The organism is Bacillus sp. VT 712 (genome assembly GCF_001614195.1).
Lineage (GTDB): Bacteria > Bacillota > Bacilli > Bacillales > Bacillaceae_H > Priestia > Priestia flexa.
The window spans coordinates 57,672-148,690 of the sequence record NZ_LWBK01000006.1 but is presented as its reverse complement, the minus strand read 5'-3'; the positions used below and the strand labels follow the sequence as shown (position 1 = coordinate 148,690).

The 91,019-nt window shown below is 37.6% G+C and carries 85 protein-coding genes and 1 other annotated feature (1 of these 86 only partly in view); of the genes, 19 read left to right on the top strand and 66 right to left on the bottom strand.

Annotated elements, in window-relative coordinates:
* The coding region (locus A2U94_RS20540) for a transposase (protein ID WP_156482218.1) at positions 1–152 on the top strand (152 nt) is incomplete at its 5' end.
* A 99-nt stretch (positions 153–251) separates the two neighbouring features.
* Here the strand turns inward: A2U94_RS20540 and A2U94_RS04650 are convergent.
* From A2U94_RS04650 to A2U94_RS04595, 12 genes are all read right to left on the bottom strand, one after another.
* Positions 252–1,283 (bottom strand): glyceraldehyde-3-phosphate dehydrogenase, encoded by a 1,032-nt coding sequence (locus tag A2U94_RS04650; RefSeq protein ID WP_025907232.1) that lies wholly within the window; start codon positions 1,281–1,283, stop codon positions 252–254.
* Between the two features lie 154 nt (positions 1,284–1,437).
* Positions 1,438–2,034, bottom strand: a complete 597-nt coding sequence (coaE, locus tag A2U94_RS04645) for a dephospho-CoA kinase (RefSeq protein WP_025907234.1) — start codon at positions 2,032–2,034, stop codon at positions 1,438–1,440.
* Between the two features lie 20 nt (positions 2,035–2,054).
* Positions 2,055–2,687, bottom strand: coding sequence for a sporulation membrane protein YtaF (gene ytaF / locus A2U94_RS04640; RefSeq protein WP_025907237.1), 633 nt, complete (start codon positions 2,685–2,687; stop codon positions 2,055–2,057).
* Positions 2,688–2,748: 61 nt separating this feature from the next.
* The gene (mutM, locus tag A2U94_RS04635; protein ID WP_025907239.1) at positions 2,749–3,582 is read right to left on the bottom strand and encodes a DNA-formamidopyrimidine glycosylase; all 834 of its coding nucleotides are present in this window, start codon (positions 3,580–3,582) and stop codon (positions 2,749–2,751) included.
* Between the two features lie 33 nt (positions 3,583–3,615).
* Entirely contained in the window at positions 3,616–6,240 is a 2,625-nt protein-coding gene (gene polA, locus A2U94_RS04630) for a DNA polymerase I (RefSeq protein ID WP_025907241.1), read from the bottom strand.
* A gap of 352 nt (positions 6,241–6,592) precedes the next feature.
* Complete coding sequence (pnpS, locus tag A2U94_RS04625; RefSeq protein WP_061784960.1) at positions 6,593–8,362, bottom strand: two-component system histidine kinase PnpS; 1,770 nt, start codon at positions 8,360–8,362, stop codon at positions 6,593–6,595.
* Positions 8,355–9,071, bottom strand: a complete 717-nt coding sequence (locus tag A2U94_RS04620) for a response regulator transcription factor (RefSeq protein WP_025907245.1) — start codon at positions 9,069–9,071, stop codon at positions 8,355–8,357. The genes pnpS and A2U94_RS04620 overlap by 8 nt, the downstream gene beginning before the upstream one ends.
* Before the next feature lie 171 nt (positions 9,072–9,242).
* Positions 9,243–9,719, bottom strand: coding sequence for a MaoC/PaaZ C-terminal domain-containing protein (locus tag A2U94_RS04615; RefSeq protein WP_025907247.1), 477 nt, complete (start codon positions 9,717–9,719; stop codon positions 9,243–9,245).
* A gap of 179 nt (positions 9,720–9,898) precedes the next feature.
* On the bottom strand, positions 9,899–10,837 hold the full coding sequence (gene mdh / locus A2U94_RS04610) for a malate dehydrogenase (protein WP_025907249.1): 939 nt from the start codon (positions 10,835–10,837) through the stop codon (positions 9,899–9,901).
* 31 nt (positions 10,838–10,868) lie between these two features.
* A complete protein-coding gene (icd, locus tag A2U94_RS04605) occupies positions 10,869–12,155 on the bottom strand; it encodes an NADP-dependent isocitrate dehydrogenase (RefSeq protein ID WP_025907251.1) in 1,287 nt (428 codons plus the stop codon).
* A gap of 91 nt (positions 12,156–12,246) precedes the next feature.
* Positions 12,247–13,365, bottom strand: a complete 1,119-nt coding sequence (gene citZ, locus A2U94_RS04600) for a citrate synthase (protein WP_025907253.1) — start codon at positions 13,363–13,365, stop codon at positions 12,247–12,249.
* A 364-nt stretch (positions 13,366–13,729) separates the two neighbouring features.
* Positions 13,730–14,188, bottom strand: coding sequence for a DUF441 domain-containing protein (locus A2U94_RS04595; protein ID WP_025907255.1), 459 nt, complete (start codon positions 14,186–14,188; stop codon positions 13,730–13,732).
* 138 nt (positions 14,189–14,326) lie between these two features.
* On the opposite strand from A2U94_RS04595, the gene ytvI reads away from it, so the two are divergent.
* Positions 14,327–15,436: a sporulation integral membrane protein YtvI gene (gene ytvI, locus A2U94_RS04590; protein WP_025907257.1), complete on the top strand. Its 1,110-nt coding sequence runs from the start codon at positions 14,327–14,329 to the stop codon at positions 15,434–15,436.
* Positions 15,437–15,509: 73 nt separating this feature from the next.
* Here the strand turns inward: ytvI and A2U94_RS04585 are convergent, their stop codons facing one another.
* The 7 genes from A2U94_RS04585 to dnaE all read right to left on the bottom strand — a co-directional run bounded on the left by A2U94_RS04585 (position 15,510) and on the right by dnaE (position 25,808).
* Positions 15,510–15,899: an FxsA family protein gene (locus tag A2U94_RS04585; RefSeq protein ID WP_025907259.1), complete on the bottom strand. Its 390-nt coding sequence runs from the start codon at positions 15,897–15,899 to the stop codon at positions 15,510–15,512.
* Between the two features lie 71 nt (positions 15,900–15,970).
* Positions 15,971–17,731, bottom strand: a complete 1,761-nt coding sequence (gene pyk, locus A2U94_RS04580) for a pyruvate kinase (protein WP_025907261.1) — start codon at positions 17,729–17,731, stop codon at positions 15,971–15,973.
* Positions 17,732–18,260: 529 nt separating this feature from the next.
* Positions 18,261–19,238 carry an acetyl-CoA carboxylase carboxyl transferase subunit alpha gene (gene accA, locus A2U94_RS04575; RefSeq protein WP_025907263.1) on the bottom strand — a complete coding sequence of 326 codons (978 nt, stop codon included), beginning with the start codon at positions 19,236–19,238 and terminating at the stop codon, positions 18,261–18,263.
* On the bottom strand, positions 19,232–20,119 hold the full coding sequence (accD, locus tag A2U94_RS04570) for an acetyl-CoA carboxylase, carboxyltransferase subunit beta (RefSeq protein WP_025907266.1): 888 nt from the start codon (positions 20,117–20,119) through the stop codon (positions 19,232–19,234). Before accD ends, accA begins: the two co-directional genes overlap by 7 nt.
* 252 nt (positions 20,120–20,371) lie before the next feature.
* Positions 20,372–20,986, bottom strand: a complete 615-nt coding sequence (locus A2U94_RS04565; protein ID WP_025907268.1) for a FadR/GntR family transcriptional regulator — start codon at positions 20,984–20,986, stop codon at positions 20,372–20,374.
* A 63-nt stretch (positions 20,987–21,049) separates the two neighbouring features.
* The gene (gene ystJ / locus A2U94_RS04560; protein WP_025907270.1) at positions 21,050–22,279 is read right to left on the bottom strand and encodes an NADP-dependent malic enzyme; all 1,230 of its coding nucleotides are present in this window, start codon (positions 22,277–22,279) and stop codon (positions 21,050–21,052) included.
* A gap of 178 nt (positions 22,280–22,457) precedes the next feature.
* Positions 22,458–25,808, bottom strand: a complete 3,351-nt coding sequence (gene dnaE / locus A2U94_RS04555; RefSeq protein WP_025907272.1) for a DNA polymerase III subunit alpha — start codon at positions 25,806–25,808, stop codon at positions 22,458–22,460.
* Between the two features lie 142 nt (positions 25,809–25,950).
* Between dnaE and ytrH the strand changes: the two genes are divergently transcribed.
* Together ytrH and ytrI are read left to right on the top strand one after the other, a co-directional pair.
* Entirely contained in the window at positions 25,951–26,286 is a 336-nt protein-coding gene (ytrH, locus tag A2U94_RS04550; protein WP_025907274.1) for a sporulation membrane protein YtrH, read from the top strand.
* Entirely contained in the window at positions 26,283–26,801 is a 519-nt protein-coding gene (gene ytrI / locus A2U94_RS04545) for a sporulation membrane protein YtrI (RefSeq protein WP_025907276.1), read from the top strand. Before ytrH ends, ytrI begins: the two co-directional genes overlap by 4 nt.
* A 38-nt stretch (positions 26,802–26,839) precedes the next feature.
* Here the strand turns inward: ytrI and A2U94_RS04540 are convergent, their stop codons facing one another.
* On the bottom strand, positions 26,840–27,772 hold the full coding sequence (locus tag A2U94_RS04540; RefSeq protein WP_025907278.1) for a DHH family phosphoesterase: 933 nt from the start codon (positions 27,770–27,772) through the stop codon (positions 26,840–26,842).
* 259 nt (positions 27,773–28,031) lie between these two features.
* On the opposite strand from A2U94_RS04540, the gene A2U94_RS04535 reads away from it, so the two are divergent.
* Complete coding sequence (locus tag A2U94_RS04535; protein ID WP_025907280.1) at positions 28,032–28,331, top strand: YtpI family protein; 300 nt, start codon at positions 28,032–28,034, stop codon at positions 28,329–28,331.
* Positions 28,332–28,651: 320 nt separating this feature from the next.
* On the opposite strand, the gene A2U94_RS04530 is transcribed toward A2U94_RS04535, so the two are convergent.
* The 7 genes from A2U94_RS04530 to A2U94_RS04505 all read right to left on the bottom strand — a co-directional run bounded on the left by A2U94_RS04530 (position 28,652) and on the right by A2U94_RS04505 (position 35,321).
* Positions 28,652–29,968, bottom strand: a complete 1,317-nt coding sequence (locus A2U94_RS04530) for a CBS domain-containing protein (protein ID WP_025908934.1) — start codon at positions 29,966–29,968, stop codon at positions 28,652–28,654.
* A gap of 88 nt (positions 29,969–30,056) precedes the next feature.
* Positions 30,057–30,296: a hypothetical protein gene (locus A2U94_RS04525; protein WP_025908933.1), complete on the bottom strand. Its 240-nt coding sequence runs from the start codon at positions 30,294–30,296 to the stop codon at positions 30,057–30,059.
* 90 nt (positions 30,297–30,386) lie between these two features.
* Positions 30,387–31,067 carry a metal-dependent hydrolase gene (locus A2U94_RS04520; protein WP_025908932.1) on the bottom strand — a complete coding sequence of 227 codons (681 nt, stop codon included), beginning with the start codon at positions 31,065–31,067 and terminating at the stop codon, positions 30,387–30,389.
* Positions 31,068–31,164: 97 nt separating this feature from the next.
* Positions 31,165–32,286: an alanine dehydrogenase gene (gene ald / locus A2U94_RS04515; RefSeq protein WP_025908931.1), complete on the bottom strand. Its 1,122-nt coding sequence runs from the start codon at positions 32,284–32,286 to the stop codon at positions 31,165–31,167.
* A 117-nt stretch (positions 32,287–32,403) separates the two neighbouring features.
* Positions 32,404–32,574, bottom strand: coding sequence for a hypothetical protein (locus A2U94_RS21440; RefSeq protein WP_169799852.1), 171 nt, complete (start codon positions 32,572–32,574; stop codon positions 32,404–32,406).
* 153 nt (positions 32,575–32,727) lie between these two features.
* A complete protein-coding gene (gene argH / locus A2U94_RS04510) occupies positions 32,728–34,116 on the bottom strand; it encodes an argininosuccinate lyase (RefSeq protein WP_025908930.1) in 1,389 nt (462 codons plus the stop codon).
* Positions 34,113–35,321 carry an argininosuccinate synthase gene (locus A2U94_RS04505; RefSeq protein ID WP_025908929.1) on the bottom strand — a complete coding sequence of 403 codons (1,209 nt, stop codon included), beginning with the start codon at positions 35,319–35,321 and terminating at the stop codon, positions 34,113–34,115. Before A2U94_RS04505 ends, argH begins: the two co-directional genes overlap by 4 nt.
* A gap of 314 nt (positions 35,322–35,635) precedes the next feature.
* Here A2U94_RS04505 and A2U94_RS04500 point away from each other — a divergent pair, with 314 nt between their 5' ends.
* Entirely contained in the window at positions 35,636–35,950 is a 315-nt protein-coding gene (locus A2U94_RS04500) for a hypothetical protein (RefSeq protein WP_025908928.1), read from the top strand.
* Positions 35,951–36,217: 267 nt separating this feature from the next.
* Here the strand turns inward: A2U94_RS04500 and A2U94_RS04495 are convergent, their stop codons facing one another.
* The 8 genes from A2U94_RS04495 to sppA form a co-directional block, all read right to left on the bottom strand.
* On the bottom strand, positions 36,218–37,066 hold the full coding sequence (locus tag A2U94_RS04495; protein ID WP_025908927.1) for an EcsC family protein: 849 nt from the start codon (positions 37,064–37,066) through the stop codon (positions 36,218–36,220).
* Between the two features lie 120 nt (positions 37,067–37,186).
* Entirely contained in the window at positions 37,187–38,377 is a 1,191-nt protein-coding gene (locus A2U94_RS04490) for an acetate kinase (protein WP_062687308.1), read from the bottom strand.
* 200 nt (positions 38,378–38,577) lie between these two features.
* Positions 38,578–39,567, bottom strand: a complete 990-nt coding sequence (locus A2U94_RS04485; protein WP_082636417.1) for a class I SAM-dependent methyltransferase — start codon at positions 39,565–39,567, stop codon at positions 38,578–38,580.
* 161 nt (positions 39,568–39,728) lie between these two features.
* Positions 39,729–40,229, bottom strand: a complete 501-nt coding sequence (tpx, locus tag A2U94_RS04480; RefSeq protein WP_061785770.1) for a thiol peroxidase — start codon at positions 40,227–40,229, stop codon at positions 39,729–39,731.
* A gap of 132 nt (positions 40,230–40,361) precedes the next feature.
* Positions 40,362–40,820, bottom strand: a complete 459-nt coding sequence (gene ytfJ / locus A2U94_RS04475) for a GerW family sporulation protein (RefSeq protein ID WP_062687306.1) — start codon at positions 40,818–40,820, stop codon at positions 40,362–40,364.
* A 13-nt stretch (positions 40,821–40,833) separates the two neighbouring features.
* The gene (locus tag A2U94_RS04470; RefSeq protein WP_226372997.1) at positions 40,834–41,523 is read right to left on the bottom strand and encodes a DUF2953 domain-containing protein; all 690 of its coding nucleotides are present in this window, start codon (positions 41,521–41,523) and stop codon (positions 40,834–40,836) included.
* An 88-nt stretch (positions 41,524–41,611) separates the two neighbouring features.
* Positions 41,612–42,115 carry an RDD family protein gene (locus tag A2U94_RS04465; RefSeq protein WP_025908921.1) on the bottom strand — a complete coding sequence of 168 codons (504 nt, stop codon included), beginning with the start codon at positions 42,113–42,115 and terminating at the stop codon, positions 41,612–41,614.
* A gap of 13 nt (positions 42,116–42,128) precedes the next feature.
* Positions 42,129–43,142: a signal peptide peptidase SppA gene (gene sppA / locus A2U94_RS04460; protein WP_025908920.1), complete on the bottom strand. Its 1,014-nt coding sequence runs from the start codon at positions 43,140–43,142 to the stop codon at positions 42,129–42,131.
* Between the two features lie 158 nt (positions 43,143–43,300).
* Here sppA and A2U94_RS04455 point away from each other — a divergent pair, with 158 nt between their 5' ends.
* Positions 43,301–44,101, top strand: a complete 801-nt coding sequence (locus A2U94_RS04455) for an NAD kinase (protein WP_025908919.1) — start codon at positions 43,301–43,303, stop codon at positions 44,099–44,101.
* Between the two features lie 333 nt (positions 44,102–44,434).
* Here the strand turns inward: A2U94_RS04455 and A2U94_RS04450 are convergent, their stop codons facing one another.
* From A2U94_RS04450 to A2U94_RS04435, 4 genes are all read right to left on the bottom strand, one after another.
* Positions 44,435–46,030: an amidohydrolase gene (locus tag A2U94_RS04450; protein ID WP_025909461.1), complete on the bottom strand. Its 1,596-nt coding sequence runs from the start codon at positions 46,028–46,030 to the stop codon at positions 44,435–44,437.
* Positions 46,031–46,165: 135 nt separating this feature from the next.
* Complete coding sequence (locus A2U94_RS04445) at positions 46,166–46,360, bottom strand: alpha/beta-type small acid-soluble spore protein (protein ID WP_025909462.1); 195 nt, start codon at positions 46,358–46,360, stop codon at positions 46,166–46,168.
* 95 nt (positions 46,361–46,455) lie between these two features.
* Complete coding sequence (gene thiI, locus A2U94_RS04440) at positions 46,456–47,667, bottom strand: tRNA uracil 4-sulfurtransferase ThiI (RefSeq protein WP_025909463.1); 1,212 nt, start codon at positions 47,665–47,667, stop codon at positions 46,456–46,458.
* Between the two features lie 6 nt (positions 47,668–47,673).
* Positions 47,674–48,816, bottom strand: coding sequence for a cysteine desulfurase family protein (locus A2U94_RS04435; RefSeq protein WP_062686747.1), 1,143 nt, complete (start codon positions 48,814–48,816; stop codon positions 47,674–47,676).
* A 265-nt stretch (positions 48,817–49,081) separates the two neighbouring features.
* Between A2U94_RS04435 and brnQ the strand changes: the two genes are divergently transcribed.
* Positions 49,082–50,443 carry a branched-chain amino acid transport system II carrier protein gene (brnQ, locus tag A2U94_RS04430; RefSeq protein WP_062954428.1) on the top strand — a complete coding sequence of 454 codons (1,362 nt, stop codon included), beginning with the start codon at positions 49,082–49,084 and terminating at the stop codon, positions 50,441–50,443.
* Positions 50,444–50,496: 53 nt separating this feature from the next.
* Here brnQ and ezrA read toward each other — a convergent pair whose 3' ends face one another.
* Positions 50,497–52,188 carry a septation ring formation regulator EzrA gene (gene ezrA, locus A2U94_RS04425; RefSeq protein WP_025909466.1) on the bottom strand — a complete coding sequence of 564 codons (1,692 nt, stop codon included), beginning with the start codon at positions 52,186–52,188 and terminating at the stop codon, positions 50,497–50,499.
* A gap of 314 nt (positions 52,189–52,502) precedes the next feature.
* Here ezrA and hisJ point away from each other — a divergent pair, with 314 nt between their 5' ends.
* Positions 52,503–53,297, top strand: coding sequence for a histidinol-phosphatase HisJ (gene hisJ, locus A2U94_RS04420; protein WP_025909467.1), 795 nt, complete (start codon positions 52,503–52,505; stop codon positions 53,295–53,297).
* On the opposite strand, the gene refZ is transcribed toward hisJ, so the two are convergent.
* A complete protein-coding gene (gene refZ, locus A2U94_RS04415) occupies positions 53,283–53,936 on the bottom strand; it encodes a forespore capture DNA-binding protein RefZ (protein ID WP_025909468.1) in 654 nt (217 codons plus the stop codon). The genes hisJ and refZ overlap by 15 nt on opposite strands.
* A gap of 245 nt (positions 53,937–54,181) precedes the next feature.
* Between refZ and msrC the strand changes: the two genes are divergently transcribed.
* Positions 54,182–54,661, top strand: coding sequence for a free L-methionine (R)-S-oxide reductase MsrC (msrC, locus tag A2U94_RS04410; protein WP_025909469.1), 480 nt, complete (start codon positions 54,182–54,184; stop codon positions 54,659–54,661).
* A gap of 35 nt (positions 54,662–54,696) precedes the next feature.
* Here the strand turns inward: msrC and A2U94_RS04405 are convergent, their stop codons facing one another.
* A complete protein-coding gene (locus tag A2U94_RS04405; protein WP_025909470.1) occupies positions 54,697–56,529 on the bottom strand; it encodes a sensor domain-containing diguanylate cyclase in 1,833 nt (610 codons plus the stop codon).
* 324 nt (positions 56,530–56,853) lie between these two features.
* Here A2U94_RS04405 and rpsD point away from each other — a divergent pair, with 324 nt between their 5' ends.
* Positions 56,854–57,456: a 30S ribosomal protein S4 gene (rpsD, locus tag A2U94_RS04400; protein ID WP_062686749.1), complete on the top strand. Its 603-nt coding sequence runs from the start codon at positions 56,854–56,856 to the stop codon at positions 57,454–57,456.
* An 81-nt stretch (positions 57,457–57,537) separates the two neighbouring features.
* Here rpsD and tyrS read toward each other — a convergent pair whose 3' ends face one another.
* Together tyrS and acsA are read right to left on the bottom strand one after the other, a co-directional pair.
* Positions 57,538–58,794 (bottom strand): tyrosine--tRNA ligase, encoded by a 1,257-nt coding sequence (gene tyrS, locus A2U94_RS04395; RefSeq protein WP_025909472.1) that lies wholly within the window; start codon positions 58,792–58,794, stop codon positions 57,538–57,540.
* 59 nt (positions 58,795–58,853) lie between these two features.
* Positions 58,854–59,069: a binding site (T-box leader), on the bottom strand.
* Between the two features lie 404 nt (positions 59,070–59,473).
* Complete coding sequence (acsA, locus tag A2U94_RS04390) at positions 59,474–61,189, bottom strand: acetate--CoA ligase (RefSeq protein WP_025909473.1); 1,716 nt, start codon at positions 61,187–61,189, stop codon at positions 59,474–59,476.
* A gap of 222 nt (positions 61,190–61,411) precedes the next feature.
* Between acsA and A2U94_RS04385 the strand changes: the two genes are divergently transcribed.
* The 3 genes from A2U94_RS04385 to A2U94_RS04375 are packed head-to-tail and all read left to right on the top strand — an operon-like array spanning position 61,412 to position 63,880.
* Entirely contained in the window at positions 61,412–62,044 is a 633-nt protein-coding gene (locus A2U94_RS04385) for a GNAT family N-acetyltransferase (RefSeq protein WP_025909474.1), read from the top strand.
* Positions 62,045–62,060: 16 nt separating this feature from the next.
* Positions 62,061–62,705, top strand: a complete 645-nt coding sequence (locus A2U94_RS04380; protein WP_025909475.1) for an acetoin utilization AcuB family protein — start codon at positions 62,061–62,063, stop codon at positions 62,703–62,705.
* Positions 62,702–63,880, top strand: a complete 1,179-nt coding sequence (locus tag A2U94_RS04375; protein ID WP_025909476.1) for an acetoin utilization protein AcuC — start codon at positions 62,702–62,704, stop codon at positions 63,878–63,880. The genes A2U94_RS04380 and A2U94_RS04375 overlap by 4 nt, the downstream gene beginning before the upstream one ends.
* 49 nt (positions 63,881–63,929) lie before the next feature.
* On the opposite strand, the gene motS is transcribed toward A2U94_RS04375, so the two are convergent.
* From motS to A2U94_RS04340, 7 genes are all read right to left on the bottom strand, one after another.
* On the bottom strand, positions 63,930–64,598 hold the full coding sequence (gene motS / locus A2U94_RS04370) for a flagellar motor protein MotS (protein WP_035320529.1): 669 nt from the start codon (positions 64,596–64,598) through the stop codon (positions 63,930–63,932).
* 37 nt (positions 64,599–64,635) lie between these two features.
* Positions 64,636–65,445: a flagellar motor protein MotP gene (motP, locus tag A2U94_RS04365; RefSeq protein WP_025909478.1), complete on the bottom strand. Its 810-nt coding sequence runs from the start codon at positions 65,443–65,445 to the stop codon at positions 64,636–64,638.
* Positions 65,446–65,523: 78 nt separating this feature from the next.
* On the bottom strand, positions 65,524–66,522 hold the full coding sequence (gene ccpA, locus A2U94_RS04360; RefSeq protein ID WP_025909479.1) for a catabolite control protein A: 999 nt from the start codon (positions 66,520–66,522) through the stop codon (positions 65,524–65,526).
* A gap of 464 nt (positions 66,523–66,986) precedes the next feature.
* Positions 66,987–68,063, bottom strand: a complete 1,077-nt coding sequence (locus A2U94_RS04355) for a bifunctional 3-deoxy-7-phosphoheptulonate synthase/chorismate mutase (RefSeq protein ID WP_025909480.1) — start codon at positions 68,061–68,063, stop codon at positions 66,987–66,989.
* Between the two features lie 221 nt (positions 68,064–68,284).
* Positions 68,285–68,608 (bottom strand): bacillithiol system redox-active protein YtxJ, encoded by a 324-nt coding sequence (gene ytxJ, locus A2U94_RS04350; protein WP_025909481.1) that lies wholly within the window; start codon positions 68,606–68,608, stop codon positions 68,285–68,287.
* 121 nt (positions 68,609–68,729) lie between these two features.
* A complete protein-coding gene (locus A2U94_RS04345) occupies positions 68,730–69,170 on the bottom strand; it encodes a YtxH domain-containing protein (protein ID WP_025909482.1) in 441 nt (146 codons plus the stop codon).
* A 22-nt stretch (positions 69,171–69,192) separates the two neighbouring features.
* Positions 69,193–69,684 (bottom strand): DUF948 domain-containing protein, encoded by a 492-nt coding sequence (locus A2U94_RS04340; RefSeq protein WP_025909483.1) that lies wholly within the window; start codon positions 69,682–69,684, stop codon positions 69,193–69,195.
* Positions 69,685–69,938: 254 nt separating this feature from the next.
* Here A2U94_RS04340 and A2U94_RS04335 point away from each other — a divergent pair, with 254 nt between their 5' ends.
* The gene (locus A2U94_RS04335) at positions 69,939–71,054 is read left to right on the top strand and encodes an aminopeptidase (protein WP_025909484.1); all 1,116 of its coding nucleotides are present in this window, start codon (positions 69,939–69,941) and stop codon (positions 71,052–71,054) included.
* Positions 71,055–71,107: 53 nt separating this feature from the next.
* Here the strand turns inward: A2U94_RS04335 and murC are convergent, their stop codons facing one another.
* The 8 genes from murC to A2U94_RS04295 form a co-directional block, all read right to left on the bottom strand.
* On the bottom strand, positions 71,108–72,406 hold the full coding sequence (gene murC, locus A2U94_RS04330) for a UDP-N-acetylmuramate--L-alanine ligase (protein ID WP_025909485.1): 1,299 nt from the start codon (positions 72,404–72,406) through the stop codon (positions 71,108–71,110).
* A gap of 169 nt (positions 72,407–72,575) precedes the next feature.
* Positions 72,576–73,238, bottom strand: a complete 663-nt coding sequence (locus tag A2U94_RS04325; RefSeq protein WP_025909486.1) for a hypothetical protein — start codon at positions 73,236–73,238, stop codon at positions 72,576–72,578.
* 255 nt (positions 73,239–73,493) lie between these two features.
* Positions 73,494–76,178, bottom strand: a complete 2,685-nt coding sequence (locus A2U94_RS04320; RefSeq protein WP_064484028.1) for a DNA translocase FtsK — start codon at positions 76,176–76,178, stop codon at positions 73,494–73,496.
* Between the two features lie 297 nt (positions 76,179–76,475).
* The gene (gene ytpR / locus A2U94_RS04315) at positions 76,476–77,081 is read right to left on the bottom strand and encodes a YtpR family tRNA-binding protein (protein ID WP_025909488.1); all 606 of its coding nucleotides are present in this window, start codon (positions 77,079–77,081) and stop codon (positions 76,476–76,478) included.
* A gap of 3 nt (positions 77,082–77,084) precedes the next feature.
* The gene (locus A2U94_RS04310; protein WP_025909489.1) at positions 77,085–77,888 is read right to left on the bottom strand and encodes a DUF1444 domain-containing protein; all 804 of its coding nucleotides are present in this window, start codon (positions 77,886–77,888) and stop codon (positions 77,085–77,087) included.
* Positions 77,889–77,968: 80 nt separating this feature from the next.
* Entirely contained in the window at positions 77,969–78,286 is a 318-nt protein-coding gene (locus A2U94_RS04305; protein ID WP_025909490.1) for a thioredoxin family protein, read from the bottom strand.
* 174 nt (positions 78,287–78,460) lie between these two features.
* Entirely contained in the window at positions 78,461–78,973 is a 513-nt protein-coding gene (locus A2U94_RS04300; RefSeq protein WP_025909491.1) for a DUF84 family protein, read from the bottom strand.
* A 71-nt stretch (positions 78,974–79,044) separates the two neighbouring features.
* Positions 79,045–80,118: a M42 family metallopeptidase gene (locus tag A2U94_RS04295; protein WP_061785744.1), complete on the bottom strand. Its 1,074-nt coding sequence runs from the start codon at positions 80,116–80,118 to the stop codon at positions 79,045–79,047.
* A gap of 167 nt (positions 80,119–80,285) precedes the next feature.
* Between A2U94_RS04295 and A2U94_RS04290 the strand changes: the two genes are divergently transcribed.
* The gene (locus tag A2U94_RS04290) at positions 80,286–80,591 is read left to right on the top strand and encodes a PepSY domain-containing protein (protein WP_025909493.1); all 306 of its coding nucleotides are present in this window, start codon (positions 80,286–80,288) and stop codon (positions 80,589–80,591) included.
* Here A2U94_RS04290 and A2U94_RS04285 read toward each other — a convergent pair.
* Both A2U94_RS04285 and trmB read right to left on the bottom strand, forming a co-directional pair.
* Positions 80,566–81,423 (bottom strand): YtnP family quorum-quenching lactonase, encoded by an 858-nt coding sequence (locus A2U94_RS04285; protein WP_025909494.1) that lies wholly within the window; start codon positions 81,421–81,423, stop codon positions 80,566–80,568. The two genes, A2U94_RS04290 and A2U94_RS04285, sit on opposite strands and share 26 nt — an antisense overlap.
* Before the next feature lie 295 nt (positions 81,424–81,718).
* Positions 81,719–82,366: a tRNA (guanosine(46)-N7)-methyltransferase TrmB gene (gene trmB, locus A2U94_RS04280; RefSeq protein WP_025909495.1), complete on the bottom strand. Its 648-nt coding sequence runs from the start codon at positions 82,364–82,366 to the stop codon at positions 81,719–81,721.
* Between the two features lie 146 nt (positions 82,367–82,512).
* Between trmB and A2U94_RS04275 the strand changes: the two genes are divergently transcribed.
* Positions 82,513–82,791, top strand: coding sequence for a YtzH-like family protein (locus tag A2U94_RS04275; protein ID WP_025909496.1), 279 nt, complete (start codon positions 82,513–82,515; stop codon positions 82,789–82,791).
* Positions 82,792–82,805: 14 nt separating this feature from the next.
* Here the strand turns inward: A2U94_RS04275 and A2U94_RS04270 are convergent, their stop codons facing one another.
* The 3 genes from A2U94_RS04270 to A2U94_RS04260 form a co-directional block, all read right to left on the bottom strand.
* The gene (locus A2U94_RS04270; protein ID WP_373688728.1) at positions 82,806–83,612 is read right to left on the bottom strand and encodes a phosphotransferase family protein; all 807 of its coding nucleotides are present in this window, start codon (positions 83,610–83,612) and stop codon (positions 82,806–82,808) included.
* 171 nt (positions 83,613–83,783) lie between these two features.
* A complete protein-coding gene (gene pulA, locus A2U94_RS04265; RefSeq protein WP_025909498.1) occupies positions 83,784–85,928 on the bottom strand; it encodes a type I pullulanase in 2,145 nt (714 codons plus the stop codon).
* A gap of 98 nt (positions 85,929–86,026) precedes the next feature.
* Positions 86,027–86,974 carry an NERD domain-containing protein gene (locus A2U94_RS04260; protein ID WP_025909499.1) on the bottom strand — a complete coding sequence of 316 codons (948 nt, stop codon included), beginning with the start codon at positions 86,972–86,974 and terminating at the stop codon, positions 86,027–86,029.
* A 262-nt stretch (positions 86,975–87,236) separates the two neighbouring features.
* Between A2U94_RS04260 and cysK the strand changes: the two genes are divergently transcribed.
* On the top strand, positions 87,237–88,172 hold the full coding sequence (gene cysK / locus A2U94_RS04255; protein WP_025909500.1) for a cysteine synthase A: 936 nt from the start codon (positions 87,237–87,239) through the stop codon (positions 88,170–88,172).
* Positions 88,173–88,214: 42 nt separating this feature from the next.
* Here cysK and pepV read toward each other — a convergent pair whose 3' ends face one another.
* Positions 88,215–89,618: a dipeptidase PepV gene (gene pepV / locus A2U94_RS04250; protein WP_062954427.1), complete on the bottom strand. Its 1,404-nt coding sequence runs from the start codon at positions 89,616–89,618 to the stop codon at positions 88,215–88,217.
* A gap of 389 nt (positions 89,619–90,007) precedes the next feature.
* Here pepV and A2U94_RS04245 point away from each other — a divergent pair, with 389 nt between their 5' ends.
* Positions 90,008–90,229: a DeoR family transcriptional regulator gene (locus tag A2U94_RS04245; RefSeq protein WP_025909502.1), complete on the top strand. Its 222-nt coding sequence runs from the start codon at positions 90,008–90,010 to the stop codon at positions 90,227–90,229.
* Between the two features lie 182 nt (positions 90,230–90,411).
* Here the strand turns inward: A2U94_RS04245 and A2U94_RS04240 are convergent, their stop codons facing one another.
* Positions 90,412–91,019, bottom strand: the 3' portion of a protein-coding gene (locus A2U94_RS04240; RefSeq protein ID WP_025909503.1) for a pseudouridine synthase. 109 nt of this gene lie beyond the right edge of the window; the window shows 608 of its 717 coding nt (coding positions 110–717); its start codon lies beyond the right edge, outside the window; its stop codon occupies positions 90,412–90,414.

Here is a 91,019-nt window from a genome sequence, read left to right as displayed (position 1 = left end):
AACGTAAAATGGACGTGGAGCCAGTTTTTGGATTCTTGAAGGCTAATTTAGGTTTCACACGATTTTCTGTTCGTGGGAAATCCAAAGTCGAAAACGAAACCGGCCTCGCACTAATGGCCGTGAATATACGAAAATATGTGGCAAGGGGGTGAGATCTTGCCTTTATATCTTTAAAATAATTGAAAAAAGGCGAAGTCGCACCGGCGACTTCACCTTTTTTCGATTATAGAGACCTTTTGTCCCAGCCTCATTTATCCAACCTTTAGCTTTGAATTTTGAATCATCTCTGCTGTAATATATTTTACTAAATCGACTACTCTTTGTGAGTATCCCCATTCGTTATCGTACCACGCTAATACTTTAATTTTATGTTCATCCATGACCATGGTTGATAAGCCGTCAATGATTGCTGAATTGGGGTTTGTATTGAAATCAATTGATACTAACGGTTCTGTTGTAAATGCCAGTATTCCTTGTAGTGGACCTTCTGCGGATTGAATAAACGCTTTATTCACCGCTTCTTTTGTTACCGCTTTCCTAACATCAACAACGAGGTCTACAAGCGATACATTTGGCGTTGGAACTCGCAGCGCCATACCATGTAATTTCCCACTGAGATGAGGAAGCACAAGTGATAATGCTTTGGCAGCCCCAGTTGTTGTAGGAATAATGGACTGACCGCATGCGCGCGCGCGTCGTAAATCTTTATGTGGGTTATCAATATTTTTTTGGTCGTTCGTATATGCGTGAACCGTTGTCATTAAACCGTTCTCAATAGTAAAAGCCTCGTCTAATACCTTGACAACAGGCGCTAGGCAGTTTGTCGTACAAGATGCATTTGAGATAATGTGATGCTTATGCACATCCAGCACCTTTTCATTTACTCCCATTACAATTGTGACATCTTCATCTTTACCAGGTGCCGTTAAGACAACTTTTTGAGCACCAGCCTCAATATGTAACTGCGCTTTTTCTCTAGAATTAAATTTTCCAGTTGCTTCAATTACTAAATCAATTTGTAATTGTTTCCATGGTAATAAGAGTGGATCTCGCGAGTCAAGTAGCTGAATTCTTTTACCATTTACAATCAACGCATCTGTTTCACAGATAACTTCTCCAGCAAATGGACCATGAATGGAGTCATATTTGATTAAATGCGCTAAAGTTTCTGCAGGATAGCTTGCATTAATTGCAACAATATCTAATTTTTCCTCTTCAATCGCTGTTCGAAAAACCATTCTTCCAATTCTCCCAAAACCATTAATTGCAATTCGTGCTTTCATGGTTATTCCCCCTAACAAATATGTTATACTAATTAACTTTTTATACAAAATAGTATAACATAAATAATTTTAAAATGAAGAATTATTGCACATTATTTTGTTGTCTTATTCTACATATATTAAAAAAAGCTGGAAAGAATGACTTCTCTCCAACTCAATTTGTTAATTTTGATACAAGTTTTATAACTTGCTCTTTTGTTTCATCTATACTTCCATTGTTATCAATAATAAAATCTGCCATCTTTGCCTTTTCAGTTAAAGGCAGTTGAGACTTAATTCTCGCTAATGCATCTTCTTTAGAGAGGTTATTTCTTTTTTGTAGTCTCTCAAGCTGCACAAGTTCATTTACATGGACAACAATAACTTGGTCTACTAGATACGTTAATTTGCTTTCAAACAAAAGTGGAATATCCAACACAACTAGCTGATATTGCTCAGCAATCAATTGTTCTTTTTGCTTTAACATTTCACTTCGAACTTCCGGGTGTACAATTGAATTGAGCTTTTGACGCTCCTGTTCGTTATGAAAGATAATCTGACCAAGAGCAGCACGATTAATTTCTAGATCTTCTTGTAAAATCTCTTTTCCAAATGCCTCAACAATCTTACTATAAGCGACTCTACCGTTCTGAACGACTTCTTTTGCAATCTGATCAGCATCGATTACCGGTATATTCATTTCACGGAATATCGCTGAGACCGTACTTTTTCCACTAGCGATTCCACCCGTTAAACCAACAACAATCGTCATAATGTTCTCCCTTTTACTTCTTATAATCTCAATATTCCCATTAAAATCAATACAACACCTGGTACAAATGAAAACATCCTCATCCAAGCTAGTTTAGAAAACCATTTTCCAATTTGAATTCCTAATGTAAGGAAAATAAAGCTCATTGCCGCTACTGCGATGGCCAATATGACTGGCGAATAACCTAATAAAGCTGCTGCTATTCCAGCTCCAAATGCATCCAATGATAACGCGATACCTAAAATTAACGCTTCAACTCCCGTAATAGAGCCTGATTTATCTAAATCTGCTGTCGTCGGCTTTTTCAAAATATTAATGACCAAGCCAATGGATTTTATTTCTACTTTAAAAATGATTTTTTCTTCCAGCTTTGCTGTTTCCTCTTCTTCAGGACGAAAAAATTGATACAAAATCCACATGCCCAACAATACAAAAATAATGCCACCAATGGTGTCAAGCGCAGCCGGAGAAAATAAATGCGTAATCATTTTGCCGACAAACATCGCAAGCGTTAATGTAAACGCGGAACAACAAGCAATAATTAAAATTGATTTAAACGGAATTTTAAGTTTTCGCAATCCGTATGTTAATCCTACGCTGAAGCTATCTAGGCTTACTGCAAAAGCTACTAGTATTAAAGAAAGTGAAATCATCTTAAAGAGCTCCTTCCATTTCATCTATCTAAAGTATATGAAAGGAGCCCATCCATTGTTATTATTCTTCAAGCTTCTGGCAACTTGGACAAATATGCGTACCTCTTCCCGCTACTACATATTTCTTAATCGGAGTGCCACATACAACACAAGGTTCGTCTTTTTTACCATAAACATAAAGCTGAAGCTGAAACATCCCCATCTCTCCTTGAGTATTTACGTAGGATCGAATGGTACTTCCACCTTTTTCAACCGCTTCCTGTAGAGTTGCTACGATTTCTTTATGCAAACGGTCCAACTCCTCATCGGTGAGCTGGCTTGCTACACGCTCAGGATGTATACGAGCTCGGAAAAGCGCTTCATCCACATAGATATTCCCAAGCCCAACGACCACTTGTTGGTCTAATAAAACCGCCTTAATTTTTCGACTCGTTCGACCGATTCGGTTTTTTAGAACTTCCGCTGTAAACAGTTCTTCAAAAGGCTCCGGACCCAGTGTACTTAGAGGTGGTGAGAGCTCTTCTTCTCCTGGTTGAAATAAATGCATGGTCCCAAATTTTCGTACATCTTTATACCTTAACTGCGTACCATCCTTAAACAGAAAAATAACATGTGTATGCTTATCAATTGGTTCATCCTTCTCAGCAAGAGCATACTTACCTTCCATTCGGAGGTGAGAAACTAATACGTAGTTATCTAAAATGATTTTTAGAAATTTCCCTCGACGGTGTACATCTTGAATCGTCTGTCCCTTTAGTGCATCACAAAACTGTTCAACTTCAACTGGTCGCTTAATGATATTTGGCCATGTTACTTTTACTTCATCAATTGTTTTTCCTTTTACTAAATGAATGAGCGTGCGGCGAACCGTTTCAACTTCTGGTAATTCGGGCACCTTATCCACCTCTCTTTGCTAATTCATTGTTGTTTACTTAGCGTCAAACCAAGTAGCACCATACGAGTAATCTACTTTTAAAGGTACATCTAATTTTAGTGCACTTTCCATCACCTCTGGAACAATACGCTCAAGAATTTCAATTTCATGTTTTGGCGCTTCAAAGATAAGCTCATCATGTACTTGAAGAAGAAGCTTTGTTTCTAATTTCTCTTCTTTTAATCGCTTTGCCATTTCAATCATTGCTTTTTTGATAATATCAGCAGCTGTTCCTTGAATAGGTGTGTTCATAGCCGTTCTCTCAGCAAAGCTTCTCAGATTAAAGTTGCGACTTGTAATCTCTGGCAGATAGCGACGACGATGCAATAAAGTTGTTACGTATCCCGCTTCTTTTGCTTGACGTACAATATCCGCCATATATTCTTGAACACCAGGAAAGCTTTCCAGGTAGCGCTCAATGAACTTTGCCGCTTCTTTTCGCGTAATCCCGAGGTTCTGTGATAACCCATAGTCACTAATACCATACACAATTCCGAAGTTAACCGCTTTTGCTTGACGCCTCATATTAGACGTCACGTCCTCTTTTGCTACATGGAACACGTCCATAGCCGTTTTTGTATGGATATCGAGATCTTCTGTAAATGCCTCAATTAGTTTTTCATCAGCTGCAATATGCGCTAAAACGCGTAGCTCGATTTGAGAATAGTCAGCAGCAAAGATTACCCAACCTTTCTTTGACGGGACAAAAGCTGAACGTATTTTTTTCCCTTCTTCTAAGCGTATTGGAATATTTTGCAGGTTCGGATCAACTGAGCTTAAGCGCCCTGTTTGCGTTAGAGTTTGATTAAAACGCGTATGAACTTTCTGATCGGAATGGATGACTTTCTTTAGCCCTTCCACATATGTGGACTGGAGCTTGCCAAGCTGACGGTATTCTAAAATTTCTTGGATAATGTCATGCTTATCAGCTAACTGCTCCAACACGTCTGCGGAAGTAGAATAGCCTGTTTTTGTCTTTTTGATAACAGGGAGCTCAAGCTTTTCAAACAAAATAACGCCTAACTGCTTCGTTGAATTAATGTTAAATTCTTCTCCAGCATAACTATAAATAGTAGCTTCTAATTCCTTCAGACGTTCATGAATGGTTTTCCCTAATTCATCTAAGCGGTTATGGTCAATTTTCACTCCTTGATATTCCATATCAGCTAATACAAATGACAGGGGCATTTCGAGCTGTTCATATAAGTCATACTGCTCATTTTCTTTTAGCTCGGCTAGCAGCTTTTCTTTTAAAAATTGAAGAGCCGCTGCTTTTCTAGCAACATGTTCTGCTAATTCTCCTACTTCAGGTACTGATTTTTTTGCCCCTTTTCCGTATACCACTTCATCAGAGCTCACTTGCGTATATCCTTTTAGCTTAGCAATTGTAGCTAGATCATCGTTGGCTTCAGCAGGATTTAAGATGTAAGAAGCAATCATAATGTCCTGTTCAATTCCTTTAATCTCATAGCCTTCCCATCGCATTGAAACGACCATTCTTTTTCCATCAAATACAGTCTTTTTCATTGATTGATCCTGTAACCAGTTCACAAATTCAGAGGACCCTAAAGCTACTGATTTTCCAATGAAAAAATGGCCATTTTCATTGCTAATACCAAAACCTAGCAGCTGATCATGGTGATAGTTTTCTTCATATCCTTCCACAACAAGCGCAGCATCGTTTGTTAATATCTCGTTGTCTACACTGTTCACTATCTTGTATTCAAGCTCTTCAAAAGAGCTACTTTCCTCTGAATCGCCACCAAATTTATCTAAAAGAGAATTAAAGCCAAGTTCTTTAAATAGTGCTACAAGCTTTTCACTGTTTTCACCTTGATACGCAACAGCTTCCAAGCTCACTTCAATAGGTGCGTTTGTGTCGATTGTAGCAAGCTCTTTACTCATGAGTGCCTGCTCTTTGTTATCTGATAGCTTTTCTTTTAATTTTTTACCACTCACTTGATCGATTGATTCTAAGACGTTTTCAACTGTTCCAAACTCTTTTAATAATTTCAGAGCCGTCTTTTCTCCAACTCCAGGAACACCTGGAATATTATCAGAAGAGTCACCCATAAGTCCCTTCATATCAATAATTTGCATAGCTTTAATGCCATACTTCTCATCGATTAAAGCTGGCGTATAGGCATCAACATCTGTAATACCTTTTCGCGTGATACCTACTGTTATGTGTTCTGAAACAAGCTGAAGTAAATCTTTGTCACCTGAAATTACTTTCACCTCAAAGTTCTCTTTTTCAGCTTGCTTTGCTAATGTACCAATAATGTCATCGGCTTCGTAATTCTCTAGCTCATAGCGCTTTATTCCATAGGCATCTAGCAGGTCTCGAATAAATGGAAATTGCTCTGATAGCTCAGGAGGCGTTTTTTGCCTTCCACCTTTATACTCTGTAAATGTTTTATGACGAAAAGTTGTTTTACCAGCATCAAATGCTACAAGAAGATGTGTTGGTTTCTCTTCTTCTAAAATGCGCATTAACATCGTTGTAAATCCGTAAATTGCGTTTGTATGTATACCTTTATCGTTATTCAGTAAAGGCAGAGCAAAAAATGCACGATATGCGATACTATTGCCGTCTATTAATACTAATTTCTTGGACATGAATAATCCTCCATTTCAAAAAAAGAACGTTTATTCTATTTTATCAAAAGTTTCCTCTCAACAACAAAAACTAATCTATCTAATTACAGTTAGTTTTTTACCAGAAACTAGTTTCATGCATAATTCGAACTAAGAATGCGCCCTAATTATAAATGATATAAACAAAAAAGGCATTATCCTTTATAGAATAATACCTTTGTCTTATGTTATAAAAAAAATGGACGAAAGGAGTATGAAGACTCCTCTCGTCTTCCAAAATTGGCTCCTTGGATGAAGGGGTTTCCATAGAAAAGTATAACAAGCTTATATTAAGCTTCCTTAAATGCTTTGTAAAAGGAACGTAAACATTTGCTTAGTTTTCTAAGTATTTATTTAACGTGACAGAAAAAGTTGTCCCTTCATTCACTTTACTCTGTACGTCAATATGCCCTTTATGTGCTTCTACAAGATGTTTGACAATTGCTAGTCCAAGACCTGTACCACCGGAATTTCTACTTCTTGCTTTATCTACGCGATAAAAGCGTTCAAAAATTCGAGGAATTTCTTCTTGTGCGATGCCAATCCCTGTATCGGTGATATGAACAAGGACTTTGTCTAATTTTTCTTCAATTCGAATATGAACTTTACCGCTTGGCATCGTATAATTCAATGCGTTGCTAATTAAGTTCATAAAGATTTGGGTTAACCTCTGGATATCTGCTTCAATTAAACATTCTTCTTCAAGTGTTTCAATTTGAAGATCAATTCCTCGCTCTTTTGCTCGATTAGAAAGAACCATAACGATTTCATAAAGAAGCGTATTAATATTAATGGCTTGAACGTTTAGCTGAAAACCTTGCTGTTCCACTTTTGATAAATCTAACAAATCTTGTATTAACGTTTCCATCCGTTGACTTTCATTCATGATAATCGATAGAAACTGCTTTCTTAGCTCTGGTTCCTCCATAGCACCATCTAAAAGCGTTTCACTAAAGCCTTTAATTGATGTGATGGGTGTCTTTAACTCATGAGATACGTTAGCAACAAAGTCTCGGCGAACCTGCTCTAGTTTCTTAAGTTCTGTTATGTCATGAAAAACCAGAACAATCCCCTTCCATTCATCATTTAATCCGATAATTGGCGCTCCGTATACATCATAATGTCGACGTTCGATATTTCGAGAGAGTACAACATGTTTGCGAACCTTCACTTCTGTCATAAAAATCTCTTCTACTAGGGAAACGACTTCTTTATGTTCAAACACTTCATAGTATAGGTGATATAAGAAATCATTCATCTTTATTTGAAATTGTTCTTTATAAGCTCGATTTACTAGGTTAATATAGCCGCGACTATCAATTAAAATCATCCCGCTACCCATATTTTCAATGAGCGTCCGCAGGCGATCTTGTTGCATCTCTTGGCTACGAATTAACTCTTGTAAATTACGGGCTAATGCATTAATGGATTGACTTAGCATTCCTGTTTCATCCATATAATCTTCATAAGTACGAGCTTTATAATTGCCTTTTGCTAGCTCCATGGCTACCTGAGTAGCCGATTCAATTGGTCTGGTATAGCGATTCATAATCTTTATTCCTAGTAATAAAATGACGATTAACGCAACGCCAAGACTTCCAATTAACAGCCCCCATATTTGTTGATTGACTTGATTTAATGACGCAAAAGAAGTACTTAAAACAACAAACCCTTCTTTCTGACCGTCAATGACAAGTGGCACACCATAATAGTAGAGGTCATGATTTTCTTCGATGCGGCTGAATGCTTCCTGATTCACGCTTTGCTTCTTTATTACCTCTTGGAGTATACGAGTGTTTTCCAAAGAGCCATTGTGACTACTTGCATTTGAATCTACAAGAATTGTACCGTCATTGTTAATAATAGTTGCTCGAACACTTAATGACTCACTAATCGAATCTACATTTTCTTGAAGAGTTGGATTTGTCAGGCCTTCTTTCCCAATAAAAAGTTCGACAAGCTCAGCTTCTTTTTCCATCCGTTCTTGAAAGGTTTGAAAATAGAAATTTTTGAAAAGCTGAGCTAATAATAAGCCTAAACAAACCAGTACCACAATAATTAACGTTAGCAGTGCAAAAAGTAAGCGCGAGCGGAACTTATTCATCTACCTTTGGTTCCTCTAATTTATATCCTAAACCACGAATGGTTTTAATATAAATTGGTTTTCTTGTATTGCTTTCAATCTTTTCACGCAAATGACTAATATGGACATCTACAATCCTTGTATCACCCGCAAAGTCATAATTCCAAACGGCACTTAATAACTGATCACGCGTCAGCACTCGCCCTTTATGTTTTGATAAATATAATAATAGTTCAAACTCTTTTGGCGTTAATTCTAGCTGCTCTTGCTGAAAATAAGCTTCGTAATGCTCGGGAAGAATTTTTAAATCTCCAATAAAGATTCTTTCTCCATCCTCTTCTTCCTGATTGGCTTGATTACTAATTTGAGAACGACGAAGTATGGCCTTTACCCGAGCAACAACTTCTCGTGGACTAAACGGTTTTGTCATATAGTCATCTGCTCCAAGTTCTAAACCTAACACTTTATCAAACTCATCATCCTTAGCCGTTAACATTAATATAGGCGTCATAACTTTCTGCTGTCTAAGCTTTTTGCACACTTCAATTCCATCCATTTTGGGAAGCATTAAGTCTAACACGATTAAATCTGGGTTTTCTTCCAGTGCTTTATTGTACCCTTCTTCTCCATCCATTGCCGTGCTGACCTCAAAACCAGCTTGCTGCAGGTTATACTGTAATAATGTTGAGATTGACTGTTCATCGTCTACTACTAATAATCTCTTATTCATGTTCGTAACATAAGCCTCCATCAATTCATTTTAAACGCCACTTCACCCAATATTTTGTCTATATGTATGTCATTATCATACACTGATTCCTTAAAGTTCTCAAAGGCATTTCATAATATTATGCCAATAAACAAGCCCCCTAATTAAAAAGGAGGCCCGTTTGTCACTGCATTAAAAGTTCTCAAACTCATGTGTTTCGGCAATCGATAGTTCTTGAGGAGGACATACAATAAATTGAGCTTGTACAACGCTCTCTTCATTCTCATCTGTTGCCTGTACATCAATTGTAATTGTCTTTTCGTCCATATTTTTATTAACTACTTCAAATAAAAACTCGACTGTACTGTAATGGTAAATACGCTTAGGAAATGCAACGGTTTGCTTTAGAATATGACTTCCTGGACCCGGCAAATATTTGGAGATAGCCGCTGTCATCATTCCATTGATCATAATTGCTGGAACAATCGGCTTTTTAAACGTCGTTTGCGCAGCATAATCATGCTGAATATAAAGGGGATTGGCGTCATTTGTTAAGCCTAGATATAGAAGAATATCCTTGTCCTCTATGCGTTCAGTAAGTGAAAGCTTTTCGCCAACTTGGATTTGTTTTATGGTTCTTCCAATCTTTTGTTTTTTCCCTAGCACCATTGCTACTTCATCCTTTCTCTTTGTAGCTTTCATGAACGATCGCTAATCATGCGAACAGTTCTTGTCTAAAGCAGTGAAACTTCTACAACAAAAAAATTCGAGGTTTCCCTCGAATTTTCCTGTTTTTCTTTTATAAATGATGCTTTTTACCACACCGTTTACCAAGTGCTTATCTATTTTTAAACAAGAACGCTCATCACATTTTTAACTGAATCAGCAGATTGATCTAAAGCTGCTTTTTCTTGTTCAGTTAGTTCTAATTCAATCACTTGCTCAATACCATTGGCACCTAGAACTGTTGGTACACCAAGGTAAATACCACTGTAGCCATATTCACCTTCTAAGTACGCAATTGCAGGTAAGATACGACGCTGATCTTTTAGGATAGCTTCTGTCATTTCTAAGAGAGATGCAGCAGGTGCATAATAAGCACTACCATTTCCTAAAAGGTTTACAATCTCGCCGCCACCTTTACGCGTACGCTCCACGATAGCATTTAAGCGATCTTGTGGAATTAACGTTTGAAGCGGAATTCCACCTGCGTATGAGTAGCGCACAAGAGGAACCATATCGTCACCGTGTCCTCCTAGTACAAAGCCAGTAACGTCCTTAACTGATACATTCAGTTCCTGTGCTACAAATGTACGGAAACGAGCCGAATCTAGTACACCAGACTGACCAATTACACGATTTTTTGGAAATCCTGATTCTTTAAATACTGTATACGTCATCGCATCAACTGGATTGGTTAACACGATAATATAACAATTTGGTGAGTATTTAACAATTTCTTGCGTTACAGACTTCATTACCTTTTGGTTTGTCGTAACTAAATCGTCACGGCTCATACCAGGTTTACGTGCAATACCAGCCGTAATAATGACGACATCAGAGTCAGCTGTATCTTCATAGTTAGCTGTTCCTGTAATATTAGCGTCAAAACCTTGTACTGGGCCTGCTTCTAACATATCCAACGCTTTACCTTTAGCTGGGTTTTCTGCCTGTGGAATATCCACCAATACAACGTCAGCTAATTCTTTTTGTCCGATCAAAAACGCAGTTGTTGCACCTGTAAAGCCAGCACCAATAACTGAGACTTTTTTTCGTTTGTTTGACATGTTAATTCCCCCAAATCGTTCTCGTTTACTATTATACTGTTACTTGATTTCCTAAGTTTTTAATTAACTCATCTGCAAACTCAGAGCATTTTACTTCTTTCGCTCCATCCATTAAGCGAGCAAAATCATATGTTACTACTTGAGAAGCGATTGTTTTTTCCATTGATTCCATTACAAGCGCAGCTGCTTCAGTCCAGCCTAAATGTTCTAGCATTAACACACCTGATAATAATACAGATGAAGGGTTTACTTTGTCTAGACCTGCATATTTAGGAGCAGTACCATGTGTTGCTTCAAAGATTGCATGTCCAGTTTCATAGTTAATGTTAGCACCCGGTGCAATACCAATTCCACCTACTTGCGCAGCTAAAGCATCAGAAATATAGTCACCATTTAAGTTCATTGTTGCAACTACGTCAAACTCACGAGGACGAGTTAAGATTTGCTGTAAGAAGATATCTGCAATTGAATCTTTTACGATAATTTTGCCAGCTGCTTCCGCTTCTGCTTGTGCTTTATTTGCAGCATCTTTTCCTTCTTTTTCAACGATGCGGTCATATTGAGCCCAAGTAAATACTTTATCGCCGAATTCTTTTTCAGCTAATTCATAACCCCAGTTTTTGAAGGCACCTTCAGTAAACTTCATGATGTTTCCTTTATGAACAAGCGTTACAGACTTACGACCGTGTTCGATTGCATAGTTAATTGCTCCGCGAACTAAGCGCTCTGTACCCTCAGATGATACTGGCTTAATTCCAATACCTGATGTTTCAGGGAAACGGATTTTATTAACGCCCATTTCAGTTTGTAAGAAGTTGATTAACTTTTGAACTTCTTCAGAACCTTTTGCATACTCGATACCAGCATAGATATCCTCTGTATTTTCACGGAAGATAACCATGTCCGTATCTTCTGGACGTTTAATTGGTGATGGAACACCTTCGAAATAACGTACTGGACGTAAGCAAGTAAACAAATCTAACTCTTGACGTAAAGCAACGTTTAGTGAACGGATTCCTCCACCTACTGGCGTTGTTAATGGTCCCTTAATCGCGATTATGTACTCACGAATAACATCTAATGTTTCAGCTGGTAGCCACTCGCCAGTTTCGTTGAATGCTTTTTCCCCTGCTAATACTTCTTTCCAAACAATCTCTTTTTCGCCATCATATGCTTTTTCAACAGCTGCTTCTAATACACGAGATGCTGCTGCCCAAATATCCGGACCAATTCCGTCTCCTTCGATATATGGAATTACTGGATTGTTAGGTACATTTAATACTCCGTTTGTTACCGTAATTTTTTGTCCGTTTGTCATAAAAATAACCCCCTTGAAGTTTTAAAGCTTAATAGATTAATAGCTTATTATAAAGTGCTCAACTTACGCTGAGCACTTTCTTACATAAAAGTTAATCTCTTTGCTCAATCGGAATATACGCTTGCTTTCCTTCGCCGATATAATCGGCACGTGGACGAATTAATCGATTGTTTGAATACTGTTCTAAAATATGTGCTACCCAACCTGATACGCGGCTTACAGCAAAGATTGGTGTAAACAAATCATGATCAATTCCTAGACTGTGATAGACAGAAGCGGAATAGAAGTCTACGTTTGGTGGTAGCTTCTTCTCACTTGTAACAATCTCTTCAATCTTTACAGACATTTCATAAAGAGTAGAGTCTCCAGCTTGTTTTGTAAGCTTCTCAGACATCTCTCTCAAATGTTTAGCACGTGGATCCCCTTGCTGATACACTCGGTGACCAAAGCCCATAATCTTCTCTTTATTTGCTAACTTACTACGAATATACGGCTCTGCATTTTCTACCGTTTCAATATCAGATAGCATTTTCATAACGGCTTCATTTGCACCACCATGAAGAGGTCCTTTTAAGGCTCCGATTGCTGCTGTAATACCAGAATAAATATCTGAGAGAGTTGCCACACAGACGCGAGCGGTAAATGTAGATGCATTTAGCTCATGGTCAGCGTGTAAGACAAGTGCTTTATTAAATGCTTCAACTTCGATGTCAGTCGGTTCATTCCCCGTTAACATGTACAAGAAGTTGGCTGCAATGCTATAGTTTTCATTTGGTTCAATTGGATCCATCCCTTTGCGAATGCGTGAAAAGGCTGTTACAATTGTCGGTAATTTGGCTTGTAGGCGAACTGCCTTACGATAATTAGCTTCTTCATCCATTAGGTCTGCTTCTGGATCGTACAAGCCAATTAGTGATACAGCTGTTCTTAAAGCTGCCATTGGATGAACGTCTTTAATTGGATATGTTTTGAAATGATTTAATACTTCATGAGGTAATTTAGCATTCTCTGCTAGTAACCTAGAAAAAATAGATAATTCTTCTTTATTTGGTAATTTTCCATGCCAAAGCAAATAAACTACTTCTTCAAATGTAGCATAGTCTGCTAAATCATCAATATTGTAACCACGATAAGTTAGCGTGTCGTCAATAATGGAGCTTACCGCTGAAGTTGTCGCAACAACTCCCTCTAAACCTCGAGTCGCAGTCATATTCCCATCTCCTTTACAGAAAAGATTTCCCCATACACCCTATTGTACATACAAAAATAAATTACATTGAGCGTTGGCTCAATTCCACATCACATAAGACATTTCTATAGAAGCACAGCATTCCTCATAGGGTTTTCTTAAGACCCTGACAAAAAAGAAAATGCTTACATTTTCATATTGCTAAATAACATAAAGAATTTATGCTATCTAGCATGCTTTTTAGTTGTTTGATCGTATACGTTATATCATACAATTGTATGTAATGAGATGCGGCTTCAAACTATATTATAAACAATTATCTGACTTTTGTGAATGAAAAGAGTAAATAAATTTTAAAAAAATTGTTATTATAAAAAAATTTCCACTAAAATAACTCTGTAATTTTAATAAATAAATAGGCAATTCCTGCACCAATCAGAGGACCTACAGCAACCCCTTGAAATAGCGTCACAGCTAGGATTGTACCAAATACAAGAGCCGTTGTAATATGGGGATCTTCCGACAATAAAGTCAGTCCATATTTAGCAATAATTGCCACTAAAATTCCTGCAGCTAATGCTACCCAAGCATATGACGACTTAATAGCTTCTCCCAATTGTTTAAAACCAATATCACCTGTTGCAATCGGCACTAATACCGCAACTGTAATAACGGTCACACCTAGATTAATTCCTTTAGACTGTAGATAGGGAAATACCTTACTGTCTAGACCTATTAATTTAATAACTAATAGAAAACCTACAGCGATAATTAACGACTGATTTTTTGCAATCAATCCTATAACCAATAAAATAGCTAAAAACATAACTGGTTGTGAAAACATTCGTTCATCCTTCCTTTCATTACTTTCATGCTTATTTGGATCTTATTTTCTAGTGAAAAACCCACTTTTTTCTTTTCACTCTTTCATAAAAGTTGTAAAATACTAACAAAACTATTTTTAAAGGAGGTTGTTAGCTGCTTGCCTAAAATCTATTGGGTTCGTTTTTTACGAATCGTCATCTTATTGACTGGTTTAAGCGCCACACTTATAGTCATTTATTACCTTTCAACGCTGCTTTATCCATTCATCATTGCCTTTATTATTGCACTCTTCATGAATCCAATCGTAAACTTTTTTGAGCGTACGTTAAAGTGTAAACGCTACATTGCTGTTCTTATTTCCATCATGCTTATTTTTTCCATTCTAGCAGGCTCGATTACGCTATTAGTGACTGAAATAATAGCCGGTACAACCTATCTAGCAAAAGTCGTTCCAACTAATTTTGAAGCCGTCATCGTATACATCGAAAACTTTATTGCCAGCAAACTGATTCCTCTTTATAACCAAATTGCTTCAATGTTTAACAGCTTAAACCATAACCAACAGGAAACTATTTTAACAAATATTCAAAACGTTGGCAGTAGTATTACAACAACTGTCGGAGACTTTTTACAGCGACTTTTACAAGCGATCCCAACTTTTCTCGGATGGCTCCCTAACATCGCAACTGTTGTTATTTTTTCCTTACTTGCTACCTTCTTTATCAGCAAGGACTGGAATCGTTTCCTTGCATTTAGCAAAAGCTTTTTACCACCAAAGGTGAAACAGAGTAGTGAAGCTGTAATCGGAGAGCTAAAAAAAGCACTTTTTGGATTTATTCAAGCTCAACTTACGCTTATTTCCATCACAACGATCATTGTTCTTACTGGTCTACTCATTTTACGAGTTGATTATTCAATTACTATCGCTTTACTTATCGGCTTTGTAGACTTACTACCTTATTTAGGAACCGGACTCATCTTCGTGCCTTGGATTATTTATACGTTTACAACTGGAAATATCTCCTTTGCCGTTGGTTTATCTGTTTTATACTTAGTGGTTATCGTACAACGCCAAATTATGGAACCTAAAATCCTATCATCGAGTATTGGATTAGATCCTTTAGCTACTTTGATTGCTTTGTTTGTCGGCTTTAAATTAATTGGTTTTCTCGGATTAATTGTTGGGCCCATTTTATTGGTTATCATTCGTACGCTACACTCAGCTGGTGTATTTACAGATATTAAAAATTTTATTATTGCAAAATAAAAGTGTGCTTCATGAGAGAGTTTTTCTCATTGATAGCACACTCTTTTTTTAGTTGGTACCCTGATTTTCATTCTTAGCGAATAATCGTAAACCTTCCGCGATTTTGAAACAGTCGCTGGAATAACTTCATAACAGTTGGTTTGATAAACTTTCTTGTTGCAGGAATAAGTAGTAAAAAACCCGTTGTATCGGTAAAGAAGCCCGGGGTCAATAGTAAAAGACCACCGATTAAGATACAGAGCCCATCTACAATTGCTTCACCGGGAACTTGGCCAGAATTCATTTGCTGTCGTGCTTTGTGTAAAGTCTTCATACCTTGCTTCTTTGCTAAATAAGCTCCTAATATTCCCGTTGCTAAAATCAAGAAAAATGTTGGTAAAATACCAATTTCCGAACTTACTGTAAGCAATAATGTGATTTCAATAGCAGGGATAATAATTAAAATTGGAACGAGAAATTTCACCGTCAACTCTCCTTAATATCTGACTATAGAAAAAGAGAAGGTAAAGACCTTCTCTTTTTTTAAATTATACCTTACAGAATGCTTGCATGGCCATTGTATACAACGCCACGAGCTGAATCTACTGTAATGTCTTGTCCATCTTTAAACGTAACTGTTGCGCCTTCTACGCCTACAATGACAGGAATGCTTAAGTTTAGCCCTACAACAGCTGCATGGCTTGTTAAGCCACCTTCTTCTGTAATTAATGCACTTGCTTTTTCAACTGCACTAATCATGTCGCGGTCTGTGCTATTTGTAACTAAAATTGCGCCTTCTGTCATTTTTTCGTTTGCTTCAGCTGCGCTTTTCGCAATAACTACTTGCCCAACCGCTGATTTACGACCGATGCCTTGACCCTTTGCTAATACATCACCTACAACTTGTACTTTCATTAGGTTTGTAGCACCAGATTCTCCAACAGGTACACCTGCTGTAATAATAACTAGATCTCCTTGAGATACAATGCCCGTTTTTACTGCGTCGTTTACAGCATGCTCTAACATGTCATCAATATTTGTGCAACGCTCACCTACAACTGGTGTTACTCCCCATACTAACGCTAAACGACGAGCTACTGAATCATTTGCTGCTACCGCTACGATTGGAGATTGTGGACGGTATTTTGAAACGATTTTTGCCGTATATCCACTTTCAGTTGGAGCAACAATTGCACTTGCATTTAAGTTAAGTGCCGTATGTCCTACAGATTGACCGATTGAATCTGTAATAGATGTACCTACTCGCTTGCTGCGTTGTTGTAAGATTTCACGATAGTTTAGAGCTTGTTCTGCACGTGATGCAATCGAATGCATTGTTTGAACAGCTTCGATTGGATAAGAACCAGCAGCAGTCTCACCGGATAACATAATTGCATCTGTACCATCAAAGATTGCGTTCGCTACGTCACTTGCCTCTGCGCGAGTTGGGCGTGGGTTACGTTGCATAGAATCCAGCATTTGTGTTGCTGTGATAACAGGTTTACCAAGCTCGTTACATTTTCTAATTAAATCTTTTTGTACTAACGGTACTTCTTCAGCAGGAATTTCTACTCCTAAGTCACCACGAGCAACCATTAAGCCATCAGACACTTCAAGAATTTCATCGATATTATCGACACCTTCTTGGTTTTCAATTTTTGAAATGATTTGAATGTGTGGAGCATTATTCTTTTCTAATAGTTCACGAATTTCTAATACGTCAGACGCACGGCGAACGAAAGATGCAGCGATGAAATCAATACCCTGCTCGATTCCAAACACGATGTCGTTTGCATCTTTTTCTGTAATACCTGGTAAGTTTACACTTACGTTTGGTACGTTAACACCTTTTTTATTTTTCAAAGTACCTGGGTTTAGTACTTTTGTTTTGATTTCACCAGCAGCTTTATTAACTTCTAATACTTCCAGTCCAATTAAACCATCGTCTAACAGGATTTTAGAACCTGGGTGTACATCTTCTACTAGACCAGGGTATGTAATTGAGAACTTTTCAGTTGTTCCTACTACTTCTTGCATAGAAACGATGATTTCAGAACCTTCTTCTAAATCAATTGCACCGTTCTCCATTGTATTTGTACGAATTTCCGGACCTTTTGTATCAAGTAAAATTCCGATTGTTTTCCCTGTTTTTTTAGCAGCTTCACGAATGTTAACAATACGTGCACCATGCTCTTCGAAATCACCGTGTGAAAAGTTTAAACGACAAACATTTAAACCAGAGTTAAATAGTTCAACTAACTTTTCTACACTTTCACTTGCTGGACCAATAGTACCTACAATTTTTGTTTTACGCATTCTATCTTCCTCCTATATAGTGGTATAACCAAACTTCTCAAGTAATTGTACAAACCTAGCACTCAAAGTTACTGGACTAATCACCTTTTACTTTACATGTTAACAGCAATATGTAGCTTAGTCAGGCGATGATATGCTCTCTTTAAACCAAAGAAAGAACTATTATGTAAGCAGTAAATAGACTATCACAACACATGATGTATTGTACACTCATAGCATAATTTTACCCTTAACTAGTTGTTTTTTTACTACAATTCACTTGGTTTATCTAATGATTTTACTATTCCCGTCTATCTGACAAGCATGCCTATAAAAATTGGTTTTAGACATTACAATAAAAGAAGCGGGTTGCTTTTCCTACAACAATGTATTTTAAATCCATTAGAGGAAAATGCAGGCTTCTTCTTAAGAATCCTATAGGGTTTTGCTGTCTATAAAATACCATGAAGAACTATGAAACACAATAGAGAAGCGCTATTGTAGAAACGAGAAAATGCACCCCCTATCTAAGTAGAGGATGCTTCGTTGTTTATTTCACACCGATGGCATCGGTTTCAGCTGAAAACTGTCCGATTTTTTTGTATTTTTCATAGCGTTCTTCAACTAATTGCTCTTTTGTTAATTTTGTTAATTCTTGTAAAGAGCTACGAATCGCTACTTCCATATAAGCTGCTTGTTCATCAATATTACGATGAGCTCCACCTTTGACTTCTTCCACAACCTCATCCACAATGCCTAGTTCTTTTAAATCTGGTGCCGTAATTTTCATTGTTTCTGCTGCTTGCTTAGCAAGCGTTGCATCTTTCCACAGTAAGGCAGCAGCACCTTCTGGAGAGATAACAGAGTACGTGGAGTTTTCAAGCATATGAAGATGGTTCCCTACACCAAGTCCTAATGCTCCTCCACTTCCTCCTTCTCCAATAACAATACAAACGATAGGTACAGTTAAGCCAGCCATTTCAAAAAGGTTTTTTGCGATGGCTTCACTTTGTCCTCTTTCTTCCGCTGCTTTTCCTGGGTAAGCGCCTTTTGTATCAATAAAGCAAATAATTGGTCTGTTAAACTTTTCAGCCTGCTTCATTAAACGTAATGCTTTACGATATCCCTCAGGATGTGGCATTCCAAAATTGCGACGAATATTCTCTTTCGTATCTTTACCACGCTGATGACCAATAACCGTGACAGGTACACCTTGGAACTTAGCAATTCCTCCTACGATGGCTTCATCATCACCATAATAACGGTCACCATGACACTCTAAAAAATTAGTAAACAGCCTTGAAATATAGTCTAGCGTAGTTGGTCGTTCAGGATGACGCGCAATCTGCACACGATTCCATGGGCTTAAGTGGTTATAAATATCTTTTTCTACTTTTTCCAAGCGCTTTTCTAGCTTTTCAATCTCTGTTGATAAATCAACATCGGTGTTTGTTGCAAATTCCTTTAACTCTGCAATTTTATTACGCAATTCCACGATTGGACGTTCGAATTCTAATTCACTTACCACTGTACGTCACCTCCTACATGAATGTCTAAAATATTCGTGAGCGTTTCTTTTAAATTGTGACGCGCCACAACCGCATCTAATTGACCGTGCTTTAATAAAAATTCTGCAGTTTGGAAATCCTCCGGTAGCTCTTCTCGAATAGTTTGCTCAATAATTCTTCGACCTGCAAAACCAATTAAAGCACCCGGCTCTGCTAGATTATAATCTCCTAACGAAGCAAAACTAGCGGATACGCCTCCCGTTGTAGGGTGCGTCATGATGGAAATAATGAGTCCACCTTTATCACTATACATTTTTAACGCTGAGCTTGTCTTAGCCATTTGCATTAAACTTAAGATACCTTCTTGCATCCTAGCTCCACCTGATGCTGTAAAAATAAGAAACGGTACGCCTAAATCCTTTGCTTTTTCGATAGCTCTTGTAATTTTTTCACCTACAACAGAGCCCATGCTTCCCATTCTAAAATGTGAATCCATAACGGCAACGACTACTTTTAAACCATCAATGTCTCCTTCACCCGTTACAATAGCTTCACTAAGGCCCGTTTTTTCACGGTCTTTCTCCAACTTTTCAACATAATCGGGAAATTCTAAAGGGTTTTGAGAGCGCATTGTACGATCATATTCAATAAACGTACCTTCATCAATTAAGCTACTAATTCTTTCTTTAGCAGTCATTTGGTGATGATGTCCGCAGTTTAAGCACACTTTTAGATTTTTATTAAGCTCTTTGGTGTACATAATTTTTTTACATTTTTTACACTTCGTCATAATTCCTTCCGGTACATCTTGTTTTAGGTGTTCTGATGGAACTGAAGCATACTTTTTCTTCTTTGTATTCTTTGCATTTTTTGTATTTTTAGTAAATAAATCTCTTAACAAAGTGTAACCTCCTTTTGATCCTTTTATCTAAAAGAACCTGTCTTCGTATCCTTTGCTTATCATGCAATAAGCATCAGTCTGAAACCAATAGAGCGTCTATCACCTATTATTTCAAAATAGGTTACACAATCGGTGCAAACAGACCATGAGACCATGAAGTATGAATCCACTCATAATTCCTTCATTTTGTGTACTAATTGATATTTACTTTACAAGAAAAGTTGTACATTTTGTGTAGAAACATGCAACGTGCTATTCGACATTTTGTGAAGCATCACAAGGATGATACCATCCTTTATGAATCGCAAAAACGTCATGCTCGTTTCCTTGTTTAATAGCATGAATTAATAACGCAATTTGGGCTTGATTTTGCGTCATTGTTGACTGTTGAAATGTATAGTAAAAGTTACTAACAATTAGCCAAATGCGATGTAACAATCGATTATGTTGAAGGCGAAATAACTGCTCAAATAGCTGTTTAATTGTTAAGGTTTGATGATCTAGCTGATCAACAAGGCTTTCATTATTCTGTAGTATAGATTCTAAGCATGCTCTTTCTAACATATATTTCGTTTCAATTAAGTCTTCTTTTGGTTTGCTATCATGCAAGAGAAACGTTGCTAAAATCTCGATAAGCTGATGATCGCCTACTTCTTTAATAAACGTGCCTTCCCCCCGCCGTGTTTCAATAAGGCCTAGCAACTCCAATGCTCGAAGCGCTTCACGCACAGAAGAGCGACCCGCATTTAGTCGCTCTGCCAACTCTCGCTCTGACGGAATTTTATCTCCTGTTTGCAGCTGATTAGACTGCATCAATTGCCGAATTTGCTTTAAGATTTCTACATAAACTTTTGACCGTTCATTCATCAACCTATTTTTTCACTCACCTTATCCACTTAGTATCCAAACAGAATTTTTCGCTGTATCACTTTATTCAATGATAGCCAAACGCTGCGTTTTTAATGCAATTTCATTTGGATCAACCTGTAACCTCGCAACACCTGTTTCCATCGCTGCTTTCGCCACAGCAGCTGCTACTGCTGGTGCAACTCTAGTATCGAATGGTGCGGGAATAACATAATCTTCATGTAAATCGTCTGATGAAATAAGGCTTGCAATTGCTTCTACCGCAGCAATTTTCATCTGTTCATTGATATGAGTAGCCCGTACATCTAGGGCACCACGGAATATACCAGGAAACGCCAGCACGTTATTCACTTGGTTAGGAAAATCCGATCTCCCTGTCCCAATTACCCTTACACCCGCACTCTTTGCTTCGTCGGGCATAATTTCAGGCATTGGATTAGCCATTGCAAAAACAATTGGATCCTCATTCATCTTTTGAATCATCTCTTTTGTCAGAGCCCCTTCGACAGATACACCAATAAAAACATCCGCTCCAGAAAGCGCATCTTCTAAGGTCCCAGTTACTTTTTGACGATTGGTATAAGCAGCTACCTCGTCTTTTACCTGATTCATCCCAAACGATCTACCTTCATAAACTGGACCTTTTGAGTCACACATAATAATGTCGCGCACGCCATAGCGATGCAATAATTTAATGATGGCAATCCCTGCGGCTCCAGCACCGTTGACTACTACCTTCACTTCTGACATTTTTTTATTTGCTAGTTTTAATGCATTTACCAAGCCAGCTACCGTTACAATTGCAGTTCCGTGCTGATCATCATGAAAAATAGGAATATTGGTTTCTTTCTTTAAGCGTTCCTCAATTTCAAAACAATTTGGTGCCGCAATATCCTCTAGGTTTACTCCACCGAATGTTGGTTCTAATAGCTTTACTGTCTCTACGATTTGGTCAATATCTGTGGTCTTTAAACAGATAGGAAACGCATCTACTCCGGCAAAGCTTTTAAATAATACTGCTTTACCTTCCATTACAGGTAAAGCTGCTTCTGGACCGATATTTCCTAACCCTAAAACCGCAGTTCCATCAGATACCACTGCAACCATATTTCCTTTCATTGTATACTCATACACATTATTCACATCATCGTAAATTTCTTTACAAGGCTCAGCTACCCCCGGTGAATAAGCTAGGCTTAAATCCTGAGCATTTCGAACAGGGATTTTTGACTTAGATTCTAACTTCCCTTTATTAATACGGTGCATATGCAGTGCTTCTTCACGTAAAGACATGAGCTCACTCCTCATTCGATATAAGTATACATATAGCTATTAATTAGAAACGATGCAGTTAAGCAATAAGCGCTCATTTTCATTGCATCTGAGTAAATGTAAAATTAAGTAACAGTGGTCAGACCACTTTTTTTTTTTAACTTCTTTACAATATAACATCATCTACAATCTGTAAAGACTATAGCGTTTTTACAGCCACATTTTCATCTCCAAGTAACGCTTTAAATTGTGTAATAACATCCCCCTCTAGTGAGATAAAGTAGTCGGACGTTAAGCGTAATAATCGCTTCTCTGACTCATAGTACACCAGAACTGGTACATTTCCTTTAGCGCTATGAATTTTTTTATAAATATCACGAATGACTTCATCACTTTGGGCTGATGGCTTTACACGTAAATATACTTCTTGCTTCGGCAGCTCTTCTTCAGCTTCCTTCGCTAAATAAATTTCTTGTGCAACAATTTGTCGCTTATTGGTTCGAATATCGACTTTACCTTTAATCAATACGACTTCTCCAACGTTTAACAACTGCTTGTATTTCTCGTAGCTTCGTGGAAACACTACTGCATCGGCATCGTCTGTTTCATCACTAATTGCAAGGAAGGCCATTTGCTCACCTTGTTTGGTACGAATGATGCGCTCATTTGAGATAAGTCCAATAATTGAAACTTGTGCTCCATTTTTACACTTCGCAATATCGCAAAGAGGGATTGTAAAATGAGCTTCCATTAACCTTTCATATTGAGAAGCCGGATGATTAGATAAATAAAAGCCTACTGCTTCTTTTTCACGTTCCAAAATTTCTTGCTCGCTGAATTCGTCTACTATTATGTACTTTGGCTTTAGCGAAAAACCCATGCCAAAATCATCTTGTGGATCAACCAGCTGGGCATGTTCGAAAGCTACGTCTATCGTTTCAATAAGCGTGGCACGATTTTCACCAAACTCATCGAAACAACCGGCATTAATCAGCGTTTCAAGGATTTTTTTATTAACAATTTTTGTCGATACGCGCATACAAAAATCAAATAGGTCTTCAAACGGCTTATTCTTTCTCTCATTGAGAATTTCTTGAACCACTGTTCCGCCAACATATTTAATTGCTCCTAAACTAAAACGAATCTGTTGCTTTTCTACATTGAAAGCATACGCACTTTGATTGATAGATGGAGGCAAAAGAGCAATCTTTCTTTTCCTCATTTCTTGAATGTATTGCTCACTTTTTGATTGATTTCCAATCGCACTGGTTAATAAAACCGCAAAGAACTGAAGGGGATAATGTGCTTTTAAATAGGCTAAATAGTAAGTAATAAAGCTATATGCAACGGCATGGCTCCTGTTAAATCCGTAGTTAGCAAACTTAACAATTAAGTCGTAGACTTGTTCTGAGACTTCTTCACCATATCCCTGTCGTTTACTACCTTCGATAAAATGCTTTCGCTCTTTTTGGAGCGTCGCACTCTCTTTTTTACTGACCGCTCGCCTTAAAAGGTCAGCTTCCCCTAATGAAAATCCGGCCATTTTCGAAGCGATTTGCATAATTTGCTCTTGATAAACAATGACTCCATACGTGGTTTGTAAAATTGGTTTTAGAACATCATGAACATACGTAACTTTTTCTAAACCATGCTTTCTTTTAATATAGGTTGGAATATGCTCCATCGGTCCAGGACGATACAAAGCATTGACCGCCACTATATCTTCTAGTTCTGTTGGTTGTAACTCTTTTAATACTTTGCGCATGCCGTCTGATTCTAACTGAAATATTCCAGTTGTATCACCACTTGCTAAAAGCTGAAACGTCTTAGCATCTTGCATAGGAATATCTGGTAGCTTTTGCCTTTCTCCTGTATCTCGCTCCACTTTTGCAAGAATATAATCAATTAACGTTAAATTACGGAGACCTAGAAAATCCATTTTAAGTAAGCCTATATCCTGCAGTGCTTCCATTGGGTACTGAGTGAGGTACACATTATGCTGACCCTCTTGAATAGGCGTATACGATGTAAGCGGCTCGCCACTAATAACAACGCCTGCAGCGTGAGTTGACGTATGTCTTGGAAGCCCTTCTACTTGCATTGCTAATTGCAAAAGTTTTTGTCTAATAGGCATAGCTTGAATATACTCACGTAAAGGCTTAGACTGTGCAACTGCTTGTTGTAACGTGACCCCAGGTTTAGATGGTAGTAATTTAGAAACAACAGAAAGATCTTCCTTATCCATTCCTATAACTTTTCCCACATCGCGAATGGCCGCCTTAGTCGCTAGAGTGCCGAAAGTAATAATTTGAGCAACATGAATCTGACCGTATTTTCCAGCTACATATTGAATGACTTGGTCACGTTTATTATCTGGAAAATCAATATCAATATCAGGCATTGAAATGCGTTCAGGGTTTAGGAACCGTTCGAACAACAAGTCATGCTTAATTGGATCAACATTGGTAATTTCTAAAACATAAGCAACTAAAGAACCTGCTGCTGAACCACGCCCCGGCCCTGTAATAATTCCATTTTTGTGCGCATACTGCATAAAATCCCATACAATTAGAAAGTAGTTGCTAAACTTCATCTGTTGAATGACACTAAGTTCATAGTCTAATCGTGCTGCATATTCAGGGGTGACTGTACTTAAACGCTTTTTCAAGCCTTCTTCGCACAGTTTTTGTAAATAGCTATCCGCCGTATCCTGACTGTTGGGGATTGGATAGGATGGAATCATCATTTTACCGAGTGAGAGCTCAAGGTTGCACCGGTCAGCTATACGATTTGTTTCGTATAAAGTGGAAAGAACGTCTGTATAGAGGCTTTCCATTTGAGACTGTGATTTAAAATAATATTCTTTGCTGTTCCTATCTTCCTCTATCATATCTTGAAGCATATCACCTTCACCTATAGCCTTTAGGCATTCATAGGCTTCATAATCTTCTTGAACCAGGTATTTTACGTCATTGGAAGCCAGTAACTTCACATTCAATTCTTCTGCTAATTTACAAAGTTCCTCATTCAAAACTTGCTCGTGATCTCCGTGTCGCTGAAGAGACAAATAAAAATTTTCTTCTCCATATACATGTTTAAAAAATGCAATAGTTTGTTTTGCTTCATCCAGCTTATTATCCAAAATAAGCGATTCAATTTCTCCAGATAGCCCAGGCGTAAAAGCGATTACGCCTTCTTTATAATGCGGTAACCACTTTTTTTTCACGCCGTTCTTTTCTTTTGTTTGAACAAGGCTGCTCAACTTTACTAAATTTTCATATCCCTTCTCATTCTGAGCGAGTAAAACAAGCGGATAAGAAAACGCTTCATCTTCTTGCTTTAGCACATATAAAGTCAAACCGATGATTGGCTTAATGCCAGCTTTTTTGCACTCTTTATAAAAAGGGATAGCTCCGTACATCACATTTTCATCCGTCAGAGCAACAGCTTTATAATCCAATGCTTTTGCACGTTCGACCAGCTGCTTAATTCGAATCGTGCTATTTAAAATGCTATATGCACTTTTTAGTTGTAGATGAACAAAAGGCACGAGTCTTCCCACCTTCTTTTTATGTATTTATGTCCATTATAAATTTTGTTGTTCTTCCATACAAATTACATAACTTGTTTTGTTTGTCCATATATATGAATTACAGCAGAAAAGATAGAAAATGTGCAAAAGGAGGGAGAAGATGAAAGAGCCCTTTATGTCATTGTTTATTTGGAGCTACTTCACTTCATTAGGTATTATTCTTGGCGGTGCTTTAATTGGTTCGTTTGCAGGGTTTTTAATTGGTAAATCTCCATTTCACATCATGTATACATTAAGTAACAGCTTAAAAATTTGGGCGATTGTAGGAGCTATTGGAGGCACGTTTGATACATTCTATAGTTTTGAACGTGGCTTGTTTGAAGGTGCTACTAAAGATGTCGTAAAACAAATCTTGCTAATACTCTCAGCAATGGGTGGGGCTCAAACAGGGGCACTAATTATTAAATGGTTGACACAAGAGAGCTTAGGTTTATGAGGGTCCCAAACAAGCGTCTATATAAGCGGTCAGACTTAGAACGCTTTTTCGCTGGATTAGTTATCGGTGCCATTATTAGCTGGGGCGTTTTTTTAATTATTTATGGTGAACTACAGCATGAACAAACAAAGTCATTAGTGCAGCTGGAACAGAAGCTAGAAAGAGCAGAAAAAAACAGTTTAATTTGGCAAGAAGATGTACGAGAATTAAATAAAAAGATGAAAAAAAACATTTTGATTCAAGAGGTGAAAGTAAACTTAACAAATACGAAGCAATATAAATTAGGTTCCCTCACTTCTTACCACCTTCAAGCTAGCGTTGAAGAAGAAGCACTACATTTAATTGCTCAAGACATTGAGAGTGCGTATGACGCACGAAACGTATTAAAAAAAGCGATTGAAAATAAAAAATATGAATTCGATAAAATGATTTACGAAGTCGAAGTGCACCAAGTTTATTTCTACACCACCTTATCAATTGAAATTCGGATAAAGAAAGTAGAGAAAGTCATGTAAAACAGGCGTACTAGGAGAATGTACGCCTGTTTTAACATTTACTGAAATAGCGCTTCTAAATCTTGAAGCAGTGGCTCAACCTCATCCCAAGAATAAATGGAAGCACCAGCTGCAAGTGGATGACCTCCTCCTTTATACTTACGGGCAATCGTGTTGATAACCGGACCTTTTGATCTTAATCTTACTCGAATTTGATCTTCTTCTTCCACAAAGAATACCCATACCTTCATGCCTTCAATATGCCCTAATGAACTAACTAACTGCGATGCATCTGCTGGCGTTACGCTGTATTTCTCAAGAATTTCTTTTGGTATTTTCATATACCCAACCCCTGAGTCTGATAGAGAGAAATTTTGAAGCACATACCCATGTAAATGCGCCACGTTTGCTTTCGTTTTATACATCTCATCATAAACATCCTTAAATTCAAAATCATATTGAATTAAGTCGCTTGCGTAGCGGAACGTCTTAGGCTTTGTGCTTGGAAATAAAAAGCGACCTGTATCTCCCACAATTCCGCTGAAAATTAACTCAGCACCGCGGTCATTTAATGTAAGCCCGTCTTCTTTACCATGAAGGAAAAATTCATAGATCATTTCGCTTGTTGAACACGCTTCTGTATCCACCCATAGTAAATCTCCGTACTGGTCTTCATTCGGATGATGATCAATTTTAATTAGCATTTTCCCTTTTGCATATCGCTGATCACAGACTCGTTCCTGATTGGCTGTATCACATACAATAACAAGTGCATCTTCATACACTTCATCAGCAACATCATCCATTCGATATAAAAACTTAAGAGATTCTGCTTCTTTTCCTGTTACATAAATCTTCTTTTCAGGAAAAGATGTTTTTAACAGCTCCGCTAACCCACATTGAGAACCATACGCGTCAGGATCTGGCCTTACATGACGGTGAATAATAATTGTATCGAAACCTTTAATTGCATTTAAAATTTGTGTTTTCATCTAGCAGCACTCCTATCGGTAAATTAGCAAACTATTTATGTACCAAACCTAATAGCTAGTTCTATTAAATCATAGATAGCTAGAAGTTTAAAAGCAGAATTAATTAATACTAGAATTTTCTGGCATCTATCGATAGAATAGGAATAAGTAGTCTGTTACATACAGCTTAAAGAAAACGCATTCAGTACTATGAAGGTGAAATTGTTTAGATATCTTACAACCAATAAATAATTATTTTCAAAAGGAGCTGAATGAATTAATGCCTATTCTCGCCATTTTAATCGTCATTTCATTTGTCTTTTATTTCTATTTAAAAGTCAAATATGTCCGCTCCAAACGTCCTATTGAACGCAAATGGATCTCTGCAAAATCCAGTATTTCACTTGGAGCTTTTGTACTTTTCTTTGGAATTAATCAATGGTTTATTTATGCAACTACAACATCCCTCATTATCGGTATCATCTTTGCTTTATTTGGTCTCGGAAGTATTATTACAGGTATTCGCGCATACAGATATTACCTTCCTCTTGCTACGAAAGAAGCTCAAACGTCTTTATAAAAAGAGTTTGGGACATAACAAAATGATTGCTTCTAAGAGACGAACAATAGCTGTTCCAATCTTTTTGGTTTGTCTCAACTCGTTCGTTCCATTGCGCTACGGCCACTCGCTTTCCGCGGGGAGGAACCTGAGCTTCCTCGCTGCGTTGCGGGATCTCAGTTTTCCCTCTCTTTCCCGCAGGAGTCGAGTGTCCTACGCTCCATTCCACCCTGTTTCCAACATTGTTTTCACAATCAACCAAAAAACCTGAACGATTAAAAGTGAGAAACTCTCAATCGTTCAGGTTTATCATTGGCTGAATTACTTATGTCCCAGCCTCTTTATACACGTTCTAAAAGCTGCGCCATTAGCATTGCTTTACCAACAACGACGCCCTCATTATATACTTCAACATCTACCTTTCCAAACTTTCGACCCAACTCCAATACTTTCGGTCGAATTTCAACAATGCTGTCAATTTGTACAGGTTTAATGAAATAGATCGTAATATTCTCAATAACTAAGTCACCTTTTTTGAATGAACGAAGCGCTCGGTTTGCTGCTTCCGTTACAATTGTCGTAAATACGCCGTACGAAATAGTTCCCATATAGTTTGTCATTTGCGGCGTTACTTCACAGCGATAAAAAGGTTCAGCTTTTGTATCTTTTACATCGATGAATTGATTGGTCACAATATCGTCAATTGTTTCGCCAACCTGAGGTTGCCTTTGAATCATCTGAAGTGCTTTTAAGACATCCTGTCGACTGATAATTCCTTCTAAATGGTGAGAGTCATCAACAACGGGAAGAACTTCAATACCTTCCCAAACCATCATATGAGCAGAAGATGCCACCGACGTTTTACCATGGACCGTCATTGGATTTTTCGTCATTACCTTCTCGATCGAGGTTTGGGCATCATAACCAATTACATCTTTAGAAGTCACCATTCCGTGGACTTTCATCTGATCATCCACTACAGGAAAACGGCTATGATGCGTTTTTGTGTTAAGGTTATGCCACGTAGCAATTGTATCATTAAGCTTTAGGCTAACAGCTTCTTCAGCAGGCGTTAAGATATCTTCCACCAGTACAATTTCCTTTTTGATCAATTGATCGTAAATGGCACGGTTAATCATGGTTGCAACGGTAAATGTATCATAACTTGTAGAAATGATAGGAAGTTTTAAGTCATCTGCGAGCTTCTTCACCCAATCTTCCGTATCAAATCCTCCTGTAATTAAAACAGCTGCTCCTGCTTCTAAAGCCAATTCATGTGCATTTACTCGGTTTCCAACAATTAAAAGGTTTCCTGCTTCTGTGTATCTCATCATGGCATCTAGCTTCATTGCACCAATAACAAATTTATTAAGCGTTTTATATAACCCTTCTCTTCCACCCAGCACTTGTCCATCTACAATGTTTACAACTTCGGCAAAAGTAAGCTTTTCAATATTTTCTTTTTTCTTTCGCTCGATTCGAATGGTCCCAACACGCTCTATTGTAGAAACGTATCCTTTATTTTCTGCATCTTTAATAGCTCGATAAGCAGTACCTTCGCTTACCGTCAGTTCTTTTGCAATCTGCCTAACTGATATTTTTTCACCAATTGGTAACGAGTCAATATAGTGTAAAATCTGTTCATGTTTTGTCGCCAAATGTACTTCACCCTTCTAAAGCGCCGGACGTACTCGGTGCTTTACTCTTTTCTTTTTATTATAAAGGTGGGAAGAGCTGGATTCAATCTCATCCTCTTTGACGAATTGGCTTACGAAGCTTTTGTTGCAAAAGCTTTTTTTGTTCTTCTTTTTTCGCATATAAAAGTGATGACACATTGCCACCTACAACTAGAAGTGCTAACCCTAACCACGTAAGGCTAAAAATCCCTTGAAGGCTCTCTGTGCTTATGACAATATAAGGCTTTGCATAATAAAGCATAAGACCACACAACAACAAATATAAAATTGCTTTATTTCGCTTTAACACACTACATTCCCCCTTTTTTATTTACATAGTATGCTTGTACACACAAAAAAAGACGATGCGCGCTAAATTTGCATCGTCTTGCTATTTCTATTACAAATCCAAACCTTCTCCAGGCTGTAAGACTTTCCCTTCAATTCCTTTTAAGGATTGGACGAACTCATGAGGATCTTGTTTAATAACAGGGAACGTATCGTAATGGATTGGAACAACTAATTTGGCATTTATCCATGAAGCTGCAATTGCCGCATCTTCAGGACCCATTGTAAAGTTATCTCCAATCGGCAAAAATGCTACATCTGGATGGTAATCGCTTAACAATTTCATGTCAGAATAAAGCGCCGTATCACCCGCATGATAAATGGTTTTTCCTTCAATTGTTAGCAGCAACCCTGCTGGCATGCCCGTGTAAACAATTTGCTTGCTTTCTTCTTCCGTATAGCTTGATCCATGAAAAGCTTGTGTGAGTTTAACTTTACCAAAATCAAACGTATAAGCTCCTCCAATGCTCATGGGATGAACATTTAAACCTTTCCATCCTAAATATGTAGCGAGCTCAGCAATAGCAATAACCTGCGCATTTGTTCGTTTTGCAATGGCTACTGTATCTCCTACGTGATCGTTATGACCGTGCGTTAGTAAGATATAGTCTGCTTGTACATCCTCTGCATTTAAATCAGTTTTTCCATTTCCTGTAATAAACGGATCAATTAAAATTGTCTTCCCTTGCGTTTCAATTTTCACAACAGAGTGTCCGTGATAAGAAATATGCACAATAACCTCTCCTTTATCATTATCACTAATTAACTAGTTCGTACCCTTTCTATACTAATTTAAACAAAAAGGGTACGTTCTCTTTATTATAAAGCCGTTATGCTTGCTCTAACAATGTTGTAGCATCAGAGTACGTTAATCCATGTGCATCCGCTACTGCTGCATATGTCACAAAGCCGTTTAATGTATTAATCCCTTGAAGTAACGGTGGATTTTTCAAACACGCTTTCTTGTACCCTAGGGTTGCAATTTGAAGCGCATAAGGAACAGTCACGTTCGTTAAAGCCATGGTTGACGTACGAGGAACAGCTCCAGGCATATTAGCTACCGCATAGTGCAAAACACCGTGCTTTTCATACGTTGGATTATCATGTGTTGTAATGCGGTCTGTTGTTTCAAAGATTCCACCTTGGTCAATCGCAATGTCTACGACAACTGAACCTGGAGACATTGTTTTAATCATGGAAGTGGTAACTAATTTTGGAGCTTTGGCACCTGGAATTAATACTGCTCCAATTACTAGGTCTGAGTCCTTCACAGATTCTGCAATGTTATAGTGATTTGACATTAATGTTGTAATTTCTTTGCCAAATAAGTCGTCTAATTGTCGAAGTCGCTCTGCATTTAAATCAATAATTGTTACATTTGCCCCTAGGCCAACAGCAATTTTCGCAGCGTTTGTTCCCGCAACTCCACCGCCAATAATCGTTACTTTTCCTCGTTGAACACCGGGCACACCACTTAGTAAAACTCCCTTACCACCCTTTGTTTTTTCTAGAAATTGTGCCCCAATCTGCGAGGACATCCTTCCAGCTACTTCGCTCATTGGTGTCAAAAGTGGAAGCGTACGATTCGGTAGCTGCACAGTTTCATACGCAATGCCTACTACTTTCTTTTCAATCAATGCTTTTGTTAATGCTTCTTCAGCAGCAAGGTGCAAGTACGTAAATAAAATTAATCCTTCACGAAAGTAATCGTACTCTTCTTGTAATGGTTCTTTTACTTTCATGACCATCTCTGCACTCCACGCATCGTGAGCTGTTTCAACAATGGTCGCTCCAGCTTCTACATACTGTTCATCCGTAAAGCCAGATCCCTCACCAGCACTTTTTTCAACCCATACTTCGTGACCAGCGTTTGTAAATGCCGTTACGCCAGCTGGTGTAATAGCAACGCGATTTTCATTATTCTTAATTTCTTTTGGAACACCTATTTTCACGATTGTCACTCCTTAATTTATTGTTTATTTATCATATGAATGATATGTAAAATAAGCTCCCCACCTTATGCTTATAAAGTGGGGAGTTTTTGCCTTATTTATAGTCTATCCATCTTTTTATTCATATAGTTCGTTATCACTTTTAGCTTCAACATTTTCAAATGTTGAAGCCATGTAGCCATCTCCTACTACACCACTTGAGTAAGAGTCCATTAGTTGTTGAAACGTTTGTTGTTCTCCTTCATGATCGTATTCATAAACGTGCTGAGGGTTCTTTTTTTCTTTCATTGTTAATCTCTCCTTATATAACGTGTTGTTTTATTCCCCTCTATTTTTCTTCTAACTTGTTGGAGTTATGCACGATGTAACCGTGATTATGACTCTGTACACTTTCACAAAAAATAAGCATAAAAAATGCGCACTTCAGTGAGTGCGCATTTTTTATGCATTAACTTCTTGCTTCAAATCCTCTTTAACTTTTAAGATTGCTTGTCTTACCTGATCGAAACCTGTACCACCCGCACTATTACGACGATTAACCGCAGTTTTTGGATCAAGTACGTGATAGATATCCTCTTCAAATAAATCGCTTGCCGCTTGGTAATTTTCTAACGGTAAATCCATTAGATACATACCTTGCTGAATGCACTCTAGAACAAGCTTACCTACAACTTCATGAGCCTGACGGAACGGCATCCCTTTTGAAGCAAGGTAGTCTGCTAATTCCGTTGCATTTGAAAAGTCTTTTTTAGTTGATGATTCCATGACGTCTGTTTTAACAGTCATTGTTTCAATCATTCCAGCAAAGATTGTCAAGCAACCCTCAATCGTTGTAACTGTATCAAACATACCCTCTTTGTCTTCTTGTAAATCTTTGTTGTATGTTAGAGGCGTACCTTTCAACACTGTTAACAAGCTAAAGAGATGTCCATAGACTCTTCCTGTTTTTCCACGGATTAGCTCAGCCATATCAGGGTTTTTCTTTTGTGGCATAATACTGCTTCCTGTAGCATATGTGTCATCCATTTCAATAAACTGGAATTCTTGACTCGACCATAAAATTAACTCTTCGCAGAAACGAGATAAGTGCATCATCAAAATTGAGCTATTGCTCAAAAATTCTAAAATAAAGTCGCGATCACTTACTGCATCCATACTATTTTGATAAATATCGGCAAAGCCCAACAGCTCAGCGCTATAGTAACGATCAATTGGGAACGTTGTACCAGCAAGTGCTCCTGCTCCTAGGGGAGAGATATCAATGCGTTTTAACGATTCTTCAAATCGCTCAGTATCACGCTTAAACATTGATACATACGCTAGTAAGTGATGAGCAAACGATACAGGCTGCGCTCTTTGTAGATGCGTGTAGCCAGGAAAGATTGTTTCAACATGCTGATCAGCTTTTTCAACTAACACATGCTGTAAATGCTTTGTCAGTTGGATGATTTGCTGCACATGCTTCTTTAAATATAAGTGCATATCAGTTGCAACTTGGTCATTACGGCTTCTGCCTGTATGCAGTTTTCCACCTACAGGACCAATTTCATCGATTAAGAGCTTTTCTAGATTCAAATGAATATCTTCGTACTGAGCAGAAAACATAAGCTCTTTATTTTTTGCTTTTTGAAGCAGGGTTTGTAACCCTGCTTTAATTTGATTCGCTTCTTCACTAGAAAGAATTTTGCATTTTTCTAGCATAGATACATGAGCTAAGCTACCTTCAATATCTTCTTCTACTAAATGTTGGTCGAATGAAATGGATGCCCCAAATTCATCAATCCATTGTTCAGGACGTTTCGTAAAACGTCCTCCCCATAATTTGGTCATACTGTCGTCACCTTCTTAGTATTCACCATGCTGCTAACTTTTGTTGGAAGTCCCCATAAAGAGATAAATCCTACTGCTGCGTTATGGTCAAATTCATCTTCTTTTGTGTACGTAGCAAGTTTTTCGTTATATAGAGAGTTTGGAGACTTACGGCCTTCAACAATCGCATGACCTTTAAACAGCTTTACACGTACCGTTCCGTTTACATATTGTTGCGTATCCTTTAAGAAAGCTAACAGTGAATTTGTTAAAGGTGAGAACCAAAGTCCTTCATAAATAACTTCCGTTAACTTTTTCTCAATAATTGGTTTGAAATGTGCCACTTCTTTTACAAGTGTTAGATCTTCTAATTCCTTATGCGCTTTGATAAGAGTCATCGCAGCTGGACACTCATATACTTCACGTGACTTAATTCCAACTAAACGATTTTCTACGTGGTCGATACGTCCAACTCCGTGCTTTCCAGCAATATCGTTCAGTTCAAGAATAAGCTGAGCTAACGTATAAGATTGGCCATTTAATGAAACAGGTACACCTTGAACAAATTCAATTTCAACCGTTTCAGGAGTATCCGGCGTATCTTCTAATGCAACAGTTAAGTCGTAAGCTTCTTCCGGCGGAGCAGCCCAAGGATCTTCTAGAACACCACACTCGTTACTTCTTCCCCATAAATTTTGATCAATTGAAAACGGGCTGTCTAAGTTAACTGGAATTGGAATATTATGCTGCTTCGCATATTCAATTTCTTCTTCACGAGACCATTTCCAATCACGTACCGGTGCAACAACTTCTAGATCTGGGTTTAAAGCTTTGATTGAAACTTCAAAACGAACTTGGTCATTTCCTTTTCCTGTACAACCATGAGCCACAGCTACTGCATTTTCTTTCTCTGCGACTTCAACAAGCTTCTTTGCAATTAGCGGTCTTGATAACGCAGATACTAATGGATATTTGCCTTCATATAATGTGTGAGCTTGCAGAGCAGCTAATGCATAAATATTTGCATACTCTTCTTTGGCATCAATCACGTGTGATGCTACCGCTCCAACTGTAATAGCTTTTTCTTTAATAAAGTTTAAATCTTTTCCTTCACCTACATCTAAACAACAAGCAACAACATCATAACCTTTTTCCTGTAACCATTTAATAGCAACTGAAGTATCTAAACCACCTGAATATGCAAGAACAATTTTCGGATTACTCATCAACATTTCCTCCTAATATATATAAATACATCTCAATAAATTTTTATTCATTTAATCTACTATTACTTTAACAACTTTATTTGGTTTTTTCAATACTTATTCAAAAAAAAGTATATAAATTCACAAATACTTTTCCAAAAACCTTGTTTTATACGATAAATATACTCTTATCATAAAATAAAACTGCATATATAAAGTGATAAAACACATGATTTTTCTTATTATTTCCTTTATCATAAACAGCATAAGTTCTTATTCACAAAACAAAGAGAGTATTAATGCAAAGATTTCATATGCAAGTGAGGCGTTTATTTATGCAAAATATGTTTTTATATAATAAAAGGCTGGGTATTTCTATTCCTGTACTAGCACATTCATGGAATGAATATACTCCCGCACTACAAGAAGAAATTTTAATTCAGTGGGAAGAAATTAGAGGTTTGATTCCTGATCGAATTGCAGAAATTGAAAGGAAAATTAATAACAAGCAGGCTGCTTTAGAAGAAGAAGATAATTTTCAGAAGTCTTGCCAATTAAATGAGGAAATTGCTGAATTAGCCTCTATTATTAATGATTTGTGGATTTGGTATCGTACGGACCAAGATATATCTGCCAAAACTCATTTGTAAATAAGGTCGAGACATAAGTGTTTCAGTTAACTCTCAACCGTTCGGGTTTTTTGTTGGTGCGGAAAATAAGTTTAAAAAAAGAGTGGAATGGGGCGTAAGACACGCGACTCCTGCGGGAACTAGAGGAAAGGCTGAGACCCCACAGCGCAGCGAGGAGGCTCAGATTCCTCCCCGCGGAAAGTGCGACAATGGAACGAACGTGTTTTTCCAACCTCACTTGTTTCGAAACGTCATGTCATGATTCGTCTTTGAGAAGGAATCATGTAGTTATATCCCAGCCTCGTTATTTACCTTTTCTATTAAAAGACGATATTGATAAAATCGCTTCGCATAATCTGTTACTTGCTTTGTAAATGTATAGTTCATTCCTCCACCAATTGCCATACCAAGCAAAGGAATACGACCGTATGCCTTACGCTTTAAGATGACTATAAGAAAGCTTTTAACAATCTGAACAATAGCTTTATAAACAAGCGACTCAGTTACCACCTGATCTCTACCTTCATAAAAATAAGGGTCGACACCATGTTCGATTTCCTCTGTCAATTCAAGCCACCCTGTCTTTTGCAATTCAGGTGGCAGCAAAGCCGTATGAAATACTTTTAACGTCATCATAAGTTCAAACGGTGTATGGATATTATAACCGTAGCTCATGGCTGCTTTTTGAATCGATTGTAAATTAATAAATAACAAAGCTGGAATATCTGTACCTACTAGTAGAGCTTTCCCCGTACCAGATAAAGCGCCTTGTCCCAATGCATAAAGCCTCTGTTTTGCTAGCTGTTGATCACAAATGTAAGATAGTTGATCAATTTGTAGTGATTGAAGTTCTGGTATACCTGTAATATCTGGTTGAAATACGCGTGCTGTATTAATAATCTGTTTTTCAGCTTGTATCTGAATATCCGTATTTTGAATAAAGGATGTAAAATGAAACATAAAATCATCTGTTTTCGCTAAATACTCTTGTAAAATATGCTCAGGTACAAGGCCAACTGCTTTATGTAACCATTCATCATATGTAATCTCAATCTGACTTTGATCATATTCATCCAATGTTTGTTCCCACTCCCGAATTTCGTGTAGCAACTGCTCTTCTCGATTGGTTAGACTCATGCTTTCACTCCTTCAAAGATAAGTAATAGAATTTGTTTCCATTATAACAAATGTTTAAAAAGACACCTATTTTCATAAAACAAAAAAAGCTAGCGAAAGACGCTAGCTTTTTACATGCTATTAAATATTTGCTAAGCGAACTACGTCGCGAGCAATCATTACTTCTTCATTTGTCGGAATGACAAGAACCTTTACTGGAGAGTGAGGATAGCTAATAAACGCTTCTTCTCCTTGAACACCGTTTAATGCTGGGTCCCAATATACGCCCATAAATTCTAAGCCACGAAGTACACGAGCACGTACAACATCACTGTTCTCACCGATACCTGCAGTGAAGATAATTGCATCTACACCAGACATACGAGCTGCATAAGAGCCAATGTACTTATGAATACGACCAGCAAACACTTCAAGAGCTGTTTCTGCGCGGTCGTTTCCTTCGCCACTTGCTTTAATTAAGTCACGTAAGTCACTTGAGATACCTGATATACCAAGTAAACCACTTTCTTTATTCAACACATTTAGCACTTCGTCTGCAGTTTTTCCTGTTTTCTCCATGATGAATGGAATTAACGCAGGGTCAATGTTACCAGAACGAGTTCCCATTGCTACACCAGCTAACGGCGTGAAGCCCATTGATGTATCAATTGATTTTCCACCTTCGATTGCTGCGATACTTGCACCGTTACCTAAATGACAAGAAATTAAACGTAGTTGTTCAACTGGACGACCTAATAGTTCAGCTGCACGCTCTGATACATATTTATGTGATGTACCGTGGAAACCGTATTTACGAACACCATAGTCTTCATAGTATTCATACGGTAAGCTGTATAAGAATGATTTTTCAGGCATTGTTTGATGGAATGCCGTATCGAACACTGCAACTGCCGGAATGTTTGGTAAGATTGCTTGGAATGCTTTAATACCAACAACGTTAGCTGGGTTATGAAGAGGTGCTAAATCTGATAATGCTTCAATTTCAGCTAGTGTTTTATCCGTAATTAACACAGAATCAGCAAACTTCTCTCCACCGTGAACAACGCGGTGTCCAACGCCTGTAATCTCATCGTATGACTCAATAATACCTTGAGACAATAGCTTGTCTACTAAGATTTGAACTGCTACAGAGTGGTCTGGAATTTCTCTTACTTCTGTTTGTTTTTCACCATTTACTGAAATAGTGAAAACGGCATCGTCTAAACCGATACGCTCTACTAAACCTTTTGTTAAAACTGCTTCGCTTGGCATTTCAAACAGCTGGAACTTTAAAGATGAGCTACCAGCATTAATTGCAATAATTTTTAACATATACTAAAAACAGCTCCTTTTTATATACGTGCATTATGAACTTGACGAAAAAGTACAAAACGATATTCTCTACAATATTCTATGCATTTCGACACAAATTCTATCCTTATTCATTTAATCATTCACCACTATAGATTTCAAGGGCTATGCACGATTAAAAGCGCCATCATAAAAAAATCATTATTTTCTAAAAAGATAAATTATTTATTCAATTTAAACCATTCATTCATTTGACTCATAATATTGTTCATGCCTTGCTTGTTACTAAACTTTGGTAAATTTACAAGAAGTGCGTTCTCTGGTGGAGTTACCCCCTCACCCTTTTTCTGTAAAACCAGAATGCTTTTTGCTGCTTCTTCCTGCTTAAACATCGATAACGGAAGCTGAATGATTGCTTGTACAATCGCTTCTTCTTTTAGCAACGCCTGTAGAAGATGAGATTGCTCAGAATCAAATAGATTGTTTGGAATCAGCGTGACTACATATCCACCTGGTTTAACGTGGTTTAAGCTTTTTTCAATAAATAAATGATGAGCATACGTATGCCCTTCTTCTGACTTTACTTTATATTGGGCAGCACCTTCATCATTTGGATAATAGCCTACCGGTAAATCACAAATCACAAGGTCAACAGGATCAATAAATAGCGGCTGTAAACTATCTTGATGAAATAACTCTACACCGTGCTTTTGAAGGTTTGCATTTACATAGGTTAACTGAAGCAATAAGTCGTCAATATCAACGCCATACACTTGTTCAATTGAATGTGAATGCATATTTAAAATCGTCGTAATTAAATTCCCTGCTCCTACTGCTGGATCTAGTATCGTATAGCTCTGATTCCCTTCCATAAACTTACCAACGACATAACCCATAAATAACCCTACCGCATCAGGTGTCATTTGATGATTTGGCTGAATCGCTTCTTTCATTCCTTTTAAAACTGCTAATTGATATGCTTTTCGAATTGTCTCTTGCTCAAATTGATTCAGTTTTACAGAACTATATTCTTTTTGTAACCTTTTTTTCGTTACTTCATCTAATTCATCTTGTAAGATGTCTTCTTGAAATAAATTTTCACCTGTTTCAGCAACTGCTTCTAAATATAAGCAGTTTAGCTCTTTTCGTAAAATGACTGCACTCTGGTCAATAACCTTAAACAGCTGCTCCATTTTTGATAACTCGCTCACATCTATTCCTCCTTGAACATTTCCATTTATTAATCTATTTTTCATTACAACGCTTTATATAGAACTCTAACAAAGAATTTTATTTTATCACAAATAGTTCATGCCACACAAAGAAGGCGAAAAACAATGTTTTCCGCCTTCTTTGTCTAAAACATGTGCAATTACTTAGCTGCTTTTGCTGCTTCGATTGCTGCTTCATAGTTTGGATGATCCGTAACTTCTGGTAGATACTCAACGTATGTTACTTCGTCGTTTGAGTTTACCACAAATACAGAACGAGCTAATAAACGTAGTTCTTTGATAGCTACGCCAAATGCTTCACCAAAAGATAAATCGCGGTGATCAGATACAGTTTGTACGTTTTCAATACCATTTGAACCGCACCAGCGCTTTTGTGCAAACGGCAAATCAACGCTTACTGTTAATACTTTCACATTGTCTAGCTTTGATGCTTCTTCATTGAAGCGGCGTGTTTGTGCATCACAAACACCTGTATCAATAGAAGGAACTACACTAATTAGACGCACTGAACCTTTTGTGTCATCTAACGTTACTTCTGACAAATCGTTTGCAAGAACCGTAAAATTAGGCGCTTTGTCTCCTACCTTTACTTGATTCCCTAGTAGTGTTACATCGTTACCTTTAAACTTAACTGTTGTCACGAATGATTCCTCCCCTAAATAAATATGTACATCCTTCATATTAGCGCCTATGTAAAAAGATTGCAATTAAATGCGTTTTCCCCATATAAAAAAAGCCCTCGTTTTTATAATCATGTAACGAGAGCTTGTAGCTTATAGATTAAATGAATCATTACTATCATTGCGATCATGATTTTCTTGGTCATGACGATTTTTTTTAAACATATGCTGCATGCGTTCGATTGCTTGAGGTGCAGTGTCTAGGATCTTCTCGTATAAGTGCGTGCTTTCATTTAAATGAAGCATTTTAATTCCAGCTGAGCTAACAATCAAGAAAGCAATTGGCGTAATCGATACTCCTCCACCACTTCCTCCACCAAAGGGATGACTCGAATCAGCTGATTGACCACCTTGTTGTGAAGATGACTTGTGTCCTTCTCCATTAAATTCACTTCCTCCTGCTGCAAAACCAAACCCTACCTTTGATACCGTTAAAATAACACTTCCATCCGGTGTTTCTACTGGGTCTCCGATGATTGTATTGACGTCAATCATTTCTTTTAAATTTTCCATTGCTGTAGACATTAGACTCTTAATTGGATGTTCTCCCATTCAAGTAACCTCCTTATGTTTTAACAGAATGCGCTTTGCTTTCGCTTTCAGGCTTATAAAAGCGAGGTATCTTGCGCCAGTGCTTAACTAAACGTAAACCTACTAATATAGCTTGTCCTAATCGGAATGAAATTATGCATTGAAAGATGGTTTCAGACCACATCTTTTGAAAGGCTGGCACTACCGTCATCCTAGGAGGATCTTTTAGCCTCATGTATTGATCAAGCAGATGAACAAAACCACTTTTTGCAGACCATACAACACCCACTAAAATAGCGCTGAGAGCAGCGTCACCTAGACCTACTCGTGTATGCCATTTTAAATTTCTCACTGCTATATGACTTAAAAACTTCCGAATAATGGTATGAAGGCCAACAACATGTTCTAAAAATTGCTTTACATCTTCCAGAAGATTGAGAACGTCTTCCATGGAGTAGTCTTTCCATTTATCTTTATTTGTATTTTCTCCCGCTCCGCTTTTTTCTTCGACAAGCAGGGTATTGGAGTCTTTTTGAACCTTTACCACTGGTATTTCATATGTATAGCGAATGAGCTTAAACCACGCCATAAACGTCACGCGATAATAATCGTTATCCTTGGCATGTCGTAAGTCAATATATACCGTAATCTTCGTAACTATCACTATAAACACAAGGACAAGTAGTATTGCGATAATCCATGACACCCATATCACTTTCTTCACTCCTTTTTCCCCTTCTATTATGTCCCATATATCATGAAGTTAAACCTAACAAGAAAGGCCTCCACTCAACGAGTAGAGGCCTTCTATATTATTTTATTTCATGCACTACTGCAGTTTCTGCAAAATAGTCATGTGCACCTTGCTTTTTAGGTAAAAAGGCAACGATGATATAACCGATAAATAGAACCGTTTTTGAAATATAACGTCCAATTCCTTCTCGGAACAAAACGACTGACCAGCTAAGCGGCGTTCCATTTAATGAGACTACCTTTAAGCCAAAAACCATCTTTCCTAATGTTTGACCAAAGAACTTGGTCATTAAAATGAAATAGCCATAAAACGTCAGTGCTGTAATGAACCAAAACGGTGAAAATAATTGATCAACTTGAGCAAAATCAAATGCTTTAAAAATTGGTTTTACAATAATACCATTTATACTTCCCACTACAATGATATCAAGGAGGTATGCCCAAAAACGCATCCAAAACCCAGCATATCGATTTTCAACTACAGAAGGGTTTACTACTCTATCTTCTAAAGGTGATGAATGTTCAACACCCGCTACTTCTTTATCATATGAGTTATTTTCCATTATTCATCCACCTCTATTCTTGATATAGATACATCATACGAGGAGAATTTGGCTCAGCTAATGATTTCAAAACAGAAGATAGCTGCTGGTCACTTCCCATCATCTTGTTCATGCTCATGGATAGCCATGAAGGGAAGCCAAAGCCTGATTCGTATTCAATAACCTGAGCATCTTTTAGCTTATACTGCTTTTTCATATCTACTAAGCTGTCTTCAAAGAACCCTAGCTCATCAACTAATTTTAACTCTTTTGCTTGGCGACCATCATAGATTCGCCCATCAGCAATTTCACGCACCTTACTTTCAGATAAGTTGCGCCCTTTCGAGATGACATCAACAAAGCCACTGTATGAGTTATCAATAAGCTTTTGCATAATTTGACGCTCTTCTTCAGTCATATCTCTCGTAGGTGACATAATATCCTTATGCTCACCACTTTTTATTGTCACGTCTTTTACTCCAAGACGCTCAGCGAGTTCTCCGTAGTTTACGCTTTGCATAATAACACCGAGTGAACCTGTTAACGTATCTGGAGTTGCATAAATTTTATCAGCTGATGTCGAGATGTAATATCCACCAGATGCAGCCATTGAGCCCATTGAAATATAGATAGGTTTTTTCGTATCAGCTTGAATCTCTTCCATTTTTTTATGTATTTGAGCGCTTTCTACTACTCCACCCCCTGGTGAATTAACCTTTATGATAATTCCTTTGACCATGTCATCATCTTTAGCTGCATCAAGTTGTTCTAAAAACAGCTCGTGATTATAGCCACCTTGCGAAAATAATGATGTACTATCTCCTGTATCTTGAATCGTTCCGTTTACTTCTAAAACAGCAATCTTATTAAGAGACGCACCCTCTTCAATAACCATTTCAGTTAGCTCGCTAGCACTTCCGCCAAAGAACCCAGCAACGCCCGTTTCCTCATCACTAGCAAAAATAAAAGTTGAAACTGTGTTTACTAGTATTGAAATAATAAATACACCAACTGCGATGGCGAGTGCTACCCACCTTTTCGTATTCATGAAAACCCTCCTAAATTAATCCTGATTACAAATTGAAAGAATAATCTTTCAATTTGTGTTTTAATAGTGATATAATTATTGTAACAAACTTTTGTAATAAAGTTTACTTTTATACTATTTTTTTACATCAAAGACGGGGAAACAAGGGGGAACTACATATGTCAAATCGTCGTAATGTTTATTTCTTTCATCCTAGAAATAAAGAAACAAATGCCGCAGTAAAACCTTTACAAGAGTTAGCGGTTAAGTATGATTTTACGGTAGTAGAGCAATCGAAAGAGGCAAATATTATTGTAAGCATTGGAGATGACGGTGCTTTTTTACAGGCTGTCCGTCAAACAGGTTTTAGAGATGACTGCTTGTATGCAGGGGTAGCAACATCCGAGCAGCTAAACTTCTACTGTGATTTCCATATTAATGAAAAAGAAAAAATGATTGACGCTATCACTTCCGAAAATATTGAGGTAAGGCGCTTTCCCGTATTAGAAACAACCATTGATCAAGAGACGACATTCCATTCACTAAATGAATGTCTTGTGCGATCCGCATTAATAAAAACGTTTACAATGGACGTATTTATTAACGAGAATCATTTTGAGACATTCCGTGGCGATGGTATGGTTATTTCGACACCAACAGGAAGTACAGCTTATAATAAATCAGTTAACGGTGCCGTCGTTGATCCACTTTTACCGTGTATACAAATCAGCGAACTTGCATCTTTAAACAATAACAATTATCGTACGCTTGGATCTTCTTTTATTTTAAGCAATGAGCACACGTTAACCCTAAAGCTCTCAAACGATAACAGCCATTACCCTGTTATCGGCTTAGATAACGAAGCAATCAGTACAAAACACGTAGATCAAATCCAAGTTCGTCTAAGTGATCGCCAAGTTAAAACTGTAAAATTAAAAGATAATTCATTTTGGCAACGCGTACAGCGTACATTCTTATAAGTACTATTTTAAAGAGGCTGGGACATAAGTAATTCAGCCAATGATAAACCTGAACGATTGAGAGTTTCTCACTTTTAATCGTTCAGGTTTTTTGTTGATTGTGAAAACAATGTTGGAAACAGGGTGGAATGGAGCGTAGGACACTCGACTCCTGCGGGAAAGAGAGGGAAAACGGAGATCCCGCAGCGCAGCGAGGAAGCTCAGGTTCCTCCCCGCGGAAAGCGAGTGGCCGTAGCGCAATGGAACGAACGTGTTCAGACAAACCAAAAAGATTGGAACAGCTAGTGTTCGTCTCTTAGAAGCAATCATTTTGTTATGTCCCAAACTCTTTCTTTATGAACACTGATAAACAATCTCACCATTTATAATGGTGAAATGTACTTGCACTTCAAGTAGCTCATCCACGTTTATCTCAAATAAGTCCTTTTTAAACACCGTAAAGTCGCCAATGTATCCTTTTTTAATCTTTCCTTTTATATGTTCTTGGCTAGTTGCTTGGGCACTTCCTAATGTAAATAGCTGAATGGCTTGAAACATCGTTAACTTTTCTTTTGGCATATATTCAGGTAAGTCGCCTACCCCTACTTTGCGCGTTACGGCTGCGTGTATTCCTAGCAGTGGGTTAATTGGCTCTATAGGTGCATCCGAGCCTCCCGCACACATAATGCTGTTATCTAATAGAGTCTTCCATGCATAGCAATATTTTAAGTTTTCCTCACCTATCCTATCAATTACCCACGGAAAGTCACTTGCTAAAAAGCGCGGTTGAATGTCTAATACAACAGGTAAACGCTTCGTTCTTTCAATCAAATCTTTCCTTAAGATTTGTGCATGAATAATACGATCTCGAACCTTTTCACTAGGTGGATATTGCTCAATGCTATCTAATACGTATTCAAAAGCTAAATCACCGATAGCATGAATAGCTACAGGTCTGCTAAGCTCTCTCGCCTTTCGAACAAGCTGTTTAAGCTCTGGTAGGCTCTGAATAGCTAGCCCGTTTGTTGATGGATCACTTTTATATGGAAAGCTAAGCAGGGCAGATTGACTACCTAATGAACCATCAGCAAAAATTTTCATCGCACCAAATTCTAAAAATGCAGAGTGGGTAGACTGCTGTTTCACATATTCGTCCATTGATTCTACAACCCCATGATGAACAAGTAAGTTACAGCGAAATAAATTTCTTTGATCCTCTATTACTTTTTTAAACGCTTGGTATGTTCGTGTAAAACCACCATAATAATTTAAATCTTCCGTATGTACGCCCGTTAGTCCGTATTGAACACAATCTTTAATTGAAACCTGCAAAGCTTTTTCTAAATAAGCTTCTGATACAACTGGAATATGCTTGGTTACCAGTTCCTGTGCTTGATCTGCTAAAAAGCCCGTTGGCATTCCCAGCTCATCAACTTGAATGGCGCCTCCCTCTGGTGATTCAGTGCCTTTAGAGATTTTTGCTATCGTTAACGCTTTGCCATTAGCAAGCAACCCATGTCTACAAACACGTTTAAGAACAATTGGATGTTGGTCCGTAAGAGAATCTAAATCTCGATAATGAAGCAGTTCTCGATCATCCCACTGATTCTCATCCCATCCTTCTCCAATAATCCATTCCCCTGGTGGCGTTTGCTTAACCTTTTCCTGAACTAATTTCAATACCTCACTGGCAGAAGATGCTTGGGATAAGTCTAAACGAAGCAGTTTTTCTCCGTGTCCAATTAAATGTAAATGACTATCAACAAAACCGGGATACATGACGCTGCCATCTAAGTTTACTTCGTTTTGAGTATTTTTTTGTTGTGCATTTCTGACGTCACGTTCGAAACCAAGGTCTTCAATCATCCCATTTTCTACAAAAACACTCTCTACCCATTCTCCTTCTTGAGCCATTGTATAAATTTTTCCACCGTAAAACAATGTTCCCATCTCTCTCTCCCTTTCCCAAACGTACTTTACATTTAGTATAAAGCTTTGCCACAAATGGTGAAAGAAAATCACCAAAACGAAAAGAGTGAGGTTTCCCTCACTCTTCTTTAGCCATCATTATTCAGTTAATATGACTTATTTGTAGCTACCACCAAGTTGTTGTTCAGCCATTTGAACTAAACGTTTAGTGATTTCGCCACCAACAGAACCGTTAGCGCGAGATGTTGCTTCTGGTCCAAGGTTTACACCGAATTCAGAAGCGATTTCGTATTTCATTTGGTCGATAGCAGCTGCTGAACCAGGAGCTACTAATTTGCTTGTGTTTGGCATGTGTTTTCACCTCCTCGTTGCTTGTTGAATATAGAGTGTGTCAAAACACATGGCTCCATACGTTTTTTTTTTGGTAATTTTTATCTTTTTATTTTTTAAAATAAATCGTCGTCATTTCCAAGTAGATTTTGTGGCTCCAACGCCTTTATTTCAAGGGTTTCTGTATTTTGAACTGCTTCTTTTATAAGCGTATCAAAATCATAAAATTCTTCGTATCGATTTACTTTTTCACGTTTCGGCTTTGTTTTTGGTGCGCTTGGCGTAAAAATTGTACAACAGTCTTCATAAGGACGATTCGAAATCTCATGCGTATCAATTCGCTGAGCAATTTTAATAATATCCGTTTTGTCCATTGTGACAAGTGGTCGTAAGATTGGCGTGTTTGTCACTTCATTAATTGCATACATACTTTCAACCGTTTGGCTAGCAACCTGTCCCAAACTATCTCCTGTTACAATCGCTAAAGATTCTCTCTGAGCACGCAATAAATCCGTAATACGAAGCATCATTCTTCTTGTAGATGTCATCGTATAGTTTTCTGGAATCTGTTTTTGAATAGCTTGCTGAACAGCTGTAAACGGCACGATATGAAGTTTAATATTGGCATGATATTTCGTAAGCTTTTGAGCAAGATCAATTACTTTTTGCTTAGAGCGTTCGCTTGTAAACGGTGGGCTATAGAAATGAACTGCTTCAATCTCCAGACCTCTTTTCATCGCTAGGTAACCTGCAACAGGGCTATCAATTCCACCTGATAGCATAAGCATTGCGCGTCCGCTTGTACCTACTGGAAGCCCTCCAGCTCCTTGATAGTCAAAACACGTAATGTACGTTGCTTCACGACGAACTTCTACCCTGACATTTACATCAGGATTACGCACATCTACTTTCAAATTTGTTGTATTTCGCAAAATGTGACTACCAACTGCATAGTTAAGCTCACTGGTATCAAGTGGAAATTCTTTATACGCACGACGTGTTGATACTTTGAATGTTCTATTCTCTACATCAAACTCTTGCATCGCTTTTAACGCAGCTTCTTGAATGGCTTCTAGTTCATTTTCTACTTTTAAAGCTAAGCTAAAGCTCTGAATACCAAAAACTTCTTGAAGAAGTTCTACAATCGGCTCATGATTTTCTCCATTTAAATGAATGTACATACGATCTCTTGTATATTTAATATCCACGTTAGAAAATTGAGCTAAGGCATGAGCAATATTTTGGCGTAGCTGAGCAACAAATTTCTTTCGGTTTTGTCCTTTAGTTGAGATTTCTCCGTAGCGAATTAATATATGGTTATAAATCATTTATTTTTACCCCATTACTTTTTTTAGTTCTTCAATTACTGTGAAGATTGCATTAACTGTTGGCGTTATTTCATTAAAATCATTAAAATGAGACAGGCTAATACGAATTGACTGATCAGCTTCTTCGTAACTTTTCCCCATTCCTAATAATGTTTTACTAGGCTTTTGACGCTTAGAAGAACACGCTGATGTCGTAGATACAAAAACACCCTTTTCCTCTAGAGCATGAACGAACACTTCACCTTTGATTCCTTTTACTGTAAAATTTAAGATGTGAGGAGCGGCTCCTTCAGCTGGAGTGTTCATGATAATGCGCTCATGCTTTTCCAATTGGGACTTCAGTTCACTCTGCATCTTTTTCATTTTATTACTATTTTTCGACGCATGTTCCATGGTTAAACGCATTGCTTTTGCGAACGAGACAACTCCCGGCACATTTTCAGTTCCAGAGCGTTTCTGAAACTCTTGAGCCCCTCCACTAATTAATGGTGAAAGCTCAACCCCTTGGCTTATATACAAAATACCTGTTCCTTTTAAACCATGAATTTTATGACCTGATATTGTGCATAAATCAATATGAGCACCTCGCAATGAAAGAGGGACTTTTCCAATCCCTTGAACGTGATCTACGTGATATAAAACGGTTGGATACTCCTTCAGTATTTTTCCAATTTCCTCAATAGGTTGAATTGTTCCAATTTCATTATTAACATGCATGATTGAAACTAAAATAGTTTCAGCTGTAATTGCATCTTTAAGATCATGAGGATCCACAAACCCTTCTCTAGAAACAGGTAAATATGTTACATCAAAACCAAGCTCTTGTAATTGTTTAAAAGGTTCATGAACGGAGTCATGTTCAATAGCCGTTGTGATAATATGGCGGCCTCTATTTCTATATTTCATGGCTGTACCTTTTATCGCCATGTTATTTCCTTCCGTACCTCCAGATGTAAAAATAATTTCTTTAGGTGATACATGTAGTAATTGCCCTACTTGCTCTCTTGACTTTGTCATAAGATTTTCAGCTTGTACACCAAACTGATGGAGTGAAGAAGGATTTCCATAATATGTCGTAGCAACCTTTGTAAAAGATTGAATAACTTCATCGTAAGGCTTAGTAGTAGCACTATTATCTAAGTAAATCAATGTGCACGCCCCTTTAAGAATATTTAGAAACAACTTTTTATCTTAGCATACCTTCATTATTTTTTAAATGATGTTGTTTATTTATCCAAATGAAACAAATAATACTCTTAATTACTTTTCTAAAAGGAAAGCCTAAATAATATAATAACTGTCCGAAATATTAAACTGAATATTTAGATTTTTAAAATTTTCGACATTTTTTTTATGAAGTATGATAGTATGTATCAGAAACTTTATACTATTTCTATAAAACATAGGAGGCATTATGAAAAAAGAAGCATTGACTCGCAAAGAGACATTAGCTATTGGTTTAATGCTTTTTGCCCTATTTTTTGGTGCAGGTAATATGATTTTCCCTCCCTCGTTAGGACAACAAGCAGGGGTAAATACATGGAGCGCAACAGTTGGCTTTTTGATAACGGGTGTTGGATTGCCGTTACTAGGAATCATCGCCACATCTAAAACCAATGGAGATTTTACAAAAATAGCAAACAGAGTACATCCTATTTTCGGAATATTTTTTACAATTGTTTTATATCTAGCAATTGGACCTTTTTTTGGTATTCCAAGAACAGATACCGTAGCGTTTGAAATTGGTGTTACACCTTTCTTATCTGATAGCGCGTTAGCTAGTAATGTACCTTTAATGATCTATACAATTATTTTCTTTGGTATTACGTTATTTTTGTCATTGAACCCAACAAAAATTGTAGATCGCATTGGTAAGGTTTTAACACCGCTGTTGTTAACAGTTTTAGCTATACTTGTTCTAAAAAGTTTACTGACACCAATGGGAGAATTTCAACTTCCACAACCAAGGTACGAATCAGCTTCATTTGTAGCAGGGTTTGTTGATGGTTATTTAACAATGGACGCTATTGCAGCTCTTGTGTTTGGAATTGTTGTCATTTCAAGTATTCGAGAAAAAGGGATTGTAAATAGTCAGAAACTTTCGGCTATTTGTATTAAAGCAGGTTTTATTGCTGCTATTGGATTGATTTTAGTATATGTATCACTAGCTTATATTGGTGCATCTAGCGTAGAGTCTATTGGCATGCAAGCCAACGGAGGAGCAATTTTAACAGCTGTTGCTCGCGAGCTATTTGGCGGCTTTGGAACGATTATTTTAGGACTAGCAATTACATTTGCATGTTTAACTACATCAATTGGCTTAATTTCTGCTTGTAGTTCTTTTTTTAATCGAATCTTTCCAAAACTTTCTTATAAAGGTTTTGTAGTAGTGCTCACGATATTTAGTGCAGTTATTGCAAATGTAGGGCTAACACAGTTAATTTCTATTTCCGTACCAATCCTTACATTTATCTATCCAATTGCAATTAGCTTAATTGTCCTTTCTCTAGTTGCATCAGTACTGCGATTTGGCCGTGAAGTATATGTATTAGCAGTCGTTACAAGTTCTTTCTTTAGCCTCTTTGACGGGTTAAATGCTGCTAATTTAAAAATTGCAAGTATTGACAAGCTGTTTACAAATCACCTCCCGCTTTATAGCGATGGAATGGGCTGGCTAATTCCAACCCTTATCGCTTGTATCATTGGCTATATGATTAGTAAAATCCATGGAAGCTACATCGAAGATTTGGAATCTTCTTCTCGCAAAGCTTCATAATTTCATATCAATTATAAAAAAACGCCAGCTGACTAAGCTGACGTTTTTTTATTCTATCTATTTGTGATCATAAACTGCTGGATTTTTTCTACCGCACCAGGGTCGACCTGTTCAATCGCACTAGCTACTTCGTTTAGAGCTTCTTTATATTCATATTTACGAAATAGCTCTTCTGCATCTCGTAGCGCTTGAGCTACCGATCCATACTGACTGCGGTAACGATTTCCATATTGAATCATCTTCTCCACAAGCTGCGCTTCTTCTAGAATTGCTTCCGTTTCTTCAAATGTCTCTTTTACAGCCTCTACAGCTTCACTAAGAAGAGCTTGGACTGCTTGGATGTTAAGAGGTTTTTCTTGAAGCTTTAACGTTGCGTCTTTCAAGAGGTGCATCGTCTTTTCTAACTGTACCTTATAGTATTCAGGTACACCTGGTAAATTACTTTTCTGAATCAACCTTTTTGCCTCAATAAGCTGAGACTTTAAATCCTCAATTTGCTCTTTAGCCGTTAGTTCGTCTTTTCTCAACGCTTGAAGCATATCGCTATAAGATTCTTGAGACTGTTGAAGCTGTTTTAGTTGCTTAGACACATCTTCAAGTTCTTCTTGAATAACGCTATAAGCTAAGTTATGTTCCGCTACTTTATCTGAGATATTATAATAAAGGTTCGTTAAACGCTTTAATTCACGATCCATTTTGTAATACAGCTCTAAGTCTTTCTCTTTAAAGTGATAGCTTTGTTGTACGAACAGTGTTTCATCTCGCAGTTCTCGGTTCTTATCTTGTAAAATCTTCAAGAAATGTGAAACCGTTTGAGATTCTTGATTCATCTTATGATATGAATACACTTCGTGCTCTAAAGCATCGTATAGTTGCTCTAAGCGTTCATTTACATCATCGAGCTTTGCCATTGCTTCTTCTACATAAAGCTCTTCGATTTGTTGAATAATCGTGTCTGTTTCATGTCTTAAAAATTCAATCGTTTCTTCAACTTGCAAATGATCTAACACGTAGCCGTCTCTGGTCATACCCATAAATCCATCAATTAGCTCTGAAAACTGAGCTGGAAGCGTAGTTTGACATTCTACTAACACTTTTGGAATTTGTTCTAAGCATGTATCAATTGTCGTTAAATCCGTTTTTAATTGCAGAACCGTTTCTCGCGCTTGTAAATAGTTTCCATTTACTGTTTCTTCTTCAAAAACAGCAAACTGTTTCTTTGCATGATCAATCGCTGCTTCCAGCGTTTTTTCCGCTTTTCCATACGAATAGCGATGCGCTAGCAACTTTTTCTTTACATGACGGTGCAACTGGTTAAGCTCTTCAATGTCATGACGATTATTTTGTTCGCTGCCAATGAGATTTTGTAATTCTGTTAATATGTTCTCAATCTCAGCCTTTGTTTTATCTAACAGTTCATTAATATGTATAGATAGTTGCTTCGCTTTTTTAAAGCGGTATTTATCTGCACATTCTTCCGTTTCAAAAAGTAATTCATCAACTTTTGGAAGCTCAGTTGCTACGATTTCATCCCACTGTTCACGCCAGCGTTCAAATAGCTCTTCAGTTTGACCTGTCATGTTTAGTTCTTTTACTTTTGAAATTTCCTCTGCCACCGGCATATTCTCTAACTCCATCTTACGGGATTCAAGCCGGTCAATTTCCTGATAAATTTTTTTTCGTGAAAACATTCCGTACACAACTAATCCAATAATTAGTATGATTAGTGCAATAATAAATTCCATACTAAGCCCCCTTACAATACGTTCTACATGACAAGTTTCCTATTTATAAAAAGGGTTATTGTAATCCTTTAAATGTTTAAGCGTCAATGTTTTTATGATACCATGTAAAGCCTTGCTTTTGAGCAAAAATTTTAATTTTTTCACACAAAATATTGGAAATTTGTCGACTGTGTCTCCTTTTATCATTTCTTTCAAAGAAAAACCTTTTGCTTTTCTAAATTCATCGACAAAATTGCTGAAATTTTGAGTTCTACAGTTGAAGTTTTAGCCTACAACGTTACAATTAAAGAAAATGAAAGGAGTGATGCAAGTTGATGAAGGTAGACCGACATATCCACACACCATTTTGTCCACATGGCTCACAGGATTCATTACAAGCTTATGTAGAGAAAGCCATCCAATTAGGCTTCCAGGAAATTTCATTTACAGAGCATGCCCCGATTCCTGAGAATTTTGTTGACCCAACTCCGGAACAAGATAGCGGCATGTCGATGACACAGCTTGAAAATTATTTAAAAGATGTCCATCACATAAAAGAGCAGTATGCCAACGATTTAAAAATCAACGTTGGACTTGAAGTGGATTATATTGATGGATTTGAAACGAAAACTACGCAATTTTTAAATGAATACGGCCCTCACTTAGACGACAGCATACTGTCTGTTCACTTTTTAAGATTTGACCGTCAGTACTTTTGTTTAGATTATAGCCCCGAAGCATTTGCTCATATTGTACAGAAATTTGGGAGTGTAAGCAAAACATATGATAAGTACTACGAAACGCTGTTGAAGTCTGTAAACTATGACCTAGGACTTTTTAAGCCGAAGCGAATTGGACATATTACACTTGTTCACAAATTCAAAAAGCAATTTCCGTGTCCAAATCGATTTACTGAAAAAATTAATACGATTTTATTAGCTATTCAGCAACAAAACTTGGAGCTTGATTATAATGCAGCTGGACTCTTTAAACCTCTTTGTCAAGAAGCATACCCTGCTCCTGATGTGCTTGAATTAGCACGCAAAAAAAAGATCCCTCTTGTCTATGGATCAGATGCCCATTGTGCGAAGGACCTCGGTCAAGGTTACGAAACGCTATTTTCTTGTTAAACGCACGTACACTTGCTTTTTCGGTTCACGCTGTTCATATAGCATCGTTCGAATCCAAGCAGTTAGTTCGCCATTGTATTGCTCTAAAAAGTAGGTTTCTTGAGGCATAATATATAATACCTCTGTTAAATATTGTGGATGAAGGTAGGGCATCGAAAGCAGTGCTTTCAGCTGAATAATGATAAATGAAGGGTTAACCTTTCGAAATTCCCTATCTTCCATTCCTTTTTCTAAAACGGTTTTAAGGTAGTACTTTTCTTTTGTTAAGTATGTTGTCATAACTTCTCTTATGAACGTTGTGTCTAGTGAAATCTCGCGATATACAAGCCGCGCAATTGTACGGTTTTCGTGCTGATAATTCAGTACAGCAGAGACCATCCCCTGTAAACACTCCTTAGCATCTTTATATCCCCTGAGCTCAAATTCATTTTCAAGTTCTGCTATATAGCCTTCAAAGTAAGTTGTAACAAGCGTTTCTAATAGCCCTTCTTTACCTTCAAAGTAATATGAAATATTCGCTACGTTCACCTTTGCTTTTGTAGCAATCTCGCGTACTGAAGTTCCATCAAAACCTTTCGCGTTAAATAATGAAACCGCAGCGTCAATAATTCGTTCCTTCGTTTTAGCTTGAGCAACCATTTTTACCACCTCATCTTTTTTCAATCAAGTGATATTTAAGCAGGAATCACGTCTTCTTATACACAATCAAAGTCATTGCAAAATCCGAGAGAAATCGTTACATTATTTAAAAGGGTTTTATGGGCTTATCTACATAATTCGTGATAAGCTTCTAAGTTCCTGTAATCTTTTATCGACAAAGTCATGAACAGAACGACGCGCTTTGATACATTTTATACGTTTTATGTTGAATGGGGGAGAATAACATGTTTCATGTCGAAAACTATAGCGAATCAAGAGAAAAAAATTATGAACTTGTTTTAAAGCAACTTCGTGCATTAATTGACGGAGAAAATAATCTGATCGCAAACCTTTCTAATGCTTCAGCACTTTTAAACCAGTTTTTAGAAGATGTAAACTGGGTTGGATTTTATTTAACGGAAGGAAATCAGCTAGTGCTTGGCCCTTTCCAGGGCTTACCAGCATGCGTAAGAATTCCATTTGGAAGAGGTGTTTGTGGAACTGCCGCTGAAACACAACAAACGCAGCTTGTTGCTGATGTACATCAGTTTCCCGGTCATATCGCTTGCGATGCTGCATCTCAATCAGAGATTGTTGTCCCTATTGTAAAAGACGATAAATTAATTGGTGTGTTGGACATCGATAGCCCAATTAAAAACCGTTTTGATGAACTAGACCAAGCTTATTTAGAGAAGTTTGTTGAAGCTTTGCTAGAAGCAATGTAATAAATAATAAAGAGGATGCTTAAGCATCCTCTTTATTATTTATACTCTTGAATAACGGCTTGGTTTTTTCCTCTTTTTTTCGCTTCATACAATGCTAGGTCAGCCCGCTTAAATAGTTTCTCAGTTGAATCTTGTTGTTCTTGAGACCAAAAAGAAATACCAGAGGAAATTGTTGTCTTTGGGATTGTTTCTTCTTCTACACGCTTAACAAGCCGATTCGCTATGCGCTTTGCGATACTTAATGTAGTGCAGGGCAAGTAAACAGCTAATTCTTCCCCGCCCCACCTTGCTGCTACATCATTTAACCTAATATTCCTTTTAATAATATTTGATATTTGAATGATAATATCATCTCCTACTTGATGACCATATGTATCGTTTATTCTCTTAAAATTATCAATATCTAATAAAATAAATGAGCCGCCCGAATCTTTTCTCATAGACTCTTCAATACACTGATCCAAGTGTTTCCTCGAATAAAGCTTACTCAAATGATCTGTCACGACTAACTTTTCTAATTCATCTCGCAGCATCGCGTTCACAAATGCAAGCGTTGAATGATGAACAATCTCCTGAACGAGCTTAAATGTATCAAAAGAGAAGAAATAAGGTTGCTTATGAAGAACCATTACCATACCTTTTAACTGTTGGTCTTGAACCATCGGTACAGCAATTAGTGATTGAAATGTAACAAGTTCATCATTCAGCTCTCCAACTATATTGTTTATAAACAACGATTCATTCTCCTGAGTAATCCTTTTATATGCATACTCAATATAGTATCTCGCACCAGGGGTGTCAAAAAATGCAGTGTTTCCTTTTAATGGGGCATAATAATCATCCTCAAAGAAGATTACGCCAACCTCTTGAGCATCAAATGATGTCATAATTCGATTCGACACATAATGAATACCGTCGTGTAGATTTAATTTTTCGTTTAAATGACGTGATGTTTCATTAATGAGCTTTAAATCGGTAAGGTTCTTTTGCGAACGTACATAAAGCTGTACCTTCTCCAATGCCCCTGCTGTGACGCTGATTAATTGCTTAATAAAGGGGATTTCTGAATGTGAAAAAAAAGATGGTGTACTCTTTTCCATAATAAGCACACCATAAGTTCCCTGCGAACCTACAAGAGGTGCATAAACTTTGAAGCCTGTACTATCTGTTGAAACTACGTCAACCTCACCTGTCACATAAATATTCATTAGCTCTTGATCATCGTATGATAGGGGCAAGATTTTATCGATATACCGCCCACGATAATCATGGGCAACATAAATTTTATGTTGATACGTTGGATACATACCTTCCAATACGCTTATCACTTTTTCTAATATGTAATCCATGTTCATGGAACGGTTAAATGCTTCTGTTAATTCGTATAGCTCCTTATATCGCGCCTTATCAATGGATGTTTGATAATGGGCATATACTTTCTTTAGAAATGCAATACACTGCTTGCTAAGCTCTGTTAAAAAGCTATTACTATTTCCCTTTACTAAATTCGTTCTTTCTATACCAAACAAACAATGATAATGCTCAATTGTTAGCGCCATTACAATATACGAATCTGTCACATAATAGCTTTGTTGAGTATGTAACGGTAAAGAGTTAAGAAGGTCTAATACCTCTTTTTCACCCTTATCATTGCTTTGATTACCTTTTTTATTTACAGATGCTATTAATTTATAGCCATAGAGTTCTCCTGCTTTTAACGCAATAAAACCACTGCTAGATTCCAATATAGAAATGATGCTCTGCACCATTTTATCTAATGTTTGTCGTAATGATTCAGCATTGTCATTAACGTGCGTTAATTCAAATAAACGTCCTTTTAATTCTCTCAAAACTTCTTGTTGATTCATTTCATTATCACCTACACCATTAATTCCTCTTCTAAACCATTCTTTTATTATAATAAAAAATCCTGTTTTTTCCTATCATAACCTTTTAAATTAACAGGCTTGACAATCTGATGTAGAAAACATATAATACTCGTTGTGTAAAATATTGCAGCTTATACAGTCTTCTTTATGTTTTTTCATTTTGTTCCTCAGCATGAGCTGATGGTGTATCGTGTAACTCTCTGCTGCTAGAGCGATGGTACATGAAAACAAAATGAGCATATCGTTAGAATGTGTCTGTTTTTGTTTTGCATAAAATAAAAACACAAACAAGGAGGAGTCATCATGGCTCGTTATACAGGTCCAAGTTGGAAAATTTCTCGTCGTTTAGGTCTTTCTCTAAGCGGTACAGGTAAAGAATTAGAAAAACGCCCTTACGCTCCAGGTCCACATGGCCCAGGACAACGTAAGAAAATTTCTGAGTACGGTTTACAATTACAAGAAAAGCAAAAATTACGTCACATGTATGGCGTAAACGAGCGTCAATTCCGTAACTTATTCGTTGCTGCTGGTAAATTAACTGGTAAGCACGGTGAGAACTTCATGATTCTTTTAGAATCTCGTCTTGATAACTTAGTATACCGTATGGGTCTTGCACGCACTCGTCGTCAAGCTCGTCAATTAGTTAACCACGGTCACATCTTAGTTGATGGTAAACGCGTTGACATTCCCTCTTACCGTGTACAACCTGGTCAAGTGATTGGTGTTCGCGAAAAATCTCGCAACCTTTCAATTATTAAAGAATCTGTAGAAGCTACAAACTTCGTACCAGACTACTTAACTGTAGATGCAGAAAAATTAGAAGGTACTTTCACTCGCTTACCTGAGCGTACTGAATTATCTCCTGAAATCAACGAAGCACTAATCGTAGAGTTCTACTCTCGTTAATAGTAAAAAAAGATTCCCTCTATTGGGAGTCTTTTTTTGTTTACTCATGAAAAAAGACGCTCAAACTTGAGCGTCTTTTCATTAATATTGAATTAACGTATATTTTTTCTTACCGCGTCGAATAACTGTGAACTGCCCTTCAATACGGTCTGCTTCCGTCATTACTTTTTGAAGATCTTGAATACGTTCTCCATTAATATAAATTGCCCCGTTTGTTACATCTTCACGTGCTTGACGTTTAGACGGAGAAATTTTACTTTCAACAAGTAAATCGATAAGTCCTACTTCTTCACCACTATGATTGTAAGAAGGTACATCTTTAAATCCTTCTTTAATTTCTCCTGCAGTTAACTCAGCAATGTTACCATTAAATAACGCTTGTGAAATACGAATTGCTTGCTCTAGAGCTGCCTTCCCATGAACAAGTTCTGTCATTTCACCCGCTAACGCTTTTTGAGCTTCACGTTTTTCAGGCGCTTCATTGGCAGATGCTTCAAGCGCCGTAATCTCTTCATGAGATAAGAACGTAAAATATTTTAAGTATTTTACAACATCGCGGTCATCTGTGTTGATCCAGAACTGATAGAACTCATAAGGGCTTGTCTTTTCAGCATCTAACCAAACTGCTCCACCTTCTGTTTTACCGAACTTTGTACCGTCAGCTTTTGTTACAAGCGGAACTGTTAAACCAAATGCCTTTGCATCTTCTTCAGATTTACGAATTAGTTCAAGGCCAGCTGTAATGTTCCCCCACTGGTCGCTTCCCCCAATTTGCAGCTTACAGTTATACGTTTTGTATAAGTTTAAGAAGTCATAAGACTGTAAAATCATGTAGCTAAATTCTGTGAAAGAAATTCCTGACTCAATGCGTGATTGAACAGAATCTTTTGCCATCATATAATTAATACCAAAGTTTTTGCCGATATCACGTAAGAATGTAATCACATCTAGAGATCCAATCCAGTCATAGTTATTTGCAATAACCGCTTGATTATCCCCGTTTTCAAAATCTAAGAAGCGAGATAGCTGACCTTTAATACGATCACTAAACATCGCTACCGTTTCTTTTTCATTTAACGTACGTTCTGCTTTTTTCCCACTTGGATCTCCAATAAGACCTGTACCTCCACCAACTAGTGCAATTGGTTGATGACCAGCTTGCTGGAAGCGACGTAAAATTAACACGGGTAATAAATGACCAATGTGTAAGCTATCAGCCGTTGGGTCGAATCCACAGTATAAGCGAACTGATTCAGAATTTAATAACTCACTTAATCCTTTTTCATCCGTTTGTTGATTAATAAGACCACGGAATTCAAGATCTTGTAAAATGTTCATCTAAGTTTCTCTCCTTTAATATATCTTTCAAAACAACACAAAAACGCCCCTTCTATAAAAGAAGGGACGAAAATATCGCGGTACCACCCTATTTGAAAATAACAACGGTTATTTTCCACTTAAACGATGTAACGGTCTTCCCGTCTTTTGCTACTAACACGTTCACAAAAGATGCTCAAGGATGTACTTCATATCTGTCTATGGCTGATTTACACCGACCACCAGCTCTCTTTAACAGGGAGACAGCTACTACTTTTTCCTATCTCTGCATTTTATATTAAAAAAATCTATACAGCATTATTATGAATGATTTCATTTTAAAATTCAAGTAGCAATCTATGTGATAAAAACTAAAAGAGAGTGAGACATAACAAAACAAATTTCCAAAAAGACGAACACTCCCTTTTCTCACCTCTTTACGTTGTCAGAACACGTTCGTTCCATTGCACTACGGCCGCTCGCTTTCCGCATGGAGGAACCTGAGCTTCCTCGTTGCGCTGCAGGATCTCAGGTTTCCCTCTATTTCCCGCAGGAGTCGAGTGTCCTACACTCCGTTCCACCCTGTTTCCAACATTGTTTTCACAATCAACAAAAAACCTGAACAATTAAAAGTGAGGAACTCTCAACCGTTCAGGTTTATCATTGGCTGAATTACTTAGGTCCCAGCCTCTTTTTTCGATTAATCTTCCATAGTTGATAAATCACCTGTTGGAAGATCTAACTCCCATGCTTTTAAAACACGTCGCATAATCTTACCGCTTCTTGTTTTTGGAAGCTTGTCTCTAAATTCAATTTCACGCGGTGCTGCATGAGCAGCCAACCCTTTTTTCACGAACTGACGTATTTCCTCAATCAGCTCATCTGAAGGCTCGTGCCCATCTCTCAATGCGATAAATGCTTTGATAATCTCACCACGAACCGGATCTGGTTTTCCGATAACGCCCGCTTCAGCAATTGCTGGATGTTCCACAAGCTTACTTTCGACTTCAAACGGTCCTACTCGCTCACCAGCCGTCATAATAACATCATCAATTCGCCCTTGGAACCAGAAATAACCGTCTTCATCCATATAAGCTGAATCTCCTGATACATACCAATCACCTGGCATAAAATAAGATTCATATTTTGCTTGGTTATTCCAAATTGTATGCATCATAGAAGGCCAACCTTTTTTAATCGCTAAATTCCCCATTCGATACGGTGGAAGTTCTTGGCCCTGATCATCCACAATAGCCGCTGTTACGCCTGGAATCGGCTTGCCCATTGATCCTGGCTTAATCTTCATGCACGGGTAGTTACAAATCGTTTGAGCACCTGTTTCTGTCATCCACCACGTATCATGGATACGCTTTTGAAACACTTTCATTCCCCATCGCACAACTTCAGGATTTAGCGGTTCACCTACACTTAAAACATGACGAAGCTGAGACAGATTATAGCGTTTTATAAGTTCATCTCCTGCTCCCATTAGCATACGAAAAGCAGTAGGCGCACTATACCATACGGTAATACCGTATTCTTCAAGAGCCTGATACCATGAGTCTGGACTAAAGCGCCCACCAATAATGACATTTGTTGAACCAGTTAGCCACGGGCCAAAAATACCGTAAGATGTGCCTGTAACCCAACCGGGATCAGCCGTACACCAATAAACATCTTCATCTTTTAAGTCCAACACCCATTTAGCAGTTTGATAGTGTTGTAGCATCGCATTATGAACATGTAAAACACCTTTTGGCTTACCAGTTGAACCTGATGTGTAGTGCAACAGCATACCATCAGTTCGATCAACCCATTCAATTTCAACTTCTTTACTTGCTTGTGCAATACGCTGATTAAAATCTAAAAATGGTCCATGCTCTTCTACTTCTTCACCTACAAGAAGAACATGCTTTAAAGCGGGTAGTTCCTGAACGGGTACACGTTGGAGTAATTCTGGAGTTGTAATTAATACTTTCGCTTCACTATCTTCAAGTCGATCTTTTACAGCACCTTCCATAAATGCTTCAAACAATGGACCAACAATAGCACCTAGTTTAATAGCACCTAAAAGAGCAAAATACAATTCCGGGGATCTCGGCATAAAAATAAAAACGCGATCTCCTTTTTCAACATCTGCCTGCTTTAAAACGTTCGCTGCTTTATTCGACCAATCTTTCATTTCACGATACGTATACTTTTCATTACGATTCGCATCCCTGTAATAAAGCGCTACTTTGTTTTTACGCGTAGAGTTTGCGTGCCTATCGATTGCTTCATAGGCAGCATTTAGTTTACCTGTTTCATGCCAAGAAAATTCTTTTTCCACCTGCGACCAATCAAATTCTGTATACATTTGATCATAGTCCTGTAAATTATACTCACCGTTAATTACAGGAAGCGCTTCCACTTTCATCACAAACTCCCCCTTATGTAAATATTCTCATTCCTATTATATAACAGAGCTTTAATTTTCTCAATTTTAAAAATATTTATTGGGATGATGCTCTGTTCTCGATAGAATAATTCGACTAATTTTACCAATTTCCTTTTTTTCTTGATAAATTTATTGAAAACGCTTCATTTATCTCGATTTTATGTATAATACAGATAAGACCGAATAAAGGTGGTGACCTTGTTGAATCACATCAAAACATACAATATGAAAGAAGTTAAAACTCCTGTTGGGACGTTAGTTATTGAAGGTCCCGTTTCCTCTACAACATTAGCACAGCTAGATTTCCATCAAGAATTAACAGCTTTTAGACCCGCTGAACAGCAAAAGCAAGCTCTAGTTGAAATTGCCGACTTGCCCGAAGGTAGAATTATTGTTGCACGCATCAACCATACGGTTGTTGGCTATGTCACCTTCTTATATCCAGACCCCTTAGAAAGGTGGTCTGAAGGGAAAATGGATAATTTAATTGAACTGGGTGCCATTGAAGTAGCAGCTCCATTTAGAAGCTACTCGATTGGCAAAAGCTTATTAAAAGTTTCAATGATGGATGATGCCATGGAAGATTATATTATTATTACAACAGAATATTATTGGCATTGGGATTTAAAAGGAACAGGCTTAAACGTGTGGGAATATCGTAAAATCATGGAAAAAATGATGAACACGGGTGGATTAACCTGGTATGCAACAGATGACCCGGAAATCAGCTCACATCCAGCCAACTGTTTAATGGCTCGAATAGGAAAAAGAGTCAATTTAGATAGCGTTCAATCGTTTGATCATCTGCGTTTTCAAAATCGCTTTATGTATTGATAAGGAGGCGTTTTATATGCTTGTTGAAGAGATTATGATTCAAGATGTTATTACTCTAGCACCGACTGATACCATTGCTGAAGCACTTCATTTGCTAGATACATATAAAATTCGTCATATTCCAATTGTGAATCATGCACATCATATTGTTGGTATCATCTCTGATCGTGATATACGAGATGCTAGTCCATCAATTTTAAATCCATCTTCAAAGTCCACTGAATTATCAGAACCTATTCATCGCATCATGCAAAAGAATGTTATTACTGCACACCCTCTTGATTTTGTAGAAGATATCGCAAACGTCTTCTATGAAAACCAAATTGGATGCATACCTGTTACACAAGAGAACCGTCTAATCGGTGTCGTTACCGAACGAGACTTATTGCGTAGCTTTATTCAGCTAACTGGGTCACATAAGCCTGGGTCACATATTGAAGTGAAAGTTAAAAACCAAGCTGGTGTTTTAAGTGATGTGACAGCTATTTTTGGTCAACACCGTACGAACATCTTGAGCGTCCTAGTATATCCTCATAAAGATGATCGATATAAAGTACTCGTTTTTAGGGTTCAAACATTTAACCCGCTTAGCATTATTAATGATTTACGTGATCACGGCTACGAAGTTATTTGGCCAAAACCACTGGAGAGTACGTTATGAAAAAACAAGATGCCGTCTTTATTTACTCTGAAGATTTATTAACCTATAAATTTAACCACCATCACCCTTTTAACCAGCTCCGAGTAAAGCTAACTTATGAACTATTGCTGGAATCTGGAATGCTAACAGATAAACAAATTGTCTTACCCAGAATGGCTACTGACGAAGAACTAGCGCTCGTTCATGACCCTGCTTATATACAAGCTGTTAAAGATGCTGGATTAGGAAATTTATCGACAACAAAAGGTGAAAGCTATGGACTGGGAACGGAAGATACGCCTATTTTTCATAACATGCACGAAGCTAGTGCATTTCTCGTTGGTGGTACACTTACTGCCGTAGATCAAGTAATGACAGGAAAAGCTAACCATGCACTAAATCTTGGTGGTGGACTTCACCATGGCTTTCGAGGAAAAGCATCCGGCTTTTGCATCTATAATGATAGTGCGGTAGCTATTCGCTATATGCAAGAAAAATACAGTGCCCGCATTTTATATGTCGATACAGATGCTCATCACGGTGATGGCGTGCAGTGGACTTTTTACGACGATCCTTCTGTATGTACTTTATCTATTCACGAAACGGGTAGATACCTATTCCCTGGAACTGGCGATGTAAACGAGCGCGGACATAATAAAGGATACGGATATTCATTTAATATACCAGTTGATGCCTATACAGAAGACGATTCATGGTTACAAGCCTATAAAACATCGCTTGAAGCGGTTGCTGCGTTCTTTAAGCCTGACGTTATCTTAACTCAAAACGGTGCTGATTCTCATTACTATGATCCTCTTACTCACCTCTGCGGCACGACTAAAATGTATCGAGAAATCCCAAAAGTTGCGCATGAAATCGCTCATAAATACTGCAATGGAAAGTGGATTGGAGTAGGTGGTGGAGGGTATGATATTTGGCGGGTGGTTCCACGTGCTTGGTCCTTTATTTGGCTGGAGATGTTAGAAAAGCAATCGATTACAGGAAACTTACCGACCACTTGGATTCAAAAGTGGGAAAGAGAAGCGCCCATCCCAATTTGTACAAAATGGGATGATGAAGATGGAATTTATGATCCTATTCCAAGAAGGCAAGAAATTGAAGAAAAGAATGCTCATACTGTCTCTCGAGCGCTCTTTCCTATTCGCTCGCATCAGAAAGAAGCTTCGTCTCACTAAAAAGCATGGCCTCTTCTCATATCATAAGAAGAGGCCATGCTCTGAATAACTACTCATTGGTCGGGTCAGAAATAATAATCTCAACGCGTCGATTCTTTTGCATATTGGCTTCTGACGTATTTTCAACAACAGGCTTTGCTTCCCCGTAGCCGATAGCGATAAATTGCTCAGACTTTAAATCATAATGAGCTATAAAATAACGAATGACGCTGCTCGCTCTTGCAGTAGATAACTCCCAGTTCGATGGATAACGGTACGTTTTAATCGGTCGATTATCGGTATAGCCTTCAATTTTTATCTGATTAGGTATCGTCGTAAAAAGTGCGCCCAACTTATTTAGGAACGGGTAGCCTTTTTTTAAAATCTCCGCTTCTCCTGTCTCAAATAATACCTGTTCTTGTAATACCAAAACGACTCCTCGCTCATCACGATTCGCAGTTATCACTTCCTGAAGGTTATTTTCCTCAAGATATTGTTGTACCTGTAAAAGAATACGATCAAGCTCTTCTGACTTGTTACTAAGGACTTTTTTATTATTTCCCTCTTGCGACTGTGAAGAGGATTCAAATTCAATAATAGAAGCATCTGCTCCGTTAGACTCTGACAATCCTAAAGAATTTACTAATTGCTTAAACTTAATATTATCGATATTAGACATAGAGAAAAGTAAAATAAAAAACACTAATATTAACGTAACAAGGTCTGCAAACGTCACCATCCATTTGTTCGACTGTGAAGAGTGCTGAACTTTTTTTCTACGCTTCACGGACGCTAGCCCTCTCTTTAAGCAGAGATTGTCTTGCTTTTTTAGCGGGTATAAATGCTTTTAGCTTTTCTTGCAATAATCTCGGGTTTTGACCGCTTTGCAAACCGACAACTGCTTCAATTACTACTTCTTTCATAAATACTTCCTGCTCTGTTTTCACTGCTAGCTTGGCTGCAATTGGTTGAAATAATAAATTTGAAAGAAGAGAACCATATAGTGTCGTCAAAAGTGCAATAGCCATATTCGGGCCAAGCGTAGAAGGGGTATTCAAGTTTCTTAACATTAAAACAAGTCCAATTAATGTTCCTACCATTCCCCAAGCTGGAGCATAATCGCCAGCTTTTTCAAACACGCTTCTTCCCTTAGAATGACGCTCTTCAATTCCAATAATTTCTGCTTCTAACATTTCTTTAATTACTTCAGGCTCTACGCCGTCAATTGCTAATAGCAGCCCTTTCCGCACGAATGGATCATGAACCTTGTCCATTTCTGCTTCCAGTGCCAATAACCCTTCACGCCTTGCTAATTCTGATAGCTGTACAAATTTTTCTATTAGTTCATCAACATTTGATTCCTTTGATTGAAAAGCTTGTAAACCAACTCTCCACATATTACGAAGCTGCCTAATCGGAAAGCTGACGCATAGAGCTCCGAAAACTCCCCCCAAGACAATAAGCATGGACGGGAAATCAATAAAAATTAAAAAACCTTGTACTCCGCCGCTAGAAATAACGCCAAACGCAACCATAGAGATACCAATCAGTATCCCTATAGGCGTTAATAGATCAAATTTCTTCATACCCTCTCTCCCCACTAATGGCAACTTCAATGTGTTCCTGCATAACTAAGCACATTAGCTACTTATGGAAATTTCTATTTATTTCGTTGACTGTCTGTATTCAATACGGTGTGGAAGCTGAACAATGCTACTATCCACTGTTTCTTTATTCATATACTTCGTTAATAATCTCATAGCTACTGCACCAATATCATACATTGGTTGAACAACAGAAGTTAACTGCGGACGTACCATCGTAGCCAAACGCGTATTGTCAAATCCAATAACCTCAAGATCATTTGGCACGTTATATCCACGATCTTGTGCGCCATGAATAACACCTAGAGCCATCTCATCAGTAGCTACAAAGATAGCCGTTGGTTTTTCATTTTCTTCAAATAGCTTTTCAACTGCTTCAATACCTGAATCGTATGTGTAATCGCCTTCCACGATATAAGAATCCAGAACGTCTATTTGATGATCTGTTAATGCTCTTTCATAACCTTTTAATTTTTGGGCATGATTAATAGGCTCTTCTAGAGTACCTGCTAAGAATGCAATTTTACTGTGGCCATTGTCAATTAAAGACTTAACCGCATCATATGCTGCTTGTTCATAATCGATTGTGACAGATGGAATTTGGTTTGTAGATTCAATAGACGCTGCTAATACAATCGGAACTGGTGACTTCTTTAACTCTTCTACATGCTCTTCCGTTAAATTCCCACTCATGAAAATAATTCCGTCTACTTGTTTACCTAGCATTGTATTTAATAGATGCAGTTCTTTATCTTGGTTTTGATCGGAGTTACTTAGAATAATGTTGTATTTATACATTGTAGCGATATCTTCAATACCACGTGCAAGTTCTGCGTAAAAGATACTTGAAATATCTGGGATAATAACCCCTACTGTTGTTGTTTTTTTACTTGCTAACCCTCTTGCTACTGCGTTAGGACGATAGCCCAAACGCTCAATTGTTTCCAGTACTTTTTTTCTTGTCGAAGGCTTCACGTTAGGGTTTCCGTTCACAACGCGCGAAACCGTTGCCATTGATACACTCGCTTCTCTTGCTACATCATAAATTGTTACGTTCATAACGACACACTCCTTTTTTATTACTTGTTCACTTATTTTGCCCTTAAATGATAACTTGTAATTACGTATATAAACCCTTCTTGCATATAACGAAATAGTTGTAAGATTTTCATTCATGATTTTTATATACCAATTAAATACCCATTCTATATAACGTCTATTCATAAATCATCAAAAGTTCTTATGTATATACACGTACATACAGGGACTTGAATAAAAAAATAATTGACAGAATTATAGCGAATATCTGTAACTACTATACGACACTATGTGCTGAACCGCAACGCCTTTAGTGCCTTTTTCCGACAAATTTCACCAGATTTTCAAAAAATGATTCTGCCTTTTTATCATTTCCTATTTTTAGCAAACTTATTGTAAAGATGCAACATTATTGCTTTTTTTCTATCTATGACAGCACAGTTTTTCGTAAAAGAAGCCCGAAACATGAGTTTCAGGCTTCTCATTTATAAATTTCGGTTACAAAGTGGCTTTAACTTACTCATAAATTCATTAAATTGAGGGATATTCATCTGCTGCGCAGAATCCGATAGTGCAACAGCAGGGTCTGGATGAACTTCTGCCATTACTCCATCAGCTCCAATTGCGAGCGCTGCTTTGGCAGTTGGGAGCAGTAAATCTCTTCGACCTGTGGAATGCGTAACATCTACAAGAACTGGTAAATGAGTTTCTTTTTTCAAGATTGGAACAGCTGAAATATCTAATGTGTTGCGAGTTGCTCGCTCATATGTCCGAATCCCGCGTTCACATAAGATAATTTGACCATTTCCTTTTGACATAATGTATTCAGCAGCATTAATAAATTCATCGATTGTAGCAGCTAAACCCCTTTTTAGTAATACAGGCTTATTCACGCTTCCTGCTGCTTTTAGTAATTCAAAGTTTTGCATGTTTCGTGCGCCAATTTGAATAACGTCTACATAATCAAGTGCTGTTTCAATATCACCAGGGGTCACAATTTCACTAATAACGGCTAAATCGTACTCATCAGCAGCTTGCTTTAAAATCTTCAGACCTTCTAACCCCAACCCTTGAAAGTCATATGGTGATGTTCTAGGCTTATAAGCTCCACCTCGAAGAAGCTTAATTCCTTGCTGCTTAACTACTTTTGCCACCTCAGCAACTTGTTCATAGCTTTCCACTGCACAAGGGCCCGCAATAAACCGCTGACTACCATCGCCAATTGCTTCTCCTTTTACCATGACAATTGTATTATCTGGCTTTTTCTTTCTTGAGACAAGAAGCGCTTTTCTATGGTCATCTTCTTGAAGCTCAAGGTTCGCTTTAAAAATTTCTTTGAAAATATGCTGCAAAGTAGATGTTTCAAATGGCCCTTCATTTTTCTCAACGATTAAATCAAGCATTACCCTTTCACGAACGGGATCAAAACGATTCGTTCCTTGTACCCCTTTTAGCTTACCAACTTCCTGAACGAGCATTCCTCTTTCATTAATAACTTTTAGTAGCTGTAGGTTCAGTTCATCGATTTGAGAACGTAGTTGCTGTAAATCTTGTTTCGCCATTTGGTTCCACCCTTCCACCTTTACGGTAATCAATATTCACTTGTTTATCTCTCTGCCAGAAATAGCAAAGACACAGAAGTCCTTTGAAGAATCTGTTGATCTAGGAGGATATAGAGAGAGGAGAAAGACTAAGTTACTATTCATTTTATACGAAAATAAGCTGAAGCACAATAAACGAAAGCTTGCGCAAATAATCATCACGCAAGCTTTTTCCACTTCTTTTATTTACTTACTCTTTTACTTAGTTCTTCTTCAGTAATCTTCCAATGTGAAATGTCCCACTTCACTTTACCATCTTCAAAGAAAAGTGCTTGTGGTGATTCATGTTTAACACCATATGTCTCAGCAATATAGTTTGATAGCGGGCGTGCTTCTTGCACGTGTAAATAGTATGCTTTCACTGAGTTTTGATTGTTTACATAATTTGAGAATGCTTCATGACCGGCGCCACTAATCGGACAAGTTGTACTATGCTTTAAAAATAGAAATGATTCATTTTCATTGACTACTTCATTAAACTCTTCTACGCTTATAATTTTCTTCATTTCCATCATCCTTTTAAGTTTTTTTCTTTATTTTACCTTCTCAATTACTCATTCACAATAAATTGGCACATTGGATAGTCACAAAAAAAGCGTTCAATGAGATGAACGCTTACTAGCACATTTAAGGACGGTTGATATTGCTTTCGACGTCATCTAACGCTTCTTGGGCTTCCGTTAGTTTTTGCTGAAAGTCTTCATTACTTTGAGACTCTACTTCATCAGCGAGTACCTCAAGGCTTGTTGGGGGTAAATTATCTTCATGCTGATCAGCTTTTCTGAAGTTTTTCACTTTATCTACGACTTGTGATGATTGCTCTGAAATAGTTTGGGACAAGTCCGCTGTTTTTACTTTAGCAGTTTGAGCGAATTCTTGTCCTTTTTCAACAGCATTATTTTTTACTTGCTCTGTTTTTAAACGAACATAAGCCGCTTGTTCATTTAAATCCGCTCTTAGTTCTTTACCTGCTTTCGGAGCTAACAATAAAGCAGTCGCTGCTCCTACTACTCCTCCAATAATCGTTCCTAATAAAAAGTCTTTATTTGTTGATTGATTATTTGCCATTGCTTTCTCCTCCAGTATACTTTTAAGAATAAGATCTTGAGCGCTTTTGTGATGGTTTAGCTAACTCAGTAGCAGTCGAATCAACAGTAGATTGTTGAACAGGCTTTCTTCTTGCTTTCAGTCGTTCCCATACATCCATTGCTACATTGCTCCATTGAACAACTTGCGCAACGGTCTCTTTATTTTCTTCCACCTTTTGCGAGACGCTAGTAGAGACGTTCTTTAAAGATTTGTTTAAATCATGAATTGAGTCCCCAACACCTTTTACCGAGTCAACTACGGTATTTAAAGCTTCTGATTTCCGTTGGATATCTTCTGCTAATAAATTAGTTTTATGTAAGAGTGCGGTTGTTTCCGTTGTAATACCTGTCATTTGTTTTTCCAGACCATCGAGCGTTCCTGCCACAGAAGTAAGCGTTTGTTGTACAGAACGAAGCGTCTTTGATACTGAAACAACAAGATAGAAAATCGCAATAGCGACTACTGCAGCGCTTAAATATAAAATAAGAATCATATTTAATCCCCTCCTCGTTCATATTGTTGATATAAATACATTCCCAATTTTAAGACAGTTTAAACATCCGATTAGAAATTGGAATTGTTTATCCTTATCATACACTATCTTCCTCATTTTCTTAAACTTTTATTATTTATCGCCTTATCTTTTGGAAAGTATAACTAAAATACCCTTTATTCATCAACAAAAAATAAATAATCGGTTACAATAAGGAAGTGGCATTTGTCGCTTATTTTAAAGGAGGGATACATATGAAAGATCCTAGAATTCAAACTTTAGCCCATAATTTAATTAATTACTCCGTTCGTCTTCAAAAAGGCGAAAAGGTTTTAATTGAAAACTTTGGCTTGCAGCGTGAACTTGTAACTGCACTGGTAGCAGAGGCATATGCTGCAGGTGGGTACCCATTTGTTTCATTAAAAGATCATACGGTAGACCGTGCTCTCCTTCAAGGTGCACAAGAAGAACAATATAGCATGATGGCTAACTTTGAAGCAAACGTGATGAAGGAAATGGACGCTTATATTGGATTACGTTCAGGTTCCAATATCTTTGAACAATCTGATGTGCCAGGAGATAAAATGCGTATTCATGGAAATACAATCGGTAAAAAGGTTCACCGTGATATTCGTGTACCAAAAACGAAATGGGTCGTCTTACGCTACCCAAATGATGCAATGGCTCAGCTAGCTAAAATGAGCACAGAAGCATTTGAAGACTTTTACTTTGATGTATGTAACTTAGATTACAGCAAAATGAGTAAAGCAATGGATTCACTTGTTGACCTAATGAATCGTACGGACAAGGTTCGTTTAACAGGAAAAGGGACTGATTTAACCTTCTCTATTAAAGATATTCCTGCCGTAAAATGTGCTGGTGAAATGAACATTCCAGATGGAGAAGTCTACACAGCTCCCGTCCGTGATTCAGTAAACGGAACAATTGCCTATAATACCCCTTCACCATATCAAGGATTTACGTTTGAAAACGTAACGCTGACGTTTGAAAATGGAAAAATTGTTGAAGCAACAGCAAACGATACAGAGCGTATCAATGAGATTTTTAATACAGATGAGGGTGCTCGCTTTGTAGGAGAGTTTGCTATTGGTGTAAACCCATATATCCAACATCCGATGCAAGATATTTTATTTGATGAAAAAATTGATGGAAGCTTCCACTTTACACCGGGTGAATGTTATGAAGATGCGTACAACGGAAATAAGTCAAACATTCACTGGGATATGGTTATGATACAACGCCCTGAATACGGCGGTGGAGAAATTTACTTTGATGATGTGTTAATTCGTAAGGACGGTCTTTTTGTATTAGAAGAATTAAAAGGATTAAATCCAGAGAATTTAAAATAATCAAGTATTTAAGCAATCAAAAAAGCTCAGATTAGCTAATCTGAGCTTTTTTATTATGAAACTGTTTTTTGATATAGTTCTTCAAACTTTTGAATATCTCCAGCTCCCATAAATACAAGAACTGCTTCATTGTGACCTTTTAATGTTTCAATCGTTTGTTCATCAATAAGCTCTGCTCCATTAATTTTGCTACGCAAATCTTCAATTGAAAGCTTGCCTTGCTGTTCACGAGCTGAGCCAAAGATATCGCATAAATATACCTTATCTGCATGCTGTAAACTTGTAGCAAAATCCTCTAAAAACGTTTGTGTTCTTGTGAATGTATGAGGTTGGAATACAGCAACTACTTCTCGATTTGGATACTTCTGACGAGCTGCTGAAATTGTTGCGTTAATCTCAGTTGGATGGTGCGCGTAATCGTCAATTAATACTTGCTTTCCAACACTTTTTTCACTAAAGCGTCGCTTTACACCTTGGTATGTCTTAAACCGCTCTTGTAACACAGCTACCGGGATATCTTCATAATGACATAGTGCAATTACTGATAGAGCATTCAAAATATTATGGTCTCCGTATCCAGGAATTTCAAATGATGCAAAGAACGTATTGCGTACAAACACATCAAATGCTGTTCCAGCTGTACTTTTCACGATATTGCGAGCTTGAAAATCGTTTTCTTCACCTAATCCATAATATAAAACTGGTACTTTTGCTTGGATTTGCTGAAGATGCTCGTCATCGCCACAGGCAATAATACCTTTTTTCACCTGTAAGCCCATTTCTTGAAACGCACTGAATACATCTTCAATGTTCGCAAAATAATCTGGGTGATCAAAATCAATATTCGTCATGATTGCATAATCTGGCGTATATGATAAAAAGTGACGGCGGTATTCACAAGCTTCAAATGCAAAGTATTTGCTATCTTTTACACCTTTTCCTGTACCATCTCCAATTAAATATGAAGTTGGTTCAGCGCCTTGAATAACATGGGCTAGCATACCAGTGGTCGATGTTTTACCATGAGCACCTGTAACAGCGATACTTGTAAACTGTTTCATATAATCACCTAAAAAACGGTGATAACGTACAACAGGTAGATCGCGCTTCATCGCTTCTGCAATTTCCTCATGCGTATCAGGAAACGCATTTCCAGCAATTACAATCATACCTTCTTTAATGTTTTCTTTATTAAAAGGTAGAACAGGAATCCCCTGCTCTTCTAATGCTTTCTGTGTAAAGATTTCTTTTTCAATATCCGAACCTTGAACTTGAAAGCCCGTATCATTTAAAATTTGTGCCAACGCACTCATCCCTGTTCCTTTAATACCTACAAAATGGTAAACTGTCATATAAAGAACCTCCAACATTCGTCTATCTGTAAGACAGTATATGACGGTTATCAATAATTGCTCTTACAAACATGTCATTCTTCGCATTTGTTTGTGTAAAATGACAACAGCTGCATATTATATCACTTCTGCAAATTTCTCAACAGGCTTTGAGAGCCTTGACTTTTGGCTATTTTTGAAAGACTCGGACCTCAGTCAAATAGGCAACCGCATATCTTTTTAAAAATTGTCTCCAAGTGAGTTTTTCATTTTGATTCAGTGATTGATGTAGCTTCTCCATACTAGCTTCTGCTTGTATAAAGTAAGAGCCTACTAATACGTCATAACCGAGTGACTTTATTTTCCGAACCCATAATACTTTTTCAACATCTGTGTTCTTAAACCTTCCTTTTACATCTTTGATGATAACCTGCTTGTTTGTCAATGGACTATATCCTTTTACGTAAAAAGACTCACATACTTTTGATACAATAATCGGCTCTAATACACTTGTTAAAAACAAAGCACTTTGAATTAAAAATGTTTCATTTCGTGTAGCTGCTTTTTCACTTATAAACTGCTGCAACAATGTTCGGCCTTGAATTGTAACATAATCAAATGCAAACCAATGTTGAAATAAATACTCTTTGTCGCTTAGCTGCATTTGTTCCTGCGAAAGTCCTGTACGCTCACGAAAAAGGTGAGCCGCTCTCACTTTTTCTCGAATATTTGTATACCGCATCACAAACAAAACATATTCATCATAAAAGGATTGAATAGCATCATCCGTTTGGGATTGTTTTTCTTTCCGAATTTCAATTAAATCGATAATGTCTTGATGGTTATTCGCCATTGCCTCTCACACTCATTATCGAGGAGCCGTATCATATCGCTTGTGAGCTGACGTCCTCATTACTAGTTATGCTTTCCAAATCAAACTGGAAAAAACAATGAAATGTTACCCCTACATATACTAAATCATTTTTTGTAATCTGACAAACCTTTATCTCTGTTCCCGCACTTCCAAAATAACCTAATCTTGTTACATACATAAAGACCTGGCTTAAGCTACTTTGCTAAAATAGCCGTAGCAAGCCAGGTCTTTACTTTAATAGCTGGCCGTTTTATTTTCAAGTTCATGCAGTTCATCTTCTGTAATCAGCACGTCTCTTGGCTTACTTCCTTTTGCCTCTGAGATAATTCCTTGCTGCTCCATCATATCAATTAATCTTGCAGCGCGGTTATAACCAATACGGAAGCGGCGTTGCAGGCTTGATGCTGAAGCACCGTCCTGGTTTAGAGCAAACTCACACGCCTCATAGAATAATTCATCATCTTCCTGTGTTGAAAACGTCTGCTGTTTTTTTAACAGCTCCTGCTGATCGAATAAATAGGTTGGCTTCATTTGCGATTTTACATGATCTACGACACGATCAATCTCTTCATCTGATACAAAATTACCTTGAACTCGAACCGTTTTAGACGAACCGTTTTCTAGTAATAACATGTCTCCTTTACCAAGTAGCTTCTCCGCTCCACCTGTATCAATGATGGTGCGAGAATCCACTTGAGAAGAGACTGAAAAGGCTACGCGAGTTGGGACATTCGCTTTAATAAGACCCGTGATAACGTCAACAGAAGGTCTTTGCGTTGCTAGAAGCAAATGAATACCGCATGCTCTTGCTTTTTGAGCTATACGACAAATCGCTTCTTCTACTTCACCAGGCGATACCATCATTAAGTCTGCCAGCTCATCAATAATAATGACGAGATATGGAAGCTTACCGCTTTTTTCGCTATGCTCTTCTACTTTTTCATTATAGCGTGTAATATCACGCACACCTGTATGCGCAAACAGCTCATAGCGACGCTCCATTTCTTCTACAGCCCATTTTAAAGCTGATGTTGCAGCTTTAGCATCCGTAATAACAGGGCTTACTAAGTGTGGAATGCCGTTATAAGGAGCTAACTCAACCATCTTTGGGTCGATAAGCATCAGCTTTACCTCGTGAGGGGCTGCTTTATAGAGCAAGCTTACAATAATTGTGTTAATGCATACGCTTTTTCCTGAGCCTGTGGCCCCTGCAATTAGTCCGTGGGGCATTTTATTCAAGTCTGTTACGACAGGAGCACCTGAAATATCTAAGCCCAGTGCAACTGTTAACGGTGATTTATTTTGTGTAAACGCTGGGTCAGTTACTATTTCGCTAAGTAAAACCGGCTTACTTTGTTGATTGGGCACTTCAATACCAATTGTATTTTTACCTGGTATTGGCGCCTCAATCCGAATATCTCTTGCTGCTAAACTCAGTTTGATATCATCTGTTAAATTTGTTATTTTATTTACCTTAACGCCTGGCTCTGGCTGAACTTCAAATCGTGTAACGGTTGGACCTTTCGTCACATTTACTACTTTAGCACGAACGTTGAAATTATTTAGCGTCATATCAAGCAGGTCACTTTGCTCTTGTACCCAATCATGATCTTCTTCCATTTCAATTAAGGGTGCATCTAATATTGACATAGAAGGAAATTGATACGACAACTCTGCTTGAGAATCCATTGGCGGCATTTCTTCTTTAAGTAGCGCAGGAATTGGTTCTTCATCATGTACTTCTTGCTTTTCCTCCATTTTCAAACGCTCTATAGATGACGATTTAGTGGCTTTTTCACGATCCTTTTTTAACATCATGACATTAAAAGGAACTAACCTGCGCCCTCCATTTGATGAACTTGTACTTGACGATACGGTCTTTTGGTTAGTTGCTTCTGACTCATCTGCGAATGCTTGCGGCTCTTCTTCAATTGAAGGGTGATATCCTTTTGTCTCCTCAAATTCGCCACCATTAGTCTCTTCCCGCTCTTCCTGTTTTGGAACACTTTCCACTATTGATTCCGGCTTCTCTACTACTTCAGACTCTACAACATCCACATGGTCTTCAAAGTGAGTTGATGGTTCCTCTACTTCTTCCACTGATAAGTCTTCAATATGTAAGGAAGGGACTGGTTGAGGTTCGACATAAGCATCTTTTACCTGTTCACTAAACGATTCTGCCTTTTCTATTTCCTTGCTTTCCTCTTGCTGTTCTTTGCGCACCAAAGGCTCTACATATGTTCTTTCGTTACGTATTTCCTTTCGAAGAGACTCATAAGTAGGCGTCGGCTTTATGCCAGCTGGGCTCGAAAGCTCAAATTCCACCACTTCTGAATTTTGTTGAGAAAGATGATGGTTAGCTGGACGCTTATTAAACCCATATACGGGTGACGGGATTTCAGTCGGACGAAACGGCTTTTTCACTTGCGAAGTCGGCTTAGAAGCGACCGGTGCCTTTTTTTCTTGTACTGGCTTCACATATTCTGGACGTTGAAAAGAAGTTGGTTCTTCTTTAGTCAACTGATAACTTTTCAGTATAGGCTCTCGTTCATTTTTCAATTTCTCAGCAGGCCTTTCTCTTCGACGAACTTCACGCCTTGGTGAATCATCTGAACGATTAAATTGATTGTCATCTATAAGCGGAAAGCGAAATTGACCTTTTGGATAGTGATAAGCTACTTTTGCCTCTAATTCTTGATGGGTTGTCCCTTTTTCTTGTCTCGGTAAGCGGGCTGGCGTTTTCTTCTTTGGAGTAGCTGCTTTTTCATTGACCGTGTCTTGAACTGGCCTTTGCTTCATTTCTGTTTCTTTCTTAGGTTCATCTAATGGAATCTCTGTTTCTCGACCTTTTTCATCTACTATAATTTCTTTTACTTCATAACCTAATAGATAATCCATCATTTTTCGCATAAAACCCATTTTTATCACTCTTTCTTCCTTAACAGTCGTATTTCTATTTATAAAAAACTGTATGCTTCTTGTAAAATTTTCAATTTTTATACACTCTCATTCATTTTACCATGTATCCAATAGGGTTCCTATAAAATCTATTAACTAGATACCCGATATATTGTGAAATATGCAAAAAAGCCACTAGAACTACTAGTAGCTTTTAATTTTATCAAATTTATAAAACCATTGACAATTGCTTTTCACAAACTGTAATCCTTTGAAACATAGGTGTAAAGCAACATCCGACTTTGGCATCATATAGAGTTAGGCTGAGAACTCTTCTCCTACTTTTGCGCTTTCTTCCAACACTAAAATACCTTTTTCTTGAGGAGCATTTGGTAAAGCCAATTCTTTTGCAGAACAGATCATACCAGAAGAAGGTACGCCACGAAGTTCTGCATCTTTAATAACAAGACCACTTGGCATAACAGCGCCTACTTTTGCCACTACAACTTTTTGTCCTGCCTCAACATTTGGAGCGCCACACACAATTTGTAACGTCTCTGTCCCAACATCTACTTTACAAATATTCAATTTATCAGCATTTGGATGCTTCTCTTTTTCTTGAACGTAGCCCACAACAAATTTTGGAGACAAGTCTACTTCAATCGATTCAGAAAATCCGCTTTCCTGAATAACTCGGTTTACTTCCGCTACTAGCTCTTCTGTTAACTTAATAGGTCCATGCCCTGAAAAAGATAAAACAGTAGATGCTTCAAAAATATTATAGCCAGCAGTAATATTTGATTTTTCATCAAAGATTCGCGTTACATTCTTTTTTGTTTCAAACGTTCGGTTTGAAAGTTCAATGTCTCGAAGAGATACGATTAACGTATCACCGATACCTTCTTTGTTGTAAAAAATATTCATTCCTTAACTCCGTCCTTTACTACGATTTTTTCCTAAAATGAAAATCGGTTCTAAACGCCCGTTTTCATACAAGAAAGAGAGTGCTGTAATGGGTACTCTTCCACTAGCAAAAAAGCTCATATTCATCTGTGCTAATATATCATAGCCTGTTTCATTTTGAACATCTGCTAAAATTAAAACATCCTGATGAGGCACAGCAATTGTGAGCGTTCCTTTTACTTTATCTTGAAACTCTTGTAAGAAAGATTCATTTAAAATCCGGCTCGCATCGTACCCGTCATTGGCATTAACAAAATAAAAATCATTGCCTGCAACTGTATCTTTTTTATATGTAATTGGCAATGAACGAAGATTAAACTTTGCCATTTCCCTTATAGATGTTACATCAAGCTTTTCTTTTTGCAGAAGCTTTTCATCTATTAATCGATACGTATTACCTAAATCTAAGGCATAATAAACTCTTGTTTCTGCCGTATGATCATCATATACGAGCGGAACATCTTCGTTTGTTTTCGTTGGAAAAGAGGTAGACCGAATAACTGGAAGAACCTTCTTTTCTTTTGAGTCTAATTGTTGTTCATCATTCATTACGCGCACAGCTTCTCTTATATAATATATCATTTCGTCTACTGCTGCGTCTTTTTTTTCTTCCCATTTCGCAATGAGCCCTGGTAGTGAAACCGTTAATCCTTTTTTTGTTTCAGAATGCTCAATTCTTAGCGTATCGTTTTTTTGATCAAATTGAAAACGTAGATTTTCATCTTTCAAACGATCTTGAACTAACTTTTTCATTTTAACACTTGTCATCTTCACTGAAAAACCCCTCCTTTTCACCAAAAGAAGCTTAAAATAAGGCCTCTTGTTAAAACAACAGGCCTAGCGATAGCTTATCCTTTTAAACTTTCAATAAATTGTTCAATTTCTTCCTGCGTTTTACGATCTTTGCTTACAAAACGTCCGCTTTCTTCACCGTTGTTATATCCTACAAAGCTTGGAATACCAAAAATATTCAGTTCAATGCACAAATCAATAAACTGATCTCGATCGACATAATGAAACGTATACTCACTATACTTTTGCTCTATTTCAGGTAGAATCGGTTCAATTACACGACAATCTGGGCACCAGTCTGCTGAAAACATCATGATGTGCTTTCCTTCTTTAATAACCTCATTATATTGTCCAATACTTTCCATTTTCTTCATTTTTATTTCCTCCTTTATGTTTTATGTCTCGTTTCTATTCAAAAAGACATTGGGTTTATGCTTCATTTAATTTTACATTCACTCATATGAAACCATAGTCAAACAGATGGTGCAAGTATCTTACTTTCAAGTATGTAGAACGTTTTACTATTATAAGACGTTAGTATATCCTATTTAGCGGTTTTGATGAAATAGATATTGACCATACAGCATACGAACAACCTGCTCAAACATAGCCGTTCTGGTAAGGATTTCTGATGTGAATATACCGATTGCTCCTTCATTTGAACGTACATCTTCTTTTTTTGTAAAGCGTTCCATAGCTTCTGCTAACTCAATTTTTTCTTCTTTTAACACCCTTGCAATTTCCTCAGGCAATAAAATTCTTGCACCACCCGCAATGATTGGCTTTTCAAGAGACCGACTACTTAAAGCTCCCCAGTTGCACAAAAATAAGCCGTAATCCGTTTCTGTTACGCCCCCTTCTAATCCAATCCCTAAGTCTATCTCATCTTTACATACTTTCTCTGAACGATTAATAGCTCCTTGAATGGTTTCTTCATCTGAAAACGGTTGGCTAGATACACCTGAAGGCACATCAAATGAATAGTATGTCATCTCTTGTCCAAATACATTTTTAACAGCATTTACTTTAGTTGGATTTTTCGTTCCGATTGCAATGTTCATTCCGTTGCTCCTTTGCGTGTTTTTTAATTAACACAAAAAACAATCGCTTTTTACAAGCGACTGTTTTAAGACTACACCTGCTCTTTAAGAGTAGCTACTGTTGTTTCGTCTGTTGCCCGCACGAGCTTCACCAATAGTTCTTTTGCAGCAGCATAATCGTCTACGTGAATCATGGAAGCATGTGTGTGAATATATCTTGAACAAATACCAATTACAGCTGATGGAACACCGCTGTTAGACGTGTGAACGCGCCCAGCATCTGTCCCACCTGGTGACACAAAATACTGATATGGAATACGGTTGGTCTCAGCTGTATCTAGAATAAACTCTCGAATACCTCGATGCGTTACCATCGTACGATCAAAAATGCGAAGCAGTACACCTTTTCCAAGCTGACCAAATGCATTTTTATCTCCTGACATATCATTCGCTGGGCTGGCATCTAGCGCATAAAAGACATCCGGCTTAATCATATTTGCAGCAGATTGAGCACCTCGTAAACCTACTTCTTCTTGCACAGTTGCTCCAGCATATAGAATGTTTGGAATCTTATCATCCTTTACCTCTTTCAATAACTCAACTGCTAATCCACAACCGTATCGATTATCCCACGCTTTTGCTAAGATTTTTTTCTCGTTAGCCATTGGTGTAAATGGACAAATGGGTACAATCTGATCTCCAAGACGAATCCCCATATCAGCAACTTCTTGCTTGGAATCGGCTCCAACGTCAATCATCATGTTTTTAATAGCCATCGGCTTATTACGCTGCGCATCCTCTAACAGATGTGGAGGAATCGATGCAATAACGCCTGTAATCTTCTTCGTTCTTGTAATAACCTCGACGCGCTGAGCTAATAATACTTGACTCCACCATCCGCCTAATGTTTGGAAACGAAGCATTCCTTTATCGGTCACACCGGTCACCATAAATCCAACTTCGTCCATATGCCCAGCTACCATTACTTTTGGACCTGAAGAATTGCTTTTTTTCACTCCAAAAATACTTCCAAGTCCATCTTGAATAATTTCATCAGTTAAAGGCTCCATTTGTGATTTCATAAAAGACCTTACCGCATGCTCATGCCCTGGAGCACCCGGAAGTTCTGTTAATGTTTTAAATAATGATAAAGTTTCTGAATTCATCTTTCGTCTCCTTTATGTATGTCATTACTTTTCATTGTAGCGAAAAGTCAAAATACTTTCCATTTTTCTTCCTTAACCAAGAGGATTGCTTAACAATCAAAGTATGTTTTTGTATAATGGACTATAGTAAGAACTTTTGTTTTTATTAAAAAAAGAAGGTGATTATTATGAAGTATACGCAGCTCATAACTGGCATTGCTGTTGGTTTTGCAAGCGCTTATCTATATCAAAAGAAAAAGTCGTCTCTTTCATCCATGGAAGCATTGCATATTGCAAAGCAAGCATTTAAAAGAAATGGTCCCATTAACGGCTCTTGGATTCAGACGACGACCAAGGTTATAAACAGGTACGGCCTCGCTTTTGAAGGTTACTCTGGTGGTATTACTCGTTCTGTCAATGGAAATCAGGAACAATATGAATTCTTCATTGATAAAAGTAGCGGTAACATTATTGACTTAGTAAAGATTGATTAAACTTTACTGCATTTATGATGTGACCTTTAGTATCCCACTTAATCGCTCGGTAATAAGCATCGTGGTAAAAACTAAGCCATGCATTTTGATTGTATGCATACTGAAGCCATTTTTCTTTTTGAGAAATAGATGTCATTGGAAAATCGTCATAGGCCATAACCCACAACACATTATGATGAGCATGAGTTGGTAATAGATCTCCCATATGCACAAGCTGCTCGCCTTGACTACTAATGACAATGACAGAATGTCCATCACTATGCCCACCTGTGTGATGCATCGTAAATTCTGGGAGCAATTGAAGAGAATCATGAAACGGCACAACTTGAGATTCAATAGCTTCCCAATTTTGCTTCCAATACGTATTTTTTGAACGCATATTAGGGTTTTGCATTTCGTTCCATTCAACGTCGCTTACATAAATAACTGCGTTTGGAAATGTAGACTCCAATTTCCCTTGACTTCTCGTTGTTAGTCCCGCTACATGATCAAAGTGCATATGTGTCATCGCTACTTTTGTTACATCATGTCGCGTTAATCCCAGCTTCATTAAATCCGTTTCTACGTTAGATTCTTCCGTAATGCCAAAATGTTTTTTTTGCTTACCTTCAATCATTCCGTTTCCTATGCCTGCATCAATTAAGATAACTTCATTACCAGTTTGAACTAGCAATGGATCTGTTCTCATTGGGATACGATTGTCATAAGCAGTAGGGTATTTTTTAGACCAAAGCTCTTTTGGTACAACACCAAACATAGCTCCCCCGTCAAGATGATTATCTCCACCATTTAACCAAGAAACTCTCACATCTCCTATTGTTAACGTTTCCATTTTTACACCTCCCATATATTCCTATTTATTGTATCACTCCCTATTTACGTTTTTATAGTCTTTTTTAAACAAAAAAGAGTTTGGGACATAACAAAATGATTGCTTCTAAAAGACGAACACTAGCTGTTCCCATCTCTTTCCCGCAGGAGTCGAGTATCCTACGTTCCATTCCACCCTGTTTCCAACATTGTTTTCACAATCAACCAAAAAACCTGAACGATTAAAAGTTATGAACTCTCAATCGTTCAGGTATATCATTGGCTGAATTACTTATGTCCCAGCCTCCTTATAGATATTATTTTTCATTCATGTATTTAACTTCTGAACGATAAATACGACTTCCCTTTTGAGAAAACTTTTCTTCATACTCCGTCATAATATTTCCTTCGAAGTCACTAGCATGTAAATCTAAACTTACGTACTTTAATAACAAGCCATATTCAGAAAAGCTCATTAAAGAGTATTCAAACAATCCTTGATTATCTGTTTTAAAATGAATCTCTCCACCATCGATTAAAATTTGTTCATAGATATTTAAAAATGTTTTGTACGTTAAGCGTCTTTTAGCATGACGAACTTTTGGCCAAGGATCTGAAAAGTTTAAGTATACTCGCTCAACATCACCTTTAGCAAAATATTCCGTTAGGTCTTTTGCGTCAACGCTTAGCAGTTTAAAATTCGGTACTTCTGCTTCAATTATGCGATCTAGCGCACTAACAATTACACTTTCATATAACTCAATGCCAAGGTAGTTAATGTTTGGATTTTGCTTAGCCATCCCAAGTAGGAATTGACCTTTTCCAGTTCCAACTTCAATATGAATTGGGTTATCGTTTCCAAATACCTCGTTCCATTTGCCCTTATGTTCTGCAGGATTTCCAACGGCATATTGTGGATACTGTGCCAATTTCTCTTTTGCCCAAGGCTTATTTCTTAGTCTCATACTGCACACCTCATCTATATTATCAAAAATTATCAAAATTGAACCACACGGAAAATGTCGGTTATTTTGTACAACCGACATTCGTATGAATAATTGTATTCATAAAGAAAAAAATAAAAGCATCATACGAGAAAGGATGGTGCACTATGCCTTTAAACGCTCAACATCAAATGGCTATCTTAAAGGACATCTTATCAAATCACCAAACTGACTGCTGTGGAACAGTCTCTGAATGCGAACAAGTTGAACGTTTAGCTCAAGCAATGCTAGCAAATGGAACTGCTAATGAACAAGTGTATCGCACGCTTCAAAACATTTGCGAGTATACACAGACTGCCAAAAGCGCGGCGCATCTCGATCAACATATTGAAACAAATAAACAAAATTTATCCCAATGGGTTGAAGAACTATCTAGTCTATCTTAACTAAACTTACTGGCTTAACTCTCATTTTCAAGCAATACTTTTAAGTAGTTAAGCCAGTAGTTCATTTCTGGTAATTCTTGCTTTGTACGATGCCATTGTACAAATAAAATACTTTGACTCACAACATACCACTTCATTCGCTTTTGCAAGCTATCTGTTAAAGCAATACCGTACTTTTCTAGCCAACCCTTCCATTCTGCTGGATCAATGTACCAGTACAGCAGAAGGCCTAAGTCAATAGCTGGATCAGCAATCATCGCTCCGTCCCAATCGATTAAATATAGCTGTTCATTCTCACCTAGCAACCAATTATTATGATTGACATCGCAATGACAAACAACATATTCCTCTGGCTGAACGAAATCCACTTCTCGCTCTAAATACAGAATCCCTTGCTCAACAACTGGTTCTTTCTGCAAGTCCAAATCTACATTTGCTCGAATATCGAGTAGAACGTCTTGTGGTAATAACGACTCTTTCCCTAATCTTTTTAACATATCCAACAACTCTTTAGAGTGATGAATTTTACTCAGCAGTTCTGTTACGCTATCCGAGTTCATATCTTGAGGTTTTAACTCTCGACCATCTAGCCAGTGTTGAGCTGTAATTACATCTCCATTTTCCATTCGTTTGGTCCAAACTAACTTTGGAACAATCCCTTCTGCTGACAAAACAGCTAGGAAAGGAGATGAATTGCGCTTCAGAAATAGCTTTCGGTCTTGAAACCTTGCGAAATAAGCATCTCCAGTTGCACCGCCAGCAGGAGTCACTTCCCATTCGCTTCCTAATATATGTTCCAACCAATTCACCTTCAATTTCAACACACACATTTCATTAAAAATTTAAAGTTATGTTTACTTCTATTTATATCATCAACAACGTGTATTTGTTTTATTAAATAAAAAAGACAGCTATTGCGGACATATACCAATAGCTATCCTTCATAAATTTTATCCTCTTCCCGCTTTTCTCGTCAAGTAGCAGAATAGCACTTATGTTTTAAATAATGCTAAAACGCCAACCGCAGGAACCGCTGCTTCGCCTGAAAGGGCTTTTGGAAATGGATACTGATAAGCGCTTTCTCCATCGATTACGACGTTCCAACTCCCCTGTGGCAAGTTAATATAATGAGTTGATGTGTCTTGGTTAAACGCGACAATGATATCCTTCCATGGTCCGTATTTTTCTACATTGGCAAGAGCATACGCAACTATTTCTGGCACCGATTCTAAGAACTTCATATGCTTACGAATTCGCTCGGTTGTATGAAAGCGAAATGCGCCGTGCGCTTTTCTTAGCTGAATCACTGCTTGTAGCCACTTTATATCCTTGTTATAGATTTTCCGCTGCTCCCAATCAAATTGATTGATGCTATCCGGTGAGCGATAGCTATTTTCAACACCTTGTTTTGTTCGATAAAATTCTTGTCCTGCATGTAGAAAAGGAATGCCTTGAGCTAATAACACCATTGCACTTGCAAGCTTTTGCCTTTTTTGCAAAATTTGTTTCTCTTCATGTGAATTACACTTACTCAATTTATCCCACAGCGTGTGATTATCGTGTGATTCTACATAGTTTATCGAAGAGGTAGGCTGAACAAATAAATACTTCTCTCCTTTTTGATAAGAAACACTGCCAGCCATTACTTGCTTTACTTCGTCAACTCGATGGGTGTTGCCACAAATAAAACCTTTATCATAGATGTTAAAAGTACTTCCCTTGATAAAATCTCGAAAACGATCATTAAAGAACCCAATATGTGGGACTTTATCAGAGTTATAGATTGTTGCTTTTTGCTCTGAAGATAAAGGGGTATTTAGATCCCACCCTTCACCAAACAGCAAAATGGATGAATCATATTCAAACAGCTTTTGTCGAATCGTATTCATCGTTTCAATATCTAAAATTCCCATTAAATCAAAACGAAAGCCATCAACATCATATTCTTTGACCCAAAACAAGACGGAGTCAACGATAAATTTACGCGCCATCTTACGCTCAGAAGCAAAATCATTTCCTACACCTGTTCCATTGGACGGCATTCCAAATTGATCATGCCGGAAGTAATATCCTGGAACAATCTTTTCAAAAGAAGAGTCTTCCCTTACATATACATGGTTATAGACAACATCGAGTATAACACGTAGATCATTCTCATGAACCGCTCGAATAAGTTGCTTTAGCTCTAGAATACGAGCTATAGGATTTGTTGGCTCCAAAGAATAGCTGCCTTCCGGCACATTAAATAGGAGTGGGTTGTAGCCCCAATTATAGGTATCTAAAGGCTTCAGTTCATCTACGCCATCAAAGTCATAAACGGGTAGGAGCTCCAAATGCGTAATACCAAGTTCCTTTAAGTAAGCTAACCCTGTTGTTACACCGCTTTCTGTTGACGACTCAGTGAATCCTGCATATGTTCCTTTATTGGACACGTTACTGGAAGGATGAATGGTAAAATCACGAATATGGACTTCATAAATAATAGCATCCGTGGGCTTTTGAAGCGGAGCCTTTTTCACAGGCGGCTGCTTAGTTTTGTGTAAATTCACCAACACACCGTATTCACTGTTTGCTGATGCTGCTATTGCATACGGATCAACAGCTTCTCTCGTAACACCGTTGACCGTTACCTCATAGCTATAGTGATGCCCTTCTTTTTCAAGGCCACAAATCGCTGTCCACACTCCCTTTTTCATACGAGCCATGCCAATATATTCTTTATTTAACGTTTTAGGATTGATAAGCTTTACCTTCACATCTGTAGCAGTCGGTGCCCATAATTTCAGCTGAATATGTTGCTTGGTAAAAACCACACCCAAGTCCGATTCATTGTAAAAAAAAGCATCATCGAATTCAGGAGTGCGAATGACAGCTCCTATCTTTAAATCTGCTTTGGCACCACGTTCTTCTACCACTTGATACTCTTCACCAATCTCTATTTTTATTTGACAGTAGCATTCATATTTTATAGCCTCATGTAATACTTTTCTATCCTTTAGCTTTAAAGAAAGCGATTGGCCATCTCTCATTAAACAAAGCGAATTCACTTCTCCATCGTAGTAAGATTTAGGAACAAGAACGGTAACCATATCCATCTTATCTAAATATGCTTCAAATTTTTGATCATCATAAGCCATCTGTTCTCCTCCTACATAACTTATTATGAGCATTATATGTTCAAATCGGAGAAATGAAAGCACTTTCTATTAGATAAATACTAAATTTCACATCAAAATTATTCATTCTCACTTCGATCAAAATAAATGCTTTGACTATGCTTTAAAAGTGCCTCTGCTGCCTGAAGCTGATTGAATTTTAAGGGTGCTGATAAACGCCTTAAATTATAGAACCATTCTTCATAGTTCCGCTTATCAATAAAATCAATTTGATACGGTTCTGTTGGAGAGTCAAAGAAACCATTGCGACTCAGTAATATTTTACGAATAGGTCGGTCAATATTATGAGATTGATAAAGGCTTTTGACGAGTTGCTCTGTTCTATTCAACCCAAGCACGGGATTTAACACTTTCTTTTTATCTTTCCCTATTAACTCTGTCCAAAAATTTTCTTTTGAATACTGAAAAACAGAGCCATTTTTCCCTTCAACCATTGCAATACAAATTGTTTCAGTAGGCGTAATTAAAATAACCTCTGCTTCAACAGGCGCTTTTTTCACTAAAAAGACAGGCTTATACATAAGTAGAAAAGTATCAGGAAAGCTTTTTAAAAAGTATTGAAGCTTTTCATCATAAAAGTATCGCTTATCTGCATTTGAAAGCTCAAATAAGGTCGACGTCGCCCACCTCATTTGCATTTGAAAAACATTTTCTAAAAACAATACCTTTAGGTCTTGTAGGCTTTTAGGTTCTGTCACAAACGCAGTGAGATTTTCGGCATCAAAGTTTTCTTCTGCTTCTTTTTCTATTTCTACCTCCATGTATTCTTTATCTGTTTCGGCTACTTCATCTTTTTTAAAAAAGGATTTTACCTTTCGAAAAAGCGATGGTTCTGAAGTCGGCGATTCGTCTATATCATCTAACTGAACCTCTTCCTCTCCGTTATAGAAATAATCCTTTGCTTTCTCCCAATTGTGTTGTTTCACGCGTGTAAATTGAGAGGAATAGTGATACAAATCTCGCTCATAGCGTGAAAGATAGTCTTGTATCTTAATAAGTTGCGCCATATCAAATCATTCTCCTCGTTAAAAAATACCAGATTGTTTTTATTGTTCAATTTTACTAACATTAAAAGAAAGATACCACTAGTAATTAAAGCTTTTTAGTGAAACCGTAAGCTTAAGCCCTTTTATCCTACTAATGCGATAGATTATGTTATGATAGAAAAAACACTTCTTTTTACGGCGATAAAAGTGTAGTTGTACGCTATTATTGTCTATACTAGGATAAAAAAGATCATTAATTCTATCGATGCAAAGGATGGTTAAAATGAAAGTTGTTAACAACATGGCAGATTTAATAGGAGATACTCCACTTGTTAAATTGAATCGTCTTCAGCCAGCTGACGGTGCATCCGTTTATTTAAAGCTAGAATTCTTCAACCCCAGCAGAAGCGTAAAAGATCGCGCTGCTTTTAATATGATTGTTAAAGCTGAAGAAGCAGGCCTTTTAAAACCAAATTCAACTATAATTGAGCCAACGAGTGGCAACACTGGAATTGGCTTAGCTATGAATGCTGCTGCAAGAGGATATCGCTCAATTCTTGTTATGCCAGATACTATGACGCAAGAACGTATTAACTTATTAAAAGCTTACGGGGCTGAAGTTGTGCTAACACCAGGAGATGAAAAAATGCCAGGTGCTATTCGTAAAGCTGAAGAATTAACAAAAGAAATTCCAAATGCTTTTATGCCAATGCAGTTTAAAAACGAAGCTAATCCAGACGCACACCGCCACACCACGGCAAAAGAAATTATTGAAGCAATGGATGATTTAAATAAAGAATTGGCTGCATTTGTTGCTACAGCCGGAACTGGTGGCACAATTACAGGGACTGGTGAAGTACTAAAAGAGCGCTATCCAAACATGAGTGTTCATGTAGTAGAACCTGCTGGCTCTCCTGTTTTATCAGGTGGAAAACCAGGAAAGCATAAACTTGTAGGAACAAGCCCTGGCTTTATCCCTGATACGTTAAATGTGAATGTGTATGATGAAATTTTAAAGATTAAAGATGAAGAAGCATATGATATTACGCGTAGACTTGCAGCTGAAGAAGGGATTTTAGTTGGTCCATCCTCTGGTGCAGCTTGCTATGCTGCCATTGAAGTAGCTAAAAAGCTAAGCCCCGACCAAGTCGTTGTGTGCATCGCCTGTGATACAGGTGAACGCTACTTATCAAGCGATTTATTCTCTTTTGATTCCTAATAAACCAAAAAAGGCGCTCATGCTGCTGAGCGTCTTTTTCGTTTACTTAGCTAACTCATAAATAGCTTGTGCATAAATGGCTGTTGCTTTCAATAGATCTTCGACCACCATATATTCATCTTTTTCATGAGCTACTTCTTCTCTTCCAGGGAATAGTGGACCAAATGCTACTCCGGCCTCTAGCGCTCGTGCATACGTACCTCCGCCAATGGAAATAAGCGTTGGTTCCTCTCCCGTTTGTTCTTGGTAGACTTGCTGTAACGTTTGGATGAGCTTATGCTTTTGATCGACATGATGCGGTTTTGAATCTGAAAAATGCTTAACAGAAATTTGATATGTCTCCCTTTGCTTCTTAATTGTAGAAATAATAGTATCAATACTAGCGGCAACTGGGTACCGAATGTTTAAACCAATTTGTCCAGCCTTCTCATGAGTGTAAGATAAAATACCAACGTTTACAGTCAAATCACCTGTTACATCGTCTCGAATATGCAAACCGATTCTTTCACCAATTGTATCCTCTACAAAATAGTGATTAACATATGTAACGAACTGTCTTGCTTGTTCATTTAATGCTAATTCATGTAGAAAGCTTGCTAACAACACCCCGGCATTTTTCCCTTTTTGAGGAACACTTCCGTGGGCCGATACCCCTTCTAAGGTAAGGGTATATTTGTTGCTGTTGACTTCAACTGTACCTTTTACATGATGTTTATTTAAGAACTTCTCATACGTTTTTTCGAGGTTTGCTTCTTCTTTTACAGTAAGAACTGCTTTTGCATAGTCAGGTACCATATTATAACGACGACCAGATTCAAACGATGTTAGTACATAGTCGCCATCTGTTCCTTGAATCGCCTGTTGGTGTAACTCTACATCCGTAATCCCTTTTTCTGCGTAAATGATAGGAAAGTCAGCATCTGGAGCAAAGCCCATCGTTGGCATTTCTTCATGTTTAAAGTAGTGATCTACACATCTCCAATCGCTTTCTTCATCTGTTCCGATAATCATACGTACGCGTTTAGAAAGCGGCAATCCTAGCTCTTTAACAATTTTCATAGCGTAATAAGCAGCTATTGTTGGTCCCTTATCATCAATCGCTCCGCGAGCAAAGATTTTTCCGTCCTTAATTTCCGCACCGTATGGATCAACAGACCAACCATCACCTTCAGGTACGACATCAACGTGACATAAAATTCCTATTAATTCTTTTCCTTCTCCCAATTCAATATGTCCTGCATAACCATCTACGTTCTTAGTCGTAAAACCATCATCATTTCCTTTATCTAATAAAAAATGAAGAGCTTTAGCTACTCCTTCTCCAAATGGCTCATCTTCTTTTACAGATTCTTCAAGGACGCTTTTAATTTGTAAAAAGCGCTTCGTTTCTTCCAAGATATTGCTTTCTCTTTTTTTAACTTCTTCCATCCAATTGATAGCTTCCATAGTTATCCTCCATTATTGTAGAAGTATTCAATTTGTACTATTTCCACTTTATCACACCTATTTTCAAAAAGCTTCTAAGGTGTTTAATTAGCTAGAAAAAGGGTAAAGGGTTGTAACCTTTTCTCTAAATTTATGCTTGAATAGGTCTATTTTGTTATATTTCGCATACATTAAAAAATAATGTATAACTTAGGAAAGGAGACCTGCCAAAAAAGTATATATTTATCTCATTTATCACAATTTTTGTAAATTTATTATTAAATTAAGCTTTATCCTTTTATTTTTTATGATTTTTTGTGTACAATATAACTGAGGACTTAAATAGTGCTTGACATCTCAAAGTTATAAAGAAGTTGTGCCTTACGAAAAACGAATAAGGAAGTGGTTTTTTGAAACCTTCAACTAATCGAATGCTAACGCGTATCAAATCCGTTTATATGTTCATTAGTAAAAAGGGAACTGTCACTACTCAAGAGCTTGTTGATGAGTTTGGTATCACCCCTAGAACTATTCAGCGTGATTTAAATGTATTAGCATACAATGATTTAGTTCATAGTCCAAGTCGTGGTACGTGGACGACGACAGAGAAGAAGGTCAAGATTTCATCCTAGTAAGTTTCAAAGGTAAGTATTTATATACAGAGATAAAGATTCCTCATACTTTTTCGCCTTGTGTGTTGAGTATCTTTAAGTGCCTGATTTTACCTCAGTGCATTTAAACGTGAATTGTTTCACTTGCGTAGAGTGAACAAAAAGGAACCAATTTATGTACAGGTTCCTTTTTCTTTCGCCTCTTATTCTTTTTTATCTTTTAATGCGCTTAATTCTTCTTCTGTTAGCTCTCGGTATTCCCCCAGTTCTAACTCTTCATCTAGCGGCAAAGCTCCCATGGAAATTCGTTTTAAATACGTGACTTTCTTTCCTCTTGATTCAAACATACGCTTCACCTGATGAAATTTCCCTTCAACAATGGTTAGCTCAATTTCAGATGATTCACCGCTTTTTAAAATGGTTAACTCTGCGGGTTTCGTGACATATCCGTCATCTAATGTAACCCCTTTTCTGAATGCTTCGACATCTTCCTCAGTTACTTTCATATTAATAGTCGCAAAATAGGTTTTTGGAACATGCTTTTTGGGTGAGAGCAGCTGATGAGCAAGCTGTCCATCGTTTGTTAATAGCAGTAATCCTTCCGTATCTTTATCTAGTCTTCCGACTGGAAAAGGATTATAAATGGCGTCGTCAATTTCTAATAAATCAACAACTGTTTCATGTTGATGATCTTCTGTAGCAGAAATCACCCCTTGAGGCTTATTCATCATCAAATAAATAAATTCTTTGTATTCAATGATTTCTCCGTGAACGGACACTTCGTCAGTTTCCGGATTCACGTGTAGCTTAG

Bases quoted from the DNA above. Each gene is read 5' to 3' on its own strand.
- A2U94_RS04650 (WP_025907232.1), bottom strand. From the start codon at position 1,283: ATGAAAGCACGAATTGCAATTAATGGTTTTGGGAGAATTGGAAGAATG.
- coaE (WP_025907234.1), bottom strand. From the start codon at position 2,034: ATGACGATTGTTGTTGGTTTAACGGGTGGAATCGCTAGTGGAAAAAGT.
- ytaF (WP_025907237.1), bottom strand. From the start codon at position 2,687: ATGATTTCACTTTCTTTAATACTAGTAGCTTTTGCAGTAAGCCTAGAT.
- polA (WP_025907241.1), bottom strand. From the start codon at position 6,240: ATGTCCAAGAAATTAGTATTAATAGACGGCAATAGTATCGCATATCGT.
- pnpS (WP_061784960.1), bottom strand. From the start codon at position 8,362: ATGAATAAGTTCCGCTCGCGCTTACTTTTTGCACTGCTAACGTTAATT.
- A2U94_RS04620 (WP_025907245.1), bottom strand. From the start codon at position 9,071: ATGAATAAGAGATTATTAGTAGTAGACGATGAACAGTCAATCTCAACA.
- A2U94_RS04615 (WP_025907247.1), bottom strand. From the start codon at position 9,719: ATGGTGCTAGGGAAAAAACAAAAGATTGGAAGAACCATAAAACAAATC.
- mdh (WP_025907249.1), bottom strand. From the start codon at position 10,837: ATGTCAAACAAACGAAAAAAAGTCTCAGTTATTGGTGCTGGCTTTACA.
- icd (WP_025907251.1), bottom strand. From the start codon at position 12,155: ATGACAAACGGACAAAAAATTACGGTAACAAACGGAGTATTAAATGTA.
- citZ (WP_025907253.1), bottom strand. From the start codon at position 13,365: ATGACTGCGACTCGAGGTTTAGAGGGAGTTGTTGCGACAACTTCAGCG.
- A2U94_RS04595 (WP_025907255.1), bottom strand. From the start codon at position 14,188: ATGTTTTCACAACCAGTTATGTTTTTAGCTATTTTATTGGTTATAGGA.
- pyk (WP_025907261.1), bottom strand. From the start codon at position 17,731: ATGCGTAAAACAAAAATTGTAGGTACTATTGGTCCAGCAAGTGAAAGT.
- A2U94_RS04565 (WP_025907268.1), bottom strand. From the start codon at position 20,986: ATGAATGAACGGTCAAAAGTTTATGTAGAAATCTTAAAGCAAATTCGG.
- ystJ (WP_025907270.1), bottom strand. From the start codon at position 22,279: ATGTCTTTACGTGAAGAAGCACTGCATATGCACCGTATTAATAAAGGG.
- ytrH (WP_025907274.1), top strand. From the start codon at position 25,951: ATGAAAGAGCCCTTTATGTCATTGTTTATTTGGAGCTACTTCACTTCA.
- ytrI (WP_025907276.1), top strand. From the start codon at position 26,283: ATGAGGGTCCCAAACAAGCGTCTATATAAGCGGTCAGACTTAGAACGC.
- A2U94_RS04540 (WP_025907278.1), bottom strand. From the start codon at position 27,772: ATGAAAACACAAATTTTAAATGCAATTAAAGGTTTCGATACAATTATT.
- A2U94_RS04535 (WP_025907280.1), top strand. From the start codon at position 28,032: ATGCCTATTCTCGCCATTTTAATCGTCATTTCATTTGTCTTTTATTTC.
- A2U94_RS21440 (WP_169799852.1), bottom strand. From the start codon at position 32,574: ATGAAAGAAAAAAAGAACCCTCAGCACGTTTATGAATACGATCATGAA.
- argH (WP_025908930.1), bottom strand. From the start codon at position 34,116: ATGACCAAATTATGGGGAGGACGTTTTACGAAACGTCCTGAACAATGG.
- A2U94_RS04505 (WP_025908929.1), bottom strand. From the start codon at position 35,321: ATGAGTAATCCGAAAATTGTTCTTGCATATTCAGGTGGTTTAGATACT.
- A2U94_RS04500 (WP_025908928.1), top strand. From the start codon at position 35,636: ATGCAAAATATGTTTTTATATAATAAAAGGCTGGGTATTTCTATTCCT.
- A2U94_RS04495 (WP_025908927.1), bottom strand. From the start codon at position 37,066: ATGAGTCTAACCAATCGAGAAGAGCAGTTGCTACACGAAATTCGGGAG.
- A2U94_RS04490 (WP_062687308.1), bottom strand. From the start codon at position 38,377: ATGTTAAAAATTATTGCAATTAATGCTGGTAGCTCATCTTTAAAGTTC.
- ytfJ (WP_062687306.1), bottom strand. From the start codon at position 40,820: ATGGGAGAACATCCAATTAAGAGTCTAATGTCTACAGCAATGGAAAAT.
- A2U94_RS04465 (WP_025908921.1), bottom strand. From the start codon at position 42,115: ATGGAAAATAACTCATATGATAAAGAAGTAGCGGGTGTTGAACATTCA.
- sppA (WP_025908920.1), bottom strand. From the start codon at position 43,142: ATGAATACGAAAAGGTGGGTAGCACTCGCCATCGCAGTTGGTGTATTT.
- A2U94_RS04455 (WP_025908919.1), top strand. From the start codon at position 43,301: ATGTCAAATCGTCGTAATGTTTATTTCTTTCATCCTAGAAATAAAGAA.
- A2U94_RS04450 (WP_025909461.1), bottom strand. From the start codon at position 46,030: ATGGGAACATTGTTTTACGGTGGAAAAATTTATACAATGGCTCAAGAA.
- A2U94_RS04445 (WP_025909462.1), bottom strand. From the start codon at position 46,360: ATGCCAAACACAAGCAAATTAGTAGCTCCTGGTTCAGCAGCTGCTATC.
- thiI (WP_025909463.1), bottom strand. From the start codon at position 47,667: ATGATTTATAACCATATATTAATTCGCTACGGAGAAATCTCAACTAAA.
- brnQ (WP_062954428.1), top strand. From the start codon at position 49,082: ATGAAAAAAGAAGCATTGACTCGCAAAGAGACATTAGCTATTGGTTTA.
- ezrA (WP_025909466.1), bottom strand. From the start codon at position 52,188: ATGGAATTTATTATTGCACTAATCATACTAATTATTGGATTAGTTGTG.
- hisJ (WP_025909467.1), top strand. From the start codon at position 52,503: ATGAAGGTAGACCGACATATCCACACACCATTTTGTCCACATGGCTCA.
- refZ (WP_025909468.1), bottom strand. From the start codon at position 53,936: ATGGTTGCTCAAGCTAAAACGAAGGAACGAATTATTGACGCTGCGGTT.
- msrC (WP_025909469.1), top strand. From the start codon at position 54,182: ATGTTTCATGTCGAAAACTATAGCGAATCAAGAGAAAAAAATTATGAA.
- A2U94_RS04405 (WP_025909470.1), bottom strand. From the start codon at position 56,529: ATGAATCAACAAGAAGTTTTGAGAGAATTAAAAGGACGTTTATTTGAA.
- rpsD (WP_062686749.1), top strand. From the start codon at position 56,854: ATGGCTCGTTATACAGGTCCAAGTTGGAAAATTTCTCGTCGTTTAGGT.
- tyrS (WP_025909472.1), bottom strand. From the start codon at position 58,794: ATGAACATTTTACAAGATCTTGAATTCCGTGGTCTTATTAATCAACAA.
- acsA (WP_025909473.1), bottom strand. From the start codon at position 61,189: ATGAAAGTGGAAGCGCTTCCTGTAATTAACGGTGAGTATAATTTACAG.
- A2U94_RS04380 (WP_025909475.1), top strand. From the start codon at position 62,061: ATGCTTGTTGAAGAGATTATGATTCAAGATGTTATTACTCTAGCACCG.
- A2U94_RS04375 (WP_025909476.1), top strand. From the start codon at position 62,702: ATGAAAAAACAAGATGCCGTCTTTATTTACTCTGAAGATTTATTAACC.
- motS (WP_035320529.1), bottom strand. From the start codon at position 64,598: ATGGTGACGTTTGCAGACCTTGTTACGTTAATATTAGTGTTTTTTATT.
- motP (WP_025909478.1), bottom strand. From the start codon at position 65,445: ATGAAGAAATTTGATCTATTAACGCCTATAGGGATACTGATTGGTATC.
- ccpA (WP_025909479.1), bottom strand. From the start codon at position 66,522: ATGAACGTAACAATTTATGATGTAGCAAGAGAAGCGAGTGTATCAATG.
- A2U94_RS04355 (WP_025909480.1), bottom strand. From the start codon at position 68,063: ATGGCGAAACAAGATTTACAGCAACTACGTTCTCAAATCGATGAACTG.
- ytxJ (WP_025909481.1), bottom strand. From the start codon at position 68,608: ATGAAGAAAATTATAAGCGTAGAAGAGTTTAATGAAGTAGTCAATGAA.
- A2U94_RS04345 (WP_025909482.1), bottom strand. From the start codon at position 69,170: ATGGCAAATAATCAATCAACAAATAAAGACTTTTTATTAGGAACGATT.
- A2U94_RS04340 (WP_025909483.1), bottom strand. From the start codon at position 69,684: ATGATTCTTATTTTATATTTAAGCGCTGCAGTAGTCGCTATTGCGATT.
- A2U94_RS04335 (WP_025909484.1), top strand. From the start codon at position 69,939: ATGAAAGATCCTAGAATTCAAACTTTAGCCCATAATTTAATTAATTAC.
- murC (WP_025909485.1), bottom strand. From the start codon at position 72,406: ATGACAGTTTACCATTTTGTAGGTATTAAAGGAACAGGGATGAGTGCG.
- A2U94_RS04325 (WP_025909486.1), bottom strand. From the start codon at position 73,238: ATGGCGAATAACCATCAAGACATTATCGATTTAATTGAAATTCGGAAA.
- A2U94_RS04320 (WP_064484028.1), bottom strand. From the start codon at position 76,178: ATGGGTTTTATGCGAAAAATGATGGATTATCTATTAGGTTATGAAGTA.
- ytpR (WP_025909488.1), bottom strand. From the start codon at position 77,081: ATGAATATTTTTTACAACAAAGAAGGTATCGGTGATACGTTAATCGTA.
- A2U94_RS04310 (WP_025909489.1), bottom strand. From the start codon at position 77,888: ATGACAAGTGTTAAAATGAAAAAGTTAGTTCAAGATCGTTTGAAAGAT.
- A2U94_RS04305 (WP_025909490.1), bottom strand. From the start codon at position 78,286: ATGAAGAAAATGGAAAGTATTGGACAATATAATGAGGTTATTAAAGAA.
- A2U94_RS04300 (WP_025909491.1), bottom strand. From the start codon at position 78,973: ATGAACATTGCAATCGGAACGAAAAATCCAACTAAAGTAAATGCTGTT.
- A2U94_RS04295 (WP_061785744.1), bottom strand. From the start codon at position 80,118: ATGAATTCAGAAACTTTATCATTATTTAAAACATTAACAGAACTTCCG.
- A2U94_RS04290 (WP_025909493.1), top strand. From the start codon at position 80,286: ATGAAGTATACGCAGCTCATAACTGGCATTGCTGTTGGTTTTGCAAGC.
- A2U94_RS04285 (WP_025909494.1), bottom strand. From the start codon at position 81,423: ATGGAAACGTTAACAATAGGAGATGTGAGAGTTTCTTGGTTAAATGGT.
- trmB (WP_025909495.1), bottom strand. From the start codon at position 82,366: ATGAGACTAAGAAATAAGCCTTGGGCAAAAGAGAAATTGGCACAGTAT.
- A2U94_RS04275 (WP_025909496.1), top strand. From the start codon at position 82,513: ATGCCTTTAAACGCTCAACATCAAATGGCTATCTTAAAGGACATCTTA.
- pulA (WP_025909498.1), bottom strand. From the start codon at position 85,928: ATGGCTTATGATGATCAAAAATTTGAAGCATATTTAGATAAGATGGAT.
- A2U94_RS04260 (WP_025909499.1), bottom strand. From the start codon at position 86,974: ATGGCGCAACTTATTAAGATACAAGACTATCTTTCACGCTATGAGCGA.
- cysK (WP_025909500.1), top strand. From the start codon at position 87,237: ATGAAAGTTGTTAACAACATGGCAGATTTAATAGGAGATACTCCACTT.
- pepV (WP_062954427.1), bottom strand. From the start codon at position 89,618: ATGGAAGCTATCAATTGGATGGAAGAAGTTAAAAAAAGAGAAAGCAAT.